This window comes from bacterium SCSIO 12741 (genome assembly GCA_024398055.1).
In the GTDB taxonomy this organism is placed as follows: domain Bacteria; phylum Bacteroidota; class Bacteroidia; order Flavobacteriales_G; family Salibacteraceae; genus SCSIO-12741.
The window spans coordinates 1-115,343 of record CP073749.1 but is presented as its reverse complement, the minus strand read 5'-3'; the positions used below and the strand labels follow the sequence as shown (position 1 = coordinate 115,343).

Here is a 115,343-nt window from a genome sequence, read left to right as displayed (position 1 = left end):
TTCTACGATGATGATCAAGAATATGAAAAGGAGAATTTGATCCTTTCCAAAAAATTCGAAGACTACTTTTCAGATGTGAGTTATTTCATCGATTTAGTGTCCATGGATATGAAAGATGATTTGGCATTGACCCTCGCTAAGAATATGGAGGATATGGGCGTGGAGATAGTAGAAACAAACAACGAATCAACCAATGATTAAATCCTTTTCAATCAAAAGCCTCCCAATCTTTTTGACCATCATGTTTTTCGGTATCAGTTGTGAGACCACCAATCAATCAGAAGAACTAAAAATAGGAGATCGGAAATCCTTCCAGGTAATTTCGGATATGAAAGGGAGGGTTTATCCATCTAATGATTCGGCATCTTACTATTCCTTTAAAGCTGTCGCTAATTATTTGGAAGCTCACCCTGAATGGGTATTTGAAATTGGGGTGCACACTGACCACAGGGGGGATTCTGTTGCCAATCTAAAACTCAGTGAATGGAGAGCAATAATGGCTTGTCAAGTCTTTCACGAGACTTTTGAAATAGAATCTGAAAGAATGGTAGCCAAAGGGTATGGGGAAGGTGATCCCGTATTTTCCGAGGAGAAGATTCGAGGCATACAAACGACGAAAGAAAAGGAGCTAGCTCATCAACGAAATAGAAGGTATGAAATTACGGTTTTAAGGAGATACTAAATTTCGGAATTAGTTTTGAGTTTGGCCAGCCAAAGCACTTATCTGATTGTCTGGCGGTAATGCCTAAGAGGCAGTTGACTTTTATTCTCTTTTTGTGGCGATTATATTATCCCTTTCCATTTTATTGAAGTTCTTCTCAGTGAATTTAACGGTCCGCTTAAACTCATTCAATGAAGTATGAAAAGCTTCATGAAAAGTGATGAGATTACCTTCCATTTTCTCAATAGTAAGGCTCTCGAAGGAATCTATAGATTGATAAAATTCGTCTACTACTTCATCATAGACGACAATGTGAAACACTCTTTGGAGACTCAAACCCAATATGCCGTCATTTCTATTTCCTGAATATTGCGCTAAAACAATTTTTGTTTTATTCAGAGATAGTTTTTCACCATTAGCAAGAAATCTCCTATTCAGTATTTCTCCATTGAATTCAAGTGTTCCAAGATAGGGGCCACCCATTCCGAAGGATTCTTCAACGTCTTGATATCTTAGGTTTGATAATCTCATTTCCGATCCTTCTAAAATATTGAAATAGTACTATACCATTCATGTGTTTTTAGCCCTACTTTTCTTTCATCTATATTTGAGTCAAGCCAGATCAACTATCAGTAATATGGACTTTACGGGCAAATGTTTAATGCATAGGAATAGGCTTTAGTAAATAAGATAAAATGGGAACCTGAAACACAAAAATATAGGGAGGAATAACTCACTTCAATGGTATACATATTGTGTGGCGCCGGCTGGAATGATAGAATACAAAACTTTGTACTTCATTAAAATGGAACACTTAGCATTACGATGTAATTTGACATTAAAGGATTTTTGTGGCCGAATGAAGAGTCTTATAGGCTTGTCTGAATTTCAATTTGATAGCGAAAATGAAACTGAGTGGGGAGAATCAAGTAAGGATGATTTGAAATTTAATGTAAGTCGGCCTTATGAGGAAGGGACACTTAGTGATTGGGATAATACAGTTCCGGAGAATTGCAACTATGGAATTTCGATTACTAAAAATAAAATTGACTAAAAAGAGATTAAAGAAATTGGACAATTGATAGCAAATGAGTTCAATACAACAGTCTATTATCATCGAACATGGGTAGCTTCAGGCAGGAACATAAAACGAGAAATTGAAATAAAAGCGAGCTACAATACGAACTTAAATGCATCTCTAACCTAACCGTCAAGCGACATTTAAGTCAGAACGTTGAATTCTATAAAAATGAAGCATACCATTACCATAATCGTTTTTCTAATCTCTCTTTCGGGTTGTCAACCTAATCAGACCAATGCGAACGATTACATGAATGAAATAAGAAAAGATTTTGCCAAGCACGCTGAAAGGCATAATCAGAAAGTCCTTGCCTGGGATTCAAAAATCCAAGAGCTGTATAGACGTTCCGATGCTAATCTAAAAGATGGAGTGATCTATGCTGACTCTTTGATTGAAAATGACAAGTCACTTGATGATTCGAAGGTTTCTATCCTTCATGCCATTGTTGGTGAAATCTATTACGACAATGACAGTATTGCTCTTGCCATGGAGCGATTTCAGTTGAATGAATTATTAACTTTTGATTCACCCAGAAACCAAGCAAATAAGGCCGGCTGCTATATTAAACAAGGGGACTTTGACAAAGCGATGGCCTTGCTTGCACAAGCGGCCGAAGTGAATCCTGACTTTAAGTGGTATATCGGAAATCTTTATGAAATTCAAGGGAATCCCGAAAAAGCAATATCCGAGTATCAATATGTTTACCAACAAGATACCGTTGTTTATTCTTTTTATTACCAGAGAATACAAGAATTAGAAAACAATCCAGACCAATTACTGACTGAGCTCTATTATAAAGACAGGAGGAAGAGAAATTATCTTCTCTATGAATGAGTTGATTGATGCGATAGAGACATAAATTGACTGTTAGGAATTGGGTAATCAAAAGAAGTCGGGAATAACCAAAACTCAGTAGATGACAAAAAAACAAACGCTCTTTCAAAGAATTGTTGATATTGGGGCAAACGACAAGTTTTCAGTAACTGAGAAAAGGTATCTGCGGGTAACCAATATAGCCGGAATTTTAGGGGTTCTGTTCAACGGGTTGTGGATGGCCATTGCCCTGTCCATATCGGAAACTACAAGCGCGGTGTGGAATACCATATTGGGCCTGATGTTTCTGCTCGTTTTGGTGTTTAACCAGAAAGGTCGGCGGGTATTCGCTTCCGTCTGGCTTTCCTTAGCGGCCTATTTGTCCGTTCTCGTATTTCTTTATTTATCCGGCTACCGTTCAGGAATTACCACAGTCGGTTTTTTGCTAATCATTTTACCCTACATGACTTTTCCGCGTAAGGCAAGGGCGATTGCCAATGGTTTCAGTTTATTGGCCTGTTTGACTTTGATTGCTGCGGTTGTCTTTCAATCAGAATTCCAGGCACACAACGAGGACATGGATCCATATTTATCCCAGATTGTCAATATCGGAATGACGGCTTTGATTTGTATCGCCTTGATTTGGAGCTTGTCTGTACTTATTGATAGATCGGAAGATTCCTTGTTGGCAGAACAGAAAAAGTCAGATGATCTTCTGCATAATATTTTACCCGAACACATTATAAAAGACCTAAAGGAGAGTGGGAAGACCATCCCTAAAAGACATAAGAATGTGTCGATTTTATTTACTGATTTTGAAGGATTCACAGAGTTGGTGAGGTCCATATCGGCCATCACCTTGGTCAATGAATTAAACGAAATTTTCGGGCGATTCGATGACATCATGGAGGAAACCAACGTTGAAAAGATTGAAACCATTGGTGATGCCTATTTAGCTGCGTGCGGCCTGGAAGATGAAAATACAGATCATGCAGCCAACTGTGTTACCGCAGCAAAAATGATGCTGTCCTACCTTGAGGAGAGAAACAAAAGCCACGAAATCAAATGGAGGATGCGGGTGGGCATTCATTCAGGAACCATAGTCGCAGGTGTAGTAGGAAAAAAGAAGTTTGCCTACGACCTTTTTGGAGACACCATCAATACCGCCAGTAGAATAGAGTCCACCGGCGAAGCCGGTAAAATCAACATCTCCGCTTCAACTTACGAACTGGTCAAGGACAACTTCACCTGTCTCTCCCGGGGAAAAATCTTTGCCAAGGGAAAAGGGAGTTGGAGATGTATTTTGTTCAGTAGTTGTGGGTAGCTGAGGTGTCGAGGGCTGAAAGCTACATGGCTGGATGATTGATTGCGTTATGCGAGAAAAGACGATGATCATGGATGAAAATTGGAAGCACATAAAGACAGTCTTGGATAGTGAGTCTTTTGAGGTTAAAGGTTTGAATATTTGGGATTTAGAATGGAAAACGACAGGTGAGTCTATTAAAATCAAAGACCCAAAATATGGTCAATGTTATACCTTCAGCGTTTACCAAATTACCCGAGGTTCTGAAACAGTTCGGTTTTCAGCTGGTGAATTTTCAAATAATATTTGGGGTATTTACATCGAACAAAATCCCTAATGTAATTAGCATGAACAATCAGATATGTGATATTTGGATTGAAAGTGAAGAAAAGGGGGCCATTCTGGGTGGAACCTTAGAATCAAATGACAATTCTGATGTTATTGTCACTTTCAAGAATAAAAGCAGATATGTCGCTTCATTCTTTACCTACAGAAACATTGAGTATTTAAGAAAGAAAAATCAAAAGAGCGGCGAATGTTTAGATGGTCGATTCTTTTGGGCTTCAAACATGATAATTGTAGAACGCATATGCAGAGCTGAAATTGAAGAAATAATCAATCATTTATTGTCCATTGAGGAATTCAATTTGATTTTTAATCAAGTTCAAGATGATTAGAAGTATTTTGAATTATCTCCGATAAACTTTCCTAGCCTCGGCAAAATATCAGCTGGATTAATTCGCTAATTGAGACGATTAACCAACCGGTTTGAATCTTTAGGCGAACATTCTCATTTTACCTTCATCAGGGATATCGAAATCGGATTCCAACTAAATCTTGTCCAATACGGGCCATAGAGGCGAATCCATGCTACCCAACCCCCACAACAACATTCCCAACCTTACGTCCACTATCCACACGAGCGTGAGCCTGGGCTATATCCTCTAAAGAATAAACCTCATCAATCACGGCCTTCAGTCTTCCAGCGGCAAACAATTCCTTAAACCAGTTCATGTCTTTCTCGGTTTCTTCGATCACACCGGAAATGACTTTGTGTCCTCCCAAGGGCGCAGAAAAGGCTCCTCTTAAGGTCATCCCTAAGCCGGCACTGGCCAATAGGATAACGCCGTCTTTTTTACAGGCTTTGCGAACCTGTGAGAAGGTACACTTGCCCACGGTTTCCAAAACAACGTCATATTGAACCCCATTTTCACTAAAGTCTTCCTGGGTATAATCAATCACATGGTCGGCACCGAGGGATTTGGCCAATTTGGTATTTCTTCCACTGCATACGCCGGTGACTTCAGCCCCCAACTCCTTCGCCAGTTGAATGGCGATGGTTCCAATAGCTCCGGAGGCTCCGTAAATCAGCACGTGCTGGCCTTTTTGAATGTTGGCCTTACGAAGGAAATGAGCAGCAGCCGTTCCACCAAAAGGGAGGGCGGCGGCTTCTTGGTAAGACATGTTTTCCGGCATTAAGGCCAGGGTACCGTTTTCGGCAATGCACTGGTACTCGGCATGAGCTCCGAAGGACATGCCGGTGGTTCCGAATACTTGGTCGCCGGCTTTGAATTTTGTCACCTTCTTACCCACGGATTCAACTTCACCGGCTACAACCACACCCAAAACGGATTTGCGAGGCCCTCTAAAACCAAAAATCAAGCGAATGATGGCTGGATCGGCTCTTCGGATGCGGGCGTCTCCGGAGGAAACGGTGGTGGCTTTAATCTTGACCAAAACCTGATCATCTTTAGGTTGAGGTTTGGCTACTTCTTGCACTTGAATGACTTCTGGGCTACCGTATCGGGTACAAACTGCTGCTTTCATAATTTTTGTTTTTAATGAATGACAAGGCAAACGTACCGCGGCAATTGCGCCTAAATGTTCGGGATATCATAGAGGTGTGTGGAATTATAATTCCGAACGAAGTGGGAGCCCGGGAGTCGCCGGACAGAACGAGAATGGGAACGAGAATGAAGAATAGGGCTTTTTTGATTGGTTTTAATAGGAACTGGTTAATCTCGCCAACTCTAAAAAGTGTGCTGGCCTGAGCCAAATGCGCGGGCAGAGTTTGGGGAAGTTACGCTTGTCGGAACTTGGGGGCTGGGGATTATTTGGCTCTTGATTTTTTCTTTGCCTACTTTCTTTTGTATCAAGACAAAAGTAAAGTCGGTTGCACTAAAGTTGGCAGGATATTTCCAGGGTCAGCCAGGAAAATAGAAGTGGGAAGGTAAAACAATCCGGTTCTCAGTTAAGTTTGTGAAAGGTATGAACCACAGCTATTCTTTCAAAAATTGCTTCGGAGTAAGCCCCGTGAGCTTTTTGAAGTAAGTATTAAATACCGTTTTGGAATTAAAGCCGCTGTCATAGGCCATTCCCAGCAAGGTGAGGTGAGCGTTTTCCGGATTCCTGGCCAGTGTTTTAAAATGCTCCACGCGGTAGGCATTGATAAACTCATTGTAACTCTGACCCATTTTTTCATTGAGCAACCAGGACAATAGATTGGGATGCAGATCAATTTGATCGGCCAGAATTCGAAGACTTAGGTCGGGATCCAAATAGGGCTGGTTTTGATCGATATGGGCCATGAGTTTTAACCGGAAGTTTTCGGCGGAGTCATCATCCATAAGCGACTTCTTACCCGGCTTGGAAGCACTTCCAACTTTGGAAGGAAACATTTTCTGGTGAAAGCTTAGGTAGCGTGGATCAGACCGCAGTGAATCTACCAAAGGATCTGGATAACGCAACATCAACAAAGACGTCTTTCGCTCCAACCCGGAGGCCACCCATTCGAAGGCTTTATCGGTTTCGCCGGTAACGGCATACAGCAGAAATAGATACGAATCCGCCGTAAACCCATCCGTAGATTGAGCTTGCTCTTTGAGGATTTTTAGGTATTCTAAGGTTTTTACCTGATCTCCCATTAAGGCGTAGGCCAGAGATGTTGCACCCGCCTTTTCTCCCTTTGGAAGTTCAACAGGCAAATCGTCTGTGTAGTGGATCACCTCGTGGTATTGCCCCATTTTAAGCAGGCAAAGGGTTTTAACTGTATGAGCCGGAATGTTCTTTGGATTGACAGCCAGACAACTGTTCAATTGCTCCAATGCATCAGCATAGTTACGATCCATGTAGGCAAAGTAGGCCTTGTAAAAAAGCGTCTCTTGCGAAAGTGGATCAATGCCCAGGGCAATGTCCAAATGCTCTCTGGCCTGAGAAGTGTTTCCCGCCAATACATGTAGGAAGGACAGAAACTGCTGGGCTTCTACGTAGTTCGGTTTTTGCTTGATGGCTGCAGTAGCATGACGAAAAGCCTGGGTATAATCGCAATCCGTGAAAAAGGAACTATTGGCTTTCTGGTAATACGCTTCAGGATGTTGGGCATCCAATTTCAAGGCATTTTCTACCAGGTCATTGGATTTTACCCAGGCATCTTGAAAGGACAGCAGGCCCGTCATTCCCATAAAGCTGTATACATCGGCCAGTCCAACCAGCGAAGCCACATGTTCTGGATCCAATTCCAATCCTTTCAAGTAGTAGTCTTCTGCCAGCACGATATCATCCGGATTCCACTTGTTTTTGTGGAACTTGGCCATGAGTGAATACTCGTAAGCATTGATGTTATCGGTCTGCTTCAAAACCAGGTGATCCTGAATTTCAAAGTGCCCAAAATTTTCCCGAATCTTATCGGCAATGAGCAAACTAATTTCATCCTGAATCTCAAATATGTTCTCCAGTTTCCGGTCCCAGTTTTCCGACCAGTAATGAAAGTCTTCCTTCGCTTGAATCAGTTGAGCCGTGATTCGAACCATATTACCCGCCAGTCTTACACTGCCTTCTAAAATGGTGGTTACACCCAGTGATTTGGCGATTTCTGAAACAGGAATCTCTTTGTCCTTAAAATAAAAAGAAGAGGTTCGGGAAGTTACTTTCAGAGAACCGATCTGGGCCAAAGCATTAATGATCTCTTCCGTAATTCCATCGCAGAAGTACTCATTCTCCTTATCCGAACTCATGTTCTTAAAAGGCAAAACAGCTATGGATAGGTTCTTTGTCAACGCCAAGTAATGCGGTGTAAAAATAGTCTTATTGATTCAGGGCGTGGTGCTCCAGGTCTCGATTATTACAGACCATAAAGATTTCTAAATTGAGTCGATAATCTTTTTGTTTTTAGCAATTCAGTTGTAAATTTTCTGGAAATACAATTAGCCTTAAATGATCGTACAGTTTTCGCACAATGGACCAGAATTGAATCTTTCAAGACGAAGTTCTAAAAATGGGTCGGCTTATCGATTTGATGATGCAATGGGGAACACGGGAATTCGTTTTTGGAACCAAGAGTCTGTTCACAAAAGGAAGTTCATTAAGCAGCGTGGATATTACCTGGAAAATTTGGGGGATTCCTTGAACTTCATTCCCAAGCAAGGAGATCTCTTTTTTTGGGGAGAATGGGAACCTCCATCCAGATTTGAATTGACAGGAAATAAATTCTCGTTCTTTCCTTCTAAGCCTCATGCCATTCATTATCCATTCTTTCCAAATCAAGCTAGAGGATTACATAATACAGATCCCTTTGTTTTTGGTGAACACTTCTATTACACCAATTGCAAACAGCCATCCAGGAAATTTTTACAAACCTTAGACGAGCATTCAATCATCATTTTTGGATCTGAAAGGAAGAGGAGATACTCAATTTCTGTTTTTTGAAAAGGATGGAACCGTTGAGTTTCACTTTGTTTATTTGGGGGAGACTGTTCGGGGGGATAGGCAGTGAAATTTCCTGTTTTTGAATGGTGCTCAAGGTGGTCTTCTCTCAATTCACAAGAGAATTCAATAAATCAAGCCTGATCCTTTATTTCCAGGATTATTCGATATCCGGTTAACAGTTTGATGTCCTTGTTTTTGAGTCTTATCTCTCTTTCATTTATATTTGGTATTGCCACTTTAAACGATGAATTGCATTCAGGCAAGCTTGTCTTGAAAAATTTCATGATTCTTTAACTTTTAAAATCCTATTGGTAGTGAATTAAGGGTAAGGCGGCACGATATTATGTAATTGCCCTGGGCAAGCGGATAAACAATAAAATGTCAGAAACTATAGAAGAAAGTAAATGTCTTGCCTCTTTGGCTGTTTTCAGGGAACTATATAACAGTGAGAAGGATATTTACGGTATTATATCAGAGTTTATCACTGAAGTAATCCTGTCAAGCTCAAAACATTCTTTCAACTTGACTGAAATCACAAACTTATTAAATGATACATATGATTTCAGTATACCCGAGGCAGTAATTAGGACCTCACTGAACAGGGTCGAATCCCTGAGTAAGGAAAGAGGTATTTATTCGATAGACAACCTTGCCGAATTAAAATCGAAAAATATCAACATAAAAAAGGATCAGATTCAGAGTAATAATGATAAGATTATCCAATCATTGTTCGAATTTGTATCTGGACACAAGGAAAAAGAATTAGCAGAAAAGGAGAAAACAGATTTAGTCCATTCCTTCATTACTTTTTTAATAGATGGAGCGAACTCCAATAAATATTCTGAGTTAATTAGTGCATTTATCATCGGCAAACAAGATGATGCTTCTTTTAAAGTGCAGCTTTCAACAATAAAGGAAGGTATAGTTCTTTACACTGGAATTAAATATAACACTAATCTTAACGAAATAGGTTCTTGGAAAAATGATTTTACAATTTTCATCGAAACGGAAATACTATTTCATCTAGCCGGTTATAATGGTCAGGTCTATCAGAAACTTTCAAATGATTTTTTCAATTATGTGAATGAGATAAATAGGCGACACCCAAACAGAATAAAGCTTAGATATTTTAGTGAAGTAAAAGACGAAATCGAAAGATTTTTTAAAAAGGCTGAATACATAGTTGAAGGAAAAGATAAGGCAAACCCAAGGGTAACAGCCATGATGACCATTGTTGACGGATGTGATTCCAAAGCGGATGTGGTTGGCAAGAAAGCTGATTTCTTTTCGTTACTAAAATCTGCACTTATCAAGGAAGATGATTACAATGAATACTTTAGTGAGCATAACCATAAGTATAATATTGTTGACCAGAATGTGATAAATAGGTTAGCGGAGGATTTAGGGATTGAGGCCCCTTCAGAATACCTTCGGTTTCTGAATTACGTGAGTATTCATAGAAAAGATACCAAGGAAAACAACTTCGACAACATTAGATACATTTTACTTTCAGGCAATTCTAAAACTATTCAAATTGCATGGAATGAAAATGTTAAAGCTTACGGTCAAGTACCTTTAGCTACAACCTTGAGCTTTTTAACAAATAAATTTTGGTTTAAGTTGAATAAGGGTTTTGGAAATGGGAAGTTGCCCTTAACGTTTGATGTAATTACAAAGGCTCAGATTGTTCTATCAAACCAAATTAATGAATCTGTAGGCCAAAAATTTGAAGAACTACAAACTAAATATAGAACTGGTGCGATTAGCGAAGACCAAGCCAAGGCCTCAATAATTGAACTCAGAAAACAAGCAAAAAAACCCGAAGACGTTGTAATGGATAACGTTGAGGCAATATTGGACGGAATATCTGAAGATAGCATAGAGACATTCTTGAAAGAGCAAGAACACTTCAAGAAAGAGGCGGCCAAGCAATCCGAGGAAAATAGTATTTTAAGAAGTAATCTGTCTCAGAAAGAAATAGAAATACAAGATCAATTAAAGGAGCATAACAAGGTCAATTTGGATCTCTTGGAAGCGAAAAGAACAATTCTCAACGAGAAGGAAAATTCGAAGAGAATTTTAGAGAACCAGAAGGCTCAGATTGATTTGCAAATTAGATCATCTATAAGAAATCACAAAATGGTCTTTTTAATAGTATTGATTGGAGCATTTATGATTGTTCACTATCTAATCTTGCATTTTGGGTGGAATAACTCTGAACAATGGGCTTGGATTTTATTTTACTCAATCCCTTTATTTTTTTCGTTGATCTATATGGTGTTTACCGAAAAGACAGTAAATCCAGTTCAGTTAATTGAAAGAAGAAAAAACAGAATTAGAGATAAGATGTACAGGAAGTCAAATTTTGACAAAAGTCAACTTGACAAATTGTCGAACGAAATAGATGCTTTGGAGAAAGAGATAAAAGTTTGACGGTAAGCACTAATTAGAACATAAGGGAATCTTGATTTCTGGGTTGTGCCCACTATAGTTTAAGCTTTGATCTAACCCCAACTCCCCAACAAAATCCACCCACCCAATTTCCCTCCCAACTTAGCTCGAAAACCCCTCTAAAATAGCAGAGTTTCAACACCTACCCATTCTCAAAATGAAATGCCTAATTTTGTCGCCAATTTGAGGATATGTTAAAAGGGAAAACCGTGGCCGTCGTTGTACCGGCCTACAACGAGGAAACACAGATCGGAATGGTGATCGAAACCATGCCGGATTTTGTGGACCGTATCGTAATTATCAACGATAAAAGTAAAGACCGGACTTCGGAAGTTATCCGCGACTACATTGCCAAGGATACGCACGAAACCACCACGATTCCCGAGTTTGACAAGGAGATCGTAAAGACTCGCTACAACGAGGCCGATGTTGTGGTACACCAGGCTCAGGTGGAAGAAATCAAATACTACGTTAAGTCGGAAGTCTACAATACCCAGGAAGATACGGATCGAATTATCCTCATCGATCATATCGACAATGGGGGAGTGGGCGCCGCTATTGCCCGTGGATACAAGTGGTGTAAGGACCACAACATTGACTGTACTGCGGTGATGGCTGGTGATGGTCAAATGGATCCTGATGAACTGGAATCGATTTGCCTACCGGTAATTGAAGAGGGCATTGACTACGTAAAAGGTAATCGCCTGATTCACCCGAGTTCTAAAATTGTGATTCCTAAAATCCGCTTTTTCGGAAACTCCATCCTTTCCATTTTTACCAAGATTGCTTCAGGATACTGGAAGGTTTCGGATACGCAGACTGGGTACACGGCGATTAGTCTACATGCCCTTCGCTCGATTAAGATCTACGATATCTACCGGAGCTACGGAATGCCCAACGATATGTTGGTCAAGCTAAACATCATCAGCGCCACGCTTCGTGAAATCGAGATTAAGCCTGTGTATCGGGTAGGGGAGCAGTCGAAAATGAAAATCAAGAAGGTGATTCGGAAGGTGTCCTGGTTGCTGATGAAGCTGTTTTTTCAGCGTCTCTACCAGAAGTACCTAATCCGCGATTTTCACCCGCTGTTTTTGCTGTATCACCTAAGCTTTGCCTTGGGGATATTGGCGATTCCTTACGGATTAAAAATATTGATGTCATTCATTCAGGGTTACTCCCTGTCATACGAACCCATTTTGGCGTTCTTCTTCCTATTTACCGGGTCGTTCCAATCCTATTCTTCGCAATGTGGATGGATATTCAAGACAATGACCGATTAAACAAATAGACTTTTTATGTGTGGAATTTTTGGATTTGTAGCTAAGGAAAAAGCCGATTTGAGCAGGAAGGAATCGGATGATCTTTTGCAAAAACTATTTGTGCTGTCAGAAACCCGTGGAAAGGAATCTTCGGGAATCGCGGTAAGAAATCTGGCCAACCAATCGATTCAGGTACTCAAAGAAGATACCCCAGCGACGGAGCTGATCAAAACAGGAACCTACAGCAAGTTTGTAGAAGCCGGCTTTGAAGGCAGTTTTGAAAACGGCCATGTGGCTTCTCCTATTGCCGTTACGGCTCACTCTCGATTGGTGACCAACGGTAGCCAGGAAAACAACGACAACAACCAGCCTTGTATCAAAGACGGATTGGTGATGGTTCACAACGGAATCGTAACCAACGTAGATGATCTTTTCCAAAAATTCCAGGGATCCATCGATCGCAACTACGAGGTGGATACGGAGATTTTGGCAGGTATCCTTTCTCAAAAATTGAAGGGCGGACTTTCCGCTTCAGCTGCCGTTACGGCCACGTTTGAAGAGATTGAAGGAGCCGCTTCCATCGCGGTACAATGTGCAGACCGGGATTTGTTTATTCTGGCGACCAACACAGGATCACTTTACTACTGGATCGCATCAGACCAGAGTCTGTTGATCTTCGGTTCGGAAGAATACATCATGAAAACATTGGCTGATCAAGTTGGCCTGCAAGAGCGTTACGGAAACAAAGACATCCATTGGTTAGCCCCGAGAACGGGAATCGCTATTGGAATGAAGTCTTTTGAAGTACAGAATTTTACCTTCGAAAAGACCCAGAATTCTCCTCAGTCTGAGATCTATGTTCCAGCTGGAGAAATCAAGGATCACTCCCAACAGAAAAAACACAAGAGCGAGTTCGTTAACCTGGACAACCTCAATCTATCCACCCTTGAGAAAAGGTTGGAATACAACACCGACGAAATCAAGGAGCTTAAGCGTTGTAAAAAATGCTTGCTTCCGGAAACCTTCCCACACATTCACTTCGACCAGGGTGGCGTTTGCAACTACTGCAACAACTACCAAACAAAAGGGCTGAAGGAAAACAAGAAGGAAGACCTGCTCAAAGTTTTGGAGAAATACCGCTCCAAAGACGGTTCACCTGACTGTGTAATCGCCTTTAGTGGTGGACGAGACAGTAGTTTCGGATTGCACTACATCGTTAAAGAGCTGGGTATGAATCCGCTTACCTTCACCTACGACTGGGGAATGGTAACCGACCTGGCCCGAAGAAACATTGCCCGAATGACCGGTAAACTCGGGGTGGAAAACATTCTGGTATCGGCCGATATAAAAATGAAGCGAAGAAACATTCGCCTGAATGTGGGTGCCTGGTTAAAGCAACCTCGATTGGGAATGATTCCCTTGTTTATGGCCGGGGATAAGCACTTCTTCGTTTACGTTAACAAGATTCGCCAGCAAACCGGAATTCCTTGTGATATCTGGATGGAGAATAAGTTGGAAAACACCGACTTTAAAGCCGGATTTGCTGGGATCAAACCGAACTTTACCAAAGACCGGATTGACAAACAATCTACCTTGGCCAAGTTGCAGATGCCGCTGTACTACGCCAAGAACTTTATGATGAACCCGGGGTACATCAACCCGTCGATTCCGGATACCTACAGTGCTTTTAAAGCCTACTACATGGAGCCAAGGGATGTGTACTTGCTGTTGTTCGACTACATTCCCTGGGACGAAGAAGAAATCAACACCACTTTGATCGACGGCTACAACTGGGAGACATCACCGGATACCACCTCCACTTGGAGAATTGGTGACGGAACCGCTGCCTTCTACAACTACGTGTATTACACCGTAGCCGGTTTTACCGAGTTTGACACCTTTAGAAGTAACCAGATTCGCGAAGGAATGATTACCCGTGAATTTGGAATGTCAAAAATCTACGAGGAAAACCGCCCGAGATTGCAGTCCATGGTCGAGTATTTTAGCCTGATTGGTTTGGATACTGCTAAGGCCATCGATCGGGTAAACCGGATGAAAAAATTGTACCGTTAATCGGGGATTCTGCATGAAAGTTGCCATTTCCATAGAGCATCCTGCCTGGATCCACCAGTTTCGTCAGATCATTTTGAGGTTGCAGAAGGAGGGACATGAAGTGCTCATTCTGGCCATTGACAAAGACGGCGATATCGAACTGCTCGAAAAGTTTGGATTAGACTACGAGTTGGTTGGAAATTCCACCGGTAAGAATGTGTTTGACAAAGCCTGGTTGCTGTTTTCCATCACCTTCAAAATGTGGTTAAAGTGCCGCAAGTTTAAGCCGGATGTATTCATCGGTCGGGCGAGTCCTATGTTGGCGATGAATGCAGCGATTGCCGGAAAGCCCCACTTGATTTTTGAAGACACAGAGCGCTCTACCATTAGCTTGAAGTTTTGCCAGTGGTTTTCCAAAGAGATTATTACGCCTACGACTTTTCGTACGAATTTGGGTCCCAAGCAGAAAAGAATGCCCACCTACAAGGAGCTATTCTACCTGCATCCCGATTACTTTCAACCCGATCGTCAGGTGATTCGCGATATGGGGATCAAGGATGATGAGCGATTTGTATTCATCCGTTTTGTTTCCTGGAATGCCAGCCACGATATTGGCTTCAAGGGTTATTCCGAAGCGGCGAAAAGGGAATTGGTAGAAGCCATCTTACCGCATGCCAAAGTGCTCATCTCATCCGAGGAAAAGCTGGCCGATGATTTGGCCGTCTACCAGGTAAAAGTTCCTTTTGAGAAAATTCACCACGTGCTTTATTACGCTTCAGCTTACGTGGGAGAAGGAGCTACCATGGCCTCCGAGGCGGCCGTATTGGGTACGCATGCCATCTTCGTGAGCCAGTTGACTGCAGGAAGTTTGGACGAGCAGGAAAAAGCCTTTGACCTGGTGTTTAACGCCGATGGAGACGATCGTTTTGATCGTACCCGCGAACGTACCCTCGAATGGCTGGGCGATCCGCAGTTGGAAGAGAAAGGGCGAGAAAAAAGAAAGAAATTGCTTCAGGAAAAAACAGACATCAACGGCCTGTTTATCCAGAAGATTGAATCCTATACAAAATAGATATTCATGAAAGTATGTAACCGCTGTGTGTTGGACGAGTCGGTACCCGATATCAAATTTGATAAATCTGGGGAATGCAACTACTGCAAGGCTCATGACCTGCTTTCAGCCGACTACCCTTTGGGCGAAAAAGGGAAGGCCGATTGGGAAGCACTGGTTGCCGAGATGAAGAAAAACGGTAAGGGCAAACAATTCGACTGCATTGTTGGAGTAAGTGGAGGAACCGACTCAACTTACCTGTTGCTCTTGGCCAAGGAAATGGGATTGCGCCCATTGGCCGTAACCTTCGACAACGGCTGGCACAGTGAAATCGCTGTAAACAACATCAAAAAGGCCCTGGACATCCTCAATATCGAATTGAGAACCTACGTGATGAACTGGGATGAGATGAAGGGTATTCACCGCTCTTTCATGAAGGCATCTCTACCTTGGCCGGATGGAACAACTGATATTGGAATTACTTCAGCCCTGTACCGCATTGCGGCTAAGGAAGGAGTAAAACACGTATTGATCGGTCACGATTTCCGCTCGGAAGGAAAACAGCCGGAAGAATGGACCTATGTAGACGCCAAAATGGTGAAGCATATCGCCCGTAAAAACAAGGTGAAATTAAAGTCCTACCCAAACCTGACCATGTTTGATTACCTCTACTACGGAATGGTAAAGGGGATCAAAAACGTAAGACCTTTCTGGTACCTGCCTTACGACAAGCCGGCTGCCAAAAAGATCATCGAGGAAAAGGTGGACTGGGAATACTACGGCGGACACCACCACGAAAACATTTTTACCAAGTTTATCATCAGCTACTGGCTACCCAAGAAGTTTGGATTTGATAAGCGTAAGGTGACTCTATCGGCTTTGGTTCGCTCCGGAATGATGGAACGGGAAGATGCGCTCAAAGAATTGGCTCAGCCTCCCTACGATCCGGAACAGATGGAAGAGGACCGCGAATACGTGATGAAGAAGCTCGATATTTCCGAAGAAGAATTCCAGGAAATGTGGAATGCTCCCAACAAGAAATTTACGGACTACCCGAGCTATTTCCCTTTTTACAATCGCTACAAAAAGCTCATCCTGTGGGTGTTTAAATACATCCTTCCCTTTAAGCCGATGACGGCTTATGATGTGGATGAGATGGAATAGAGCCATGCCCAAAAACATCGCCCTTCATATCTCCCAAACGCCCTTCAAGTCTGAGGCTCGATTGATCAAATCGGCTAAGGTGGTGGAAGAGCTGGGAATTGTGGACAAGGTGATGATCGTAGCTTTCCTGGAAGAAGGCTTGGAGGAGCATGAAAAAATCAGCGACACCATCGAGGTATGGCGGGTGAAGACCTGGTTTCGGTTTTCGCTCAACAACATGGGCATCTTTCACAAGGTGATGCTGATGGTGGAGTGGAACCTTCGCATTTTGCTTTCCTTTCTGTTTAAGCCGGTTAAGTATGTCAATGCCCATAGTGTGGAGACCTTGCCCTTGTCGTGCCTGTTTAAGTGGCTCAAGGGGAGCAAACTGGTGTATGAACCGCATGAGCTGGAGGCCGTGAAGGATCCTTCGCCTTTGTTGCGGAAGATTTACGCCAAAGTGGAGCGAATGCTGGTTAAACAATCGCATGCCGTTTTGGTCGTGAGTGGTGGTATTCAAGAGTGGTACCAGAAGGAATATGGCTTGAAAAAGGTGTACTTGGCTCAAAATGTTCCAGAAAATCCTTTTGATCCTAACCAGAAAGTGGCTTCTTACCGGGAGCGATTCGGGATACCTGAAAATGAGCTCGTTTTTGTTTTTCAGGGGGGATTGATCGGTGCCCGAAATATTGAGCGATATCTACGCGTTTTTGCCGATTTTCCGAAAAAGCACCTCGTATTCATGGGTAACGGATTTATGGAAGAAACCATTCGTCCATATTTGGACAAGTATGCTCACATTCACCACATGGGTTTTGTTCCGGTTTCTGATATTCTGGCCCATTCACACACGGCCGATGTTGGGTTGTGTTTGATTGAGCAAAAGAATCTAAGTTACTACTATTCAGCACCCAATAAGCTCTTTGAATACCTCACAGCGGGAACTCCGGTTTTAGCAAGTCATTTTCCCGGAATGGAAAAGGTGGTGGTGGAGCAAGGAATTGGTTGGTCCGCAGATCCGCATGAGGATGAGGCATTAAGAACTTGGTTGGAACAAATCACGCCGGAAGAAATTCAATCCAAAAGAGATCAGCTGGAAAAAGTTCGAGGCCAATTCAACTGGTCCGAAGAGAAAAAACAAATTATCGAGCTCTACCATACGATAGCCTGATTTTCTCCGTTAAGCAGCATCTTTTAACCGATTTTCATGCTGCAACCCATCAAAAAGATCATTCTACTTTTCCTATCCCTATTGGTTTTTGCCGGTATATCCGCTGTTTACTTTTTCCAGGAGACTCCTCTTGAAGCAGAGGATCAGGAAGACAGTTCGGAACCAACAGCCATTGTTTATCCTGAAATCGACATTTCGATGCAAGGCTTGCTGGATAATAACCGATGGTCGGAGTTGGAAGCGGTTAGGCGCCAACTGACTCAGGGAAAGCTGGATGCGAAAGTCAGGAAACGAATCGAATCTTTGATGGGACAACCCATTCCCCAATCCAAACGCAACGATCCTGATGCGCTCATGGCCTGGTTGATTCAAATGCCTGCTGACAAAGACATTTTATACGATTACCTGAAATTTCAAATTCCCTACCAGGTGGATCAGGCCATTGACTCCACCAACGATCCGGGACGGCGAAATCTACGGTTTGCCTGGATGTGGCATGAATTGGCTATTGCTGCTATGAATGGCTATGAAGCAACCGGAGAAACCCGCTTTCTAAATCTTGTAGCTGAAAGTTTTGACGTTATCCTTCAATACCGCGACGATCGTTTGGGTATTGTAGATGGCTTTTTGGGAAAACCAGTCACCTCCTGGGGGCATCAACGTCCAGAAGACACCCTTTGGTGGAATGAGGTTACCATTCCAGGAAGAATAGCACAGCCCGCTGCCATGTTTTGCCATGCAGTGTATCAAAACGATACTTTGAGCATGGCCTATCGAATTAAAGCCGACTATTTCAAAAAGGAACTCCGGGATGTAATTCTGGGTTGTGCCGAGATGTATGAAGTAGATGCTGGCAAAGGCTATTACGTTAATCATCAGCTCAAACGTCCCGATGCAATCAACCACATCAATGCCTTTGCTGCCTTCTTATCCATTTATCAAACCCTGGGTAGAGATGCAGACATGTCTTGCCGATTGGAAGAATTGGAGCAAGGATTTCGCCAGCATTTTTGCGAATTGGATAATGGTAGCCTTACCTGGCCCTATTTCTACCAATCTACCACGGATGAATCGTGTGAGTTAAAGCCTGAGTATTCCTGGAAGGCTCAGGTATCCATGTACTTTCCCGTGTTTGCTCATAAATATGGCACGGGCTTTTCGCAAGAAGAAGTGAAGCAGTGTGCCCAAACCTTTAAGGAAAACATTTACCGCGGCGACCGCTTCAATAGCATTATTGGCTCCAATTACGTGGACTATGCAGATGCCTACGATCCTCAACCGTACAGCATCACTGGTTTTGCCATATTATCGGAGTTCGATCCTGAGGTGTTTTCCATTATCGAACATACCGTTGCCCATCGGCAAGATCTTATCGAATATGGCTGGTTTAGCAACCGCATGACGGCCATGGCCTATAGCTACAAACTCCTCATCGGGCAGTAGTTACCGAAGGAATGTTGAGAATCCCTTTTCAGAATACCCCCAGTTGACCTAAAATTAGTTTCTTTTGAAGCCATGAATGGTCTTTTACGTAAGTCCCTGTTGGTTTTGTTGTTACTGGGTGTTACCGCCTATGTAGGCTACAAAATGGCTATTCAGATCTTGCATGGATTCAATAAGTACCATTTTATTGACAATGTGGAGCTTGCCATTGAAACTTCGGACGGCCCGTTTTCAGGCGAGATTTACGGTAAGGCTTTTCGAGGTGCAGATCGTCCCTTTGAGCCCAATGCAACCGGAACTTGGGATTACCCCAATCACCTGCGGGAAGTTCTGGTTTACACCTCTGCTGAAAATCGGGACAAAATTACCTCCATGACCTTTCAGCTGGATACCTTCCAATTGGTATTCTCGGGTGAGCAATTGCAATTTTCAGAATCATCAGTCGAAATCAATGGTCAGCAATATACTGCCTGGAAATTGAATACCGGACCTGAAGACTGGCCCAATGTATCGAATGTACCCTACCTGAAGCCCATCTTGAACTGGAGGGGGGATTATCACTTTCTCCGATTTGCTTTGAGTAAACTGTTTTCAGGTAACTTCTTTTTTCTGCTCAAAATCATTTTGTTTTTTGGTTGGTTTCCGCAGGTCTTGTATCCCTGGTTTAAGCATCGACTCAATGAGCATTTGGATAAGTACCTGGTGCTTGCCCTTTCGGGGATTTTCTCCCTTATGTTTACCAACCTTCTGCTTTACTACTTGCTTATTCTTCTTCCTCATTCCACCGAGTTATTCTACATCGGAACTGTATTTGCCATCTATTTGGGACTCTATTTTCCTTACCGCAAGGAGCATATTCAAAGAAGAAAAAGAGCTCGTGAGTCCTGGTCTTCCGTAGGTCATAGGTTGAAAGAGTGGGAACAGAAGCTCGTGGAGCAAAAGGAATACCACCTAAAAATTACAAGGCATGATTTGCTGAAGGCCGTTAGGTCTGGCGTATTCGTGTTTTTAGGAATACTGGTTCTTTGCATTGGGGCTCGAAACAGCGTTCACACGCTCGATGGTTCAGCAGATATTTTCGAATACGCTGCCACGGGAAAAGCCCTGGCTCAAAGTAAGTCCATCGATTTTCTCAATCCTTTTTACAATGGCCCAGGTAGTTTTACCCGGCATTCCTTTCATGCCCCCGGATTTGTCTTATTGATGACCTGGGAGTCGCTGGTCAATTCCTTTTTCAGTGTAGATGAAATTCGCTGGTACAAAGTGGTTAACCTGTTTCTGGCCGTAATGATGCTGATCGGCGTTTTTCGCCTGGTCAAGCAAAAAGGGGAGTGGTTGGCCTGGCTGGCAGTTATTGCTTTGTTGGCCAGTTTTAGCTTTCTGTCCTTTGGTTTGAACAACCACATCGACATGTTGCGTATTGCCACTTTGTATTCGGCTATCCTTATGGCGGGATTGTTCTTGCAAAAACCATCGACCAATCTGGCAGCCTTGTTTGGAATGGCGCTCGGTTTTAGTGCTTTTTCCCATTCCATGAATACCATTTTGGCGGTAGGATTAGCCGGTATCACACTATTGGTGGCCAAGAATACGATAGGCGATAGAGTAAAATCAGGAATCATTACAGGATTGTTTTTTCTGGCCTTTGGAGCCATACATTACGCCTTGGATATGGCGATAGGAACCGGTTGGATTTTTAGATGAGCAAGCAGATTAACATATCGCCCCGGAAGTACTGGATTGGTTTGGTCTTATTGATGGCCTTGTTGCTGATCTTTTACCTGCTTACCGATCGTACGCATGCCTTGTCTTTGGCCAGCTCACAAGGAATTGACGGGCCGCTCCGAAGATGGGCCAACGGATACCTGGGAACTCTTTTCCGCTTTACCTACATCGGTACTTTGAGTTTATTGGCCATTCCGGCCATGGTTCGTTTTGCCTTGACCTGGAAAACCCGTGTGCCTTGGCAGAAAGGATTATTTCTGTTCTACTTGTTCATGCTGCTTCTCCTCGGAGTTAAGGGATACACCAATTTCCGCTACCTCAGTACCACGGTAGTCATCAATACCTTGTTTGTTTTGGCCATGGTAGGGGAGTGGGCATCTGGAGTAGATCGCAGTTGGCGATTCCGTTTGGGTGTAGGATTGTTTCTGGTTATTATGATCAATCCTATGATGAACCTGGGGAAATTCAGTCATTTTCTCAAGATTCGTTTAGCACAATCTCAATCGGCTTCGGCTCCTACAGATTTGTACGAGGAGATGGAGCGCAAACAAATGATCAACCCCGATAATCAACTTACGGTAGCTCATGCCAGCAATTGGTTTTACTTTACCGATATACCTGCTCAGACCTATGGAATTAGTACGGTAATGAAAAACCGTGTGTACCGGGGAATGGTTACGGTTGATTCTTTGGATTACCTGTTTCCCATGGTTCAGGATTCAGGATACCGTTTAAATGAAAGTACTTTTCAGCAGGCTTTTCAAAAGCTCAAGCAAGACTATGGATCGCGCTACATGCTTTTTTACCCGTACCGCGAATACTACATTCCTGAATTGTTTTTTCTGGCGCGCAAAGGAGCCTATTTGATTGGTGAGGATAAAGGCTACAAACTCTACCGCCTCAAGGATGACCCCAACGAAAACATTGCCTGGCTGAATATGGAATCCAAATTGTTTCAGTTTAGAAAGTCCAATGTTTCCAAATCGGGTGAACTCAAGGCCAATGCACGGTTTAAGCTTCCGTCTATTGAACGCAAAGCGAGCTGGAAAGAACTATGTCTGAGTTTTAATCAGCATGATACCTGGTTAGAAAAACAAGAAATTTTGCTCAACGGAATACCCTTAGAACCCTCCCGAAAAGTAAATGCCAATTGGTATTTCAAATTACCCGATTCCTTGCAAACCTTTGAATCGCTTAAACTGGGCAATGCCTACGTCGGTGAAAACCTGCATTTACTTTACCTCGGTTTTGTGGATACCTCCGCCTTCCCATACCTCAATCAGGGGTACCTTGATTTTGGATTAGTAGATAGCAACTTTACGGTTTACAACGGTAACTACGATCCGCTGCGATTGGAAATTCGATCGGACGGAACGAGTGGAAGGATGTTTAATCGCCGAAGTGTTAAACTAAAAGCAGGAAAATACCGATTGAATGTTCGGTTGACTGCGGAAGACGAAAATCAAAAGGGCGAGCTTATGTTCTGGCTCAAGGTGATTGGAGAGCAGGATGCCCGGATTGAAAATACTTACTCTTCAGAGGATTTTGGAAAGGTGATGGAGCTGCCCTTTGAGTTTGAACTGGAAAAGGATGGTGAGGTTTATTTTGGAACCTACATCAGCGACGGATATTTTATCACACTTAAACATTGCTCGCTACAACAGATCGGATGATGGACGTACCTATTTGCCTTAATTTTGACCCAATTATCTGCCTATGATTACCATCATTGATTACGAAGTAGGAAACCTATTTTCAATCAAAAACATCCTCAAGAAAATTGGGGTCAAATCCCAGATTATTGCGGATCCTGAAAAAGCCAAGGATGCGGAGAAACTCATTCTTCCGGGAGTAGGAAATTTTGGGCACGGCATGCAGAAGCTACGCGAGTCGGGTTGGGAGGAAATGTTGAACCAAAAAGTACTCACCGAAAAAACACCGATTTTGGGTATTTGCCTGGGCATGCAACTACTGACCCAGGGAAGTGAAGAAGCTCCGGATGTAAAAGGTTTAGGTTGGTTTGAAGCCGATACGCGGAAATTTGTTTTCAACGAAAACCCCAAGCGATTAAAGGTTCCGCATATGGGCTGGAACGATGTAAAGGTGGAAAACAACAGCCGCCTCTTTGATGGATTTGAAGAAGAACGTCGCTTCTACTTTGTACACAGTTACCATGTAGTTTGCGAAAACTCAGCCGATGTGATGGGTACTACCCACTACGGATATGACTTTACCTGTGCCCTTGAAAAAGACAACATTCTGGGAGCTCAGTTCCACCCCGAGAAAAGCCATCGTTTTGGCATGCAATTGCTTAAGAACTTCGCCAATAACTATTGATTTATGCAACGAATTCGAGTTATTCCGGTATTGTCCCTTAAGGGATCTGGACTGGTGAAAACAAGGAAATTTGGTAAGCCTCAATACATCGGCGATCCGATCAATGCGGTTAAGATTTTCAATGACAAGGGCGTTGACGAATTGATCTTTTTGGACATTACCGCTACCAAGGAAAAGAAGGTGCCCGATATGCGTCGCATCATGGAGTTTGCCTCGGAGTGTTTTATGCCAGTATGCTACGGAGGTGGTATTTCCACTCTCGATCAGATCAAAGCCATATTCAAAGCCGGAATTGAAAAGGTATCGCTCAACACAGCTGCCTTCGAAAACCCGGGATTGATCACAGAAGCTGCGGCCATTTACGGCAATCAAAGTATTGTCTGTTCTATCGACGTCAAGAAAAACTTATTTGGAAAGAAGTCGGCCTACATTCGTTCGGGAAGTAAGAATACCAAACTAAGTCCAGCTGAATTTGCCAAGCGGGCAGAGGATGCTGGTGCTGGTGAGATATTGGTAAACTCGGTGGACAACGATGGACTTTTTACAGGCTACGATCTGGAAGTGATCAAGCAGGTGGCCGATGCGGTCGAAGTGCCCGTTGTAGCCTTGGGTGGGGCCAAAGACATGTCCGATTTTCAAGCCGCCATTCGAGAGGGTGGAGCTTCGGCGGTAGCCGCAGGGAGTATGTTCGTTTACCAAAACACCAACCGATCCGTATTGATCAACTACCCCAAGGAAGAAGAATTGAAAGAAAAACTCTATAACCTGTTTTAAATCAAGTGGGCATTATTACGGCATATCTGATCAAGACTTTGTTGTTCCAGATTTTACCTGGACTGTCTTTAAGCGTTCTTGTGGCTCGCAAATGGCCAGAGTGGCCCTTGCCCATTCCATTAGCCATCGGACTTGGAAGTGCTTCTTTGATTGGCATTTGGTTGATCAATATCGTGATGCTTTTATTACCTGGCTTACCAGCATGGGTTCATGTAGGGTTAGCCTTGGTGCCTTTGGGGGTATTCCTGCCCTGGAGCCTCCTGAATAGATCTTGGGTTTTGGTCTTCCAGCGATTAAAAGGAATTGCTGTTTGGCAATTTATGGTGGGCACATTGGCTGTTGGAATGGTTTTGATGGTGGCCTTGTTTTATGCCTACAAAAAGCCGGTGAGCGAGCATGATGCCTTCGAATACCTGGCTTTGGGAAAACAGCTTGGAAGAGACCGAGCCATTACCTATTCCAAATACGCCTACTTCGAAAACTCCGGTTTCTTTTACGTCGGGCGACATGCTTTTGCCTATCCCTTGAATTTTACCCTGGAATCGCTGAGTGATTCTGTTGTTGGTCCATCGGATGCCCTGTATTTTAGAGCCTATTCCAGCTTTTATCTTTTATTACTGGCTTTGCTGCTCTATGGCATACTTCGTTTGTATTTTAGAGATCAGTCCTTTTGGTTGACCCTCTTCTTTATACTCAACTATGGATTAATTTTTAATGCCCTGCAGTTTCACCTTGATTCGGCACGGATCTTCTTTTTGTTGGCCACGGTTTTGGTCTTAATTCAATGGCCCGTAAATCCCGAGAAAAGGCACTACATTACCTTAGGTGTGTTCATGGGTTTTCAGGCCTACATGCATTCCATAGGGGCCATATTTGCAGGAATCGAGTTACTGGCATTGGTGGTTTATCTCACCATTCAGAAAACCATTGTTTGGCCTAAAATGGCCCAGGTGGCCGCGCTTGCACTCCTCTTTGGAGGCTACCATTACGTGATCGATACATTTTGGGGGACCGGTTGGATTTTTTAGGTATGGAGAAAAGAAAAAATAACGCTTGGATTGCCGTCACGATGGTGCTTACGGGTATAGCACCCGTGTTGCTGATGGCAGAGCGCATCGCCGATCCCAATGGAAATGCCAACTTGATCTCCCGAAACATTGAGACCGCACCTAAGCTTTGGCTCAATGGTTACCTGGGCACCATCACCGATTTAAGCCTAACGGGATTCTTTGGAATACTTATGGCCATTTTGGCCCTGCTCTTTTATAAAGCGGGTCAAAGGCTAAAAGGCAAGGCCATTCTGCTGGCCATCATTTACCTGATCACTTCTCTGATCGTAGCAGCATTAGGCTACTACAACGATCGCTACCAACTTACCCTGGTGCCTTTTACCCTGCTCATTGTTGCCTATTTACTCAATCGTTTGTTCGTAGCCAGTGATCGTTTTCGTTTGCTGATGGTACTGGGTGTTTTGACTTTACTCAACACCGCTTTCTTTTTTCGTTTCGATTTGTGGGAACGCTATGCTTCTCGGCTGAGCGATTTTCAACCTGCAAAAAAAGAAGAGCCCGCTCAGACGAAAACCGAAGAATCTCCCGTTTTAGATTCTATGACAACCAATACAACAAAATCAGTCAAGGATATTTATTTGTACATCGAAGAGGAATTGCCAGAAGGCGACTTTCTGGTCAACAACGTTCCCGCCTTTTATGTTTATACCAGCCGCAAAGGCCATTACTATTGGGCTGGGTACGACGATCTGTATTCGAAGGATGGTCCTGTGGCATTGATGGAAGATCGATCCGAACCGGAACTCTCCCGCTACCTAACTGAAGACTTGAATTGTACTTACCTGCTTCACGCCGAAAAGCTCATGAAGTTTTCACCCACATTCGATCAGTTTCTTGTCAACCAATGCAAGCTCATTGCCGCCGACTCCAAAGGGTATCAGGTGTATCAGATTGTTGCAGAATAATCGGTCCGAACAAGAACTTTAGCTTTTCAAGGTTGTAATGTTTATCGCTCTTGGCCTTTTCTTATCAAAGGGGAGCCAGGGATTCTTTACTTTGCCTTGAATTATGACGGGAGCCCAAACTCATTCCACCTACAGCATTGTCATTCCATGCTACAACGAGGAGCGTTACATTGGCAAATGCCTCGATTCTCTGATCCAACTCGATTGGCCGAAGGATCAATTGGAGGTTTGGGTGGCAGATGGTGGCAGTAAAGATGGTACCCGCAAAATATTGGATGAATTTGCTGCCCAGCATGATTTTATTCATTGGGTGGACAATCCTCAGCAGTTTACTCCTTATGCCCTCAACCTGGGTATTAAAAAATCCTCGGCCGATAGGATCATGATCTTGGGAGCTCATGCGACCCTGGATTCACAGTTTTTGAAGGAAAGTGAAATCGCTTTCCAAAAAGACGATCGCATTGGCTGCGTGGGAGGATTGCTCGAGAACGTTTACGAAAACGAAGTCTCCCGAGCTGTCGGAATTGGCGTTTCATCACCCTTTGGAGTAGGCAATGCCCATTTTAGAACCGGAAAGAAGGAAGGTAAAGTAGATACCGTGGCCTTCGGTGTGTACAAGAAGGAAGTGTTTGACAAGGTCGGCTATTTTCATGAAGAATTAACCCGGAACCAGGACGACGAATTTAATTTTCGGGTTACTCAGGCCGGTTTCCTTATTTGGTTGTCTTCTTCCATGAAGGCCCAATACTTTGTTCGGGCTTCTTATTCCCGATTATGGCGGCAATACTACCAGTACGGCTATTGGAAGGTGTATGTAAATAAACTGCATCAAACCGTCACTACTGTTCGGCAATTGGTTCCCGCTTTGTTTGTTCTCTATTTGTTTTCCTGGATATTGGCTCCGCTACTGCCTGGAGTCTTAATAGGCGCTCAAATTTTGGCGCTCATTCTGTATTTACTTCTTGGAATCACCACTTCATTTGCCCGCTCTGCTTCCATTCTTCAGGGATTTAGAGTTTGGTGGGTGGTTTTGCTCTTGCATCTGTCCTATGGATTAGGATACCTTCGCGGAATCTGGGACTTTTTGCTCATGGGTAAGAAGCCTGTTAAATCGATGGAAAAAACTTCGAGGTAATTCAACCATGTTAGGAATCGAAAAAAACGAGAATTGGCAAAGCAGGCATTATTACCTGACTGTGCTTTTCGTTTTTCTGATGCCGGTTTATCAAAAGGCCGTTCCTATCGTTATCGTTTTGCTTTTGCTCAATACCCTGTCATTAGGAAAAGGAGCGTTTCGCATTCCCACTTTTCGAGCCAATTGGAGTTCCCTGGCATTGATCGGGTTTTACCTCTGGCACGTGTTGGGCATGTTGTGGAGCTCCAACAGCGATTTTGGTTGGTTTGACCTTCAGATAAAGTTGTCCTTTTTACTCCTTCCCTGGATCTATGGAGTCGCCGGTACCATGAATTCCGATCGGTTTCGAGGGGTAATGTGGGGATTTGTATGGGGTTGTTTGGCAGCTGTGTTCATCGGTGTTACTTCCTCTGTTTTGTCCTATTACTCAGGAGAATCGCCATTCATCAATTTATACGATGTCAATATTTCTCCGGTGCTGCATATCGGTTATTTCGCCATGTACCTCAACATGGGATTAATTGCGGTAGTCTACCTCATCCTTCGCAGTGAAGACAAGTTCTATTCGCTGCGCAACGCCGGATTAATTGGAGTTGCCTTTGCCTTGGTTTTTGCCATTTTTCTGAGTACTTCTCGTAATGGTTTCCTTTCTCTTGTGGTGATTCTCCTCCTGATTAGCATTTATGGAATTGTCAAATTCAGACGCTGGTTACTTGGATTTACCTTATTACTTCTTTCCTGGATTGTGATCACCACTTTGGCTAAGGGTTGGTTCGATCGTTCGGTTACGCTTCATGGTTTTGAGCAAGTAGGGGAGGTGATGGCTACCGATGAAGTGGGGACAGATGCCAGGGAAAGTACAGCCGTTCGTGTTTTGATTTGGAGGTCCTGCTGGGAAATCATTCAGCAGAAGCCGATTTTGGGAACGGGTACTGGAGACATCAAAGATGAATTGATGCACCAATACAAAACCCACAATTACATTTACCCCTACGAGCGTCAGTACAATGCCCACAATCAGTATTTGCAAACCTTTGCGGCTTTGGGGATTCCTGGCATAGTGTTGCTGCTGCTTTCCTTGTCCTTGCCCTTTTTTCTCGGGCTACGTCAATTTCGGTTTTTAGATCTGTTGTTTTCCATTATCATTTCTACAGCTTGCCTGACTGAAAGTATTTTAGAAGTGCAGGCAGGAGTGGTGTTCTTCGCTTTTTTCGTAGCTTTCTTTTCCAACAACTCGTCCAACATTTCCTTGAGATCCATTCAGAAACAAAAGGAGGCGTAATATTTTATTCGCTCAATCACTTGGACTGACTAATTTTGTTTTCCTATGACACAAGTACCTTTTTCACCTCCAAGGATGGATCAAAAAATGACCGATGCGGTCGTTGAAGTGCTCAACTCGGGTTGGATTACCACCGGCCCGAAAACCAAGCTTTTTGAGGAACGTTTAGCCGAATATACCGGTGCTCCTCGGGTTGTTTGTTTCAACTCTGCTACCGCCGGGTTGGAACTGGCCTTACGTTGGTTTGGCATTGGTGAAGGAGATGAGGTTATTCTACCGGCCTACACCTATAGTGCTACCGGTAATGTGATTTTGCATTGTGGGGCACGTCCGGTTTTTGTGGATATAGGCGATGATTTTAATATTAGCCTGGAAGCCATCAAGGCGGCCATCACCCCGCGAACCAAAGCCATTATGCCTGTAGATATCGGCGGGTGGCCTTGTGATTACGATGGGATTAACGAATTGATCCGCGAACCTGGAGTTCGGGGAATGTTTAGCCCGTCTAATGAAGTGCAGGAAACTTTAGGGCGGGTTCTCCTATTGTCCGATTCTGCACACTCCGTTGGTGCCTGGTACAAGGGAAAACGCTCTGGGTCGTTGGCCGACTTTTCAGCCTTTTCATTTCATGCCGTCAAAAATCTCTGTACCGCAGAAGGAGGAGCATTAACGCTTAACCTTCCTGAACCTTTTGATAACGACGAAATCTACAAGCAACTCAGAATTAAGTCGCTTCATGGGCAAACCAAAGACGCCCTGGCCAAAACCAAGGCTGGAGGATGGCGCTACGATATAGTGGAGCCTGGATTCAAGTGCAACATGACCGATATTCAGGCCGCACTTGGCTTGGTGGAGCTGGAGCGCTACGATTCCGACATGCTGGCTAAGAGAAAGTACATTTTTGATCGTTACAGTGCTGGATTCTCTTCTGAGCCCTGGGCTCAGTTACCGATTTACGAGAGTGAGGAAAGTAAAGGATCTTACCACATTTTCATGCTTCGGATCAAAGACGCTACCGAGGGGCAGCGCGATCAAATCATTGATGCCATTACTGAGAAACAGGTAGCTGTGAATGTCCATTTTCAACCGCTTCCCATGTTTACCGCGTACCGGGAAAGAGGCTACAGCATAGATCCCTATCCCAACGCCTTTGCCCAGTATGCTTGTGAAATTACCCTTCCGGTATTCTACGATATCAGCGATGAACAGATTGATGCCGTGATCGATGCGGTGAAGTCTGCCGTTCAAAAAGTGATGGGATGAATCGATTGGCCGATCTGATTTTCAGTTTCCTGGGGCTCCTCTTTTTGTGGCCTCTTTTGGTTCTGATTGGATTGGCAGTTTACTTCACCTCCAAAGGTCCTATCTTTTTTCACCAACAGCGGGTAGGAAAATGGAATCGCGATTTTTACCTGATCAAATTTCGTACGATGAAGGTGGACTCAGAGAGTAAAGGTCAGCTAACGGTTGGAATGGCGGATAGCCGAATTACTTCCGTAGGAAAATACCTTAGAGCTTGGAAACTGGATGAGCTACCTCAACTGATCAACGTGTTTAAAGGGGATATGAGTCTCGTTGGACCAAGACCTGAAGTTCGTAAATACGTGAGACTTTATTCCCACGAGCAACTCAAAGTACTTTCGGTTCTACCGGGAATAACTGACTACGCATCCATTGAATACTCCAATGAAAATGAATTGCTCGAAAAGGCCGATGACCCGGAGCAGTTTTACATAGACACCATCATGCCGGATAAAATCCGATTGAACCAAAAGTTTATTGAGAATCCGGGGTTCTTGAATTACATCAGAGTAATTCTTCTTACCATCAAGAAAATAGTCAGCTGATCTTACTCCTGATCCGGGTTGTGGCAGTGCTTAGGGATAAGCTCTAAAACCGCCGGGGAGGTGTTACCCAATTCCTGTGCTCTAAGCAAATCCACGCAACCTTCTTCGATTCGGTTGAGGTTGATTTTCATAACGCCGCGTTCCACCCAAGCTTTAGAATTGGTAGAATTTACCTGAATTAATTTATCCAAGTCGCGAATGGCGAGTTCAAATTCCTGGGCTTTGTTCAGCAGTACACTGCGGTTGTACAGCGCCAATTCTTCATTGGGCAGATTTTCCAACAAGGCATTGTAAACTTGAAGTTCTTCATGTTCATGGCCTTCTTGTTCCAGAATCCGAGTCAGGTGATAGTAGAGTTCTGCTTTTTTGGGGAATACCTGGATGGCTTCACGGTAAGCTCCCTTGGCTTTTTCCATATCGCCCCAGTAGTAGTAGCAAAATGGGATGTAATAATGAGCCTCATTCACCGTACTGTCCAGTTCAAGCACCCGCTCAAACGATTGAATGGATTCATTAAAACGACGTAATTTGAAATAGGACAAGCCCATATTAAAATAGGCCTTCGTGTAGGTTGAGTCATAGCCTACCGACTTCTTAAAGAATTCAATAGCCTTTTCATAATGCCCGGCATTGTATTCGTTTAATCCCTCAAGATTGAGCTGAATGTGCTCCTGTCCTTCACTAACTACAAATTGAGGCTCTTCCTGTGCCGTTGCTAAGGTGCTAAAACCTGCTAAAAATGCGATAAATACAACGATTTGATATGCTTCTTTCATTCCCTTGCTAAGCCAATTTATGTTAGTTTTGGTCCTTTCAAAAACGAAGGTACCGCAATTTTTGGACTACTTATACTATGAACAAAATATTAGTTGCTAACAGAGGAGAGATCGCATTAAGAGTAATGCGCACGTGCAAGGAAATGGGAATCGCTACTGTAGCGGTGTTTAGTGAAGCAGATAGAAATGCACCTTTTGTAAGGTTTGCTGACGAAGCCGTTTGCATTGGTCCTGCTGCATCCTCTGAATCTTATTTGGTGATGGATCGCATCATCGAAGTGGCCACTTCTTTAGGAGTGGAAGGTATTCACCCTGGGTATGGGTTTTTAAGTGAGAATGCTGAGTTTGCTGAAAAAGTAGCAGCAGCCAATATCACATTTATTGGTCCAGGCACCGAAGCGATTCGAGTGATGGGATCGAAGTTGGCAGCTAAAGATGCGGTTAAGAAATACAACATTCCGTTGGTACCCGGTACCGAAGGTGCTATCGACGATATGGACGAGGCGCTTAAGGTAGCTCGTGAAATCGGATTCCCTGTTTTGGTAAAAGCTTCTGCCGGTGGTGGTGGAAAAGGTATGCGAACCGTAACCCGTGAAGAGGATCTGGAAGAACAAATTGAACTCGCCATGAGCGAAGCCAAGTCTGCCTTCGGTGATTCTTCCGTTTTCATTGAGCGTTTTGTGACTTCTCCACGTCACATCGAATTCCAAATTTTGGCCGATACTCATGGGAACGTAGTTCACCTATTCGAGCGGGATTGCTCGGTGCAACGTCGTCACCAAAAGGTGATTGAAGAGGCTCCATCATCCGTTTTGACTGAGGAACTGAGAAATGAAATGGGAGCTTGTGCCATCGATGTAGCCCGTTCTTGTGACTATGTAGGCGCAGGTACAGTTGAGTTTATGCTCGATAGTCAAAATCGCTTCTACTTTCTGGAGATGAACACTCGTTTGCAGGTGGAGCACCCGGTGACTGAAGAAATCACGGGATTGGACTTGGTAAGAGAACAAATTCGTGTAGCCAGGGGAGAAGAGCTTGGATTTACCCAGGATGAATTGACCATGAAGGGTCACGCCATCGAGATTCGGGTTTATGCCGAAGATCCAACGAATAACTTCTTGCCGGATATCGGTCGTTTGGAAGTATATCGTCCGCCGGTTGGTGATGGTATCCGTGTGGATGATGGGTTTGAGGAAGGAATGGATATTCCCATCTACTACGATCCGATGATTTCAAAGTTGATCACCTATGGTCCGGATAGAAAAGCAGCTATCAAGCGAATGATTGAGGCAATTGATCAATACAAAGTGGAAGGAGTAAGTACTACTCTGTCGTTTTGTCGCTTTGCCCTCGAACATGAAGCTTTTGTGTCTGGAAACTTTGATACTCAATTTGTTGGAAATTATTTTACGCCCGAAAAACTACATCCTTTCAACGAAGATGAGGAACAAATGGCAGCCTTTTTAGTTGGCAAATTATTTGAGGAGCATAGTCCCAAAGCGAATATCAATAATTCGACTTCCGAACCCGTATCAGACTGGCGGAAGAATAGAATGTAACAAGCTAAAAACGAAATAAAATGGCTTATCAAAAATCTTCAAATCCGGTTTTCAGCGATAAAGTTTTCCAGAAAGCCGGCGTTCAGTCATCAGAAGGAATGATGACGATTCAAGGAACGGTAAACAAGTCCTTTATCCTATTCATGGCTCTTTTGGTGCCAGGAATCTGGTCTTTCTTCAACTGGGAGTTGATGGGGTCTGGATTAATTATTGGCGGGTTTATCGGTGGATTGGTTCTGGGAATTGTAACCGTATCTAAACCGCAGTGGTCTCCGTACACGGCACCTCTTTATGCCGCCTTTCAAGGAGTAGCCCTGGGTGCGATTTCTGGGATTTATGGTGCTGCATTTGATGGTATCGTGTTTCAAGCCATCATGTTGACGCTGGCCATCTTAGGATTCATGCTTTTTGCTTACCGAACAGGATTAATTAAGGTAACCGAAAAACTGAGGTCGGGGATTATTGCCGCCACCGCAGCGATAATGATCGTGTACATGATTTCTTTTGTTCTCGGATTCTTCGGTATGCAGGTTCCTTACCTTCATAGTTCCGGAATGATTGGAATTGGTATTAGTTTGGTAATTACCGGTATTGCGGCTTTTAATCTGCTATTGGATTTCGACTACATCGACAGAGCTGTACATTACGGTGCTCCTAAGTATATGGAGTGGATGGGAGCCTTTGGATTGATGGTTACCCTGGTGTGGTTGTACCTCGAAGTTCTTCGACTGCTTTCTAAGTTGCGCGATTAATCAAGGCACATTCTTTGTACCTTTAGTCAACGGTTTAGAAAACGATCGTGATGAAAGGTTCAGTCATATTGCTTTTTCTTCTGGCACTGATTCCGGCGCTAAATGCCCAGAATCAGCAAGCTGCCGAGGATTCTGATGGCCAGGTAGTAGTCGCCAGAGTCCAGGAAGGGGATACCGTACCCCAAGTTTTTTTGAATACTTATTTCCTCTGGGAGTATCGTTCGTTTACCACTGAAAAGGAGCGAAAGAAGTACAACAAACTTCAGCGAAATGTTAAAAAAGTTTATCCCTACGCTCGTAAAGCGGCTGATCTTTTGGCCAAGTATGAGGATGAATTAGAAGGCGTTGAAGACCGAAAAACGAGAAAGAAATACTACAAAAAGGTAGAAGAAGAACTCTGGGATGAATACGGCGATGAGATTTCCAATTTAACGGTTTCTCAAGGACGTATCCTCATCAAACTTATTGACCGCGAAACGGATCGAACTTCCTACGAATTGGTTAAAGACCTTAGAAGCGGGTTCACCGCCTTTGTATTCCAGGGAATGGCTCGATTATTCGGCCACAACCTCAAGTCAGAATACAACTCCGCAACCGAAGATCAATACATTGAGGAGATTGTAGTGGCCCTGGAGCATGGGAGGATTTGAGAGAGGAGAAGCGAGAGGCGAGATATGAACGACGAGGGAGGTGAACTTAGATTCAATTCCGGTAACTATTGGAATTCAGACTTCAGAACTTTATCCGCTCGCTCCATGTCGATCATCCACCGAGAAGAATCCCCTTGTTGTAAATAATAATTGGCCCGTAATCGGAATACCTGGTAGTGATTCGGAAACAATCTAATCAGTTCCTCTAACTGCTGTCCGGCTAAATCACAATTCTCTTGATCGTAGTTGCACTGATAAACCAGGGCCAAGCCATAACGGTACTGAGGATAAAACCTTTCCGGATGAGCCTTAACGGCTAACTCATATTGATAAACGGCATTGTGGTAATGTCCCTTGTTTAGCCATTTGTCTCCGTCTTCCAGGTAAAAGTCGTACTGCTTTTCTTGCTTCTGAAGTTGTTTTTCGCGTTCAAGGTTTTCCTTTTCTATTCGGGAGTTACCCGGTGATGGACTTCCGAAATCGGCAATAACCATGTTAACTATGGCCCAAATACCTATAACCAGGATAATAGAAACAACAACCGTAACCACCCATCTCAACTTTTGATTGCGTTGATGATAGAGCATCAATTCCATCCGGATTTCTTCCAGCTGCTCAGGAGTGGCGGTCTTGTAATTCAGATCACGCTTTTTGAGTTCAGCTTCATAGAACTCCTTGTTTTGAAAATACCCGTTTTTGAAGCGGCTCGAATTCTTTAATAATTCCCGGTTGTAGCGCAACCGAATAATCATATCCAGAATTCCTCCACCCCCTCCTCCGAATGCCATGCGAGTTACTTTTGGTTTGGGATTGGTTCTTTAAAATTAAGCAATCCCCTGAATTAACAAGGGGTTTCAGGTTAATTACCTTCCCGGCGGACCAAGGGGAGGCTCCAATGCCAGCGAATGGCTCCCAGCCGAAGGAGGACAATTGTCCCCATTCCAGAAGCGAAGGAAAGGATGGCTCCTGCATCCAACAATTGACTCGTAATTAGATAAATTACCCCTCCTGCCAAACAAGCCGTAGCGTAGATTTCCTGACGTAATACCTGCGGTACCCGATTACAAACCACATCTCTTACCACTCCACCAATTACTGCCGAGGTCATCCCAAAAAAGACCGCCGCCAATGGATTGGCTCCAAACTCCAAACTCTTCTGAAGGCCCACAATAGCGGCCAAGGCAATAGCAAAAGTATCGGCCACCAAAAAGGGTCGCTCGATCCACCTCAGTCTTTCCAAGGGAAGAATGGACAGAAAGGCTCCAAGGAGAATAACTCCGATATAGGTGGGGTCGCTAACCCAAGCGATAGGCATAGCGCCAATGAGCAGATCCCTAACCGTTCCGCCACCAATGGCCGTTATGAAGGCCAGAAAACAAACACCGAAATAATCCATGTTTTTACGCTTGCCAATAATTCCACCGCTTAAGGCAAAAAAGAGGACACTAATCAGATCAAACCAATACAAGAGAGTCATGGCCTAAGTAATTAATCGTTAATCAATTCTATTTCTGGTTCCACGATCAATTCAATATCGTGGGGAAAAGGTTTGCCTTTTCGCAAGGCCACAAAAACAAATCGGGCCGAGCAGATTTCGGTGACTGTTCCATGGCGGTCTTCCTTGTTTACTTGCACATCCACCGTAAGGGAGGTTCTTCCGGCTTTTACCAGCACCGATCTAAGCTCCACGATGTCTCCAAGCCGTCCGGGATTTTTGAAGTCAACCTGATTCAAATGGGCAGTTACCAGTCCGTCGCATGAAGTTTCGTACAGTGCTTTGCGCACGGCATTTGAAGCAGCCAGGTCCATTTCAGCCAATAACTTGCCACCGAATAGGCTTCCGGAATAATTCAAATGGTCAGGGAACACGGTGAATGAACTGAGGTATTCCTTCTGGAGAATACTCACCGCTTTATCGGTACCTCGTGAACCGATGAAGAAGGGCTTTTTTCGTTTCTGTTTGTTTGTTTTCATTGTTTTTGGGCAAAAGAGGAGTTTCAATCAGAGGCCTTGGGAGCTTGATACGATTAATCTATGTTTAGAGGGATCGTGTCTTAGCTCCAGCAGAGAGGTTTTCTGCACATCAGGTGAGCACACTGCATAGCGTTCCAATTCATGGCCTTCTTTTGAGAAGGACAAGCAGGTTTAGAATATGCGTGCTTAAAAGACATCAATAGGGGACCTGGGGTCCGTTTAATTTCGATGCAAAACTAAGGGCGAAAAATGAAGAAAAAAATACCCGAGTGTTAAATTTTTAGTTTTCCGATTATTCCCATCGGACCTTGACAGTATTGTTGGTGGCAAACCAAGCAATTGTCGATCATTCGGTTAAAGGTTTCTACCCGGTTTGAATCGGCTTCTTCAAAGCTTTTGAGATTGAGCAAATACTGTTGGGCAAAGGCATCGAATTGAGGACCAGCATTTCCTGGATCGGTTTGGGTGGCGGTGGGCATGGATTCGTATTTCAAACTCCACTCCACATCCGATTTTCCGCCTTCAGCAATCATGGCGCGATGTTTCTTTAAATCATCATAGAGATTGCGCATTAAAATGGCCAGCTCGCTTCTTTTATTTGGAGAACCTAAAGTGTCAACCAGGGCAGGCTTTGTGGTAGTAGACTCGGCATTTTCATTGGGAGGAGAATCACAACCCATAAAACCAGCTATAAATAGTACCCCAAATGATAGGCTTACAAGGCCGTTTCTTAGTCCACGATGATTCATTAGATGATGATTATTTGATCCTTTCAAAATAAAGAAATTACCACCATCGGAGGGATATTAAAACGAAGGCGTGTTTAAAAAAATTCTAAATTTAGCGTTCTTACTACTGCAAATAGAAGAACATGTCGGAAAACCTTGGATACTTATCCGGCCGAAAAGGCCTTGATGATAATCTTTTTGATCGCTACGTCAAAAGTGCCGAATCCTCCGGTACGGTTGAAGTTAAGGAGTTAAGCGAACTGGCGGAAGAGTTTCTCTTTGGAGATGCAAATACCTATGGCGCCACTTCCTTTTACGACTTCCTGAAAGAGGAAAACAAAGGCAAAAAAGTATACGTCTGCAACGGTTCAGCATGTATGTGTGCAGGTACTCAGGAAAAACTTACCGAAGACCTGAAACAGCACTTCCACGCTCAAGAAATTGGCCATATGTGTTGCCTGGGAAGATGCCATGAGAATGGGGCCTTTTCGTACGAAGGGAACAACTATTCGGCTAAGTCTGAGCAAGAGATTGCCGAGATTATTGAAGGTAAAAAGCCTGCCTTGGATAACTACTATGTTGGTACGAATTGTGAAAATCCGATTCTCACCGCAGATTTTCCAGGTGTTGAATCTTTCTATGCCCCACTTTGGGAGGCCTTGAAAACAAGTCCTGATGAATGGTTAGAAGAATACAAGAAATCGGGCCTTCGAGGCAGAGGTGGAGCAGGTTTTCCAAAAAGCTACAAACTCGAAGCCGTCAAAAAGGCGAAAGGAAATAAGAAATTTATTGTTTGCAATGCCGATGAAGGTGATCCGGGTGCGTATTCAGATCGCTGGCTAATGGAAGAGCGGCCACATTTGGTGCTCTTCGGTATGATGCTCGCTGGCTACATTGCCGGAGCAGATAGAGGTGTGCTTTACATTCGTGCAGAGTACCCTGAATCGGTTCGAATTGCTGAAGATGCTATACAAGATTTGATAAACCGAGGATACCTGGGAGATAATATCCAAGGTACAGGGTTCAATTTCCATTTCAAAGTAATTAAGGCCGCAGGAGCGTACGTATGCGGAGAAGAAACGGCATTGTTATCTTCTATCGAAGGTCAGCGGCCGGAAGTTCGGGTACGTCCGCCTTACCCAGCTGAGAAAGGATTGTTCAACTGCCCGACTTTGGTTAACAACGTAGAAACTTTTGCCTCTGTTCACTACATCGTGAGTAAAGGTGGCGGTGACTACGGTAGCCGCGGTCGCGGTAGATCTACTGGAACGAAACTGGTTTGCCTGGACAGCTTTTTTAATCGTCCGGGCATGTATGAAGTGGAAATGGGAACTCCGCTTCAGGAAGTAATTGACGGCTTAGGACAAGGATTTAAAAGTCCGGTTAAAGCACTGCACATAGGCGGTCCTTTGGGTGGAATTGTTCCAGCCAGTCACTTTGAAAAACTGACGATCGATTTTGAATCCTTTGCGGAAAACGGATTTCTTCTTGGTCATGCTGGAATTCTTAGTATTCCGGAAGATTTTCCCATGGTCAAATACCTGGAACACCTTTTTGAATTTACCTCAGTAGAATCTTGTGGTAAATGTTTCCCTTGCCGATTAGGCGCTAAACGAGGTTGGGAAATGCTGACCAAAGTGCAAAACGAAGACTACCGCATCGACCGGGAGTTGTTCGATGATCTGTTGGAAACCATGGAAGATGGTTCCCTATGTGCCCTTGGAGGAGGATTGCCTCTTGGGGTGAAAAATGCGCTGGATCATTTTAACGAAGAGTTAAGAGAGTATTTTTATTAAGTCGCTGAAAACCTGAGTGTAACTACGGTTTAGTTAATCAAGATCCTTCCGAGGAAATTTGTAACAAGAAGTATCAGAATGAGCACGGTAAAAGAAAAGCAAAAGCCCTTTGTAATTAAAATTGGTGATGAACAAGTTGCCAAGAAAACAGCCTATATCAATGATGAGCCTTTTGAAATGGAGCCGGATGAAACGGTTTTATCCTTTGTAAGAAGGCATCATGGCAATGAGGAAGTGCCCACACTATGCGATGCCCCGAATTTAGATCCTTTTGGTTCTTGCCGGGTATGTAGCGTTGAGGTAGCCCTTGAACAAGGGGAAATACCAAAACTGTTGCTTCTTGCCACACTCCAATGCAGGATAATTATTACATCTATACCAATACGCCAAAGGTCCAAAGGCTTCGTAAAAATATTGTGGAGTTGGTTTTAACAGACCATCCTTTAGACTGCCTTACCTGCGAAGTAAACGGTAACTGCGAATTGCAAACCGTGGCGGCCCAGATCGGAATTCGGGAAGTGCGCTACCCGGAAGGAGAAAACCACCTCGATAGAGGCAAAGACCTGAGTCACCCATACATGACTTCAGACCTTTCAAAATGTATCAATTGCTACCGCTGTGTGAGAGCCTGTGATGAGGTTCAAGGGCAGATGGTACTTTCTATGGCCGGCCGTGGTTTTGACAACCGAATCATTAAAGGAGCTGATGTTTCCTTCCGTGAATCCGATTGTGTTTCCTGCGGTGCCTGTGCCCAGGCTTGTCCTACCTCCGCTATTTCGGATGTATTCCAGTCAAAAGCAGTTACGGCTCATGAAACAACCCGCACCGTTTGTACCTATTGCGGAGTAGGATGTAACCTCGAAGTATCTACTAAAAATGGGGAGATTTTGAGCATTCAGGCTCCTTACAATGCAGAGGTAAATCAAGGGCATACTTGCTTGAAGGGAAGATATGCCTTCAAATTCTACGATCATCCCGAGCGATTGAGAGATCCGTTGATCAAACGTAATGGCGAATTCCAAAAAGCGAGTTGGGAAGAGGTTTATGAGATGATTGGAAGTAAGCTAACTTCCATTAAAGAAGAACATGGCCCAGATGCCATTGCCGGTATTTCTTCTTCTCGCTGTACCAATGAAGAAAACTACTTGATGCAGAAGTTCATTCGGGCAGTTATTGGTACCAACAACATTGATGGATGTGCCCGTGTATGTCACTCTCCAACCGCCTTGGGGATGCAACGTACCTACGGAACCGGAGCGGCCACCAATTCGATTGAGGATATTCCCCATACCGATATGATTATGGTTATTGGAGCCAATCCAACCAAAGCTCACCCGGTGACAGGGGCCAAGTTGAAGCAGGCTGCCATGAAAGGCACAAAGCTCATTGTGATCGATCCTTACCGCACCGAGTTGGCCAAGTATGCTGATTATCACCTGCAATTAAGACCAGGTACTAATGTGGCTGTGCTGAACATGATGTTGTATTACATCATTCAGGAAGGTTTTGCTGACAACGACTTCATTAAGAACCGTACCACCGGTTACGAAGACTTTATAAAAGACATTCATAAGCTCGATATTGCTGAATTGGAAAGAGTTTCCGGAGTAGACCGAAACTTGGCTCGAGAGGCAGCATTAGCTTATGCCCAAGCTCCAAATGCTATGTCTTTCCACGGACTTGGTGTAACCGAACACAGCCAGGGAACTTTTACCGTTATGTTGATTGCTCAATTGGCTATGGTAACCGGAAACATTGGACGTAAAGGAGTTGGAGTAAATCCATTGAGGGGTCAGAACAACGTTCAGGGTTCTGCGGATATGGGTGTTCAGCCGCACCAGGGTGCTGGTTATTTGGATATCACCCAAGGTGAAGTACAGAACTTATATACCGATTTTTATGGGGTAGATGTACCTGGCGAAATTGGCTTGAAGATTCCGGAGATGTTCGACGCAGCAATCGATGGAAAACTCAAAGCAGCCTGGATTATTGGAGAAGACGTTGCCCAAACCGATCCGAACACACAGAAAGTAGTGAAAGCTCTTGAAAGTCTTGATCTATTGGTGGTTCAGGAACTGTTTATGACGGAAACGGCCAAGCTTGCTGATATTGTATTACCGGGTGCATCCTTCCTCGAAAAGAGTGGAACGTTTACCAATGGAGAGCGACGAATTCAACGGGTGAATCAAAGTGTTGAGCCAGTTGGAAATGCTAAGGTAGATGGTCAGATCATTATTGATATGATGAACCACCTGGGCTACAAGCAAGCCGATTACCATCCCCGTACCATGCTCGAAGAAATTTCTCAAATCGTTCCCTTCTTCAAAGGAGTTAAATGGGATGAATTGGGTGAAAATGGAAAGCAGTGGCCGGTGAAAGAAGATGGATCCGATACTCAGATTCTACATACCGAAGAATTCAAAATTGGAAAAGGTCGTTTCTTCTATTTTGATTGGAAAGAAAGTCAGGAAATCGAAAGTCATGGAAAGGAGTATCCATACATTCTAACCACCGTTAGAGAGCTGGAACATTATAACTGTGGTGCGATGACTCGAAGAACCAAAAACGTTGAAATTCTTACCGAAGATCTTTTGGTGATCAATCCTGAAGATGCTGCATCCAAAGGCATTAAAGATGGAGACATGGTATGTGTTTCTTCGGCACGTGGCAAGGTGGATATTCGAGCTAAGGTTTCTACAGATGTAAAGCCCGGAGTATTGAGTTCAACGTTCCACTTCCCGGAAATTATGTTGAACAACATCACCTCAGACGAACACGACAGTGAAGCGCTTTGCCCTGAGTATAAGGTAGTATCCGTAGATATTCGAAAAAGTAAGGGGCTTTTAAGGAGGTCGTTTAGTTATTGCGATTTCCAGGTTTGATTCTCAAAAGAAGGAGTAACAAATCAACTCCTACGGAGAGGATTCTGAAGAGTACTTCGTGTATTCCTTTTAGTATTTGGTGGCCCATCAGTTCTCGGTTTATTTTAGAGATATGAAGATACGTCTAACCTAGTCTTTTCGTATTCTTAAATCGTTCGGTGGTAACATTCCTTCGTTGAATGTTACATCGTCATCTGAAACGTGGAGTAGAGCGGCTTGCTCGATAGGGAAGGCTTCAGACAATCGTTTGAAATTTGAGTAGATGGCTGGTCACCACTTCACGAATCACTTCTCGGTTCATGGTTTCCTCATGGAAATCCCGGATGAGCTGAGAACTCAGCCTATCGTTGCCGAAGTATAGAAACCGAAGTCCCATTTTGGTCTCGAGGCGAAACGCATAACTTGGCGTAAAGCAGGTAACTCCTTCATCGCACTTGTAATTCAAGTGGGCAGATTCTACCAACTGTTCCAATACGTATCGATTCGTTTCCCGACAAAGGACCTCAAGCAATACCAATTGATTACCCAGGAAATAGAGCTTATGCACAAACTTCAATCCGTGAATCAAAAACTTATAATAGGCCTGAGTGGTTTGTCCCTCATAACGCTGAAACAAGGGTTTACGGTACTTGGAGGGGAGGTTATGAAGGTTCATACCAAAAACCAGCTCCCGGTATTGCGAAGCGGTATTAATAACGTGTTTTTCGGGGTCTAAATCGCGGCAGTATCGAGCAAATATGACTTCGGGTGCTTCTAAATCATAACGGGCAAACTGCTCCTCGCGGCTGTCATATTTTTTGTAATTCATGTAGTAAAAGGGCTTCCTAGATCCGTGGCATTCCTGTACGTGGATCGAACTAGGAAAGTTCCAATTTTGGGAAAATTTTTTTTCACAAATTCCCCTCTTGGGTGTGTTTTCTTATCTGTGAACCCTTTTTGGGCTTTTGAGGATGGCTTTAAATAGCAATTGGATAGCTATTAATTGTGTTTCGGATCTACTGCTATGTCCCGGCTTTGTATTAGTTTGGAACCACCAAAACCATGAGCATGAAAAAGGGAATCGCCATCGTAATTGCCTGCCTCTTTGTAAACCTGACCTGGGCCCAGGATTTTGAGGTGCCGGAAGACTACTCGTTTTCGGATGAATCAGAGTACCAGGAATATGAAGACGATGTTTTGGATTGCATTCAATGGATGATAGAGACGCCACCTGATGTAGAGTTGCAAAAAAGGATGGATGCTCAAACGTTTTTCCTTAAATGGGTAACCGGAACCCCTACCATTACTTTGGAGCTTTCTGGAGATGGAGTAGAGTTGGCCTCCAAAAATTCAATGCTTCTATTTATATATATGGCTGGTTATGCCCGCTATGAAATAGAAAACGAGGACACCGATCCCAAGGAAGGAAACGAGATTGGCGTGAAAACGGTGCTGGACTATTACAAAGAACACGAAGAATATTTAAAAAGGGATAAGAAAATCGAAAAGCTGATCGAGGAATAGGTCCTGCTTTTCGAATTAGGTTTTTTTAGGAATCCGAAGCAGTTGAGAATTCAGTCGTTTGTATTAAATTAGTATGCATAATCAACTGGAGAAGTTCACGCTTCATTCCGATCAAATTTTATTATCATGATGCTTTTAGATTTATCCACCTGGTGGTCAGGTATGGGTACCTTTGAACAGGTATACTGGATCATCGCGTTACCTTCCACCTTAATTTTTCTTATTCTCCTGGTCCTCACCTTCGTAGGTGGTGATTTGGATGATGCCGGTGGCCCCGATGCAGATGTGGCTGGAGACGACGGCGTCGGATTTCAATTTTTTTCCCTCAAAAACGTAGTTGGGTTTTTCACCCTGTTTGCCTGGAGTGGACTGGCCTGTATTGACGCTGATCAATCGCAGTTAGTTACCCTGGTTGTGTCCATCATTTCCGGTTTTGTGATGATGACGGTTATGGCTTCCATCTTTTACTTTATGAGTAAGCTGACGGATAGTGGTACCCTCGACATGCGCAATGCTGTAAATGGCATCGGTGAAGTTTACCTGCCTATTAAAAAACAGCGGGGAGGATTCGGAAAAGTGCAGATTAATGTTCAGGGCGGACTGCGCACCCTGCAGGCCATGACCGACGACGGTGAAGATCTGCCTATGGGGACCGTAGTTCAAGTTCAGGACATTATCAACGATCAGATCCTGCTGGTTACAAAAAGTTCTAATTAAACAATTTTTAAAACCTAATTAATTATGGGAGATTTATTTGGTGTAGTAGGTATTGCGATAGCGATACTCTTTATCTTCATTCTCGTCGTTTCGATGCTGAGGCGCTACAAGCGCTGTCCATCCGATCGTATTCTTGTTGTATACGGTAAAGTTGGAGGAGGTGGTGGCCGATCCGCCAAGTGTATTCATGGTGGTGCCGCCTTTATTTTTCCGGTGTTTCAGGATTATGCTTTCCTGGACTTAACACCTACTTCTATTGAAGTGGACCTTACCGGGGCACTTAGTAAGCAAAATATCCGGGTGGATGTACCTTCTCGATTTACCGTGGGTATTTCTACCGAACCAGGAGTTATGACCAACGCTGCAGAGCGTCTGTTGGGATTGGCTCAGGATCAAATCCACGATTTGGCCAAGGACATCATCTTCGGTCAGCTTCGTTTGGTTGTAGCCACCATGGATATTGAAGAAATCAACAGCAACCGTGACAAGTTTTTGTCTAATGTAGCAGCTAACGTAGAGGCTGAATTGCAGAAGATTGGTCTTAAGCTGATCAACGTAAACGTAACCGATATCAAGGATGAGTCTGGTTATATCGAAGCACTTGGTAAGGAAGCTGCTGCCAAGGCGGTGAACGATGCCAAGAAAAGTGTGGCTGAGAAAAACCGGGACGGTTCCATTGGTGAGGCGAATGCGATGCAAGTGGAAAGAACTCAGGTTGCCGCTGCTGAGGCTAAGGCCAAAATTGGTGAGGCCGCTGCTGAACAGGACGAAAGAATCCAAGTGGCTTCTGCTGTAGCTCAGGCCAAAATTGGTGAGGCCGCTGCGGAGAAACAAGAGCGTATCGAAACTTCTGACGCCAATGCACGTGCCGTGGAAGGGGAGAACAAAGCCCAAATTGATATTGCAGAATCCGATGCCACCCGTAGGGAGGCTCAGGCAGAAGCTTCTCGTCGAGCCGTAGCTGCTGAGAAGGTAAAAGACGCAAAAGCCAAGGAAGAAGCCTATATGGCTGAAAAAGAGGCGGAAAGTGCTCGTGCCCAAAGGGATAAAGCTACTCAGGTTGCCAACGTGGTTGTTCCAGCCGAAGTGGATAAACAAAAAGTTGAAATTGATGCCGAAGCCGAAGCCGAGAAAATTCGCCGGAAAGCGAAAGGGGAGGCCGATGCGATCTTCATGAAAATGGAAGCCGAAGCGAAGGGTAACTTCGAGGTACTGAGCAAGCAGGCGGAAGGTTTCAAAATGTTGGTTAACGCCGCTGGCGAAAATACCGATAGCGCTGTTCTCTTTATGATTGCTGACAAATTACCTGAACTGGTTAAAATGCAATCTGAAGCGATTAAGAATATTAAAATCGATAAAGTTACCGTTTGGGATAGTGCCAACGGAGGCGGAGGTGATGGTAAAACCAATACGGCAAACTTCCTTTCAGGACTTTATCAATCTGTGCCGCCACTTCAGGATATGTTCCAAATGGCGGGAATGGATTTACCGGAATTCATCAAAGGAAAGGACAAGCCCGATGTTCAGATTCCCTTGAATCCCACAAAACCGAATACCCCTGATGCTGCGGATGACGCCGAAGTGGTAGAAGACTAAGCATCATGAATCCTCCCTGAAACTTACCTGCACTTAGTGGGGAAGCGGAAGGGAGGATTTTTTTTAACTTCCAACATTCAATCTCCAATCTTCAATCTCGAACTCAGAGCAAAGCAATCACCGCAGGTAATCTCCAATCTCACATCTCGCATCTCTCCCGATGGCCATCGGGGTCGAATCAAGATTGAAAATTCGAATGCGTCTCTCCTGACATTTCTCTTACATTCTGTTCAAAATATAGAAGACCTTCTATAACCAATCCAATTTTTAGGTAATTTCAGGCGCTCAAAATTGCGCTAAATGACAGGTTTTAAATTTCTTCAGGTTGTGCTGGTGACTTTGCTATGTTCAACAGTGACCTATGCACAACAGAACTATACACTTTCTTTTAAATCGTTGGAACTAACTCCAGAGGTTTCCTCCGATTTCAATAAGGATCTGGCTTCGTTGGACCGTTATCAGGGAAAGCGATATGGAATTATCCAGTTTTTGTCCATTCCTAACCAGGAGGTACAATTGACGCTTGAGCAACGAGGCATCCAGTTGTTGGAATACATGCCAAACCTGGCCTACTTTGTGGCCGTTGACGATCAGGCCATTGAGCAGGATTGGTCTGGTTTGGGAATTCGATCGGTTTTGGAACTTCCCTATGTAGCCAAATTGCAACCAGAGTTGGTTCAATTACCTTATCCAGAGCATGCCTTGGAAGACGGTTTGTTGATGATCAATATCAAACTTCATGAAGGCATCAATCCAGCCCATGTCGTGGCGAACATCGAATACCTCGCTGGATCGGTTGAAAAAGTAAACGAGAAAGCCGGATTGCTTAGAGCTTATTTGCCTCCTCAAAACCTGCGCAATTTGGGAGAGCTTGCTGCTATTCAATACATTGAGCCTATTGATGCTCCTGGCGAACCTGAAAACGATCGGGCAGCAGCCACGCACAGAGTATCAGCTTTGTCCCGCACCACCACCGGATTGTCCAAAGATCTAAATGGGGAAGGTATTCACGTCATGCTACAGGATGATGGAATCATCGGTCCGCACATCGATTACCAAGGACGGATTGGCATGCAATACGTCAATTTCAACACAGGTGATCACGGAGACCACACGGGTGGTACCATTATGGCAGCTGGTAACCTGAACCCAAAATACCAGGGAATGGCCCCGGCTTCGATTCTTTATGTATATGGAGCAGCAGGTCAAGGATACCCTGGATTTGACTCAGCGTATAGCCATTACAACAAACATGAGATTAGAATTACCTCTACTTCTTATTCCAATGGATGTAATGCCGGATATACCTCCCTTGCCCGAGAGTTGGATGTTCAAACCAATGACATGGAAGACCTTACTCACGTGTTTTCAGCTGGAAACAGTGGGACCTCGAATTGCGGTTACGGAGCCGGACAGTTTTGGGGTAATATCACCGGTGGGCACAAGGTGGCCAAAAACGTAATCACCGTTGGAAACCTAAATCACTTGGATCAGATCAATACTTCCAGTAGCCGTGGTCCAGCCGCTGATGGGCGAATTAAGCCTGATGTGACGGCGGTAGGAACGGATGTGATGTCCACCACCAATGATCACAACTATGTACGTAAAACAGGAACATCGATGTCTTGTCCTGGCGTTTCAGGAACCATGGCTGTTCTTTATCAAGCCTTTAAGGAGCATAACAGCAATCAGTATCCGGATGCGACCTTGATGAAAGGAATTTTGTGCAACACTGCCGATGACCTCGGTGAGAAGGGCGCTGACTTTGTTTATGGATTTGGTCGGGTAAATGCTCGTAAGGCCTACAAGGTGATCGAATCGAAGAATTATAAACTGGATTCACTTTCCAATGGCGACTCCATGAATATTACGGTTCAGGTTCCAGGAAATCAGCCTGGAAGTGTTCGCTTTATGTTGGTGTGGAACGATCCTCCAGGAGCGGTTGGATCTTCCAATCCTTTGGTTAATGACTTGGATATTCGTGTGTCTGAGCCATTAGGACAATCTCACCTTCCATTAGTACCGGATCACAATCCTGCTAATGTAGCTGACCCTGCTATTGAAAGAGTGGATCGCTTAAATAACATTGAACAAGTGGTTATCGATTCACCGCTTCCTGGTAATTATCAGGTGACCATCAAAGCGCATCAAATTCCAATGGGAAAACAATCTTTCTACCTCACCTGGTGGGTAGAGGAAGAAGCAGTAGTGCTTGAATACCCCGTTGGCGGCGAGAAATGGGTTCCTTCTGAATCTGAAACCATTCGCTGGTCGGCTCCCGATGGAAACGATCCATTTGATATTGAGTTGTCTTTGGATTCTGGAAATTCTTGGACGGTTTTGGCCAACGTGCCGCCGAATCAGCGTTATTACCAATGGACTGTGCCAAGTGGAATTACCAATACGGGTAAAGCCATTATTCGCATTATCAATGGCAACCTTGTTGATGAGAGTGAATTGTTTTCCATTATGCATGTTCCTACTGCTATGAGTGTTGAGCGTGCCTGTCCGGATACCTTGAAGCTACGATGGATTCCAACTCCAGGTGCTACTCATTATACGGTTTATCGTTTGGGAGCTAAATACATGGACTCAATTGCTACAACTACAAATCCTAATGTTTACATCACCAATAACTATCATCCCTATACCGAATACTGGTTTGCTGTGAGCGCCCACGGTCCTGATGATGCCGTGAGCCGCAGATCTGAAGCTATTCGCAAGGCGCCAGGATTGCTCAACTGTCAATTGGATGAAGACCTGGAATTGGTGGAATTTGTATCCAATCTTTCCACGGTACAAAGCTGTTCTCAAGGATCCGATTTAGAGGTGACTGTGAAAGTGAAGAATGCCGGTGGAGTGAATAGCTCGAACTTCGATCTCATTTTGGATGTGAATGGAAATGCGGTTACCGAAACCTTCAATTTACCGATTGCTCCAGGTACAGACGTGGATTACACCTTCACGCATAAACCTACGTTGAGTATTGGCCCCAATGACATTGAAGTAACTTTGGACTACAGTCCTGATCAAAATGTATTCAACGATACTCTCGATGCCAGCGTAGACATGATTTCAGGGGTAACCTACTCCGCTTGTCACCGTACAGATTTCGAGAATTTTACGAATTGCGGAACCGAATCAGATTGTGGTGCCGAGGTTTGTGACTTGATTGATGGTTGGTTGAATGAAGCCAACGATGTGGTTGACGATATAGACTGGCGGGTGAATAGCGGAACTACTCCTTCTAACAGTACAGGGCCCGTAGTTGATCACACAACGACATCTCCTTTAGGAAAATACTTGTACCTGGAAGCATCAGGTTGTTACGACCACGAAGCTCACCTCATTTCTCCATGTATTGATTTGTCCAATGCCTATGCACCTAAATTGTCCTTCTGGTACCATATGAATGGTAGCAACATGGGAACCCTTTCTGGTGATATTCTGGTAGATGGTGCCTGGGTAGAAGATATTTTTACCCCGCTTACTGGAAACAAGGGCGGAAGCTGGTTGAATCAAGAAGTTGATTTAAGTGCCTATGTAGGTAAAGTCATTCAAATTCGCTTGGTTGGAAGAACCGGAAACAACTTCCGCAGTGATATGGCCCTTGATGATATTAATTTCATTGATGCGCCATTGGCAGGATTTGAATGGAAACAGCAAAACGGTTTTACAGTGGACTTTACCGATACTTCCAAGGTAGCTAATAGCTGGTCTTGGGACTTTGGTGATGGAGGAACAGATACGGTTGCTAACCCCACTCACAACTATGGTCAGAATGGAATATTCCTGGTAAAGCTCAAAGTAGAGAATGAATGCGGTGTTGATTCTGTTCAACGTGGAATTCAGATTTTTGAAACCAGCGTGACTGAATGGGAAGGCAATGATGCCCTGAGCATTTACCCCGTTCCAATGGACCAGCAACTACATGTGGATTTGAGCGAATGGCCTGCTGAGGTTGGAACCATTCGTTTGGTGGATCCGCTCGGAAGAACGGTAGCGTCTTCTGAGGTGAATGGACAGTCTTTGGTCATTCTGCAGGTGGATCATTTACGAGCTGGAACTTATATACTTGAATTGGAATCTGAAGCTCAGGTGGTTCGACGTACACTCATTCACCGCTAATGGCTGTAGAAAAGGTTGTTGTATCTGAAAAATTAGGCCTTTTCTCCGACCATTGGAATCCGAGAATTGTCGCAGAGCTCAACGGTCAATTGGTAAAGTTGGCCAAGTTGAAAGGAGAGTTCATTTGGCATAAACACGATGCTGAAGATGAATTGTTCTACGTGATCAGTGGCCAGTTAAAAATCGAATTGAGGGATAAGACCTTGGTTTTAAATCCTGGTGAAATGGTTGTAATTCCCAGAGGAGTGGAGCACAAGCCGGTGGCCGATGAAGAAGTTTCGGTCATGCTGTTTGAACCTAAGGAAACATTGAACACCGGGGATACTGAAAGTGAATTAACCCAAAAGGAATTGGATCGCATTTAGAATTCGAGCTGCTTCACAGGTGCTGGCCAGATTTTATCAGATCGGCAGACATATTGGTTGATGTACCGGTAATCCTCAAAGGCTTTCATGGCCTCTTCGCGAGGAACGGCATCGGGTTCTGGAATAAGGCTTAGGTTCGATTGAATGCGGTATACCTCGTTGCCCCAAACCACTTGATTGCGATACACGAAATTGGGTAACTCCATGGCTTGGATATTCAGCGGAATAATCTGATTGGATTGGAAAGTGGGCACGGTGTCCAGGCCATTCCCCATCCAGGGCTGATTGCCTGGAAAAGAAAGACCATAATTCTCCTGAAGCAAGGCCTGAAGACTGGGCAATACGTCCAAATGAGAATGCAAGCCCGGAAAATGCCCCGTTCGCTTAAGATTTGGAGAATAGATCATGAGCGGAATGCGGTAATTCTTAAATGGCCCTTGATCCAATCCCAAGTCGATGGCATGATCACCGGTAATGATAAAGATCGTTTCCTCAAAATCCGGGCGGTGTTGATAGGCCTGCATAAATTGCCTCAATGCATCATCCGCAAACAGAATAGAGGCCAGAGGAGCATTCGGTATCTTGCTTACGCGTTCTCGATCGATGTTAGGTAATTGATCTATCCGCTTTTGTTGGAATTCTTGGTCGTAATAATGCTCTTCTACCAGGTTGAATGGGCTATGAATGCTCAGGGTCTGGTAAATGTTTAGGTAGGGTTTTGGACGGGCTGATTGGTCCATTTCAAGCAACGAAAATCGAAAGACATCTTTGTCGTTGTATCCCCAGACCATCTTGTTTCGGGAGCCATCATTTTTCAAGTAAACTTCCGGATCAAAATCTACATCACTGCTGTATTCATCAATACCCAAATGACGCAAATACACGCCAATATTGTCAAAGTCGATCCAGCCGCCATAGTAGAAATGCGTATGGTAGCCATTGTCTTTGAGCAGGGAAATAAGAGATAACTGATTCGGGTATCGTTGCCCACTGTCCAGCTCCACCTTCATGTTTACAAACCCACGCTCACCGATTCCAGCAGGGGAGGAGGCCAAAAGGGAAGGGAGGGCGCCATAAGACCGTTCTGCATTGGACAGAAAATTGGGCCAGTATAAACTTTCGTGCAACAGGCTATCGGTAAAAGGCATCAAGTTACCCACTTGGGTGGAGTCTCCAACAAATGAAGCGGAGAGACTTTCCGTAATGACCAGAACAATATTTGGCGGTTTATCGCCCTTCGGAAAGAAAGGGGCCAATACATTTTGGGTTGAACCTTGGTGAATCAATGGAAACTGCTGATCCACATAATGGAAATTGGGATTTTTGGATTGCCAGGCCGGAATGCGCTTGCTCAGTTCGAATGCCGAAAACTGATCCGGATCTTCTGTGGAATCTTTAAGACTCTTAAAAAAGTAGACCCATTTGGAATTACCTAACTGAAACTTCAAGGTGGAATCGAAGTACTTCAATTCCTTAAACTGATGACTGCGATTTCCCCAGGTTACAATGAGCGCTACGGCATAAAGGGCAAATCCGACCCGTTTAAGGGTTAGTGGGAGAGAGCCTTTGGGGAAGAAATATAACCCAATTGCCAACCCTAAAAAAAGAAGTAACCCGAGTGTTTCCGGAAGGCGGTTTAGGGAGAATTCGGCCAAAACAATTTTGAAGATCTCCTGTAGTTGAAACTCCAATACGCTTCCAGTTAGCAGCGTTTGAGAAATCAGAAAATAGATCGTGTCTACCAAAATCGCGAAAAAATAGAGTAGAGCACCGGTTCTTAGTAAGGCCTTTGCCCAGCTTGCTTGGAGGAAAGAGAGCAGAAGGAAACCGGGAAGGCACCACAAAGAGATCCAAATGGTGTGCAGCACATCAAAATTGATACTTCGGGAAAACAACACATCTAAGCCAATATCCATCTGGAAGTGAACAGTCCAAGCCAGGTATTCGACCACGCGAAGCAATACGAGCAGCAGTAGGGTGATTAAGATTACCCTCAAATATTCGGTGGCGTAGGCTTCCAGGCGGCGAATCATGAAGGCGTTTTAGGTGTCCTTAGCGAGTACAAAGAATCATTCCACTGCTGAATCCATCTAACGGCTTTGGAATCATCTGTTTGGATATAATCGGGTTGCAAACTCCACGCTTGATAGAGTGCCTCCCGGCCATTAGGCGTCCAAATCTGTACTTTCCACCCCGCTTTTCGGACGGCTTCAACTTTTTCAGGCGTCAATTCGGGATCGGAGAAGGAGTAGGACAAACCCTGATAACCTTTCTCCTGAATAATCTGTTTGGCCTTTTCCCAGTGGCCATAAGCCAGCAGGTAACAGGGAATGGAATCCGATCGGGAGCGAATCCGATCCAATACATCCTGGTAGTCTGTTTCTACCATCACAAAGGGAGTCATCTCATACCGATGAATGAGTTGGACCAATGAATCAGCTAAGCCTAATAAGTATTTCTGATCGGCATTTTGACCGGGAAAACACGCCTCGGAGAAATACCCTTTAACGTCCAGAGAAATAGATTGGAGAAGACCATATTTACGGTGGTAGTCAAAAATCGTATCTAAGGGAGCCAGGTATTTGTAGGCACGAACGCGGCTGGCCATTTGGCGAATTTCAAAATCTCCGGATTGAGGAATGCAAAGTTGGTTTGAGTCTTGATCTATCATTAAAGCATCGTGGTACATCCAGAGGGTTCCATCGGCACTCATCTGAATATCGACTTCCACTCCTTGATAGTGGTCCAATCCCATAATGACGGCTGGATAGCTGTTTTCGCAGATACTATCTTGTCCCATTACCCGACAACCGCTTCCACTGCCGCGATGGCCCAGAACGTGGGGTAAGGCCAATTCCTCCTGAGCTGGAGGTACTGAGGTACACGCCCCGAAAATGAATAGGGAAAGAATGAGGCTGTAGCGAAACACCATGGGATAAAACCGAATCTATCGCTTCATTACCTGATGACTCATTTGAGTGCCCAAATCGCCTTCTATGCGTAGGATGTATACTCCTGGATCCAAATCAAAGGTGAAGAAGGAAAACTCACTAACGCCTGTTTTGGCCTGTTGCTTTAATAGATGACGAACCAATTTGCCCTGCGCATCGTAAATCGAGAACTGTAGAACCTCAGGACGATCTAATTCGATGCGGGCTTTAAACTGGTGATCAACCGGATTAGGGAAAACCAATGCTGTTTGTTTCTTAGCTGTTTCTTGTACCGAAAGGAAGGGATCATCCGGGTCAGCCGGCGTGCTTACATGCGATACCCAGATTGAACTTTCGTTATTGGTTTTAGCAAAATAGCCTGCCAACCAAGCTGACTTGGGACGATTAAAATCACGTTGCATTCCGAAGTAGTCCCCCATCGTTCAGAAGTTCCGTTAATCACATCCACATAACCTTCGCCGTCAATGACGCGTTTCACTTCCGAGTAGTTTCCTTTACCATCGTAATAAACCACTGCATTTCCTGCAAAATGGTTCGGACTGGAATGGTCAAAACCAATCAAAGCACTTTGGTTACTGGCATTGATTCCGGAGTAGGTGATATTGGGGAATCCAAGATCAAGGCTATCGTCTCCAATAATTTCCAGGGAAACGTCGATTGGACCATTCAGGTTTTTGATAATACCATGGTAGATGCCACATCGACCCGAAGTGGAATCGAGTGTGTTTCCAACAAACTGAATTTCTCCATTGTGCAAAAATCCTCCCAATACCCGTGCGTCATTGGTAAACAAGGGTTGAGCTCCAGTGGCCTGACGAGCTGCCGGTGGAGTGTGGTAACGGGCATTGGCCTTACCTGGGCGAACCACCAAAGTTGCATTTCCACTGGCTTTGGTATCCGTCACTTCGATCAGAAAGATGGAATCGTTGGAATAGCTCAGGGTATCTCCAAAGTCAACCGGAATACTTCGGTTTGAAATAAAGTACATATTCGGTCCAGCGGGCCCAGATCCGTTTTTAATCGGGCGGAAGTAACGAAGAGGTTTACCATTGTAGTTAATCTCATCCCACAAATCCAGCGTCAAAGTTGCATCGCCGCGGTAGCCTGATTTCTTATCGATCTGCCAAATCAGGGTACTTCTAAAACCGTGAATCCAGCTTTGGCCGTCTTCCAATAGGTTTACGGTGTAAAACAGTTCGTCTTTGGTAATGGCAATTTGGGGGTAGTCTGACCAGAAATTGGTATCCAAGGGATTTCCGTCAATTTCATAAAGGTTCCAGGGATCAGTAGGGTTGGTGGAAGTGGAAAAGCCAAGAATCGTTTTGCTGTCTTGTGGAGTACGACCACTCAGATACATCAGGATAAAGCGCTTTTCAATCGGATCGTACAGGATCTTAGGATCGAAAGGAGCACTGGTGGAAAGTGTATCAGCAAACTGCGCAAATGAAATAGCATTGAAAAAGGGATTGGGCTTGTACATGGCCGTATCCGCATTCATGTCGTGGGCGTAAATCAAGGTATTCCAGGAGGTCAGCAGATATCCATCTTCAGATAAAGCCAGGGTATTGTCATTTGGTCTTCCACCAGCATGGTAAGTCGTGCCATTGGTCGGGTGTTCCCAAGTCAATCCGAAGCCATCCAAAATTTGAGGCGAATCCGCCGATTGTGTTCCTCTCACAGCCGTGTTTCTTTCCTGGATCGGAAAGTCTGCGGTTACCTGCTCTTTTACGCGGGCCAGAAAATCGTGGTAACCTTCTCCTCCCGGTTTGGGTGCCTCCAGACTTTGAAGTCTTGGAGCAAAAGAAGTTTTCACCGATGTGGGCTCAAAAGACCGGATGAATTTGGCTTCATAGGTCTGTTTTCTAAAAGAAGTTTGCGCCATTAATCCTGAACCCATAATAAGGGTTAGTAGCAGTAGATGAATGCCTTTCGGCAAGTTTGAAGAACTGTTCATGTCACAAACTTACAAGAATTGAAGGCAAAATCTTTTTTAAATTGATTCGGAGGTCTTTTATCATCGGGAAAATTTCTCTTAATTTGGAAGGAACAACACCCATAATAACCGTAGGAAATGAACATCTGCTTTATCATGTATCCCTGGGAACAGGCTGATGACAGAGACTCGACTGTAAAAATGGTTCATGAAGCTGCCTTGCGTAAGCACACGGTGGCCATTACCACTCCCGGAGCTCTAACTATTCGTAATTCGGTAACGTCGGCTTTTTGCCAGGTCGTTATCAAGGCGGATAAGGTGGCCAGTAAAACTTCAGCCTTTTTTAAGAAGGTGAGGTTTAGGGATCAATTGTTACCCCTTGCTGGATTCGATATCATCTTTATGCGTGCCAATCCTCCGATTGACAACATAGCACTTAATTTCCTGGATTCGGTTAGAAATGATGTGTTCATTGTGAACGATATTCAAGGGCTGAGAGAGGCCAATAACAAATTGTATACGGCTGCCTTTGATGATCCAAACAACGAGATCATTCCGGTTACTCATGTATCCAAAAACAAAACGTACCTCAAGAAGGTGATTCAGGAGTCCAAATCAGAACGGATGATCATGAAGCCGCTCAATGGTATGGGAGGAAGTGGAGTAATTGTTATTGAAAAGAATGCGACACAGAATATCAATTCCCTACTGGACTTCTACATCGCTGGTAAGGATGGCGAGAAGAGTTATGTAATTATCCAGGAATTTGTAGAAGGGGCCGAGCAAGGTGACGTGCGTGTTCTTATGCTCAATGGAAAGCCCATGGGAGCTTTTCGCCGTGTTCCCGCAAAAGATGATATCCGCTCCAATTTGTCGGCGGGTGGCCGTATGGAAAAACACCATTTGACCAGGCAAGAGAAAAAGGTTTGTGAGATTATCGGTCCTAAGCTGGTAGCCGATGGATTGTATTTTGTAGGTCTTGATATTATCAATGGAAAACTGATCGAAGTAAATGTGTGCAGTCCTGGCGGTGTAGTAGCCATCAGTAACTTGAATCGCACTAATATTGCAGCCAAAATTTTGGACTTTGCTGAAGGGGTTGTTGTGAACAAGGAAGAAGCCCTAAAACGCAAAGCCATGTTCAGGCAAACGGTAGACAATGCTTAGGTTATCAGTTGATGAGATCATCCAAAAAATAGAAAGTGGCCAAACCTTTGAGGCCATTTCTCAAGACCGCTCCTTCCGAATAAAAATTGAAAAGTACGTTCCCTTTCTATGTGCCGCTATTCACAATGGCCATGGATTGAGACCGGAATTAGAAGAAATAAGTGCCCTTAGCGAATACGAAAGATGGTATGAGGAAGATCCCTATACCATTGATTTTGTCCGTTCCTTCCCGATGACCATCGAAGGCATGGATTCGCGCTACGAATACGATTTGAATCGGGGGCCAGAAGGCGCCGTTTTTGAAGAAGCCTGGGGCAAACAAGTTTGGACCCGCTCACTTTCAGATCAGGAAAAACAACAGAGTTTAGATAAACATGCCGCTTTTTACCAGGTAATTGACGCGTTGTGCGCAGCCATGATGGATCGTTTTTCCGGTGGTTTGGTTTACGACATTCACTCCTACAACTACAAACGCCACGATCGGGAAACACCTGTTTTCAATATCGGAAGCGAACGGGTAGACCAGCACAAGTTTGGTGCTCAGGTTGAAAAATGGAGAGACGAGCTGAGCAAAATCAAATTGCCGAATACCCACAACCTGACCCAGATCAACGGAATCTTCTACGGCAGAGGATATCTACTGGAGCATGTCTCCAAGAGATTTGAGGATATTTTGGTGCTCGCCACTGAGGTCAAGAAAGTGTATTGCGATGAACTTACCGGGGAGAGTTTCCCAAAAGTGATCGAAGCCCTGCACCAGGGATTTAAGCGAGCTATTCTTAACCACACCTCTCAGTTTTCCAAGAAGAAGACCACGTACCGAATCAAGAAGAAATCGGAGCTGTTGAGTGGAACCCTTTCAGAGACCATCTCTAAAATTGACCGCCTTCTGTATCGAACGGTACGCGATTTTGAATTGTTGGAATTCGTCAACCCGGTAAATCTGGAACAGGAAAGAAGGCGTTTTTATGCTTCCAACTACCAGCGGATTCCTCAGTTTCATTACAAACAGATTCACCTCGATACCTGGCGACTGAAGCGTACCTTGTCTCAATTGCCCATTGAGGATATTCGTGATATTTCTATCCAAAACCTGTACAAGGAAGTAGCTCAGGCTTACATGGACAAAATTGATATGCTGTCCACTTTGGGTACTTCCAAGTTTAAGTTTAACTCCCTTCGCTATTTTGGAGAGCCTTCGGCCAAGGATATTGACAATGCCCGCTATTTGCTGTACTGCCCGGATTTTCAAACGGTAGAAGAAAATGCCGACTTGGATGTGGAAGACGCTTCAGACCTATTTCGGTCTTTGGGTAACGAGTATGGGTTCGAATTTAAGATTAAGGTAAGCGATCGGGTAGTTTCACCAGCAACGGTATTGAATGCTCGAAAAACGGTTGTTTTGAAGAAAGGCGCGCAGTTTAGCCAGCGTTCTCTACAGGCTTTAGGAAATCATGAAATAGGGGTGCACATGGTAACCACTATGAATTCCAATATTCAACCCCTTAAAATATTTAATGTAGGCTTGCCGAGAAATACCATGACGCAGGAAGGATTGGCTGTGCTTAGCGAATTGCTTTCGGGAAGTATGGGAATGACTCGGTTATGGGAATTGGCTCATCGGGTTTTTGCAGTAAAGTCGGTGGTCGATGGAGCATCCTTTGTGGAAACGTTCAAGATGCTGCACGAAGATTTTCAATTGGATCGGGACCGGGCGTTTAACCTGAGTACTCGTGTTCACCGTGGAGGCGGATTTACTAAAGAGCATTTGTATCTGGAAGGTTTCCGTCGGGTGCTTAAGCGGTACAAAGCGGGGGTAAAGTTGGATAACCTGCTGATCGGGAAGACTTCTTTGGAATTTCACGATACGATTAATGAGATGATTGAGCGGAAGATTTTGTCAAAACCTCATTATGTAACCAAGCCTTTCAATGATCCGGTAGACATTCATCCGAATCTTTCTTACGTGTTATCCGGCTTGAAGTAAAAAAGAGAAAAGAAAACGCCCGATTTAAAACCGAGCGCCTTCTTTCCATTCAAAATAACACATCTTACTGTGGAGGGAGTAGTACTCCGTCGATCACGTGGATCACTCCATTCGTGGCATCGATCGTTGCCAAAATTTTATTTCCATTAGCGAATACATCTTCGCCTTCTCGGGTAATCTTTACGTTGCCTCCTTGCGCCATGTAGAGGTCCATTCCATCCTTGAGCAGGTCACCTTTATAGGTTCCAGGCGCTGCATGGTAGTGGATGACGGAAATGAGGCTGGATTTGTTTTCCGGCAAAAGCAGGTTGTCAACCGTTCCATCTGGCAGTGCATCAAATGCTGCGTTAACTGGAGCAAACACTGTGAGCGGTCCATTGTTGGCTAAAACATCTACCAATCCTGCTGCTTGAACAGCGGCTACCAGAGTAGTATGGTCCTGAGATCCTACCGCGATCTGTACAATGTTTTGCTGGGATACTTCGTCAGATACAAAAGCCTGACCTTTGACTTCCTTAGGTTCTTCGGTTTGGGTTGATACACTGGCTTGGCTAACCGGAGCGCTATCATTCGTGCAGCTACTGAGCAGAACGATGCTGATAACGAAAAGCCCGATTTCTGCTAATTTCCATCTGTACATCATTTCTGTTTTTTTAATGGGTGAATTTCAAAGGTGCGACATATCCCAGCGATATTCTATGAGTCTTGATAGCCTAAATTGTGATAAATGTCACCTGATATTCAGAGGTTTACGAGGTGTGTAAAAACAAAAAGCGCCTGTCGGGAACATACAGGCGCTCTCTTGACTTGCGTTTTCCTGGCGGAAAACTTGCAGGGTTGACCCAAGCGATTAAGATCAGAAATTTCAACCACTTGGTTCGCATCACGTTTAAGAATATCAAAGATGCAAAGGGGTATATTGGACAGCTATGAGATGGTGCAGGGCCAAATATGATTTTTATCAGCTTTAGCTCCATTTTTCCCCGAATCACCCTTACTGTGGTGTCATCATTAAACCTTACTTTTGACCGCCTTGCTTCAAGCCCTCATACAGCCGGCTTGAAGGGGTTCCAGAACAAATTTTACTACACATGTCAGACGATAAGAAGATAATATTCAGCATGATCGGAATTTCTAAGGTAATTCCGCCTCAGCGTCAGATTTTGAAAAACATTCACCTCTCCTTTTTCTACGGAGCGAAAATTGGAATTATTGGATTGAACGGATCCGGTAAGTCAACCTTGATGAAAATCATCGCGGGAGTAGAGAAATCCTTTCAGGGAGATATTCATTTCTCTCCAGGCTACTCGGTGGGTTACCTGGCTCAGGAACCTGAAATGGATGCGGATAAAACCGTGATCGAAGTGGTAAAAGAGGGTGTTCAGGAAGTAGTAGATGTACTCAAAGAATACGAAGAAGTAAACAACGCTTTTATGGATCCTGCCGTAATGGAAGATCCGGATAAAATGCAAAAGCTGATCGATCGCCAGGGAGAATTGAATGACCTGATTGAACAGCACAACGCCTGGGAATTGGACAACAAGCTGGAAGTGGCCATGGATGCTCTTCGCTGTCCGGATTCTGATGCCAAGGTTGCTCACCTATCTGGTGGGGAAAGACGTCGGGTGGCTCTATGTCGCCTGTTGCTGCAAGAACCGGATATCCTATTACTGGATGAGCCTACCAACCACTTGGATGCTGAGTCCATTTGGTGGTTAGAGCAGCACTTGCAACAGTATAAGGGTACGGTAATCGCGATTACTCACGACCGTTACTTCCTGGATAATGTAGCTGGATGGATTCTCGAACTCGACCGAGGTGAGGGGATTCCCTGGAAAGGAAACTACTCCAGTTGGTTGGATCAAAAAGCCAAGCGATTGGCTCAGGAAGAAAAGCAGGAAAGTAAACGCCGTAAAACCCTGGAACGAGAGTTGGAATGGGTGAAGATGGCTCCGAAAGCACGTCAAACGAAATCGAAGGCTCGTATCTCTAACTACGAGAAAATGTTGGCCGACGAAGGCAAGGATAAATTGGAAAACCTGGAGATCTACATTCCACCTGGACCACGTTTGGGATCTGAGGTTATTGAAGCTGTTGAGGTTTCCAAAGGATTTGACGATCGTCTGTTGTACGAAGACCTGAATTTTAAACTACCACCAAACGGTATTGTAGGAATCATTGGTCCAAACGGTGTAGGTAAAACCACACTTTTCCGCATGATTATGGGATTGGAAGAGCCGAACAGTGGAAGCTTTAATGTGGGAGACACCGTTAAGGTGGCCTACGTAGATCAAACCCACGCGGACATCGATCAGAACAAAACAGTATACGAAGTGATTTCCGGTGGCAACGAATGGTTGGAAATCGGATCGCATAAAATCAACTCTCGGGCTTACGTCAACAAATTCAACTTTGGTGGTGGCGATCAGCAGAAGAAGGTGAACATCCTTTCGGGTGGAGAGCGTAACCGTCTACACCTGGCTATGACCTTGAAAATGGAGGCCAACGTGCTGTTGCTCGATGAGCCTACCAATGATATTGATGTAAACACCCTCCGTGCTTTGGAAGAAGCGTTGGAGAACTTTGCCGGATGTGCCGTGGTTATTTCGCACGACCGCTGGTTCCTCGACCGGATTTGTACGCACATCCTGGCCTTTGAAGGCGATTCTCAGGTGAAGTACTTTGAAGGATCCTTCTCCGAATACGAAGAGAACAAACGCAAACGATTGGGTGACATTACCCCGAAAAGATTGAAGTACAAAAAATTGGTTAGAGACTAAACCATGGCCAAACAACGACTAAATACCCCGAAAGGGACCCGCGATTTTTTACCCCTCCAGGCAAGCCGGAGAAATTACCTATTCGATACCATTCGATCGGTATTTCATACTTACGGATTTGCTCCCATCGAAACTCCTGCCATGGAGTTGACCGAAACGCTGATGGGAAAGTACGGTGAAGAAGGGGATCGCTTGATTTTCAAAATCATGCCGCGTGGTGAGAAATTGAAAAATGCCGGATCGGATATCCGCTCCGAGGAAGCGTTGCGTTACGACTTAACCGTACCCTTTGCACGTATGGTTGCACAGCACCGCAATGAATTGAGTTTTCCTTTTAAGCGTTACCAGATTCAACCGGTATGGCGTGCGGATCGACCTCAAGCTGGAAGGTACCGAGAATTCTATCAATGTGATATTGATATGATCGGTTCGGAGAGTTTGCTCAATGAGGTGGAGTTGATTCAGGTGATCAATGAAGTGTTTTCCCGTTTGAAATTACCGGAAGTGACCATCAAGTTGAACAACCGGAAAATTCTTCAGGGAATCGCCGATATTCTCGGTCAGAGTGACAACATGATGACCATCACCATTGCTTTGGACAAATTGGATAAAGTAGGTCGCGAAGGAGTAGAGAAGGAGTTACGTGAAAAAGGAATTCCTGATGAGGCCATTCAAAAGTTGGAAACGGTTTTCAACCTTCCACAGGATGGAGCTGAAGCCTTAGATGCATTGAATGACCTATTTGCCGATTCAGAAATGGGGCAAAAGGGAGTAGAAGAGTTACGCTTTTTGATCGACTACGTACAAAATCTGGATCTTAAAGGAGTACAATTTGACGCTACTTTGGCCAGAGGATTGAACTACTATACCGGAGCCATTTTCGAAGTAACTCACCCCGATTTTAACTCCAGTATTTGTGGTGGTGGACGATACGACAACCTAACCGGGATTTTTGATCCCAAATTGGTTCTATCCGGAGTAGGTGTTTCCTTTGGCGCTGATCGCATTTACGATTTGCTTTTGAAAAAGGAACTCTTTCCAGCTGATCTGGATTCTACCACAGATGTGCTCTTCGTCAACTTTGGGGAGGCAGAGGCGGCTCAATGTATGAAGTGGGCCACAGAGTTAAGGCAGGCGGGAATTCGTACCGAAATTTATCCGGATAGCGCTAAGATGCGCAAACAGATGAAATATGCCAACGACAAGCAAGTACCTTACGTCGTTTTGGTAGGGGAGCAGGAAATGGAAAATGGACTGCTAACCGTAAAAGATATGAAGGCGGGGACCCAGGATTCGGTATCCGTTCAAGATTTAATAGCAAGATTACAATCCAAATAAGAGCTTATACATGAAGGTTCATCATTTGATCTCCTCAGAACGACTAACCCTAACCACGATTCGTGACATCATTCAATCGGAGCGACTATTGCATTTAAGTGATTCCGCCCGTGACAAAATTGTAGCCTGTCGCGAATACCTGGATCGTAAAATGGATACCCAGGAAGAGCCGATTTACGGAATCAATACCGGATTCGGATCTCTGTACAACCATTCGATTTCTCGGGAAGACCTCAGCCAGTTGCAGAAAAACCTGGTCATGTCTCATGCCTGTGGAACCGGTGATCAGGTAGATCCTGAGGTAGTCAAATTGATGTTGCTCTTGAAAATTCAAGGTCTTTCTTACGGCCACAGCGGGGTTCAATTGATCACCGTAGAGCGATTAATTGATTTCTACAACCACAATGTGCTACCCGTAGTTTTCGAGCAAGGGTCCTTAGGTGCTTCTGGAGATTTAGCCCCTCTGGCTCATTTGGCTTTGCCACTTCTCGGTTTAGGAGAGGTAACCTTCGAAGGAAAGATTCAACCAGCAGCTGATGTTTTGGAAAGTATTGGCTGGGAACCCATTGAGCTACAATCTAAAGAAGGGTTGGCCTTGCTAAATGGAACTCAGTTTATGAGTGCCTTGGCCGTTTGGAACTTATTGAAGGCAACCGAACTATCTGAAAAGGCAGATAAGATTGCAGCCCTGTCTTTAGATGCGTTTGACGGTAGACCCGAGCCTTTTGATCCGAGTTTGCACCACATTCGCAATCACCAGGGACAAATTGAAACAGCCACCCGTATCCGAGATTACCTGATTGGAAGTGAAATTATTGAGCAGAGCAAAACCCATGTTCAGGATCCTTATTCCTTCCGCTGTGTCCCCCAGGTTCACGGGGCGAGCAAAGACGCTTTGAAGTATATCCTGTCTGTGGTTGAAAATGAAATTAACGCGGTTACCGACAACCCTACCATTTTTCCAGAAGAGGATAAGATCATCTCCGGTGGAAACTTTCATGGACAGCCCTTAGCCTTGGTACTTGATCAAATGAGTATTGCCTGTGCGGAATTGGCCTCTATTTCGGAGAGAAGGGTATATAAAATGATTTCAGGTCAACGTGGTTTGCCGGCCTTCTTGGTGGCTGAGCCAGGTTTGAATTCTGGTTTTATGATTCCTCAGTACACCGCTGCATCCATTGTAAGCCAAAATAAGCAGCTTTGTACGCCTTCATCCGTCGATACCATCGATTCATCCAATGGACAGGAAGATCACGTATCTATGGGCGCCAATGCAGCTACCAAGTGTCAGCGGGTGGTAAAAAACCTTCAGCGGGTGTTGGGAATTGAATTACTGAATGCAGCTCAGGCCTTGGAGTTTAGAAGGCCGTTGAAAAGTTCTCCGGAATTGGAGGAATGGGTGAGTGTATACAGACAGACGGTGCCCTTCGTTGAAAAGGACACCGAGCTGCATGTATTGATCAAAAAATCGATTGCCTTTCTCGACTAATTCTTAGTCGAAGTGGACTTCACCGTTTTCGAGGCTGTAGTAGGCCGAAACGATTTGTACATTTCCTTGTTCAGCAGCATCCTTAATGATGGCTGAATCGGCCAACAATTGAGTGGCTTGTAAACGGGCATTTTCGCGAACTACGTCATTCACCTGATCGCTTCCTGCTGATTCTACTGCTGGATTGATAAATCCAAGTAGGTGATTCAGGTTTGGTCCATTGTCACCTCCAGCGATGGCGGCTGCGCAGGCACCACAATTTTGGTGACCCAACACCACAATAAGTGGAGTTTTTAGATGTGCCACTGCGTACTCAATAGAGGCCATCGAACTTGGGTTTGCCGTGTTACCAGCAACACGAATGACAAAGATTTCTCCAATTCCCTTATCGAAGATCAATTCAGGAGCAACTCTTGAATCGGCGCAACTTAGAATAATGGCATAAGGCTCTTGACCACCTACCTGACTGGCTCTGCGGTCTTGGTCGCTATTAGGATGAGTCAATTGGTCTTGGGTATATCGCTGGTTACCTTCCTTCAGTCGGTCCAATGCTTCTGATGCTGTAATCATAGTGTTTTCTTTTTAGTTCTGCTAAGATAGAAAAGGATTGGTTTGGTTCAGGCACAAAAAAATCCCCCTATCCGATGGATAGAGGGATCTCTCATTTTATAAGGTAAAGCTTATGTTACTTTACATAGACACGCTGAGCGTGAACTACTTCGTTGGAGTTGCTTACCTGTACCAGGTAAATTCCAGCAGGAGCGTGGAAAGAAACCACTTCGTTAACCTCGCCTTCAACGTTCATGTTTTGACTCATGATTTGAGCACCAGTCATAGACAATACACGCATTTCCAAATCTTGGTGACCTTGAGCCATACCAGTCAAAGTCAAAGTTTGATTAGCAGACAAAATGTTCCAGTTTCCATCGTTGTTCAGCTCGCTTACAGAGTTAGGCTGTGTAGCTTGCTCGAAAGTCTTGTAAGTTTCGCAAGAAGAATCATTAGTACTGTCACCATCGATAGCCAATTCGGTAGCCATACAGATGTCGAAGTTCTTAACCGTGGTAGGAGCAGTTAGACCTAAGGAACGAATACTTCCACGGATGGTAGTTGTTTGTCCAGGGCCAATGTTAATTGGGTTCTGCTGAGTACTTGTAATACGCAAGTTGCTTGTAGCGCCATCAACGGTAATAGAAAATGGAAGAATCAAGCTCTGAGAGTTGAAGTCAAACTGACCCAAGAAAGTCACGTTTCCGTTGTTGCGAACAGTTAAAGAAATAGCGTTGATAGCCGTTCCGATTTCAACTGAATCACCAGGATTCAACGCTGGAGTGTCAATTGCGAAAGATTGTACAGAAAGATCAAAAGCTTCTACAGTAGTAGAGGAGCAAATGGTATCGTTGTTAGCGTTGTTGTCTGACTGACCTACCAAAGTAGAAACGATACAGAAGTTGTGTACTCCTGGAGCGATGTTAGAGAATACGGAAAGGGCAGATACCGTATCAGTAGCACCAGCGTTAAAGTCAGTACTCATGTCACGGGTTAAAGTCAAGTAGCGAGTTCCATCTACGTACATAACAAAACGTACAGTATCACCATTGGCACCCTTTAGGGTATCACCATTGTTGGTGTAAGAAAAACGGATTACTTCGATGTTGTTGCTGATTGTGTCGTTGTTGGCTGGTGAGAAAAGAGTTCCCATGGCAACATCGTAAGTCTGTGCCTGGAGAATTCCTGTAGAGGTAAGTAAAAGTGTAAAAATAAGTAGTGCAAATTTTTGCATGACATGTTTTTTAGGGCCGAAGCCGTGTTATTCAAAAAAATACCGCGATTTATGGATCGCGATTGTCGAAACTAACAGCGGACTTTTACCTAGGGTTGGTTCAAATCGCAACATTTTCACATAAAAAAAGGCCCTCCTTTTACAAGAGGGCCTTTTTCAGTATAAGTGGTGCTATAATCTTAGCGCCAGTAGATCTTTTCTGTGGCTACCACATCGTTTCCAGAACGGATTTCAGCGATGTATATTCCCGAAGGAATGTCAAGAGCGTAACTGCCAGTATATGAGCCGTTCACTTCAATGTCGCGGCTAAATACGCGGTTTCCAACCAAGTTGTAAAGGTTCACTTTCAACTCGTGAAAATCCTGGGAAATGAATTCCAAAGCCAGGCTGCTGTTAAAACTTCTAATATTTACAGCCATTGGAGAAACTTCCAATTGTCCGTCAGACAACATTAATGGCTGATAGATTTTAAAAGTCTTACAAGCCGTATCGTTGGCTTTGTTTGGATCACCTCCAAGTGGAGTATAGGAAGTCCAGGCACAAATCTTAAGATCTCCAGTTTGATTGAAGATATAAGAGTTGTTTACAATAAGGTTTGCACTTTGAGTAGGTACAATATTGGTACCCAACTGTGGTGCGGATAGAGTTCCTTGGCTTACACCATTAAAACTCCAACCCATGGCAACGGAATCGGTATTGTTCAAAATTCCGGAACCAAAATTGTGCAATGTCATTCCGATGGCGACGGTGTCTCCAACACCGGCGGAATCACCGTCGATAGGGGTCCATGGATTAATATCCGACAGGACAAAAATTTCGGTAATGCCCACATCTTGGGCTTGGGCAACTGACCCCATTAAAAGGGCCGAAAGTGCGAGGGTAAATAACTTTTTCATAGCGGTATTTAATTCTGACTGAATCCAAATATAATGCTTAGATAATATTTCAACGGCATAATTTTCAGGACGATAAGAGGGGTTTGCGAAATCCTTATATCGGTTCACCGCATTTTCGACAGAAGTTTGAATCGGTCTTTTCTTCCACATTTCCGCAGTTGGAACAGGTGATGGGACCGTTCTTTTTTTCTCGCTTTTCGTCGGCCTTAGCGAGGTTAAACGTAACAATACCGGTGGGTACAGCGATTATGGAGTAGGCTATGATCATGGCAAAAGCTGCAATAGCTTGACCCAGTGGAGTTTGGGGAGCGATATCTCCATATCCTACGGTTGTCATGGTCACAATGGCCCAATAAACGGATCGCGGAATACTCGTAAATCCATTTTCCGGACCTTCCACCATAAACATAATGGTACCGAACAACACATTAATACTCACCACAGCAACCAAAAAGACGATAATCTTCTGCACACTGGCTTTGAGGGCTTCGGCAAGCATATTGGCCTGACCTACGTAGGAGGATAGCCCGAGTATTCGGAAAACACGAATCAATCGAAAGGTTCGGATAACCTGGGGAAGGTGAGAGCTCCCAAAAAACAATCCGAAGTAGGTTGGAATGGTGGAGAGGAGATCAATAATTCCAAAGAAGCTGGTAACGTAGCGTTTTGGATTATGTGCGGTTAGAATGCGAAGGATGTATTCAATGGTAAATAAACCGGTAAACAGCCATTCCAGAATATCGAGCCAAAAGCCATACTTCTGTTCAATACTGGAAACACTATCCAGCATAATTACGGCAAGACTCATCAGAATGGTGATCAACAAGGCGACATCGAAGGTTCTTCCAGCCAGGGTGTGATGACCAAAAATGACCTCGTGTACTTTATCCTTCCAAGGTGGGCGGTTTTGCTCCATGATAGAACAAGTATAGTTAAAATGAGAAAATGAGATGGGTTCTTACCCCGATCAGTTCTTCCGCCAGAAGAATGGCGTGAGCAAAATCAAAACGGTGAACAACTCCAAACGTCCAAGCAACATCAAAAAGGAAAGAAACCATTTGCCAAAAGGAGAAATGGCTGCATAGTTATCCAGCGGTCCCACATTCCCCAATCCAGGTCCGATATTACCTACACAGGCAATAGATGCTCCAATGGCGGTTTTAAAATCCAATCCTGTTGAAGCCATAACCACGGCTCCAATGATGAAGATCATGAGGTAAATGAGGAAGAAGGAAAGAACGTTGAATACACTTTCTTCTGAAACGGCTTTGCGATTAAGCTTTACCGGAATTACGGCTGAAGGGTGAATCAGCTTCTTTAATTCAAGAATGCTGTTTTTGAAAATGATGATATGCCGTACCACTTTCACCCCACCACTGGTAGATCCTGCAGACGCACCGGTAAACATGAGCCAGAAAAAGATAACGGTTATAAAGGGAGTCCAACTGGTGTAATCGCCGGTCACAAAACCGGTAGTGGTTCCGATGGCTACTACCTGAAAGAAGGCTTCACGCATGGCCGGTTCGAAACTCAGTCCGGGATGGATGATGTAAATCACCGTTCCCACAAACAGGCCAATACCAATACTTAAGAAGGTATAGTACCTAAACTCTTCATTCTTCCAGAGGCGGCCTAAGTTTCCTTTTAGCGCAAAATAGGTCATCGAAAAGTTGATTCCTGCGATAAACATAAACAGGATGATCACCCATTGGATAAAAGGGGATTCGTAGTAGGCCACACTGGCATTCTTGGTGGAAAAACCTCCAGTTGATAGGGTAGACATGGCGTGGTTAATTGCATCAAAGGCGCTCATTCCACCTACAATAAGCATCAAGGTCTCCAACCCGGTAAAAAGCACGTATATGGCCCACAGTCGTTTGGCTGTTTCTTTAATTCGGGGTGTAGTTTATCCGCTGAAGGACCTGGAGATTCAGCAATGAAAAGCTCCATACCTCCAATTCCCAAAAGGGGGAGAATGGCGATCGTAAGCACGATAATTCCCATACCTCCAATCCAGTGCGTGATACTGCGCCAAAAGAGAATCCCATCGGGCATGGACTCGATATCGTTGAGGATCGAGGCTCCGGTAGTTGTGTAGCCAGATATGGTTTCAAAAAAGGCATCCGTAAAAGATGGGATAGCACCAGACAAAATGAAAGGGAGGGTACCGGTAAAAGCCAGAATCAGCCAACCCGTTGTAACGATGAGATAACCTTCCCGTTTTCGGATTACTTTTTCATGATTGCGGGTGGCTAACACAGTTAATCCGCCCAAGCCCATCCAAACCAAACCAGAAATGAGGAAAGCGGAAAATGCCCGGTAATCGTCCATCATGGTCACTGGCAAAACCAAGAGCATAAAAAGCCCATTGATAACGCTAAGCAAGCCCAATACATAAACGACTATCCGAATATTACTCATCTTATTTGAAGAAGGTCTCTACTTTGGATACAGAACCAGGAAGACAGAATACAACCAACTTGTCGCTTGCCTGTGCCTGGAAGTCTCCCATGGTAATCAGGGTTTTTCCGTTGCGCACAGCTCCGCCAATCACAGCAGATTTTGGGAACCTAAGATCACGAATTGGCTTCTTGGTGATTTTTGAACCGGCCTTTACATCAAATTCGAGAATCTCGGAATCGATACCTCGAAGCATGGTAGAGGAGACTACGTTTCCTTTTCGCACATACTTAAAGATGTTACTGGCAGCTGTCAATTTTTTATTGATAAACACATCAATACCAACATTTTTGGACAAGTGCAGGTATTCCATGTTTTCCACCAAGGCAATGGTTTTAGACACCCCGTGAGCTTTGGCTACAAGGCAGGACATGATATTGGTTTCCGAGTTTCCGGTTACCGCAATAAAAACACCCATTTGCTCGATGTTTTCTTCCTCCAGAAGTTCCACATCGCGACCATCCCCATTAATCACGAGGACACCTTGCAGAGATTCTGCAAGTTCCATGGCGCGGTCCTTATTGCTTTCTACCAGTTTTACCTTGTAATCCCGACAAAGAGCACGGGCGGTTTTTTCGGCAATTTTACTTCCTCCAAGAATCATTACGTGCTTCAGATTCCGGCATTCGTTTCCGGTAAGGTTGAGCACACGGGAAATTCCTTCACGCTGAGAAATGAAGTAGCAGTCATCCCCTTTTTGAATCAGGGTGTCACCTCTTGGGATAATGGTTTCATTATTCCGGTGAATGGCGATGGCCATAAAGTTGAGGTGCGGATTCATATCCGCTGCCTGGCGAATAGTTTTATTGATAATGGGAGCACCATCACCCATGTGAATACCGATCAGATTGAGTTTTCCTTGCTCAAATTGAAAGGCATCGGTAAAGGCGGATTGGCGAACCAGGTATTCAATTTCTTCACTGGCCAGTTGTTCAGGAGAAATCAATGAATCTACTCCAAGGGAGGCCAATCCCAATCGGTCGTAGTTTTTAATCCATTCGGTGTTGGTAATACGGGCAATGGTTTTCTTAGCGCCCAATTTCTTGCCTAAAATGGCAACGGTAATGTTGGTGGTTTCCGAATCCGTTGCAGCAATCAACAGGTCACAGGTATTAACATGGGCTTCTTCCATGACGGTCACAGAAGTGGCGTCACCACGGTGAATTAATACATCGGTGTGTGATTCGGCATAGCGCAGTCTGCGCTTATCCATGTCGATTAGGATGATGTCTTGGGATTGGTCAGCCAACAATCGGGCGAGATGAACTCCAACTTCTCCTGCTCCTGCGATAACTATCTTCATCGTTCAAAAAATCGCTGCAAAGTTACAACGAAACAGCCAGTTGAAAAGAGACGAAAGTCATGTTTGAGCTTAAAAAAACGAAAGGGGATCGAATTCCCGAAATGGGACTAATTAACCTCACCGTTAAAGGAGTATTGAATAATGTTGGCGCCCATTTTTAGGGCCTCAATTCTCTTCTCTTCCGGATCGTTGTGTACCGAAGAATCTTCCCATCCATCACCCAAGTCGCATTCGTAGGAGTAGAAGCATACCAGGCGTCCTTCATAGAACAGGCCATAACCTTTAGGCGCTTTTTGATCGTGTTCGTGAATTTTTGGGAGTCCGCGGGCAAAGTCAAACTTTTGGTGGTAGATAGGGTGGTCGTAGGGCAGTTCCACAAATTCGAGTTCAGGAAATACCTGTTTCATTTGGTTGCGGATGTAGGGATCCATTCCATAGTTGTCATCGATGTGCAGAAAACCGCCGGCCAACAGATAATTTCTCAGGTTACTGGCTTCTGCTGAGCTGAACACCACATTTCCATGTCCGGTCATGTGAATCCACGGGTAGTTGAACAGGTCTTTACTTCCTACTTCCACAATGGCTTGCTCCGGGTTGATGTTGGTTTTGAGCGTCATGTTGCAAAACTGAATCAAGTTGGGAAGCGAAGTTTCCAGATTGGCATACCAGTCGCCACCACCGTTGTATTTGAGCAAGGCAATTTGAAAATCCTGAGAAGAAGCATTCAGTGTTCCCAGGCTGATTAAGAAAGCAAGAAGTATTCTCATCATGTCCAATTGGCTAAGGTGCAGGCCACTATGCCGGCAGTTTCCGTTCTCAGAATCGACTTTCCAATACGGGCTTCCAACAAACCGTGGCTTCTCGCAAAGGTAATCTCTGAAGGGCTAAAATCTCCTTCAGGTCCGATCAGGATGGTGATTTCTGACTGATTTTTAACTAATTTTTCCAGTGGCTCCTTGGATTCACTCTCCGAGCAGTGAGCCATTATTCCAGATTCCTGTTGTTCGATAAATGCTTTTACCGGGGTTAGATCATCCAGCTGAGGCAGGAAAACCTGCTTGGATTGTTTCATGGCCGAAACCAAAACTTTTTGGATGCGATCCGTTTTTAGAACCCTTCTTTCGCTGTGTTCACACAATATAGGGACGATCCGGTCAATGCCAATTTCCACCGCCTTTTCGGCAAACCATTCCAATCGAGCCAGATTCTTGGTCGGTGCAATGGCCATGGTGATCTTCTTATCCGATCGGCGGTCCTGATGACTTACTGAGTCAATCGTAAGTTGACAATGCTTAGCATGCCCCAAAGACAAGTGAGCCTGGGCCAAGTCTCCTTTCCCGTTCACCACTTCCAGCGTATCGCCTTCTTTCATGCGGAGTACTTTAAACAAGTGTTTGGACTCCATTTCCGGAACCTCAATCACACCTTGGAGCTCAGTGGGTATGTAGCTGCGATGTCCTGCCATAACTGGGGAGCAAAATAACACAATTGCCCTGAAACAGGTGGAATTGAAGGTGAGTTGTCGAATAGACTGGTAATCTGGTTTTTAAAGTCCGTTTTAATTTCTACATTGTTGTCCGAAATTCAACCCTTCGAACTAAACTGTACTAACTACCTCCCGGTTTTCCCGATGGGAAGAGTTTCACCTATTTTAAACTATAATGAAAACTATACTATGAAAGCGATTATTACTTTATGCGCCATTGTGCTCTTTTCAGTAGGAGTGCACGCTCAAAATGCCATGAAAATCTGGAACCAAACCAGCTGTACTTACATTGTTCAGATGTATGCCGTACCTGCTGGTAATTGCACCGCCTCACCCTTCGTTGTAAACTACAACGTATCCGGCGGAGCTTCAGTAGGAGCCATTGCTCCAGCTGGATACGAGTGGATTTATGCTGAAATTACTTCATTCCCCTATTGTACTGGTGGAGCTTTAGGAATTGCTCCCGGTGCTGATATTATGAGTGGTTGTATTGGATGTACCTGGGGAGCGCCCAGCAGTGTATCCGGACCCACGTTTGGATGTAATGGGTGTCAACCTTTTGTCACAGCCGAATGGCACACCTGTAATCAGTTTCTGCACATCTTTTAGCAGAAGCTGAACATCAATTTTTGGAGGTAGATATGGGATCCCTCATCCTTTTTGGATGGGGGATTTTTGATTGAATCCATTGTTAGGTTTTAAGTTCATTATTTTCCGGGAGCCTTCTCTTTATCCATGGGTAGAAGGAGAATTTATGTTCCATAAGGTCTTTTTTTACCCTCCTAGCCAAGGTGTCTGTATTAAGATCAATGAGGCTAAATAGGAAATGATTAACCACGATAGTCTTTTGCCCTTCTCGAAATTCCATACAGTGGAATTCATTCCAAGGCGGATTGTAATTGAAACGGTAAGAGTGGTATATTTTGAATGAATCAATCTCAGAATTGGTTAATTCGGTTATCCCGTGCTGATCGATATAGGTTAACGAGTTATATCTTACTATTAAGGTAGCCTTTCTGGCATCAAACCAATAGTTGAGGAACAGCAAAATGTAGGGAATGATGAGGAGGCCGAAAATCAAATTACCAATAAGGACAAGCTCTGAAGGTAATGGGAAAACAAAGATGAAAATCGAATTGAATCCGAGCTGAAACAAGAGAATTGCAAATATGGATAAGGACCTTCTAATTGCTTTCCAAAGAGTTAGGTTGTAATGATTTTCTTTCATGGAAGGATTCAGTTGGGATCACAAGTTAGTCTATTCAAAAGGAATAAGTTTCGATGCCCATATTGTTAAGTCTTGGGAGCAAGGTATCCCTTTCACTCCCTTAGCCATCCTCTTCCTTTCTCTTCCTCTTCCGGATTTGAAATCCGGAAGTATGAGCTCAGGATTTGTAATCCTGATACTCCAATAACGATTCCTTCGAAAACTCAATGGATGGTAATTAATAGAGAATAATCTACTTGAGATAAAAATGGCGGGTTATCCCCTGCGGTCATGAGGCAGTTGCAAATCCGTAGCTCCTCCTTTCGGATTTCAAATCCGAAAGAGGGAGGATCCGAAAGAATAAAGCAAAAAAAGCCCCGACTCTTTCGAATCAGGGCTCTCAAAAATATGGGTATTCGAGACTTAAGCGTTCTCAGCAACTTTAGGTGAAGCAGCTAAGATCTCTTCGCTTGCATTTTCAGCGAATTTCTCGAAGTTTTTGCGGAAGGCAGCAGCCAATTCATTGGCTTTGCGATCGTACTCAGCTTTGTCTTCCCAAGTGTTCTTAGGATTCAACACGTTGTCATCAACATTTGGACAAGTAGTTGGGAATTCCAAACCGAAAATTTCGTGCTTGTCGAAAGATACATTGTCCAGTTCACCGTTCAATGCAGCAGTAATCATAGCACGAGTATATTTCAAGCTCATACGATTTCCAATTCCGTAAGGTCCACCAGTCCATCCGGTGTTAACCAACCAAACGTTTACACCAGCATCTTGCATTTTTTGAGAAAGCATCTCACCGTATACAGTCGGGTGCAATGGCATAAATGGAGCACCAAAACAAGCAGAGAAAGCCGTTACTGGCTCAGTAATTCCAGCTTCTGTACCAGCTACTTTAGCTGTATATCCAGAAATGAACTGGTAAGCCGCTTGACCTGGAGTCAATTTTGAAATTGGAGGTAATACACCGTAAGCATCACAGGTCAAGAAGAAAATGTTCTTCGGGTTGTGACCGATAGATGGCTTAGCAATGTTGTCAATGTGATAAATAGGGTAGCTTACACGAGTATTCTCAGTTACATCTGAGTTGTGGTAGTCTACCTCATTGGTTCCTTCGTGGAAACGGATGTTTTCCAACAAAGCACCTGGCTTAATAGCTTTATAAATGTCTGGCTCTTTTTCAGCAGACAAATCAATAGTCTTAGCGTAGCATCCGCCTTCGAAGTTGAAGATGGTGTTCTCACCTGACCATCCGTGCTCATCGTCACCGATCAATTCACGCTCTGGGTCAGCAGACAAAGTGGTTTTTCCAGTACCAGAAAGTCCGAAGAAAATAGCCGTATCACCACCTTTACCAATGTTGGCAGAGCAGTGCATAGACAAGGTGTTCTTCAAGTGAGGAAGAACGAAATTCAATGCAGAGAAAATTCCTTTTTTGATTTCACCAGTATATCCAGTACCACCAATCAAGGCTACTTTGCGAGTAAAGTTCAAAATAGCAAAGTTGTGCTGACGGGTTCCGTCTACCTCTGGGTTAGCCATAAATCCTGGAGCGTTGATCACAGTCCATTCTGGATCGAAGCTGGCAATCTCGTCTTCAGTTGGACGAAGGAACATGTTGTAAGCAAACATGTTTGACCAAGGGTATTCGTTTACCACACGCAAGTTCATGCGGTAGTTAGGATCTGCACAAACGTATGCGTCACGAACGTAAATTTCTTTTCCAGACAGGTACTCAGTCACTTTGTTGTAAAGTGCGTCAAACTTATCTGCATCGAAGGGAATGTTAATATCACCCCACCAAATAGCTTCTGAGGTGAGCTCGTCTTTCACGATAAACCGGTCCTTAGGTGAACGTCCGGTAAATTCTCCGGTATCCACGGTGATGGCACCAGTGCTGGTTTCTTGGGCCTGACCGGCCTCAACAGCAATCTTAGCCAACTCGGTTGGAGTTAGGTTCCAATGAGCAGTGGCATCTTGAATTCCATAATCAGCAACAGTTGCCTTCTCGGCTTTCATTCCTGTTTCTTTCATCTTCATTGAATTTTTTCAAAAAAATTGACGGCAAAGGTAACTTTAAATAAGCTTTATCCTTTACAATTTCTTCATATAGATTTTAAACAATGTGTATTTGTAAATTTCATTAGCTGATTGGTTTGGATAGTTAATTATTTCTTTTTAAGGATGTTCCAGAAAAGCAATCCCCAGGAAGCAATCAGGCAAACTCCACCAAGTGGCGTTACGGGCCCTAAAAAGCCAATGGGCAAACCGGTAATCGGTCGGGTAGCTAATAGGTAGATGGATCCGGAGAAAAGTAGAATCCCCGCCATCATCAACCCAATAACCCATTTGGAAACTGAAATGCCGGTTAAATTGAGTAGCGGCAATGCCAGCAATGCTAAACTGTGGTACATCTGAAAACGAACCGCGGTTTCAAAACTGTGCATTTGAGTTTCTGACAGATGAGGAGGGAGAGCATGAGCAGCCAGGGCTCCTAAGATCACGGCTATCATGGCGGATGCCGAAGCAAAGGCGAGGGTGCGTTTTATCGAAAAATTCATTCTGGACTCAGTTCCCTTTTTTTCGAGCGGCAAACATAGCAAACAGATGCATCCGTCCATGTTAAAAAACACGGAGGACTTCCATTAACTCCTTTTTTTCGATGAGCGGTTCTAAGGGTTGATAAATTCGTTTAGCTCTTCGATGGAAGATTCGAAGGTAAACGCATCATTAACCTTGTAATAGTTGTTTGGATCTGAAGTCTTTTTGTAGGCCAATTTGGCAAAATCCAAGCGGGTGTCTTCGTAAGTAAACAATCCCATAACCTCTTTTACCTGCTCCGAACTCATGCAATTGGCATTGATAATTTGCTTGGCCATGGTGAATTTACTGTCCTCAAAAGATTTGGAGCGGATTGATTCCTTGGCGCTATTAAAATCACCAAAACCCATCGCGTAACATCCGCCTGCTGTTTTGGGCTCTTCCACTGCTGTAAGAGTAGGGCTTGAAGAAGAGGTAGTTGTAGTGGTAGTTACCGTTTCAGAATAGGTCATGCTCTGGTTCATGCTGGTATTGGCGCCCATTTCATTGGCACTTACACCTACATTAACTGATTCACCACCCACATTCACATTCATATTTACCTGGGCACTCTGAGGATTTGAAGTAGTGCTATGGGTAGAATGGCTAATAGTGGTGGTAGTAGTGGTTTGGGTTGAGCTTGGACTGGTAACAGTCGTTTCCATTACCGGTTCTGATACTGGCGTAGATATCTCTTCTTGAACCATTGGAGCATTTTGTAGAGCTGTTTCACTCATCCAACGCAATTTATAGTCACCTTTTCGGTTTAATACCACTTGAGCCGTGATTTCCATACCTGGATTGAGGGGCAAATTTTTAGTAAATGAAGGTTTACTGGCATCAGCAAATATTATTTTCACCGTTACAAACTCTTGGGTTATCCCGCTGGCTCTCACCTGGGTTGCAGCGGTTTCATTGTATCGTTTCCCGTTTACCTCAACAAATATCTTTTGTCCATCTGCTGAAAAAATGACCAGATCCGAATAGTTTTGTGCCGAGGAATAAAAGACTCCCAAGAAGGAAATCATGGAAAATAGAAGTAGCGATTTCATGGTTATACCAAATTAGATTTCATCAAATATAAGTGTTCAACAGAGCTAATTCTACAAAAGATTATGCCACAAAATATTTTGCTCATCGGCGCAGGCCGTTCTTCCGCCTCCTTAATCCGTTACCTGATTCGTTTTTCTGATGAAATGGATTGGAAAATTACAATTGCAGAACGCTTTCCAGAGTTCGCAAAAGAGAAGGCTGGTGATCATCCTCGGGTGAGTATTACTTCCCTTGATATTAATGACGATATGGAGCGGCTTGGACTCATCCATGCAGCGGATATTGTAATCTCTATGGTTCCGGCTCGTATGCACCATACAATCATTCGGGATTGCATCGCCATGAAAAAGCATGTCGTTACGGCTTCCTACGCCACTCCCGATATTTTGGAACTTCACCAAAAGGCCAAAGATTCTGGTGTAACTGTGATGATGGAAATGGGAGTAGATCCTGGAATTGATCACATGTCGGCTATGAAACTTCTGGATCAAATTCGCGGAGATCAAGGCAAGATGTTGTTGTTTGAATCATTTACAGGAGGTCTTATTGCTCCTGAAAGTGACAACAATCCCTGGAATTATAAATTCACTTGGAACCCGAGAAACGTGGTTCTCGCCGGACAGGGGGGAGCTGCAAAATTCATTCAGGAAGGGAAGTACAAATACATTCCTTACCACCAGTTGTTTAGAAGAACCGAGTTTATAGAAATCGAAGGGCATGGTTCATTTGAAGGTTATGCCAATCGCGATTCCTTAAGCTACCGATCCGTTTATGGCTTGGATGATATTCCTACCATTTACCGAGGTACGCTTCGTCGCCCGGGATTTTCTAAAGCCTGGGATGTTTTCGTCAAGCTGGGTGCTACAGATGATACCTATGTGATGGAAGGTTCGGAAAACATGACCCATCGTGAATTCATCAATTCCTTTCTGGCCTACAATACCCATGATTCAGTGGAACTTAAGTTGATGCACTACCTCAACATTCCCCAGGATTCTACCATTATGGATAAATTGAGTTGGTTGGGTATTTTCGACGATACTCCGGTTGGAATTCAGGATGCTACTCCGGCTCAAATTCTACAGCACATTTTGGAAAAGAAATGGAAACTCGAAGAAAACGACCGCGACATGATTGTGATGTGGCACAAATTCGGCTGGGAGACTCCGGAAGGTGAAAAGAAAATGATGACTTCGCACATGGTCGTAAAAGGAGAAGATCAAACCTATACTTCCATGGCCCAAACCGTAGGATTGCCAGTAGGTATTGCCGTAAGAATGATTGCTAACGGAACGATCAAGAGTACAGGTGTTTGTCGCCCGGTTACGCCGGAAATTTACAATCCCATCCTCGAAGAATTAGAAACCTATGGCGTTCGATTCGAAGAAAAGGAGATGACGCCTAAGTTCTATTGGAAAGAGAAATAACGAAGGCGAAGTTTCAATCTTCAATCTCGAATCTTGATCTTCGGGTCTCTTTGTCTCGTTTCTCGAATCTGAGAAATCTTATTGTTTGATCACCTTGAAACGCTGGTGTATCCCTTCAGCTTCAAGATTCAGCCAGTAAACTCCATTGGATCCTTTCAACTCCAGGTTGAGTTCCTTCTTGTGGCGATAGGTTTTGCGAAATACTTCTTGTCCAATAGGATTATAGACGGTAACAACCAGCTCTGAAACAACTTGATCTAATTCCAGGGTCAGATTTTGATGGGTCGGATTGGGGTAAATGATAACGTCATTATTCCTTTGTAGTGATTTCAATCCTACAGTTTCGAAAGCATAGCACGAGGAGGAATCCTGACACTCATTTTGGAAAATGATCATGGCGTAGCTGCCGTTGTTTGGAGGGGTAAATGTTGGGCCCGTAAATTGGGGGATTATTGCCCCTGTCTCGCAATTAATCCATTGATATTGAGTAGCTGAGGTGTCACCGGCTCTCAAGTTGTTTCCACTCGTGATTACGCTCGTATCAATTGCTTCAACCTTAAGTTCCGTAATAATTAGGCTATCGCATTGTTTATGAGATAGAAAATAGGAAGTATCGATATGGGAGACCGTGCTTGTATCTCCATCAGGGAAAACGAAAACTTCGCCAGGGCAAATCACGGCCTTTTGATGCTGTGAACTTGGTTCGTTAAAACTCAATTTTGTAATGACGACGCTGTCACATCCCAGAATACTTGTTAACCGGCTGGTGTAGTTTCCTGAAGAATTGACTGTCCTGCCATCGGGCAGGGTGTGTGTGGATTTACCGCACAGGTCAATGGTATCGTTGCGGTTGTAGGTTGGACTAATACTCAATTGAGTTTCTACTATACTATCGCAACCTGATGCTGTTTTTAATAGGCTAAGGTGTATTTGGGGAATACTTGATGTGTCTCCATCTGGGAAAGTAAAAATCGAGCCTTGACAAATGGTCTTGGAATCCTTAATCAATTTTGGACTATTTACTTCGAGATTGGTGTAGTAGATGGTATCACAAATTAGACCTGGGACAATACTTGTGTCTATGGAAGATTGACTTGAGGTGTCTCCGTCGATGAAGGTATAGGTTTTGCCTTGGCATATGGAAGCCCCTAAAAATATTTCCACGGGGTAGTTGACCATGAGGTGGGTAATGATCAGGCTATCACAACCCTTAACCTGGAAAAGGCTTGAGTCAATGGATGGCACGGAAGAGGTGTCTCCATCGGGAAAGGTATAGATCTGGCCGTGACAAATGGTGACCGTATCACTTAGAACCCGGCTGTTGTTAATTGTCAATTGATAACTGTAAATGGTGTCACAACCATTACTCATTACCAGAGTATCTTGATAGAAACCACTTTGTCGCCAAACATGACGTCCGGTATGGGATACAAGAGAATCGCAATAACTCACCGTGTCCACTGCATGGTAGAACAGACAGCTTTCTCTAAATTTAATTAAGAAGGCATCCTCTGTACCTCCATTTACGCTTTGGTGGCTTCCCGGTGTACTAATGGCGCTTTGAGAAAGGGACGAACCAAGAAGGTAGAAACTGTTTCCGCTGGCTTTGCCAAACATGCCATATTCAGTTTGATTACCTCCATAATAGGTGGCCGATAATCGGGTGCCATCTTTTTTGAATTTCGCCCAAAAGGCATCCTGGCTACCTCCATAGGTAGGTTGGTGCACACCAGTTGTGCTGGTGCTATCCAGACCCATGGCGGTGAATCCTACTAAATCAACATTCATAGAATCATCCAGCATACAAGACCTTGCTATATCCTGTCCATTACCTCCATAATAGGTGAACCAATCCAAAGTACCTGCAGTGTCAAACTTGGCGAGGAATCCGTCGGAAAGAAAAGCTGTGTTTTTTTGGTCTTGAAAACTTCCGCTTGTACCCAAACCCGATGAATTCATGTATCCGGAAACATAAATGATTCCAGAAGGATCATAGGAGCAGCAAATGCCTCGATCCTCCTGGGTGCCTCCGAGATAGGTTCCCCAAATCCTCTGGCCATTGGTGCCGAATTTTAATAAAAAGGCGTCGCTGTTACCACCGAGGTTAGCTTGGTGCGATCCGGTCGTAGATATTCCTGATGGAGACGTTGTAAAGCCTGTGATGAATAAATTCTCGTGGTTGTCCAGAAATCCGAATATGGCTCTTTCCGTTCCCGCACCACCACAATAAGTTCCCCATTTTTGCACACCACTGCTGTCGAATTGGGAGATAAACATGTCGTAGCTTCCACCAATATTGGTTTGATGGGTATTTGAGGTAGCAATACCAATGCTGGAGTTCGTTTGGCCAAGAATGTAGATGTTGTAACTCGAATCCACCAAGCAAGTGGCACCGTAATCATTTCCGGGCCTCCAAAAGTTTTGCCCCAAATAAGAGATCCGTCTTTTCTGAACTTGGCTAAAATGGCCTCTTGTCCTGAACCGCCTCCAATTTGTCCGGTCATCACCACATTTTGATTGTGGGAAAAGGCACAGCTTGTTGCCCGGTCGTCGCCTGTAGTTCCGTAATAAGTAGCCCAAATTCGGGTTCCATTTGAATCAAATTTTGCCAGGAAAGCATCCTGAACTCCTGAATGGCTGTTCTGATAACTACCGGTAGTTGCGATGGAGCTTGCAGAAAAGGTATGCCCCATGATGTACACTGATCCTGAATCATCGATATTCAAGAAGCGAGATTTTTCAGTTAATGGACCACCCATATAGGTGCCCCAAGATCGAAGTAAGGGATCAATAACCAAAGGGAGGCTTGGATCGAATGACCCCAATTCAAAGCTTATAATTCCATCGTTAAGTGCCCAGCTAATTGGGATCTCTTTGTTATTCTGGTAGGCAATAGGAGGAGCTTCTTTAATGGGCCCTAAGGGAGTTTGAATGATCAATTCTTGGGTAGTAGGGTCAATCGATATTTGATGGGCTCCTTCATATTTCCATTGAATTTGATTGGGGTCCTGTCCTGGTTGAACCAGCAAATCATATTTGAGCTGGTTTCGAACCCCATAATAGATAAGGTCTATTCCAGGATAAAGGTCTTGGTAACGCACGCTGTCATACAAAGAGGTCTGAAAGTGATGAGTCCCGTTTTTGAAATAGTTGAGGTAATCGGATCGCTGACTTCTGGCAAAGATCTTAACCTCAGGATTGGCATTTAGCCACTTTTGCTCAATTCGGTAGGAGGTGATTTGACTGGTTACAAATTCGTCCATGGTCTTTCCTTCGAAGTCTGCTGCCTGATCCAGGCGATAAAGTTGGAAGGAAATACCTTTTTTACTCAGAAAGAAAGCCATGTTCTCGGTTTCACCCGAAAAGGCAATACTTCTTTGATTTTGGCCATGTTGGTTGGTAATTTGACCCTGGTTTTCTACAAAGTGGAGGGAGCTTGATTTATCTTGAGCAAGAACATTCAATCCAAGGCTTAAAATAAGAGCAAAGGCTATTAGAATTCCAAAGTTGGGTTGAAGGTTGATAGGTAGATTGCGAGTGTTCATAGTCAAATAACATTGGATGATTCAAAATTAGGTGACTAATAATCATGATATTAAGTTGATTTGACCGAATTCAAAGCCGATTCGACCGAATTCAAAAAACTAAAGTGTGATTCGCTCAAAAAAGTCCTTCCGATAGCTGTCAGAAATAGGAATTCGAATTTCTCCAATTTGGATTCGATTTCGCTCAATAGAGTCGATTTTGCTTGGCGCAACCATCCAGGATTTATGCACTCGAATCAGCTTTTGAGTCGGTATCAGACTTTCCATTTCGCTAAAGGTTTGCAAAGTCATGATGCGCTTGCGTGTGGTATGGATGCGGCGGTAATCCCGCATACCCTCAACATATAGAATTTCGTCAAGCATCACTTTCTCCAGTCGGTTTTCGGTTTTGATAAAAACAAATTCCTGATCTGATTTGCCTGCTTTTAGGAGAAGGTTCTGTTGCACTTTGTCCACGGCTTGTACAAACCGGTCCAATCCAAAAGGCTTGAGTAAGTAATCGGTTACCTGAAGTTCATAGCCTTTTAAGGCATATTGATCATAGGCTGTTGTCAATACCACTTCTCCTTCAAAACGAATGTTTTCGAGCAGTTGGATACCACTTATTTCATCCAGGTTAATATCCAGAAAAAGCAGATCCGTAGGATGCTGCTTTAGGTAGTCCATGCCTTCAAGGGCCTGACTAAAGGTGGCTTTAAGCTGAAGCTGAGGAAGTTTTTCCACATAAGTAACAAGCCGCTCCATCGCCAGGGGCTCGTCTTCTATGATGACGCAGTTAATTTTCATTCAGATCCAGGGTTAATGTAACATGATAACAACGCTCATTTTTTCCTTGTTGAATGAGGTGCTTATTTGGATAAAGCAGGTTTAAGCGTTTTTCAATGAGTTGTTTGCCTAAGCCTTCCTGTTCTTCCATGGACACTTCTTTTTCCTGAATGAGGTTTTTGCAATTTAACGTGATTTGCTGATTGGTGATGCGAAAGGCGATCGAAATGGCATCAGTTTCTTTTTTGTTGCCGCTGTGTTTAAAGGCATTCTCAATGATCGGTATGAAAATCATGGGAGCAATTTGAAGTCCTTCTGAGGAACCCTCAATTTCGTACTTGATAAAATCAGCATTGGCAGAACGAATACGCTGTAAGTCGAGGTAACGTTCTATGTATTGTATTTCTTGACTCAATGGAATTTTATCGGCCTTGGTTTCATACAGCATAAAGCGCATCAATTCTGAGAGCTTTTGCAGGTAGTTCGAAGCCTTTTCCGGATTGCGATTGATGAGCACGTCAATATTATTTATCGTGTTAAACAGAAAGTGAGGCTGTAACTGTGATTTTACGAGATTCATTTCCACCTGAAGGTTTTTCTGCTTCAATTCATCCTTCACCCGAATTTCTTTAAACCAGGTAACGAACCCTTTAAGAACCAGGGCAAGAATTCCATTGACCAAGGCCACAAATGCGAGGAATCCGAAAATATCCCAGGCTGTAATTTTACGAGGAGGAACAGAAAATTGAGCGGCAACAATAACTTCGGCGAGTCCTGCAGCAAGCAGTCCAGCAACCGCCGAAACCACTCCGGCAGAAAGAATAAAAAGGCCCCATTTTCTGGGTTGAAGAAACCGATTAAAAAGGACGAAATAAAAAATGTAGAATGAAATTAGGGAAGGCATTAAAATGGAAACCCCTACCAGTTTCATCTGATAGATTGGATCTGGAGCATTAGGTATCGCGTTGGCAGCCGCAAATAAAATGGCCAATAATAGAAGGTAACAAAACCAGTACCCCGCATGGAGTAGAATAACAACTGTCTTATTCATGAGTGATCAATTTTAAAAATTTCATGAATCAAAACTGCCGTGATTCTACAGTTTTTAAAAAAGCGATCTGCAAATCGCCAGGATTTGTCTGCGAATTCTATCGCTCCAGGGCGAGCTGTTCAAATTTTACTACCATAGGCTGGGTCTCGATGGCCAACTTTATCCAACCATAGCGATAACCGTTTTCAGCGGGAATTCTAAAGCCGAGGTACTGAAATTCGTCATAATCCCATTGAGATTGAAGGTCGATGTAGGTGAGTACGTCTGGAGTCTCGTAATGTCTTCCTGCCGTGTGAGAAAAGAAATAGGTCAATTCTTTACCCCATTTGGTAGAAGGTACCGGCTCTTTGGGCGATTGGCCTGCCGAGCCAGATAAAGGGTATGAAACCGGGGATATGGCCAATAGTCTAAAGTGTTCTGCAGTACTTGGAACTTGATGATTTGAATTTTTATTGAATTGAACATATTCATAATTGACCGAATCTCGAAGTCTCTGGTACTGCCAAATACTGTCAGAAACCTCTTCCATCCATATTTCAGTTCCGCCATTAGGCCTAACGTTAATCGAAGCTTGATTGCCCCACTTGTTTCGATTGATCGAAAACTGTAGACTGTAACGTTTGTCGTCGGTTAAACGGATGGTTTTCGAGGCCGGAATGGAGTAATTGATTTTGAGTTCGTCGGTTTCCTGAAAAGGAGTGATTTTGATGTTGGGCTCAGTGGTTCCGAAAAAAAAAGAGTAATTGGGGTTGGCGGGTATATCCACCTCTTCCTTTTTGCATCCGGCTAAAAGGAGCCCGACAGCTGATAGTAAAAGAAGGTGTTTAATCATGGTCAATTTATTTACCTGTCTCCAGGATTTTCAGTTTTAAAGTTAACTAAAACCTTCGAATCTTATTGTTTAATTATTCGGCTGGTTTGCAAATGCTTATCGTTTTGGATTTGAAGAATATAACATCCTGCAGGTAGATGAGAAATATCCACTTGAAGCTTATTGTTCGAATGATTTGGAGCTACCTTATCCATCAGTTGGCCATTGAAAGCATAGATTGAAATGGACTGAATAGCTTCGTCTGAAGAAACTATTTGCATGTTTCCCTGGGTTGGATTTGGGTAAACTTTTATAGGATCTACAGCGGTTAGGTTTTCGATGGACTGGGTATAGGGGGTGTTTTCAATTTTGGCAACGAAAATCTGGCCTTCATTCACCGGGGTACCATGAATGTTACTCGTCACTCTTGCTGTCCCCGCCATATATACATGGGATGTGCTTGCACATAAAGTCTCTCCGGTAGCTCTATCTGAAGTAGGTTCATAGAGCCAGTCCATTTTCAAATCCTCATCCATTTTGATCAAAAAGGAACGCTCGAAGGCAGGACGGCCGGATACGATAAGATTTTGGTTGTAATAGAGACTATCGCGGGTATGACCTACCACAAATACTCCTCCGGCTCCATCGGTGGCAATATCTTTAACTTCAACGGCGTGCTTGCTTTGCAGGTGAACGTGTCCTTTTACATCGAGCTTGGTATCGATCTTATAAACGAAGGCATCCAATACGTTGTGTGGATTAATTACGGTGGTGTTGGAATAGTTTAGAGTATCAAAGAAGTTACCAGCAAAATAAAGGTGGTCACCTGAAAAGGATAGGCGACCATGGCTCACTTTTTTTCCGATTTCCAACGAATCCAATTCCTGGCCCGAAGGACTAAGCTTAAGAATTCTCGTAATTCGCGCGTAATTGGGTTGACCATAACATACGTAAATGTTGTCTTGGTTATCAACGGTGGCCGATGCGACCATTAATCCTCCAATGCTTCCGGGGTAATTCTTTTTTACAGACCAGATGACTGAACCTGAAGCCGGATCTACTTTCTGGACCACAATAGAATCGCGATAACCATGCCCAGCGATAAGATAGCCTTTGCTGTCAAAGTTGAGGGCCTGACCAAAAGTGTATAAAATGGATTGGGTCCAAAGAGCTGTATCGGCTGGCGAAAATTTGGTTAGAGCCTGCAATTGTGACCCTCTGCTACCATATACGTAGTAGTTTCCATGCTTATCCTGAAGGCCTTGATTGGCATGAACGGATTCATTTAAAGCCCGGGTAGTTTTTCCAGAATCATCCAGACCCACGGCAAATCCGCCAACGGCCAAATGGTTGCCATGAATGGTGGTGGTGTCCGACAGGTCACCGGTGATTAGAAGCTCTCCATTGGGGTTAATAGAGATATCATGGGGAATGTTGTAAAGTGGTGAGTTCCCAAAACTAATTGCCCAGGTTTGGGTTTGAGCCAATAGCAGAGCTGGACTCATAAGAAAGGATAAGATGGCCAGGAATTTCGTAGCGGTTTTCATGATTCAAATAACGATTTGGTAATGGATCCAAGTCTCCGTCGTGATTGAGTAGGAATTGAAATCCTTGTTTAAGGTGTCACTACGAGATACTCGAACTTACTTCAAAATAAAAGTACTTGATTATCAGTGCTATTTGCAATAGCGAATTGATTGTCTTCCATTTACGATTTGTGAGGAATTGCTTTGAATTCGTACACGATCAACTCCAAATTATGCCATTGTATGGCTTTCTCATTGATGCTCAGAAACTGGCCTGAATGGAGAGTAGCAAATTCAAATCCTGATTGGTGTATCGTACCGTTGTAGAGGAATTGGGATCAAAGTCTGTATCGTCTCTGAATAGCGGTTTTTCAGAAGAAAAGTACCGTCCTTCCAAACGAATTTTGAGTCTATCCATTGGCTGGTAATCCAGATTCAAAGAAGAACAGGAAGTAACAAAAGCATTTCCTGTGGTAGCTGCAGGAACAACCAAGTTGTCGGGATCATTGTAAAATTCAAATCGCCCGGCAACGGCCCATTTTTTGGCAAATTGGTAACGGGCAATGGCCGTTGCAACGGCAACCGTGTGGAAGGTCGAATCATTTGGCTCTTCCTGAATCCCCAGGTCAATTCCTGTGATTAAGTCCAGCTTTTTGGTGAGCTTGAAGGTTGCGTAAAGATTGTTGTAGAAAATAGAGCGTTTTAAGGAATCAGGTTGTTCGCTAAAGTAGGCATTGCTGTAGTTGATCAGCACCTTGTCGTTAGGAGTCCAGGTGGCTTGTAGGCCGAGTAATTTATTATTGATACCGGGAACCGAACCTACGCGCTGTCCGGCATTCGCTCCGGTGAAGGAAAAGGCCCACTTTTTAGAAGGAGTAAAGGCAATTTTGGCTCCGGCCAGGTAGTAAGGAGTCCACTCGGAGGCCAAGCTATGACTCACTACAAAGTTGTCATAAGATAAGGCTGACTCAAATCCGAGGTGAGAGGGGAACATTCCTACCGTAAATTCCCATTTCTTGAAGAATTTGTAGGAGATGTTGGCTTGGTACAAATAGCGGATGAGATCCCGTTCGTTACCCATATTTCGTTGAGGAAAATCTCCCGCATTTAATCCCAGATTGGCGGTAAGGTTTCCGTTTTTGTAGTTGACGTTAGCTACCGCCATGTTGATGCTAAACTGGTTGTGCTGGTTGTATTGGTAAATAAATTCAGATCTCTCATGATCATAGGGTCGGTTGAAATCATAGCTGTAATAAGCATCTATGTAAAAGGTGTAGTCAAATTTTCCGGTTGATTTTTGGGTGGAGTCAGTTTGCGCCACAGAAAATAGGGGCAGTGCTAACCCCAATAAAAGCAAAGTAGTCAGGTTCTTCATGAGGGCTTTTCCTACGAATATAACCCAATATGAGGGCATATGTGAATTTTGAATGTTCATTCTTTAAAGTGGGTTTGTGATTGATTCAGCTCTTTTGATCTTCAGGGGTATTCTCTTGGTTTATACCTTTTGAAGGGTGATGTTCTGGCCAACTTGATTCTCAACAACCCAAAAGCAATGGTCATTATCGGACTTATGTAGTTGAAGAAACAATAGGGTAAATAAGCAAAAGTAGCGACTCCCAATACCGCCGATTGAGTTGCACCACAGGTATTCCAGGGATAAGGACGGATGTTACAGTTCCAGAATCTTCCAAGGTTCTACTTAGGTTTTGAGGAGCTAAACCTGCATCGCGAAAGGGCTTCTCGTACATCTTGCCAGGAATAACCAAGGCCAGGTACTGATCCGAGGCCGTTAGGTTGATAAAGAGACAAGTTCCGGTAGCTGTGGCAATCAACGAGCCCACTTGACGTGCTCCGGAGAGCAACATAGAAGAGATTCGGTGAAGAGCCCCAATACTTTCCATAACTCCGCCAAAGGTAAGTGCGCTCAAAATGAGCCAAACGGTATTGAGCATGCCACTCATTCCGCCGGTAGAGAGTAGATCGTCAATTTCTTTATGTCCTGTGCTCACAACCGTATCCACGGTCATAGCTTGCATGACGGCCTTGTATCCGGAAGCCCAATAGGAGGTGTTACCACCCACGGCTGAAATAACGTCTGGTTGAAAAACCAAGGCAAACAGCGCTCCGGTCAGGGTACTCAAAAAGAGAACTACCAGGGGTTTCATTTTTAAGATGATAAGCACAATGGTAATGATGGGTACCAGCATCAACAATGGAGAAACTACGAAGGTGGAGGAGATGGCACCGGCCAATTCGTCGACCCCGAGGGTAAGGGACTCCGGTTGGTAAAAGAATCCAATGAATAGAAAGATGATGAGGTTGATTCCAAATGATGGGATGGTGGTGTACATCATGTAACGAATGTGTACAAAGAGGTCCGCACCTGCTACTGCTGAGGCGAGGTTGGTGGTATCACTGAGTGGCGACATTTTGTCTCCAAAATAGGCTCCGCTAATAATGGCACCAGCCACCACTGCTTCTGAAAATCCAAGCGCCTTTCCAATCCCTAATAGAGCAACGCCAATGGTGGCAATAGTACTCCAGGAACTTCCTGATACAACACTAATCACTGCACACAAAATGGAAGCCGTTACTAGAAAATAGGTGGGGCTCAAAAGCTTTAAACCATAAACAATGAGTGTAGGAATTGTCCCGCTTATCATCCAGGTTCCCGCCAGGGCTCCAATAATTAGCAGAATGAGAATGGCGCCCAGTGTCGTGGAAATATTGTGCGCCACCGCTTTAAGCATGAGGTCAAATGAAATTTTGTGCCGAAATCCAATACCAATTCCAATGGCAGCAGCCAGGAACAAAGCCATTTGATTAGACCCGGATAAGGTGTCGTCACCAAAAAAGAAAACATTCAAGCTCAAAAGAGCAATGAGAATTACAATCGGAAGAAAGGCCTCAAAAAGAGATAGGGAATGTTGTTGTTTCATGCGTCGGTCAAAGGTATTTATTTCGAGTTAGGTTTTCTGACGGCCCCAGTCATAGGCTAAAAACAGAAGGAGCAGAGCATATTCGATTCCAATGATCCATGGACTTTCCAAATACGGAAAGCCTCGGTAGGTGAAGTAAGAAAGTCCAACTAAAAAGGACCAGGCAATAACGAAACGTAAGGGTTTAAAAATATTGAATGCCAGAACTGTGGTGAGGTACCAGGGGTGGACCACGGCGGAAAAGAAATAATAAACACTTTGCAGCAGGACCATCCGGCGTGGAAGCTCTGGCGAGCGACGGGGACCAAAGACAAAGTAGGCAATCAAGGAAATGGGGAAAAGGAGTAGGGTGAATCCGATATATCCATTCCAGCTTTTGGGCAATACCGCATTCAGCAGAGAGTAAACGCCACCATTAAACGAGAAGGATCGAAAGTAGAGGTCCAAACTACTACCCAAATTGGCGATCAATTCTTCGGTGAGATAGGGAATAAAAGTCACACCTAATGTCCCCAACACGAGGGCTGAAAAAGCAATCGTTTTACGCCAACCTATTTCTCGGATAAGAAGGGGCAAAAACATCAAGGGAATCAATTTGGTACTTACTGCCAGGCCAAACAATAAGGCCCCAAAAATCCATCGATTAATTCGGATAGCATATAGTGAGGCCACGAGAAAAAAGATCATGATCCCTTCGTAATGCAGGCTTCCACAGATTTCGAGAACTACCAGTGGATTTAAGGCATACAGTAAGGTGTTTTTTCGGGAGAGACCGTAGGTTTTGAGAAGTTTGGGCAGGAGAATAAGGGTGCCTATTTCTGCGAAAAAGAGAGGCAACTTTAAGGCCAATATCGCCAGCCGTTCATTTTCAATCCAGCCGGATAAAGCAAACAGGTACTGGTTGAAGGGAGGATAAACGGTGTAGTAATTAGGCGAGTTCATGGCGATATACCAGCCATCCATACTCGAATAGTTGAATTGATTATAGATGTGTTGGGGGGTAAATAGGTAAGGATTTAAACCCTCGAATTGCAAGCGACCATCCCACAAAAAACGCAGGTAGTCGTCACTTAACACAGGAATGGAAAACAACACCAGTAATCGAAATCCAACCGCAACCAGAAATCCAACTTTCCAGGAGATGGAAGAATACAATTTCCAAAAGGCCAGAAACAAAACGGAGTAAGCTGCGATAAAGGGAAGGAATTGCGTCCGACTCAGAAAATAGCTGATAAGCAAGTAAGCCAGTGCACTTATTCCGACCTGAGTCGCTAAGCTGTATTTCTTCCAGTTTCCCACTTTTCGCAATAAGCGGGGAAAGTTAGGTAAATGTGAAACGCCAAAAGCGTAGCCTTCCTGACAAGGAATGGCTGATTATCGACGAGGTGCTTGTCTCTTCTTGTGGACGAGGGCCAACTTGCCATTGTGAATTCCAGCCCGTAATATGAGTCTGTCTTCCCTTTTGATTCCTGAATAAACGGGCAGGTCTAAAAAATCAAGAGCAGTTGATAAGGCTTGAACGACTTTTGTCTTTTCTGCGTTTTCATAGAGCAGGTAGGCCTTTCCCCTGGGGGAATGCACAAAAATTTTCCAAACGGATTCGTTGTAGTTCATACCAGTGGCTTGGCCATGAAGTGGGCTACTGGTGCGGAAACGGGTGGTTTCCATCTTAGAGGTGTAATAACTTGGCTTAGGAACCTTTGTCCATTTCCCTCCAAATGAAATCCCTAAAATCGAGTAGTCATTTTTATAACTCATTTCAAATAGGTCGAAGTGATAGCGAGTTCGAAGCACCCAGCAAAAAACAAGGCCTAAAACCAGTAAGATGGTATATGGAATGAATAGAACATCCCCGAGATAGCCCCCAACTGCTAACAAAATGAGAAAAAGAAGAATCGAAAAGGGCTTTAGGTAGTAGGCTAAAAAGGGTTCAGATACGACAAATAGGGTTTCTTCAAAAGCATCAATCGTGGATTGATCGGTTTGGTTTTGGTTCATAAAGGAAATTAGATTTTGGTTCCTTAAAAAGATACTAAAACCGAGGGTGATATAGAAGGGAGCCCCTGTTAAAACAGGTGAAATGAACGTTTAATCGAGCACCTTAACCGACCAGGCTTCAGGGCGATCGGCGAAATGAATTTTGGTCCGAGCCCAAACCGATTTAAACAAATCAGAATGCCGGTAATTCTCCAAATCAGATTCGTCTTCCCAATAACTATAGGTCATAAAAATGTTAGGTCGATCAGTCACCTGGAATAGTTCCAAATGAGTGCAACCTGGTTGGGAGGCAATTTTGTCTCTGGATTCACGAAAAACGGCCAGAAAATCTTCCACCTTTTCCGGGTTAAAAGTCATTTTTACAATGCGACGAATCATGAGTTGCTAAAGTCTATTCGAACGGTGTCGTTAATATGAAGGCCAAGTAAGTTGCTCGCATGACCAATGTTCATGGCAATTTCCAGGTAACCCGAGGCGCCAAACAAAGCCAATCGTTCGCCTTCAGTTACATCGCTGTAGTTGCTGCTAATGCGATGTATGTTGTATCGGCTCACTTTGGTCGAAATCACAAAATCACGACCCCGTCCGATTTGTTTAAACAAGGTTTCGGTAATGTTGGAGACCACATTTCCATAGGAGTCCACATAAATTACCGATCCTCGAATGCTGTCTTCCTCCGCAATGGCCCGGTACATTTGCCTTTCCAGCAGGGAGAGTTTCGGAGTTCCGATCACCTCAAGCGTTCCACCTCTAACCAGGTGAGATGCTGCTTTTACAAAAATGTCTTTAGTCGGAAAAGTCATGGTTTCCGCATCATGAAAAATGTTGAGGGCAACTATTTTCTCGGGAGGTCCGTCCAATAGCAAGGAAAATATTCCGTTATCTGCTCCAATGAAGTAGTGGCCGTTGTAATAAACTCCCACATGAACCGATTCATTGGTCACTTCGGGCTTCACTCCGATAATGTGGATGGTGCCTTCGGGAAACTCCCGGTAGGTGTTTTTGAGCACAAAAGCCGCTTCCACAATGTTGTATTTACTGATGTGGTGGCTGATATCCACTACCGTTGCATCCGGACATTGGGTAAACAGGGCTCCTTTGAGGGCAGCGTTGTAATAATCGGTACCTAAATCAGTGGTGAGTGTAACGATCTTCATTTATCGGTTGAATCCGCTGGGGCTTCGTGCTTTTGAAATATCTTTGCTGCTGGCAAATTTAAACATTTAGGCCACCCAAAGCGGGAGAAAAAGGGATTAAAATTAGATTTAAATAAAAAACGCATTTAACTAATAATCAATACATTGCAGGAAAAGATCATTGAATTTGATAGTGAGAATCCAGTAGAAATTTTCGGAGCCAACAACGCAAACATCGACCTGCTTCGCCATTACTTTCCCAAACTCAAAATTATTGCCCGGGGCAACACGCTTAAGGTAATGGGTAGCCTGCAGGAATTGGAGCAATTTGAGCTGACCATTCACGATATATACAACCACTACAAACGATTTAATAAGCTCACCCAAGCAGATATCGAGCGGGTGATGGAGCGCGATGCGGTTCAAAATGACCCGGAGAGCAAACAGAATGAAACCATTCTTTATGGAGTGAATGGCGAGCCGATTAAGGCCCGAACTCCCAATCAAGCTCAAATGGTGGAGGCGGTTGAACAAAGTGACCTGCTGTTTGCCATTGGCCCGGCGGGTACGGGTAAGACCTACACAGCCGTTGCTTTGGCCGTTAGAGCCTTGAAAGACAAGGAGGTAAAGCGTATCATTTTGACCCGTCCAGCTGTGGAAGCAGGAGAAAACCTGGGATTCTTACCAGGTGATCTGAAAGAAAAGTTGGATCCCTACTTACAACCGTTGTACGATGCCTTAAGGGATATGATACCATCCGATAAGCTCGGAGCTTTGATGGAAAAAGGGGTAATTCAAATTGCTCCGTTAGCCTTTATGCGTGGACGGACCCTTGATCGGGCCTTCGTGATTTTGGATGAGGCACAAAATGCTACCGAGAGTCAGCTCAAGATGTTTCTGACTCGAATGGGGCGTTCAGCCAAGTTTGTGATCACAGGAGACTTAACACAAATAGACCTTCCGAGCAGGCAGCGAAGTGGTCTGGTACAAGCCAACAAGATTTTGCCAGGAACCAGCGGTATAGCCTTTATTTACTTGAATGAAAAAGATGTGATCCGCCACAAACTGGTTCGATCCATCATTCGCAAATACGCCGATTACGATAAAAAACAAGAACAGGAGAATGAGTAATACATTGACGGATGGAAGGTTCGAATTTCCAGGGCAAACGACCTACTACCACGGAAAAGTAAGAGAAGTTTACAGCATTGGTGAAGATCTTTTGGTCATGGTGGCTTCTGACCGAATCTCTGCCTTCGATTTTATTCTCCCCAAAGGAATTCCCTTTAAAGGACAGGTGCTCAACCAGATTGCCTCCCGCTTTTTGGACGCTACTTCTGACATTGTTCCCAATTGGAAACTGGATACTCCAGATCCTCAGGTAACCATTGGAAAAAGATGCGAACCGTTTAAGGTTGAAATGGTGATTCGCGGTTACCTTTCTGGTCATGCCTGGCGTGAATACAAAGCCGGTAGAAGGATGATTTGCGGTGTGGCTATGCCTGAAGGGATGAAAGAAAACGACCGTTTTCCAGAGCCCATCATTACACCAGCCACTAAGGCCGAAGAGGGCCATGATGAAGATATTAGCCGGGAAGAGATCATTGCTCAGGGCATTGTATCGGAAGCGGATTATATCGAATTGGAAAACTACACTCGGGCTTTGTTTCAACGAGGAACTGAAATTGCTGCAGAGAAAGGCCTCATCCTGGTGGACACCAAGTATGAATTTGGAAAGGACATGGATGGAGTGATTACCCTGATCGATGAGATACACACGCCTGATAGTTCTCGTTATTTCTATGCTGATGGCTACCAAGAACGTCAGGATAGAGATGAAAAGCAGAAGCAGTTGTCCAAGGAGTTTGTTCGTGAATGGCTTATGGCAAATGGCTTCCAAGGGTTAGAGGGACAATCCATGCCCGAGATGCCCGATGACTTTGTACAGACCGTGAGTGATCGATACATTGAACTCTTCGAGAAGATTACCGGAGAATCCTTTCAAAAAGGGGATGTATCACAACTTTCCAATCGCGTAGAAGGTAGCGTCAATTCCTGGCTTGAGGCCAACGCCTAATTCCGTAAACCCCCAGTTTACTTAAGTTGACGGACACTTCAAAATTGAGGTGAAGGGGATTGGTTTGCCCAATGCGACCACATTCAAGCCCAATTCTACCGAATTCCCGAGCACAGCTACCGAATTAATTTTGCCCCTTTTAAGCCTTTCAGGTAGGGTCTATTTTCGGGTTGATAGATGCAAATTTTCAACTCAAAAACAGATTTAATGAGAATACCTGGAATGGGGTGGCTTGTAGCCTTGAGCTTCCTCTCAATGCCATTTTTAGGCAAAAGTCAAACGTTGACCCCGATTTGTGGAGGGTCGGGCAGTTATAATACCCCTTGGGTTCGAATCACACCAGATCACGATATACAAAGTGATAATGTGGATGAAAATGTAGGACGAACCTCTAAGGTTTATGTGGATAAGGTTCATGATCCGAGCTTAAATACGGTTTACGTGGGTACCGAGAATTCGGGCCTTTGGAAAACCACAAATTACGAATCGGCGAATCCAAATTGGGAATGTCTTACCTGTGCATCCCGACTTCCAGGAATGGGGGTGCTTGATATTGCCATAAATCCGGATGATGCCGATGACATTCTTATTGCCACCGGTATAGGTCTAATCAATGAAATTGGGTTATTGACCTATTATGGCGCTGGTGTAATGCATAGTACTGATGGTGGATTAACCTGGAATTCAACCAGTATTGATTACAATGTGGTTAATGAACCCTTAGTCGCTCAGCAAGTAAGGTATACCGGAAAAATTGGTGCGAATGGCAAGCGACATGTAATTGTGGCTTCCCAAAATCAACTCTATTTGTCAACGGACGGCGGTGATAATTATACGCTTAAGTATACTAATACCAGTGGAACTGCGAGTTATGCCGGATTTTTTTTAGATGTCGAGGTGCATCCTAATGATCCAGATAAGATTTATGCAACTACCTATCACAACAGAGCTTCAGATGGAACTGGGACGGGATCACGGTTTGTAGTTTCCGATGATGGTGGTAATACCTGGGTAGACAAAACCTGTCAAATTCCAGGAGTATGTGACGTCGACAACAATACGAAGCTTGAAAGAATTGATTTGTCTGTTACTCCTGCAGATGACGATTTGGTTGTTCTTTATGCTCAACATAAAAATGGGGCGAAATTCATTTGGACAACATCCAATCCGACAGCCGCATCCATATCCTGGCAGGCCTATGAAATATCCAACCCTGATACTAAAGATGAGGAAGACAAGAAAGGGTCTTGGTATATGAATGATATTGAGCTTTCAAGAACCAACCCCAATCTATTTTACCTAGGAACTGTTAAGTTGTGGAAGGTTGATCTAACTACGGCTACCGGAAGTGGTACCAAGAATGTTGCCGCTACCGCCGTACAAATCAATTATTGGAAGCCTCACCCAGACAAAAGAGATATTCTGGCCCTAATTGATTTAGAGGGTAACGAGCGAATTTATAATGCCCATGATGGTGGAATCGGCCACTGGGTTTTCAATGGCACCAGTTATACTTGGTACAACAAAAATGGTTTTGGATTATCTATTCAGCAGTTCTTCGGCTTAGGCGTGTCTTCAAAACTCGGTTTCGAAGCTGCGGGAGCTCAGGACATGGGATTCTTCTATAGATTTCGAGAATGGGATAATATAGTTTTTGGTGATGGGTATCGAGCCGCCATTGACGAAGAAGGTAAAAGCTTTTATGTGGGACAAAATTCCACCGTTTATGAATATCCGATAAATGATGCCAGTAAATCTTTAGGTGTAAGCACTGCACACTTTGATCGAGGTAGAGATTTTCCGATGGATATAGGGGCTGATGGCAGGCTTTTTTATGCTTATAAACGTCCAAGTGATGAATCACCTTTCCCGGGTAATTGGTTGATGATTTATGATCCATCCAACGGGACAGGAACCCGGGTTCAACCGAAACTCGGAACTCATCATGTATCTTCACTTCGAGCGGCTCCAAGTAACTCTAATGTACTCTACATAGGGGACCTGAAGAGAGAGAAATCGACGGCTAAATTGTGGAAATTTACAGATACTCCATCCGGATGGCAGCGTGAAGATTTGACCAGCACCTTGGTTAATGCTACCCACCTTGCTCCTAAGGATTTGGTTCAGGGCTTTACAGCGATTGCCGTTGCTCCGGATGATGAGAATGAAATTTGGATTGGCTTAAACCAAAATACAAAACCAAACTCTCGTAAAATCTTGTACCATGCCGACGTAACTGACGCAAGCATAAATTGGGAAGAAATAAATAATGGTCTTCCTAATTTTCCAATTAACCATCTGGAAATCGATAAGATTAACGGAATCATGTATGCCGCAACTGATGTTGGGGTTTTCGTCAATTTGGATCCCAAATCACCTACTTCAAACTGGGAATGCTACAATATGAATTTACCTGTGGTGAAGGTGACGGATGTTCAAATCGACTATTGTTCACGGAAACTATATGCCTCTACCTATGGAAGAGGAATTTGGGTGGCAGACTTGGCGATTGATCATCAGGTGGAATTGCATGTTACCGAAATCGACGAACCCACAGCACCTTGGGGCAACCGGGAGCAACTCACCGATGTGGTTGTGAAAAGTGGTCATACTTTAACCATATCCGGTACGGTAAAAATGGCCAAGGGTCGTAGCATTATTGTTGAGCAAGGAGCTCAGTTAATTGTGGATGGTGGAACGATTACTTCCCTATGCGATCTCTGGTCCGGAATTAGAGTTTGGGGAAATCCATGTTTGCCTCAAACGACCGCAAATCAAGGAAAAGTTCGCTTAATCAATGGTGCCATTCTTTCTAATGCTGAGAACGCCATTTCCACTTCCAAACAAAATCCTGATGGATCCATTGATTGGGCCAATTCGGGTGGTGCGATTGTTTCGATTGACAATGCAACTTTTAGGAATAACGCCCGGTCCATCGAATTTTTACGTTACCCAAGTGTGAGTAACACCTGTTTTCAAGGTACTTATCCGAATAGAAATGTAAGTCGAATTTCGAATTGCACTTTTGAAACAACGGAGCAAATTCCGGGTCAACTTCCCAATGGTCAATATCGTGATTACTGTGCACCGGCCATGGTAACCTTGTGGGATGTAAACCGGGTATTGTTTTACAATTGCACATTCCGTAACACTAGTCCAGAGCTATTTCCTTATAACTTACTCTCTAACCGAAAAGGTGCGGGAATTTCTTCTCTTGGAGCCAGTTACCTGGTTCATTATTCCACGTTTGAAAACCTGTCGTACGGAATCTTGGATAACAATACGGCCAACTTTACCAAAGGAACCCGTGCTGAGAACAACACCTTCACCAATGTGGAAAGAGCTTTGTCTGTTCGCGGTGGAAGAGGAGATGAACTACGCAACAACACGGTTCATTATGATCCGGGATTTGGATGGGTGGATCCTGCTGATATCGATCGCCATGGAATAGAATTGTACAACAGCCATTATTTCAACGTGTGGGATAATACGGTTAAAACTCTTCCGGGAGGTGCTTTTAGTGGCGTACAGAGAGGTGCCTATGTTGTGAATACGGGGCATTCCTTTTCTGTAGGGACTGGAGATGTGTACCGAAACCTATATGAAAACATGGCCATTGGTATAGCTACCGAAGAGGATAATGCCTACCTACGAATTCGTTGCAATGATTTTAACGACAACCAAGTAACGGATTGGATGAGTAATCAATTTTCTCCGTCAGGTGATCCGGCTAATCAAGGCTCTTGTCTGGCTGGGGATTTGCCTGGAAATGAATTTAAGTTGGTTCCAATGTCATCCGATAAAGAGCACATTGAAAAGCCTACTTCGCCATGGACCATTACGCCTTTTCTGAATTATGAATACGACCTCAATAATACGAGGGCTCCTCAATCTTCGGAAGTAAGCACTTGGGTTCGACTTAAATCATGTGCATCGGCCTCTGCAACTTGTCCGTCCAAAAACCGGAATGGAAATGGTGGGTATTATGGCGACATTCCAATGCGTAAAAATGACCTACAACCTTTGGTTCTTCAGTTGCAAAATGGAGATGATCCAGTAGTGATTGGGAATATCAACGATCCCAATTACCCAACAACAGCTTTGGAAATGGATATCAATCCTTTGCGCCCTCATCTCTCAGACGATATGTTGATTGCTATGATCAATCGGGTACCCGCTTTTTCGGATAGTTACCTGAAATCGGTTTTGGTGGAGCATTCTGGCCTATCGGATACGGTTTATGCTGCGCTTCAGTCCAATCCACTGCCACCGGCAATGATGGCAGAAATTGACGCTGAGCAGGCAGAGATCAGTGATCGTTCTTTGTTGGAAAATCAAATCGCATCTCACCGCAGCCGATTGTTTGAGGCCTGTGGGCAAGTATTAATGAACTTCCAGGATTCCTTGAGCTACGATAGTATTCAGGCCTTTGTAATTCAGCATGGCGATGTAGTGTCGGATGAATACAAAATTGCGACAGCGATAGAGTTGGGGCAATTTACCGATGCACAGAATTACCTGGTTCAGTATCTACCAACGGTTCCGGATGAAGTGGACTTGAAGGATTTTCTTCAACTGAAGTACGATTTGGTATCGCAGGGCAAAAATTGGTATGAAATGGACGCGGCACAGTTGAACACAATCAACACTTTAGCTCCCAAGGAAAACCTGGCTGGAGTTTACGCCAAGTCCGTTCAGATTCTTCTCGGAGGAGATATGTATGATATTCCAACCGGAAATGCCTCAGGCACTCCAAAGCGAAGCCCATTGAGCACGATAAAAACAGCCAAGACTTCGAACCATGTTTGGTCGATTTATCCCAATCCGGCTCGTTCCCAGGTGGAGATTTCCTTTGATGAAACCCTAGATGAAACCATTGATTTGATGATCTATTCCTCCAATGGACAAGTGGTGCATCAGGAGCAATTGGCTGCTGAAAGTAGTTCTACAACCATAGCCGTAAACGACTTAAAACCTGGTGTTTATTTGATCACGGTTCGCTCAGAGTCGCTGAACAAGAACGCCAAATTGGTAGTTGAGTAATTAGTAGTTTAGTTTGATGATGAAGAGCCGGGTTTCTCAGGAGATCCGGCTTTTTATTTATCCAGCATCAAATCATTAAGCACCTCGATCATGCTTAAAATCAATTCCCGGTGTTCGTGATTCTCCAGTACGGCGTCTTTTAGCGTGGTGTTTAGTTGAACCACCACTTCGTCTTCAGGAGCATTTTGTAGATTTTCGATAATCGTTAAACACTCTAACAGAATCAGGTAATCAGACTTTAAGGCCAAATTCACCAAGTCAGACAAGTATGGTGAGGCATCTAATCTGGATTGCCACAAGGCTTGCCACAAGAAGATGTGCACGTCCTTATTGGCTTCCTCTTTCAAGGCTTCGATAATAGGTTCAGCAGCTTCCTGCATTTTCAGGTCATTGAGCAACTTGATGATTTCGCCGTTCAGTTCATCATCGTTGTTGTTGACCATCAATTCGATCATCATGGAAATGTGCTCAGCAGTACCGTCTTTACGGGCCTTTTTTACCGCCTTGAGGGCTAACTTCTTATCGCCAGACTGCAATCCTTTTGTTACTTCTGCTGCTTTTTTGGCGGTTTCTTTATTGTCCTTCACCACTTTCATTTCGTATAATTTCGGGCTCCAAAGATCGTACTTCCGATTCGAACCATGTTACTTCCTTGTTCTACAGCAAGGGTATAATCTCCACTCATTCCCATAGACAAGGTTTTTAAATAGGGGCGCAATGCCTGTTGTTCCTTAAAAAACTGGTTAAGTTGTCCAAACTCAGATGCTACCAATTGCTGGTTAGAAGAGTTGCTCGCCATTCCCATCATTCCTTCAATGGAAACATGGCTAAAGTCTTCTTGATCATATCGATCGAGCAAGGCCAAGGCTTCTTCCTGACTAAGGCCAAATTTGGATTCTTCCTGGGCAATATAGAGCTGAATTAATACCGGTTGAACCCGATCAATTTTTTGAGCTCTTTTTTGTATTTCTACCAATAGCTTCTCGCTGTCCACAGCATGAATCAGTGAGACAAAGGGTACTATGTACTTTACTTTATTTGTTTGCAAATGCCCGATGAGGTGCCATTCAATATCCTTGGGTAAAGCTTCGTATTTACCGACCAATTCTTGCACCTTATTTTCACCAAATACCCGCTGTCCGGCATCATAGGCTTCCTGAACCATTTCATGGGGTTTGGTTTTAGAAACGGCCACCAAGGTTACATCTTCAGGCAAAGTCTCATGGACCTTATTCAGGTTATCGGAAAGGGATGTCATCTATTCGCTAATTCGGTACAAAGTAAGGCCACTTCTGATTTTGGGCTCAATATAGGTGCTTTTGGGAGGCATATATTGGTGGTTATCGGCTACTTCTTTCAGTTGCTTTAGGGTAATGGGATGAAGGCAAAATGCCACCTTCATTTTACCACTATCCACCTGCCGGGTCATGTTGACCAATGGTTCATCTCCAGCAACGAAGTGTACCCGTTTGTCTGTTCTTAAGTCAGAAATACCTAAAATGGGATCCAACAGGTTGTTGGATAGAATGGATACATCCAGTTTTTCCACCGGATGGTTTACATCAAAGGTTCCAATCTTGGCATCAAGAGCATACCATTGTCCTTCCAGATACATGCCAATTTGGTTGTAGCCTTTTGGTTTAAACTTCTTGCCCTTGTATTCACTTACTTCAAAATAGTCTCTTACTTGATCGAGGAATTCGTCTCGGGAAAGGCCATTCAAATCTTCCACCATTCGGTTAAACTCCATGATCCAGAGTTGACTTTCCGGAATGATATAGGACATGAGGTAATTGTATTTCTCTTGCCCTGTGTAGTCTGGGTTTTCTTGCCGCTTCTGTTGCCCCAATAGATTGGAAGAGGCACATCTGTGGTGCCCATCGGCAATGTATAGGGAGTCGAATGAGTTGTACTCGGCTTGAATGGTTTGAATGTCTTCTGGGTTCTGAATCAGCCAGAGCTCATGGTTAGCTCCGTTGGAAGAGAGGAATTCGTATTCCGGCCTCTCTTTCATGCAACGTTCAAAAATGGCTTCCAGGTTGGCACTATCCGGGTGAGTCATCAAAACGGGTTCCGCGTTGATGTCAGTAGTTTCTAAGTAGGTTTTAAAGACGGTTTCCCTTTTGAGCAGCGTGTGCTCATGCTTTTTGATGACGCCATTTTGGTAGTCATCGATCGAAGTTCCTGCGATAATTCCACAGAACTGGTGCTCATGAAAAGATTGTCTGTAGAGGTAGAAGGTGTCTTTATTATCCCGAATGAAAAATCCTTTATCGATAAACTCCTGCACCTTCTTGGCCACATTTTCGAATCGTTGATTCGAATTGGGTTTGGTTTTTCTTTTAATACCAAACTCTGGATTAATAATGTGGATGAACGAATACGGGTTCGTATTGAGTTTGTGAGCTAACCCTGATCGGGAATAGGACACGTACGAACGAGAGGCCACCAGGTGAACCATGTTGCGAGGTGGACGAAACGCCTTAAAGGGAGTAATCTTTGCCATGTATAGAAAAAGAAGCGCGATACCGGTGGGGTATCGCGCTGCAAATATACGTGGACCGAAGTCCTGTTTTAACTGTTGCTAATGATAAAATTTGCCAATTCCTCACCAATTCTGGATTGAGCTTCCAAAGTGGCTGCTCCAACGTGAGGCGTAAGGGCAATTTTCGGGTGAGCCATCAAGGCTTCACTTGGAGTAGGTTCGTTTTCAAACACGTCAAGCGCTGCAGAAGCCACTTTTCCGCTGTCCAGGGCTGTGATCAAAGCATCTTCATCGATCACACCACCGCGGGCCGCATTGATCAGGTAAACGCCATCTTTCATGCTGTTTAACTCATCGCTTCCTATAACGGCTTTTCCGCCTTGCTGCTTAGGTACATGAAGGGTAACGAAGTCAGATTGACGAATGACTTCTTCCATAGAGGAATTGGCGATCTCAACGGCAACCGTTTGATCAGCTACGTCAACATCAATACGAGTTACATCCATAAATGGATCGTGGGCAACCACTTTCATTCCAAGACCTAAAGCGTAGCGAGCTACATTTTGTCCAATACGACCAAATCCAACAATACCTAGAGTTTTGCCGCGAAGTTCAACGCCCTTTCCGTATTTCTTCTTCAGAGTTTTGAATTCAGCTCCGCCTTTTTCAGGCATTTGACGGTTGGAGTCAAAGGTCATTCTCACCAAACTGAACAAGTGGGCAATTACCAATTCCGCTACAGACTGAGAGGAGGCAGATGGGGTATTGAATACCTTAAGCCCCTTTGAACGGGCATAATCCACATCAATATTGTCCATACCAACGCCACCGCGACCGATCATTTTGAGACCAGGGCAAGAATCGATAATGTTTTGGCGAATTTTAGTTGCTGAACGAACAAGTACAACGTCATACGATTCGTTGTTAATGGCGTCAACCAAAGCATCTTGTTCTACTTTTTCAGTAACCACGGTATGGCCTGCTTGTTCCAGAAGAACAATTCCAGATGGCGCTATACCGTCATTTGCGAGTATTTTCATGATAATGTTGTTTTTCGTTTAGGGAATTAACCAGCTGTTCTTTCCAATTCTTTCATGCAGTCAACCAAGGTCTGCACACTGGCTTCGTCCATCGCATTGTACATGGATGCACGGTATCCACCTACAGATCGGTGTCCTTTGATTCCGCTGATTCCGGCACCATTCCACAGTGTATTAAAGGAATCGGTCAGGCTTTCGTCGTTCAATACGAAGGTAGCGTTCATCGGAGAGCGATCTTCTAATTCAGCTGTTCCTTTAAATAAGGGGTTACGGTCAATTTCGCCGTAAATTAAATCAGCTTTGCGGTTGTTGCGAGCCTCGATCCAGTCCAATCCGCCGTTGGCCTTTAGCCATCTTAGCGTAAGCATGGATACGTATACTGGGAATACAGGCGGTGTGTTGAACATGGAATCTTTTTTGGCATGAGTTTCCAAATTCAGGTAGGTAGGAATACTACGTCCGTTTCTGCCAAATACTTCATTTTTTACAATGTATAATGTAGCTCCGGCAGGACCTAAGTTCTTTTGCGCACCGGCATAAATCAAGTCGTAGTCAGCTACGTTGATCTTGCGGGAGAAAATATCAGATGACATATCGCAAACCAAAGGCACATCAGATTGAGGTACCGATTTTACCTGGGTACCGAAAATGGTGTTGTTTGATGTGTAATGGAAATAGTCCGCATCACTTGGAATGGTGTATCCTTTTGGAATGTAGCAGTAGTTACGATCCTTGCTGGATCCGATAACGTCTACTTCACCCAAAAATGCAGCTTCCTTAACGGCTTTTGCGGCCCAGGCACCAGTGTCCAGGTAGGCAGCCTTGCCACCTTCTTTCATCATGTTGTAGGCTGCGATCAGGAAACCTAAACTGGCTCCTCCTTGTAAGAATAGAACGCTGTAACCTTCTGGTACACCTAACACTTCTTTTACCAGAGACTGAGCCTCTTCCATAACCGCTACAAAGTTTTTGCTACGGTGCGAAATTTCGATTAGTGAAAGGTTTAATTCATCAAAATTGAGAATGGCTTTTGAGGCTTCTTGAAAAACATCCTGTGGAAGGATGCACGGGCCTGCGCTAAAATTGTGGACTTTGCTCATATCCATGGAATTAATTGGAATGTTAATGCCGCGAAATTGATAAAAAAAATCGAGGAATCAGGTGAGGGATGTCACTTATAGGTGTTAATAAAAGTGCATCTAATTACTAAGGAAATGGAAATTGAATTGAAATCGGGAATAAAATGAAATAAAAAGGGAAAGAAGCCTTGTGGCAAGAGGACGGATCGGTGTGCGAAGTAGGAGAGAGTCCGATCGAGGTGTCCTCTTGCAGGCTTACTAACAGAGAGATCATGTGACAGGGACATCATAGACCCTATCCGTTTTCTCTGGTTGCTTCAAATGTAAATAAAGCAACCAAGCTTTTGAGTAAGCCTTGGTGCAAGAGGACTGACCGGTGTGCGAAGTAGGAGAGAGTCCGATCGGGATCCTCTTGCGGGCTTACTAACAGAGAGCTCGTGTGGAAAAAGATCTAGGCTGGTATCTTTTTCCGAAATGAGGTTGTGGTTTAGAATGAAAGAACGTTAGAGTTGGATGATGACAATTTGTTCGTGACCTATCCCTTGGTTACTTCAATGGAATTGTTGTTCAATCTCCGAGCCTGAAGTGATTGTTGTTTGCGGACATTCTTTTTAAATGATCCGATGCAGTTACAACCGATAACGAAGATGAAAAGCGTTCCAAAAGCAACAAGGAGAATTAATGGAGCGAGCATAACTTGTTTTTTTCGTGTTTCTATTAACTGAGTTCAAAAATGGTCAGCAGTTTTTCTCATTGCTGAATCCGAGACAAATGAACGGTAGTTCCCGCAAATACTGGCTTTTTTAGTGTGGACAATGCGTGGACAAGCAGCTCTTAAAGCGTGGACTAATCAACATGAAAACGTTGATAAACGGGGTGGTTTTGTATGCGCGAATAGGGATTTCGTTATGCTTGCATAGCATAAAAAATTCCGAACACCTTGAATTATATACAGGTGTATTTAATAGGCGTAGATACATCGATTTTCAAATTTTTTCAAATCCTTTCTTTCAAATCTGGGTGGTTATTTCGAGCCTTTTTAAAGATGTTTTTTCTCGATTTAATTGGAATTCTTGACTTCGGAATGAAAAATGAAGGTTGAAAAGATGACTTTGAGGGGCTGTTTAGCTGTACATGGGACTCTAATTGGCTCGAATTTGAGTGCCTTATTCAGAGGAGGTACATAAGAACTCATCAAAGTCAAGTTGGAGTGGGGTAGATTGAAGCTTTTATATTTGAAGCCATGGTGCGAAGGAGTCCGCTTATTTATGCGGTATATGTATTTCTTGGATTTTGGTTCTTAAAAGGAACGGTATTGCTTGGACAAGAACCGAAAGAAATTGGTTTTTTGGAGGAGGCTTTTAATTCCAAAATATCGAAGGCCGAGTATTTCAGGAATCACCGTCAGGAACACGAGGCTATCAAGATCTATTATGAAATGCTCAACGATCCAGCCTTGAAAAAGGACTTTGCGGATAAGGAATACATTGTTCACGAGCGTTTGGCTTACACATTGAAGTCACTGAGCATTGTTGATGAAGCTATCAAGCAAGGTCGATTGGCGATCAAAACCAGTATGGGAAGTGAGGAGCTGAAGAGGAGAAACAAAATTCCTCCCTTCGCTTTCTTGGGGGCCGTCTATTCTACGGAAGGTCAGTTCGATTCGGCCCTCGTCTATTTTAAAATGGCCATTCCAGCTGCCCAACAAATTCATAATACTCGCTTGGTTTCAGGAGCGCTCAACAACGTCGGGATCTGTTTTGAACGCATGGAACTTTATGATTCTGCCCTTACCTATTATGATCATGCCCTTGATCTCTACCATGATTCCCTGAATGACATCGATTTGCTCTTCAGTATTCAGGATAACCGAGCTACGGCTTTTTTGCAAATTCACAATTACGACGAAGCTTTAGCTATATGCGAGGATATTTTGAGGAGGCTGGAATATTCAGAAATGCCTGAATGGAGAAACCTTGATCGTTACTTGCAAACCGAGTTACTACGTGCAAAAATTTTGAATGAGAGCCAGCGGTATGCCGAAGCAAAACCGATTCTCTTGAAATTGGATGGGGCATTGGAAGAGTTTAATGGTGGACGATCGGAGGAGTTTACCCGAAGCCTGATGGACTCCTGGAAGGATTATTACTACGGTACAGGAAAAATGGCTCAAGCTTTTATTTGGGCGGAGCGAGTACGGGTATGGGACGAAACCATAGCCTCCATGAAGGAGCAAAAATTAAATGATGCCCGAAAAACCTTAGCTGAGTTTGAACACAACCGTATTTTGAAGGAACAACAAATTGCGGCTCAGCTAAAGGATGAACAGTTGGCGCTTTCTCGAGAAAGATCGCAGAAGAAGAACCTGCTCATTGTGCTGCTGGTGGTTTTAGGTTGTTCTGGTGGAATCATTGGATACCTGTTTTACCGTCGACGGGAACAGTTTCAGCGTAAACAGGCGGAATTGGTTGCCGTTCAAAACCAACTCTTGGAATCCAAGTTACGCGAGGAGGAACTCGAAAAACAATATGCCATCGATCAATTGCGCTTTAAACAGCGCGATCTTTCGGATATGGCCATGAGTATAGGTAGGCAACGAAAATGGGCTCGAAAGCTGGTGGAGATTAACAAATCACTGAAGACCCTTACGGTGGAAGAGATAGTAGTTAACATCAAGCAGCTCATTGAGGAAATGGAGAGCGAATTGGTGTTGGATGAAAAGCAAAATCTGTTGCAGGAAAAGGTGGAGGAAGTAGGTAACGAATTCGTCCAGCAAATCAAAGACAACTATCCAGGACTAAGTAGCACGGAATTGGAATTGTGCACCTTAATACGCCTGCGGCTATCGAATAAGGAAATTGCTCGTATTCGTAACATCAGTTCCGAATCGGCCAGAAAGGCCAGATTTCGATTGAAGAAAAAATTGGGATTGTCTCCTGAGGATGATCTGGAAGAAATTCTGAGTAACCTATAATATAGGGTTGAGCCTACCTTTTACTCTTTTCTTGCTCGCTATAGATCCGATTGTGCAATTCCCGAGCTGAAGCTTCGTATTTAAAAGAATCCTCAACAAACTGATAGTTCATAGGGTCGAAGCAAAAGCGGTAGGCGTGGGTGGCGTAATCAATCTTAAGGCTCTCCTGATCAAATAGCTGTAGTATTTCCATGATCTGGATGGCACTCAGGCAATGCTTTTCTGAATAGGAGAGAGCTCTTTCCAATCTCATTTCATCCTTTGGGGCCGATTGAAGCTCTTCAAGTATGGTGTCGAAGGTGAGTGGACGCACCGGATTTTGACATTGAAACTCCATTTTGCCAGGAGGTAGAGCCACTGAATCCTGCATAATGTTTACCCGATTAGCAGAATCTGACGGTTCCGAAATCTTGGGAATAGGAAGGTGGGCATTAAATAAGGAATCAGATTTGTCGGAGGCAACTTTCAATTCTTGAACCGGAAGTGTATCAGAAAGAGTCTTTTTAACCACTTTAGGTGGTAGTTCTTTCTTGGATATTTCGTTTAAGGCCAACCACTTTCGCGTTCCATTCGCATACCTCTTGATTTCAAATTCATAGGCATAACCCGCTTCCAGGTTTACTTTTAGTTGTGGTGTACTGCCTTGAGGTTTTTCAAAAATAACCTTGATGTGGTGAGGGCCATCCTGAAGTTTTTTCACCTTTACCCTTGAACGTGGATCTTCGTTTTCCCGCAATCCGTCAACGAAGAGGTAAAACTTGTCCTTATCTGGATGCTGAACCACCAATTCGACCTGGGCCATAGAGCCGAGGTAAAGGCAGCTTAAGAAAAGGATCAGAAAGGTTTTGTTCACGGTTTAATCTCTATTTCCGTTTCCGGAGTCGTATAGTTATCCATCGTTTGTTCCCCGCGAATGTCTACATTCTGGATAAAATACCAGTAATCTTTCCGAAATTCAAAGGCATCGAAACTCAGATCCGGAACATAAAAGTCATAAATGCCCTCTAAGCCGGGATTGGAGGGAACCAGGTGATCAAACACAATTCGATTGGACTTGGAATGGTATTTAACCGATACAACCACATCAGCGGAGTATTCCAAAAAGAACCGCATACGATCACGAAAGGGAGGGCCGAATACTTTTTTACCGAAAAACCAATCTTCCCGAATCTCGTCGTAATACATCACTTCGATAATCTTTCGGGTGGAGGTAGGAGTATTCCCATCCCATCCCAGAAGCATGTAATACTTGCCCTGAACCTTACTTTTCGTAGTGATGATGTCGTAGTACAAGGCACCATACCAATTCTTGGCCTGGCATTGTTGTAATTCAGGGGTAGGCATGTGATCAGATTGGTCGTGGAGGGACAGAATCTTTCCGTTTTTGAATCGGATAAGACAATCGTACACAAAGGCCCCATCTTCGGTAATCCAATTCCAGGTATAAAGTGTAAACTGTCGATCTGGAGCCAGTAAGATACCCAAGTTTGGAATGCTGTCCTGAGTCAGGTCGGCTACTTTTTTTTGTTCCAGGGCTTTGGTTAGCTCCTTTTTAAAAGCCTCGTTTTGCTGTTTTCTTTCCTGATCAGTGGTTGCATCCAAGGTAGATTTGCGTAGGGTATAAAGCACGCTACCCGGGTTTAATTCCTGGGCTTGAGCCGCCTGAACGGCGAACCACGAACAAATCGCTATGAAGTACAACCTCCTCATCTCAGTAGAAATACACTAACAAAAGTAAAGCCAGAAGGGAATCCCATCTGGCTCATCCATGCTTTAAGTATTAACTATTGGGTTGTTAATTTAGTGCCTAAAGATGCATAAAATCCTTCTTGGCAGTCAGCTGATCTTCTGACTCCCGGTGATCAGGATCATCTACACAACAGTCAACAGGACATACAGCAGCGCACTGAGGTTCATCGTGAAAACCTACACATTCGGTACACTTGTCCGTAACGATGTAAAAGAAATCCATCGACACCGCTTCTTGTTCATCGTCTGCATTATATCCATTTCCTCCTGGAGTGTTAATGTCGCCAGAAAGAGAGGTGCCATCCGCAAATCGCCATTCTACGCCGCCTTCATAGATAGCGTTGTTTGGACATTCGGGTTCACATGCTCCGCAATTGATGCAATCGTCGGTGATCATTATCGCCATAGCAAAAATCTGTTTTGGTGTATTCGACTAAATTTGGCGCAAAGATAGGGACAAAGGTCAAAAGCAAAGGTTTCCTAAAACAGAAAAAGAATTGAATTTACAGGAGCGAATAAAGGCACTGGCTGCCTGGGGCGATGCCATAGAGCATTTACTCAAGGAGTATCAGCAAGGAGAGGAGACAAGGAGTTGGAAGGATTGGAACCCGATAGTTAGATTGGCTTTTCATAAAAATGGCTGGTTTTCAGAAGATCAGGTGTTGTTTGCTTTGGAACGGGTACGGGAAATGCTCGAAGAAAAGGCGCTCAATGAATGGGTGGTCAACTATTCATTTGCCGATGAGCAGCCTTCCAAATGGGTAGGTATTGTTATGGCCGGCAATATTCCTTTGGTTGGTTTTCATGATTTTCTAACCGTTCTGGTATCAGGTCACAAGGCGGCCGTTAAAATGTCGAGCGATGATTCGGTTTTGTTCCCTCCTTTATTAGAACTCTTAGCGGAGGTGGAGCCCAGAATGAAAGATTCTTTTCGCCCCGTTACTCAGTTAAAAGACATCGATGCGGTTATTGCCACAGGAAGTAACAATACAGCCCGGTATTTTGAAACCTATTTTTCCAAATATCCGCACATCATTAGAAAGAACCGGACTTCGGTAGCTGTTTTAACGGGAAATGAATCAGCGGACGAACTCCAAGCCTTGGGGAAGATGTGTTTCGATATTTCGGATTGGGCTGTAGAAACGTATCCAAAATTTGGATTCCCGAAGGCTATGAGTTGAGTCAGGTATTTGAAAATTTCCTGCCCTATGCCGATCTCATGCAGCACAAGAAATACATGAATAACTACCTCTACCACAGAACGCTGTATTTGATGAACAAGGAGCAGTTGCTGGACAATGAATTTGTTCTGTTAAAAGAGGATTCCGGTTTACATTCACCTCTCGGCGTGTTGTTCTACGAATATTATACTGATTTGAAAGAGGTTAAGGTAAATTGGACCCAACTTCAAGGGGAGATTCAATGTACTATAGGACAGGGGGAAATACCATTTGGAAAGGCGCAACATCCAGCATTGAATGAGTATGCCGACCATGTTGATACCTTGGATTTTCTTCTTAACATCGGGTAGAGGATAAAAATAAATTTGAATATTTACCAGATTGCCTTTATTTTGAGGCACAAATGAACCGATAATATGGGAAAACGATCAAAATTAATAGGGGTGGTTCTGGCTTTGTTTTTAGGCGTATTACAGGCTCACTCCCAGGTGATTTTGTTTCAGGATAGTTTTGAGGTGGCCGGTTCAGGAAAATGGAGCCTTAATGCTACTCACACCATTCACGGAAGGCCATGTGTGCCAAGTGGAGAAAATCATTGGGTAGTAAATAACGACTATGCCGGAGTCACCGTACCCGTTCCGATTCGAAATACTGCGGCTCAGCCCGCAGCAATTGTACAAAACCCAAATAGTAATTACCTGCATATTGTTTCTGGTACTGCTGCTGGTGCTGGAGTAAACAATGCTAATTATTCTTATTTGGCTCCCGGGCCTAATGAGCAGTATATGGCTCACATGGCTTCTGATTATGTTACCACTGGATTAACCAACGTTACCTTTTCCTTTTGGTGGCTCAATTGGGCCAATCAGGATACCTCTGGTCAGGTATTCTACAGTATTGATGGAGGGAACACTTGGATAAAAACGCCCAATGTTTATGTGGCAGATACCAATTGGAAATTAGCAACGATTTCGCTTCCGGCTTTTGAGAATCAAGCACAGCTTCGTTTTGCCTTTGTTTTTATCAATCCTGATGCGGGGAGCGCCCCAGGATTTGCCGTCGATGATGTGATGCTCACGGGAAGTACCTCGGGTACACCAGTCGCAAATTTTTCATCCAATAAACAAACGGTCTGTTTATCGCAGCCCTGCGTAAACTTTACGGATCTATCCACCGGAGGACCGAATAGGTGGAAATGGGATTTTGGGACAGGATTAGCCCAGGATACGAGTAATGCACAAAATCCCACCTTTTGTTTTACAGCACTTGGGCAATACACCATTAGTTTAAATGTGTGGAATGGAAATGGGATAGGAACTCCAGAAGTCAAGACAAACTATATTGAAGTAGTCGATTGTAATCAACCTCCGAAGGCAAACTTTAAAATGAATGGTTTGCTCAGCAACACCATTACGATATGTGCAGGAGATTCGGTCATATTTCAAGATACCAGTAGTGGACAGGTTAGTTCTTATTATTGGTCCTTCCCAGGAGCTGAAGATGATTCTGGATTTTGCCGAATTGCCAATGATACCAATCCCAATGTAGTTATTCATTACCCATGTGCGGGTAGTTTTGGTCGCGATACTACTTATACGGTAACGCTAAGTGCCTCCGGAACTGGAGGAGCTGATTTTATCACTAAAACGGTTCATGTACAGGCCTGTATTCCTGCAGTGGCGAGGATCGTTGGCGCCACGGAGCAGGATAAATCGTGTGAAGGCAGATGCTTGACCTTTATTTACGATAAGTCTGTTGAAGATGAGTTCTACATTCGAAGTAAACCCACGTTGACCTGGTATTTTTGGGGAATAGATACGAATGCCCTCGATTCGGGGTACACGTATTCGCCCAATGGACCGACGAATCATCCGACGAAAAAAGATACGGTCTTCACCGGTGATACTAACCGGGTGTGTTATGCTGATTCAGGTACCTTTCAGGTAGTATTGGTTGCTGAAAACCTTCATGGTAAAGATTCTACAGTATATCCCTACAAGGTTTCCATTTATCCGAATCCAACTGTTGAAGCGATTGTAGAAGATGAAAACCTTCTTCGGGGATACAGCACTTCAGTTTCCACGTTTGAGCGTTATTCGGGTAAGTATTGCCGCGATTTAACTGAATTCGACATTTTCAATGGAGATAGCTGTTGTTGCTTCAACTACTATTGGTACTACCTCGATAGTGTTACGGGTAATATCCGATACGACAACATCAGGAGTCCTAATTCTCGAACTACTCCAGTAAGACCAGAGGTGAACACCTTGTATTATGTCTTAAAAGAGAACTACAACGGTTGTAGAGCCTTGGATTCTATTCCTATTTCGATCAATTTGAGATACTATGCGGGTGCTCCAGATATCTTTACACCTGGAACCGGGGCTTCTCAAAACAATAAGTTTTACATTTTTGGCAATCAGATTACCAAGATCGATGCTCGGGTCTATAATCGGTATGGTCAAGTGGTGTTTGAAACCAAGGTGGTTGATGAAATAGTCTGGGAATCAGACATTAATCCTGTAGGTGCCGGATGGGATGGTACTTACCGAAATCAAAGAGAAAAAGAGTTGGATCCCGGGGTTTATACTTACTTTGTCAAAGTTTGGCACGAGAACGGGGAGTATAAAGAGTTGAAAGGAAACGTTACCCTGGTACGCTAGAAGAGATAGATGATAAAATCGCTAATCAGATTAATTACACTTACTGTTGGCTTAGGTATCGGGAGTATCGCAGTTGCACAGGAGGAAGTTCACTTTTCGCAGTTTTCGGATGCTACGGTTATGTTCAATCCGGCTACTTCGGGTGTATTTTATGGAAGCCTTCGCTTCAATGGTCACTACCGAACCCAATGGGGACAAACCGGTGGAAATCCGTATACAACGATGGGAGCATCTTTGGATATGCCCATTTTGTCTGATGTAACAGGCCAAGATTTTTTCGCCCTTGGTGCTTATGCCTTTAAAGATGATGCTGGTGTTTCGCAGTCTTCGAATTTTTCCGGAGGATTGAACCTGGCTTTTGGTAAGTCCTTTGATCCGGATGAAAATCATTTCTGGTCAGTAGGATTGAAAGGAACCTTCAATCAGAAATCCATGAACTACAATGGTCTCAATTGGGGTTCTCAGTGGAATCAGATTGGTTTCGACCAAACCATTCCTGGAGAATATGCTGGTGAAGCCTCCAAAACCTATTTTGGAATGGGAGCTGGATTTCATCATTTCTATTCCAATCACTCCAATATCCGCACCATGTTTGGTGTTGCTATCAACAACCTGAATCGTCCTAAAGTTCAATACCTGAATACCGAATATCAATTGTCTTCCAGCATTTTTATCAATGGTGAAATTGAATTGCACTCTCACTCCGATAATTTTGCATTCATTCCTCGTGGAGCTATGATGTTCCAGGGCAATGAGCGTTACTACATCATCGGTACCAGTGTTGACTTTGTACTGAAAGAAGCCGGTAAAATCACCGGTAATGTGCAGGAAGTTACGCTTGAGTTCGGTGGGTTTTACCGCTGGGGCGATGCTGTAATTCTGGAGACTCAGTTCAACTGGGCCGGTCTTGGTGTTGGATTTAGTTATGATCTTACCCTAAGCTCCCTTTCTCAAGCCGTACGCTACCAAGGTGCGATGGAAGTACTCTTGCACTACAAATTGGGTTACAAGAAAGGTATCCAGACGAATCACTCGAACGATCGATTCGACAGAATTCATTAATCAAGACGAAGACGAAGGCCGAGAGCGAAAACGAGGATCTAAATCCAGGAATTCCTCACACTCAAACTCGTCCTCACACTAAGAAGTGCGTTTTCAGATTAGACCGAATTCAGAAAATTTGAAGAGGGTTATAGTTCTAAGAATTCCTCGCACTCAAACCCGTCCTCGCACTGATACCCCATTCTCACTTTAGTTCCAACGTCGCTAATACTTGAGCATGATCCGATTTCCAGCGTGGAACTTTTTCGTCAGTTAGAGTTTTGTCAATGAGGTGATCATTAAACACCCGAACGTACTCAATGCTTCCAATGCCATCCTGATTGTGGTAATGGAATTCCTGGCTCACCAAAATGTGATCCAAGGCCTCGTGGTGACCGTTGTGAATGTGGGTATAGTAATGGTCTTTGTAGCTTCTGCGAGCCTGTACGTTTTTAACGTTATAGAGGAGTACGTCCCAAATCCTTTTCTTCTTTTCCAAATCCCTTTCATTGGCCCAGGGTGGATCTCCCTGAATTATAGTGGTGGTAGTGGATCGATCCGAATCGTTGAGGTCGCCCAAAACTATTACCGGATGATCTGTATGCTGAATAAATCCAGCGAGAATTTCTCGAAGTGCCACTGCTTCCACCGATCGTTTTAGCAAGGCTCGGGCATGGCCTCGAGCCAACTCAATAGGGTCCTTTACCTGCTGTTCTTCCATGTGTTCTGGAAAAATAGGACGCTTCGATTTAAGGTGACTCACAAAGACATCTACTTCCAGATCTTTCTTTATTTCTAATCGACAGCGCAAAATAGGGCGGGAGAATCGCTTAAAGGGAATAAGCTGATCATCCACATCCAATTGGCTCTTAAACTCCGTATAAACCTCCTTTTCAAGGATGGGGTACTTAGATAGCAGGCCCACAAAAGGGGAGAGTTCACCTTTTTTCTCGGGAGGTGTGTATCCGGAAGCGAAGTGGTAATTCTTTTTGGCGATTAAATCTTCAATGCATTGGTCGTGAAAAATCTCCTGCATGCCCATGATATCCGGCCTCATTTTGGTCATTTGATGGCGGATCCAGTTTAGCTTCCGGTAGTATTCCTTTTCCGAATAGGATCTTCCGGGGTAATAGTTTACTTCGGGCAAGGCAAGGTTATAAAGGTTGAAAGTGCCAACCCGAAGTTTATTCGATTTGCTCATGGTTTGGGGATTAGTTGTCGCAATTTACGACAAGTTGAGACGAAAAAAAAAGCCCGCCTGCGGTAAAGCAGAGCGGGACTTCTTTATCTCCTTGGTATTACCTGGCTATTGCAAGGCAATTTTCTTTTCCAATTCATCAATGTACCCGCGAAAGGTTTTATCCGTTTCCATCAGGTTGTTTACCGTCTTGCAAGCGTGCAATACAGTAGCGTGGTCTTTTCCACCGCAATGGGCTCCAATATTGGCCAAGGAAGACTTGGTCATTTTCTTGGAGAAGTACATGGCGATTTGACGGGCCTGAACCACTTCCCGTTTGCGCGTCTTCGATTTCAACAGTTCGATATTCAAATCAAAGTAGTCGCACACAACTTTTTGAATGTAGTCAATCGAAACTTCACGTGCTGTGTTTTTCACAAACTTGTCGATCATTTTCTTCGCCAACTCCAGGGTAATGGATTTTTTGTTGAGCGAGGATTGAGCGATCAAGGAGATCAAAGCACCTTCCAGTTCTCTAATGTTTGTGGTAATGCTGTATGCTAAATACTCCACAACATCCTTGGGTAGATCAATGCCTTCTTGGTACATTTTCATTTCGAGAATTGCAATTCTCGTTTCAATAGATGGTACCTGAAGGTCTGCAGATAGACCCCATTTAAATCGGGAGAGCAGACGTTGTTCCATGCCCTGCATTTCTACAGGTGGTTTGTCTGACGTCAATACGAGCTGTTTACCATTTTGGTGCAGATGATTGAAAATGTGGAAGAATACATCCTGGGTTCTCTCCTTACCCGAGAAAAATTGCACATCGTCAATAATCAACACATCGATCATCTGGTAAAAATGCACAAAGTCGTTTTGTGTATTGTTCCGTACCGATTCGATAAACTGTTGGGTAAACCTTTCAGAGGATACAAACAAGACTGTCTTATTGGGGTGATTTTTCTTAATCTCAATCCCAATAGCGTGAGCCAGGTGAGTTTTTCCTAATCCCACTCCACCGTAAATCAGTAGAGGGTTAAAGGCAGTTCCTCCGGGCTTGTTAGACACTGCAAATCCTGCAGAGCGTGCAAGCCGGTTAGAATCTCCTTCCACAAACGTGTCAAAGGAGTAGTTTGGATTCAATTGAGAGTCGACTACCACCTTTTTCAACCCAGGAATAACAAATGGGTTTTTAATGGTGTTGTTTCCACCCAAATTCAATGGCATGGCCACTGCAGGGTTTTTCGTCTCCTTCCGATTGCTAGTTGGAATCCGAATGGAATATGGCTTCGACGAATTGAAGCTATTATCCATGATGATCGAATATTCGAGTTTTCCTTCGGCCCCTAATTCTTTTTTGATGGTTTTTTTCAATAAGGTAATGTAATGCTCTTCAAGCCACTCATAGAAGAACTGACTAGGCACTTGAATCGTTAATACATTATCTTTTAGTCGGAGTGGTTTGATGGGCTCGAACCAGGTCTTGTAACTTTGTAGATTCACATTGTCTTTGATCACCGAAAGACAATTATTCCAGACCTCATCTTGATGTTTAATACTCATTTTTAGCTCATCAAAATTCAT

General features: G+C 44.0%; 90 protein-coding genes and 4 pseudogenes (1 of these 94 running past the window's edge). 48 read left to right on the top strand and 46 right to left on the bottom strand.

Annotated elements, in window-relative coordinates:
* Window positions 1–201, top strand: partial view of a hypothetical protein gene (locus tag KFE98_00470; protein UTW62664.1) — the 3' portion only. Its footprint begins 180 nt before the window's first position; the window shows 201 of its 381 coding nt (coding positions 181–381); its start codon lies off the left edge, out of view; its stop codon occupies window positions 199–201.
* A 40-nt stretch (window positions 202–241) separates the two neighbouring features.
* Complete coding sequence (locus KFE98_00465; protein ID UTW62663.1) at window positions 242–682, top strand: OmpA family protein; 441 nt, start codon at window positions 242–244, stop codon at window positions 680–682.
* Between the two features lie 81 nt (window positions 683–763).
* Here the strand turns inward: KFE98_00465 and KFE98_00460 are convergent, their stop codons facing one another.
* Window positions 764–1,192 (bottom strand): hypothetical protein, encoded by a 429-nt coding sequence (locus tag KFE98_00460; GenBank protein ID UTW62662.1) that lies wholly within the window; start codon window positions 1,190–1,192, stop codon window positions 764–766.
* Window positions 1,193–1,910: 718 nt separating this feature from the next.
* On the opposite strand from KFE98_00460, the gene KFE98_00455 reads away from it, so the two are divergent.
* The 4 genes and pseudogenes from KFE98_00455 (at window position 1,911) to KFE98_00440 (ending at window position 4,535) form a co-directional block, all read left to right on the top strand.
* On the top strand, window positions 1,911–2,576 hold the full coding sequence (locus KFE98_00455; GenBank protein ID UTW62661.1) for a hypothetical protein: 666 nt from the start codon (window positions 1,911–1,913) through the stop codon (window positions 2,574–2,576).
* Between the two features lie 82 nt (window positions 2,577–2,658).
* Window positions 2,659–3,869 (top strand): annotated as a pseudogene (locus KFE98_00450) (adenylate/guanylate cyclase domain-containing protein).
* Between the two features lie 74 nt (window positions 3,870–3,943).
* A complete protein-coding gene (locus KFE98_00445) occupies window positions 3,944–4,195 on the top strand; it encodes a hypothetical protein (GenBank protein ID UTW64606.1) in 252 nt (83 codons plus the stop codon).
* Between the two features lie 10 nt (window positions 4,196–4,205).
* Window positions 4,206–4,535 carry a hypothetical protein gene (locus KFE98_00440; protein UTW62660.1) on the top strand — a complete coding sequence of 110 codons (330 nt, stop codon included), beginning with the start codon at window positions 4,206–4,208 and terminating at the stop codon, window positions 4,533–4,535.
* Window positions 4,536–4,728: 193 nt separating this feature from the next.
* Here KFE98_00440 and KFE98_00435 read toward each other — a convergent pair whose 3' ends face one another.
* A complete protein-coding gene (locus KFE98_00435) occupies window positions 4,729–5,685 on the bottom strand; it encodes an NAD(P)-dependent alcohol dehydrogenase (GenBank protein UTW62659.1) in 957 nt (318 codons plus the stop codon).
* Window positions 5,686–6,137: 452 nt separating this feature from the next.
* On the bottom strand, window positions 6,138–7,871 hold the full coding sequence (locus KFE98_00430) for a helix-turn-helix domain-containing protein (GenBank protein UTW62658.1): 1,734 nt from the start codon (window positions 7,869–7,871) through the stop codon (window positions 6,138–6,140).
* Between the two features lie 1,069 nt (window positions 7,872–8,940).
* Here KFE98_00430 and KFE98_00425 point away from each other — a divergent pair.
* From KFE98_00425 to KFE98_00345, 17 genes are all read left to right on the top strand, one after another.
* Entirely contained in the window at window positions 8,941–10,995 is a 2,055-nt protein-coding gene (locus KFE98_00425; protein ID UTW62657.1) for a hypothetical protein, read from the top strand.
* 209 nt (window positions 10,996–11,204) lie between these two features.
* Window positions 11,205–12,293 carry a glycosyltransferase family 2 protein gene (locus tag KFE98_00420; protein UTW62656.1) on the top strand — a complete coding sequence of 363 codons (1,089 nt, stop codon included), beginning with the start codon at window positions 11,205–11,207 and terminating at the stop codon, window positions 12,291–12,293.
* A gap of 15 nt (window positions 12,294–12,308) precedes the next feature.
* The gene (locus KFE98_00415) at window positions 12,309–14,345 is read left to right on the top strand and encodes a hypothetical protein (GenBank protein ID UTW62655.1); all 2,037 of its coding nucleotides are present in this window, start codon (window positions 12,309–12,311) and stop codon (window positions 14,343–14,345) included.
* A 13-nt stretch (window positions 14,346–14,358) separates the two neighbouring features.
* Entirely contained in the window at window positions 14,359–15,396 is a 1,038-nt protein-coding gene (locus KFE98_00410) for a DUF354 domain-containing protein (GenBank protein ID UTW62654.1), read from the top strand.
* Between the two features lie 6 nt (window positions 15,397–15,402).
* Complete coding sequence (locus KFE98_00405; protein ID UTW62653.1) at window positions 15,403–16,539, top strand: N-acetyl sugar amidotransferase; 1,137 nt, start codon at window positions 15,403–15,405, stop codon at window positions 16,537–16,539.
* The gene (locus KFE98_00400; GenBank protein UTW62652.1) at window positions 16,517–17,689 is read left to right on the top strand and encodes a glycosyltransferase; all 1,173 of its coding nucleotides are present in this window, start codon (window positions 16,517–16,519) and stop codon (window positions 17,687–17,689) included. Before KFE98_00405 ends, KFE98_00400 begins: the two co-directional genes overlap by 23 nt.
* 36 nt (window positions 17,690–17,725) lie before the next feature.
* Complete coding sequence (locus KFE98_00395; GenBank protein ID UTW62651.1) at window positions 17,726–19,132, top strand: hypothetical protein; 1,407 nt, start codon at window positions 17,726–17,728, stop codon at window positions 19,130–19,132.
* A gap of 72 nt (window positions 19,133–19,204) precedes the next feature.
* A complete protein-coding gene (locus KFE98_00390) occupies window positions 19,205–20,836 on the top strand; it encodes a hypothetical protein (protein ID UTW62650.1) in 1,632 nt (543 codons plus the stop codon).
* Window positions 20,833–22,530 (top strand): hypothetical protein, encoded by a 1,698-nt coding sequence (locus tag KFE98_00385; protein UTW62649.1) that lies wholly within the window; start codon window positions 20,833–20,835, stop codon window positions 22,528–22,530. The genes KFE98_00390 and KFE98_00385 overlap by 4 nt, the downstream gene beginning before the upstream one ends.
* 43 nt (window positions 22,531–22,573) lie before the next feature.
* On the top strand, window positions 22,574–23,194 hold the full coding sequence (gene hisH, locus KFE98_00380; GenBank protein UTW62648.1) for an imidazole glycerol phosphate synthase subunit HisH: 621 nt from the start codon (window positions 22,574–22,576) through the stop codon (window positions 23,192–23,194).
* A 3-nt stretch (window positions 23,195–23,197) separates the two neighbouring features.
* Entirely contained in the window at window positions 23,198–23,968 is a 771-nt protein-coding gene (locus KFE98_00375) for an AglZ/HisF2 family acetamidino modification protein (protein UTW62647.1), read from the top strand.
* Between the two features lie 5 nt (window positions 23,969–23,973).
* Window positions 23,974–24,996 (top strand): hypothetical protein, encoded by a 1,023-nt coding sequence (locus tag KFE98_00370; protein UTW62646.1) that lies wholly within the window; start codon window positions 23,974–23,976, stop codon window positions 24,994–24,996.
* 2 nt (window positions 24,997–24,998) lie between these two features.
* Window positions 24,999–25,943 carry a hypothetical protein gene (locus tag KFE98_00365; GenBank protein ID UTW62645.1) on the top strand — a complete coding sequence of 315 codons (945 nt, stop codon included), beginning with the start codon at window positions 24,999–25,001 and terminating at the stop codon, window positions 25,941–25,943.
* A 103-nt stretch (window positions 25,944–26,046) separates the two neighbouring features.
* Window positions 26,047–27,078, top strand: a complete 1,032-nt coding sequence (locus KFE98_00360) for a glycosyltransferase family 2 protein (protein ID UTW62644.1) — start codon at window positions 26,047–26,049, stop codon at window positions 27,076–27,078.
* 7 nt (window positions 27,079–27,085) lie between these two features.
* The gene (locus KFE98_00355) at window positions 27,086–28,360 is read left to right on the top strand and encodes an O-antigen ligase family protein (GenBank protein UTW62643.1); all 1,275 of its coding nucleotides are present in this window, start codon (window positions 27,086–27,088) and stop codon (window positions 28,358–28,360) included.
* 45 nt (window positions 28,361–28,405) lie between these two features.
* Window positions 28,406–29,623: a DegT/DnrJ/EryC1/StrS family aminotransferase gene (locus KFE98_00350; GenBank protein ID UTW62642.1), complete on the top strand. Its 1,218-nt coding sequence runs from the start codon at window positions 28,406–28,408 to the stop codon at window positions 29,621–29,623.
* Window positions 29,620–30,207 carry a sugar transferase gene (locus KFE98_00345; protein UTW62641.1) on the top strand — a complete coding sequence of 196 codons (588 nt, stop codon included), beginning with the start codon at window positions 29,620–29,622 and terminating at the stop codon, window positions 30,205–30,207. The genes KFE98_00350 and KFE98_00345 overlap by 4 nt, the downstream gene beginning before the upstream one ends.
* A gap of 2 nt (window positions 30,208–30,209) precedes the next feature.
* Here KFE98_00345 and KFE98_00340 read toward each other — a convergent pair whose 3' ends face one another.
* Window positions 30,210–30,983: a tetratricopeptide repeat protein gene (locus KFE98_00340; protein UTW62640.1), complete on the bottom strand. Its 774-nt coding sequence runs from the start codon at window positions 30,981–30,983 to the stop codon at window positions 30,210–30,212.
* 77 nt (window positions 30,984–31,060) lie between these two features.
* On the opposite strand from KFE98_00340, the gene accC reads away from it, so the two are divergent.
* From accC to KFE98_00325, 3 genes are read left to right on the top strand one after another with little or no spacing between them, the layout of a single operon-like run.
* Entirely contained in the window at window positions 31,061–32,542 is a 1,482-nt protein-coding gene (accC, locus tag KFE98_00335; protein ID UTW62639.1) for an acetyl-CoA carboxylase biotin carboxylase subunit, read from the top strand.
* A gap of 20 nt (window positions 32,543–32,562) precedes the next feature.
* Window positions 32,563–33,294 (top strand): Bax inhibitor-1/YccA family protein, encoded by a 732-nt coding sequence (locus KFE98_00330; GenBank protein UTW62638.1) that lies wholly within the window; start codon window positions 32,563–32,565, stop codon window positions 33,292–33,294.
* Window positions 33,295–33,344: 50 nt separating this feature from the next.
* On the top strand, window positions 33,345–33,944 hold the full coding sequence (locus KFE98_00325; protein UTW62637.1) for a DUF4294 domain-containing protein: 600 nt from the start codon (window positions 33,345–33,347) through the stop codon (window positions 33,942–33,944).
* 65 nt (window positions 33,945–34,009) lie between these two features.
* On the opposite strand, the gene KFE98_00320 is transcribed toward KFE98_00325, so the two are convergent.
* The 4 genes from KFE98_00320 to KFE98_00305 form a co-directional block, all read right to left on the bottom strand.
* On the bottom strand, window positions 34,010–34,732 hold the full coding sequence (locus KFE98_00320; protein ID UTW62636.1) for a hypothetical protein: 723 nt from the start codon (window positions 34,730–34,732) through the stop codon (window positions 34,010–34,012).
* Between the two features lie 71 nt (window positions 34,733–34,803).
* Window positions 34,804–35,421, bottom strand: coding sequence for a trimeric intracellular cation channel family protein (locus KFE98_00315; protein ID UTW62635.1), 618 nt, complete (start codon window positions 35,419–35,421; stop codon window positions 34,804–34,806).
* A gap of 11 nt (window positions 35,422–35,432) precedes the next feature.
* A complete protein-coding gene (locus KFE98_00310) occupies window positions 35,433–35,918 on the bottom strand; it encodes an acyl-CoA thioesterase (protein ID UTW62634.1) in 486 nt (161 codons plus the stop codon).
* Window positions 35,919–36,190: 272 nt separating this feature from the next.
* Window positions 36,191–36,667, bottom strand: a complete 477-nt coding sequence (locus KFE98_00305) for a hypothetical protein (protein UTW62633.1) — start codon at window positions 36,665–36,667, stop codon at window positions 36,191–36,193.
* Window positions 36,668–36,789: 122 nt separating this feature from the next.
* On the opposite strand from KFE98_00305, the gene KFE98_00300 reads away from it, so the two are divergent.
* Both KFE98_00300 and fdhF read left to right on the top strand, forming a co-directional pair.
* Window positions 36,790–38,442 carry an NAD(P)H-dependent oxidoreductase subunit E gene (locus KFE98_00300; GenBank protein UTW62632.1) on the top strand — a complete coding sequence of 551 codons (1,653 nt, stop codon included), beginning with the start codon at window positions 36,790–36,792 and terminating at the stop codon, window positions 38,440–38,442.
* Window positions 38,443–38,520: 78 nt separating this feature from the next.
* Window positions 38,521–41,324: pseudogene (gene fdhF, locus KFE98_00295) on the top strand (formate dehydrogenase subunit alpha).
* 235 nt (window positions 41,325–41,559) lie between these two features.
* Here fdhF and KFE98_00290 read toward each other — a convergent pair.
* Window positions 41,560–42,132, bottom strand: a complete 573-nt coding sequence (locus tag KFE98_00290; GenBank protein ID UTW62631.1) for a hypothetical protein — start codon at window positions 42,130–42,132, stop codon at window positions 41,560–41,562.
* 239 nt (window positions 42,133–42,371) lie between these two features.
* Between KFE98_00290 and KFE98_00285 the strand changes: the two genes are divergently transcribed.
* The 5 genes from KFE98_00285 (at window position 42,372) to KFE98_00265 (ending at window position 49,633) form a co-directional block, all read left to right on the top strand.
* On the top strand, window positions 42,372–42,827 hold the full coding sequence (locus tag KFE98_00285) for a hypothetical protein (protein UTW62630.1): 456 nt from the start codon (window positions 42,372–42,374) through the stop codon (window positions 42,825–42,827).
* 129 nt (window positions 42,828–42,956) lie between these two features.
* On the top strand, window positions 42,957–43,544 hold the full coding sequence (locus KFE98_00280) for a hypothetical protein (GenBank protein ID UTW64605.1): 588 nt from the start codon (window positions 42,957–42,959) through the stop codon (window positions 43,542–43,544).
* A 24-nt stretch (window positions 43,545–43,568) separates the two neighbouring features.
* Window positions 43,569–45,140 (top strand): flotillin family protein, encoded by a 1,572-nt coding sequence (locus KFE98_00275; GenBank protein UTW62629.1) that lies wholly within the window; start codon window positions 43,569–43,571, stop codon window positions 45,138–45,140.
* Between the two features lie 300 nt (window positions 45,141–45,440).
* A complete protein-coding gene (locus KFE98_00270) occupies window positions 45,441–49,268 on the top strand; it encodes a S8 family serine peptidase (GenBank protein ID UTW62628.1) in 3,828 nt (1,275 codons plus the stop codon).
* Window positions 49,268–49,633, top strand: coding sequence for a cupin domain-containing protein (locus tag KFE98_00265; protein UTW62627.1), 366 nt, complete (start codon window positions 49,268–49,270; stop codon window positions 49,631–49,633). Before KFE98_00270 ends, KFE98_00265 begins: the two co-directional genes overlap by 1 nt.
* Here the strand turns inward: KFE98_00265 and KFE98_00260 are convergent.
* From KFE98_00260 to KFE98_00245, 4 genes are read right to left on the bottom strand one after another with little or no spacing between them, the layout of a single operon-like run.
* Entirely contained in the window at window positions 49,630–51,666 is a 2,037-nt protein-coding gene (locus KFE98_00260) for an LTA synthase family protein (protein ID UTW62626.1), read from the bottom strand. The genes KFE98_00265 and KFE98_00260 overlap by 4 nt on opposite strands.
* Entirely contained in the window at window positions 51,663–52,565 is a 903-nt protein-coding gene (locus tag KFE98_00255) for a glycerophosphodiester phosphodiesterase (GenBank protein ID UTW62625.1), read from the bottom strand. Before KFE98_00255 ends, KFE98_00260 begins: the two co-directional genes overlap by 4 nt.
* Before the next feature lie 15 nt (window positions 52,566–52,580).
* Complete coding sequence (locus KFE98_00250; protein ID UTW62624.1) at window positions 52,581–52,949, bottom strand: T9SS type A sorting domain-containing protein; 369 nt, start codon at window positions 52,947–52,949, stop codon at window positions 52,581–52,583.
* On the bottom strand, window positions 52,892–54,538 hold the full coding sequence (locus KFE98_00245) for a hypothetical protein (protein ID UTW62623.1): 1,647 nt from the start codon (window positions 54,536–54,538) through the stop codon (window positions 52,892–52,894). Before KFE98_00245 ends, KFE98_00250 begins: the two co-directional genes overlap by 58 nt.
* A gap of 117 nt (window positions 54,539–54,655) precedes the next feature.
* On the opposite strand from KFE98_00245, the gene gshB reads away from it, so the two are divergent.
* Both gshB and KFE98_00235 read left to right on the top strand, forming a co-directional pair.
* Window positions 54,656–55,684, top strand: a complete 1,029-nt coding sequence (gene gshB, locus KFE98_00240) for a glutathione synthase (protein UTW62622.1) — start codon at window positions 54,656–54,658, stop codon at window positions 55,682–55,684.
* On the top strand, window positions 55,677–57,671 hold the full coding sequence (locus tag KFE98_00235) for a flavohemoglobin expression-modulating QEGLA motif protein (GenBank protein UTW62621.1): 1,995 nt from the start codon (window positions 55,677–55,679) through the stop codon (window positions 57,669–57,671). The genes gshB and KFE98_00235 overlap by 8 nt, the downstream gene beginning before the upstream one ends.
* A gap of 64 nt (window positions 57,672–57,735) precedes the next feature.
* Here the strand turns inward: KFE98_00235 and KFE98_00230 are convergent, their stop codons facing one another.
* Window positions 57,736–58,311 carry a fasciclin domain-containing protein gene (locus KFE98_00230; protein UTW64604.1) on the bottom strand — a complete coding sequence of 192 codons (576 nt, stop codon included), beginning with the start codon at window positions 58,309–58,311 and terminating at the stop codon, window positions 57,736–57,738.
* A 451-nt stretch (window positions 58,312–58,762) separates the two neighbouring features.
* On the opposite strand from KFE98_00230, the gene ettA reads away from it, so the two are divergent.
* Genes ettA through hutH form a run of 3 tightly spaced genes read left to right on the top strand, consistent with a single transcriptional unit; the run spans window position 58,763 to window position 63,278 of the window.
* Window positions 58,763–60,451 carry an energy-dependent translational throttle protein EttA gene (ettA, locus tag KFE98_00225; protein ID UTW62620.1) on the top strand — a complete coding sequence of 563 codons (1,689 nt, stop codon included), beginning with the start codon at window positions 58,763–58,765 and terminating at the stop codon, window positions 60,449–60,451.
* A gap of 3 nt (window positions 60,452–60,454) precedes the next feature.
* The gene (locus KFE98_00220) at window positions 60,455–61,789 is read left to right on the top strand and encodes a histidine--tRNA ligase (GenBank protein ID UTW62619.1); all 1,335 of its coding nucleotides are present in this window, start codon (window positions 60,455–60,457) and stop codon (window positions 61,787–61,789) included.
* Window positions 61,790–61,799: 10 nt separating this feature from the next.
* On the top strand, window positions 61,800–63,278 hold the full coding sequence (gene hutH, locus KFE98_00215) for a histidine ammonia-lyase (GenBank protein UTW62618.1): 1,479 nt from the start codon (window positions 61,800–61,802) through the stop codon (window positions 63,276–63,278).
* A gap of 3 nt (window positions 63,279–63,281) precedes the next feature.
* On the opposite strand, the gene KFE98_00210 is transcribed toward hutH, so the two are convergent.
* The 8 genes and pseudogenes from KFE98_00210 to KFE98_00175 all read right to left on the bottom strand — a co-directional run bounded on the left by KFE98_00210 (window position 63,282) and on the right by KFE98_00175 (window position 71,185).
* The gene (locus KFE98_00210) at window positions 63,282–63,848 is read right to left on the bottom strand and encodes a carbonic anhydrase (protein ID UTW62617.1); all 567 of its coding nucleotides are present in this window, start codon (window positions 63,846–63,848) and stop codon (window positions 63,282–63,284) included.
* Window positions 63,849–63,963: 115 nt separating this feature from the next.
* Window positions 63,964–65,061: a hypothetical protein gene (locus tag KFE98_00205; protein UTW62616.1), complete on the bottom strand. Its 1,098-nt coding sequence runs from the start codon at window positions 65,059–65,061 to the stop codon at window positions 63,964–63,966.
* A 179-nt stretch (window positions 65,062–65,240) separates the two neighbouring features.
* Window positions 65,241–65,957: a hypothetical protein gene (locus tag KFE98_00200; GenBank protein UTW62615.1), complete on the bottom strand. Its 717-nt coding sequence runs from the start codon at window positions 65,955–65,957 to the stop codon at window positions 65,241–65,243.
* Between the two features lie 94 nt (window positions 65,958–66,051).
* Window positions 66,052–66,873, bottom strand: a complete 822-nt coding sequence (locus KFE98_00195) for an ion transporter (GenBank protein UTW62614.1) — start codon at window positions 66,871–66,873, stop codon at window positions 66,052–66,054.
* A gap of 51 nt (window positions 66,874–66,924) precedes the next feature.
* Window positions 66,925–68,378: pseudogene (locus KFE98_00190) on the bottom strand (TrkH family potassium uptake protein).
* A gap of 1 nt (window position 68,379) precedes the next feature.
* On the bottom strand, window positions 68,380–69,720 hold the full coding sequence (gene trkA / locus KFE98_00185; protein ID UTW62613.1) for a Trk system potassium transporter TrkA: 1,341 nt from the start codon (window positions 69,718–69,720) through the stop codon (window positions 68,380–68,382).
* Between the two features lie 107 nt (window positions 69,721–69,827).
* On the bottom strand, window positions 69,828–70,490 hold the full coding sequence (locus tag KFE98_00180) for a DUF4159 domain-containing protein (protein UTW62612.1): 663 nt from the start codon (window positions 70,488–70,490) through the stop codon (window positions 69,828–69,830).
* The gene (locus KFE98_00175) at window positions 70,487–71,185 is read right to left on the bottom strand and encodes a 16S rRNA (uracil(1498)-N(3))-methyltransferase (protein UTW62611.1); all 699 of its coding nucleotides are present in this window, start codon (window positions 71,183–71,185) and stop codon (window positions 70,487–70,489) included. The genes KFE98_00180 and KFE98_00175 overlap by 4 nt, the downstream gene beginning before the upstream one ends.
* A 210-nt stretch (window positions 71,186–71,395) precedes the next feature.
* Here KFE98_00175 and KFE98_00170 point away from each other — a divergent pair, with 210 nt between their 5' ends.
* On the top strand, window positions 71,396–71,815 hold the full coding sequence (locus tag KFE98_00170; GenBank protein ID UTW62610.1) for a hypothetical protein: 420 nt from the start codon (window positions 71,396–71,398) through the stop codon (window positions 71,813–71,815).
* A gap of 1,021 nt (window positions 71,816–72,836) precedes the next feature.
* Here KFE98_00170 and pckA read toward each other — a convergent pair.
* From pckA to KFE98_00155, 3 genes are all read right to left on the bottom strand, one after another.
* Window positions 72,837–74,450 (bottom strand): phosphoenolpyruvate carboxykinase (ATP), encoded by a 1,614-nt coding sequence (gene pckA / locus KFE98_00165; GenBank protein ID UTW62609.1) that lies wholly within the window; start codon window positions 74,448–74,450, stop codon window positions 72,837–72,839.
* Between the two features lie 134 nt (window positions 74,451–74,584).
* Window positions 74,585–74,977 carry a DUF423 domain-containing protein gene (locus KFE98_00160; protein ID UTW62608.1) on the bottom strand — a complete coding sequence of 131 codons (393 nt, stop codon included), beginning with the start codon at window positions 74,975–74,977 and terminating at the stop codon, window positions 74,585–74,587.
* A gap of 111 nt (window positions 74,978–75,088) precedes the next feature.
* The gene (locus KFE98_00155; GenBank protein UTW62607.1) at window positions 75,089–76,048 is read right to left on the bottom strand and encodes a DUF4476 domain-containing protein; all 960 of its coding nucleotides are present in this window, start codon (window positions 76,046–76,048) and stop codon (window positions 75,089–75,091) included.
* A gap of 63 nt (window positions 76,049–76,111) precedes the next feature.
* On the opposite strand from KFE98_00155, the gene KFE98_00150 reads away from it, so the two are divergent.
* The gene (locus KFE98_00150) at window positions 76,112–77,476 is read left to right on the top strand and encodes a saccharopine dehydrogenase NADP-binding domain-containing protein (GenBank protein ID UTW62606.1); all 1,365 of its coding nucleotides are present in this window, start codon (window positions 76,112–76,114) and stop codon (window positions 77,474–77,476) included.
* A 78-nt stretch (window positions 77,477–77,554) separates the two neighbouring features.
* Here KFE98_00150 and KFE98_00145 read toward each other — a convergent pair whose 3' ends face one another.
* The 11 genes and pseudogenes from KFE98_00145 to KFE98_00095 all read right to left on the bottom strand — a co-directional run bounded on the left by KFE98_00145 (window position 77,555) and on the right by KFE98_00095 (window position 91,268).
* The gene (locus tag KFE98_00145; protein ID UTW62605.1) at window positions 77,555–79,723 is read right to left on the bottom strand and encodes a T9SS type A sorting domain-containing protein; all 2,169 of its coding nucleotides are present in this window, start codon (window positions 79,721–79,723) and stop codon (window positions 77,555–77,557) included.
* A gap of 1,397 nt (window positions 79,724–81,120) precedes the next feature.
* Window positions 81,121–81,807 carry a response regulator transcription factor gene (locus tag KFE98_00140; protein UTW62604.1) on the bottom strand — a complete coding sequence of 229 codons (687 nt, stop codon included), beginning with the start codon at window positions 81,805–81,807 and terminating at the stop codon, window positions 81,121–81,123.
* Window positions 81,797–82,837 carry a histidine kinase gene (locus KFE98_00135; protein ID UTW62603.1) on the bottom strand — a complete coding sequence of 347 codons (1,041 nt, stop codon included), beginning with the start codon at window positions 82,835–82,837 and terminating at the stop codon, window positions 81,797–81,799. Before KFE98_00135 ends, KFE98_00140 begins: the two co-directional genes overlap by 11 nt.
* A 97-nt stretch (window positions 82,838–82,934) precedes the next feature.
* Entirely contained in the window at window positions 82,935–83,669 is a 735-nt protein-coding gene (locus KFE98_00130; GenBank protein UTW62602.1) for a hypothetical protein, read from the bottom strand.
* Window positions 83,670–83,731: 62 nt separating this feature from the next.
* The gene (locus KFE98_00125) at window positions 83,732–85,195 is read right to left on the bottom strand and encodes a T9SS type A sorting domain-containing protein (protein UTW62601.1); all 1,464 of its coding nucleotides are present in this window, start codon (window positions 85,193–85,195) and stop codon (window positions 83,732–83,734) included.
* 241 nt (window positions 85,196–85,436) lie between these two features.
* Window positions 85,437–86,588 (bottom strand): porin, encoded by a 1,152-nt coding sequence (locus KFE98_00120; protein UTW62600.1) that lies wholly within the window; start codon window positions 86,586–86,588, stop codon window positions 85,437–85,439.
* 62 nt (window positions 86,589–86,650) lie between these two features.
* Window positions 86,651–88,113, bottom strand: a pseudogene (gene nhaC / locus KFE98_00115) (Na+/H+ antiporter NhaC).
* Window positions 88,114–88,140: 27 nt separating this feature from the next.
* Window positions 88,141–89,421: a hypothetical protein gene (locus tag KFE98_00110; GenBank protein ID UTW62599.1), complete on the bottom strand. Its 1,281-nt coding sequence runs from the start codon at window positions 89,419–89,421 to the stop codon at window positions 88,141–88,143.
* A gap of 66 nt (window positions 89,422–89,487) precedes the next feature.
* Window positions 89,488–90,111, bottom strand: a complete 624-nt coding sequence (locus tag KFE98_00105) for a hypothetical protein (protein ID UTW62598.1) — start codon at window positions 90,109–90,111, stop codon at window positions 89,488–89,490.
* Window positions 90,112–90,201: 90 nt separating this feature from the next.
* The gene (locus KFE98_00100; protein UTW62597.1) at window positions 90,202–90,489 is read right to left on the bottom strand and encodes an antibiotic biosynthesis monooxygenase; all 288 of its coding nucleotides are present in this window, start codon (window positions 90,487–90,489) and stop codon (window positions 90,202–90,204) included.
* Complete coding sequence (locus KFE98_00095; protein UTW62596.1) at window positions 90,486–91,268, bottom strand: SAM-dependent chlorinase/fluorinase; 783 nt, start codon at window positions 91,266–91,268, stop codon at window positions 90,486–90,488. Before KFE98_00095 ends, KFE98_00100 begins: the two co-directional genes overlap by 4 nt.
* Before the next feature lie 144 nt (window positions 91,269–91,412).
* Here KFE98_00095 and KFE98_00090 point away from each other — a divergent pair, with 144 nt between their 5' ends.
* From KFE98_00090 to KFE98_00080, 3 genes are all read left to right on the top strand, one after another.
* Window positions 91,413–92,378, top strand: coding sequence for a PhoH family protein (locus KFE98_00090; GenBank protein UTW62595.1), 966 nt, complete (start codon window positions 91,413–91,415; stop codon window positions 92,376–92,378).
* Window positions 92,371–93,324, top strand: a complete 954-nt coding sequence (locus KFE98_00085) for a phosphoribosylaminoimidazolesuccinocarboxamide synthase (GenBank protein UTW62594.1) — start codon at window positions 92,371–92,373, stop codon at window positions 93,322–93,324. The genes KFE98_00090 and KFE98_00085 overlap by 8 nt, the downstream gene beginning before the upstream one ends.
* A 207-nt stretch (window positions 93,325–93,531) precedes the next feature.
* On the top strand, window positions 93,532–98,367 hold the full coding sequence (locus KFE98_00080) for a T9SS type A sorting domain-containing protein (protein UTW62593.1): 4,836 nt from the start codon (window positions 93,532–93,534) through the stop codon (window positions 98,365–98,367).
* Window positions 98,368–98,420: 53 nt separating this feature from the next.
* Here the strand turns inward: KFE98_00080 and KFE98_00075 are convergent, their stop codons facing one another.
* From KFE98_00075 to serC, 5 genes are all read right to left on the bottom strand, one after another.
* A complete protein-coding gene (locus KFE98_00075; protein UTW62592.1) occupies window positions 98,421–98,963 on the bottom strand; it encodes a hypothetical protein in 543 nt (180 codons plus the stop codon).
* Complete coding sequence (locus tag KFE98_00070; GenBank protein ID UTW62591.1) at window positions 98,960–99,625, bottom strand: YggS family pyridoxal phosphate-dependent enzyme; 666 nt, start codon at window positions 99,623–99,625, stop codon at window positions 98,960–98,962. Before KFE98_00070 ends, KFE98_00075 begins: the two co-directional genes overlap by 4 nt.
* Window positions 99,626–100,873 (bottom strand): DUF1015 domain-containing protein, encoded by a 1,248-nt coding sequence (locus tag KFE98_00065; protein UTW62590.1) that lies wholly within the window; start codon window positions 100,871–100,873, stop codon window positions 99,626–99,628. It lies immediately after the preceding gene.
* Window positions 100,874–100,941: 68 nt separating this feature from the next.
* The gene (locus tag KFE98_00060) at window positions 100,942–101,892 is read right to left on the bottom strand and encodes a D-2-hydroxyacid dehydrogenase (GenBank protein ID UTW62589.1); all 951 of its coding nucleotides are present in this window, start codon (window positions 101,890–101,892) and stop codon (window positions 100,942–100,944) included.
* 26 nt (window positions 101,893–101,918) lie between these two features.
* A complete protein-coding gene (serC, locus tag KFE98_00055; protein ID UTW62588.1) occupies window positions 101,919–102,992 on the bottom strand; it encodes a 3-phosphoserine/phosphohydroxythreonine transaminase in 1,074 nt (357 codons plus the stop codon).
* Window positions 102,993–104,214: 1,222 nt separating this feature from the next.
* Between serC and KFE98_00050 the strand changes: the two genes are divergently transcribed.
* Entirely contained in the window at window positions 104,215–105,945 is a 1,731-nt protein-coding gene (locus tag KFE98_00050; protein ID UTW62587.1) for a tetratricopeptide repeat protein, read from the top strand.
* 13 nt (window positions 105,946–105,958) lie between these two features.
* Here the strand turns inward: KFE98_00050 and KFE98_00045 are convergent, their stop codons facing one another.
* The 3 genes from KFE98_00045 to KFE98_00035 all read right to left on the bottom strand — a co-directional run bounded on the left by KFE98_00045 (window position 105,959) and on the right by KFE98_00035 (window position 108,100).
* Window positions 105,959–106,798 carry a DUF4476 domain-containing protein gene (locus tag KFE98_00045; protein UTW62586.1) on the bottom strand — a complete coding sequence of 280 codons (840 nt, stop codon included), beginning with the start codon at window positions 106,796–106,798 and terminating at the stop codon, window positions 105,959–105,961.
* Window positions 106,795–107,655 carry a hypothetical protein gene (locus KFE98_00040; protein UTW62585.1) on the bottom strand — a complete coding sequence of 287 codons (861 nt, stop codon included), beginning with the start codon at window positions 107,653–107,655 and terminating at the stop codon, window positions 106,795–106,797. The genes KFE98_00045 and KFE98_00040 overlap by 4 nt, the downstream gene beginning before the upstream one ends.
* A 97-nt stretch (window positions 107,656–107,752) precedes the next feature.
* On the bottom strand, window positions 107,753–108,100 hold the full coding sequence (locus KFE98_00035) for a 4Fe-4S dicluster domain-containing protein (GenBank protein ID UTW62584.1): 348 nt from the start codon (window positions 108,098–108,100) through the stop codon (window positions 107,753–107,755).
* A 91-nt stretch (window positions 108,101–108,191) separates the two neighbouring features.
* On the opposite strand from KFE98_00035, the gene KFE98_00030 reads away from it, so the two are divergent.
* From KFE98_00030 to KFE98_00015, 4 genes are all read left to right on the top strand, one after another.
* Complete coding sequence (locus KFE98_00030) at window positions 108,192–108,875, top strand: hypothetical protein (GenBank protein UTW62583.1); 684 nt, start codon at window positions 108,192–108,194, stop codon at window positions 108,873–108,875.
* Window positions 108,872–109,225, top strand: a complete 354-nt coding sequence (locus tag KFE98_00025; GenBank protein UTW62582.1) for a hypothetical protein — start codon at window positions 108,872–108,874, stop codon at window positions 109,223–109,225. Before KFE98_00030 ends, KFE98_00025 begins: the two co-directional genes overlap by 4 nt.
* A gap of 66 nt (window positions 109,226–109,291) precedes the next feature.
* Entirely contained in the window at window positions 109,292–111,538 is a 2,247-nt protein-coding gene (locus KFE98_00020; GenBank protein UTW62581.1) for a PKD domain-containing protein, read from the top strand.
* Between the two features lie 9 nt (window positions 111,539–111,547).
* A complete protein-coding gene (locus tag KFE98_00015; protein ID UTW62580.1) occupies window positions 111,548–112,600 on the top strand; it encodes a PorP/SprF family type IX secretion system membrane protein in 1,053 nt (350 codons plus the stop codon).
* Window positions 112,601–112,784: 184 nt separating this feature from the next.
* Here KFE98_00015 and KFE98_00010 read toward each other — a convergent pair whose 3' ends face one another.
* Both KFE98_00010 and dnaA read right to left on the bottom strand, forming a co-directional pair.
* On the bottom strand, window positions 112,785–113,780 hold the full coding sequence (locus KFE98_00010) for an endonuclease/exonuclease/phosphatase family protein (GenBank protein ID UTW62579.1): 996 nt from the start codon (window positions 113,778–113,780) through the stop codon (window positions 112,785–112,787).
* A 105-nt stretch (window positions 113,781–113,885) separates the two neighbouring features.
* Window positions 113,886–115,322, bottom strand: coding sequence for a chromosomal replication initiator protein DnaA (gene dnaA, locus KFE98_00005; GenBank protein UTW62578.1), 1,437 nt, complete (start codon window positions 115,320–115,322; stop codon window positions 113,886–113,888).
* Window positions 115,323–115,343: the final 21 nt, after the last annotated feature.

Coding starts and splice junctions, on each gene's coding strand:
- KFE98_00465 (UTW62663.1), top strand. CDS start 242: ATGTTTTTCGGTATCAGTTGTGAGACCACCAATCAATCAGAAGAACTA.
- KFE98_00460 (UTW62662.1), bottom strand. CDS start 1,192: ATGAGATTATCAAACCTAAGATATCAAGACGTTGAAGAATCCTTCGGA.
- KFE98_00455 (UTW62661.1), top strand. CDS start 1,911: ATGAAGCATACCATTACCATAATCGTTTTTCTAATCTCTCTTTCGGGT.
- KFE98_00445 (UTW64606.1), top strand. CDS start 3,944: ATGATCATGGATGAAAATTGGAAGCACATAAAGACAGTCTTGGATAGT.
- KFE98_00440 (UTW62660.1), top strand. CDS start 4,206: ATGAACAATCAGATATGTGATATTTGGATTGAAAGTGAAGAAAAGGGG.
- KFE98_00435 (UTW62659.1), bottom strand. CDS start 5,685: ATGAAAGCAGCAGTTTGTACCCGATACGGTAGCCCAGAAGTCATTCAA.
- KFE98_00430 (UTW62658.1), bottom strand. CDS start 7,871: ATGAGTTCGGATAAGGAGAATGAGTACTTCTGCGATGGAATTACGGAA.
- KFE98_00425 (UTW62657.1), top strand. CDS start 8,941: ATGTCAGAAACTATAGAAGAAAGTAAATGTCTTGCCTCTTTGGCTGTT.
- KFE98_00420 (UTW62656.1), top strand. CDS start 11,205: ATGTTAAAAGGGAAAACCGTGGCCGTCGTTGTACCGGCCTACAACGAG.
- KFE98_00415 (UTW62655.1), top strand. CDS start 12,309: ATGTGTGGAATTTTTGGATTTGTAGCTAAGGAAAAAGCCGATTTGAGC.
- KFE98_00410 (UTW62654.1), top strand. CDS start 14,359: ATGAAAGTTGCCATTTCCATAGAGCATCCTGCCTGGATCCACCAGTTT.
- KFE98_00405 (UTW62653.1), top strand. CDS start 15,403: ATGAAAGTATGTAACCGCTGTGTGTTGGACGAGTCGGTACCCGATATC.
- KFE98_00400 (UTW62652.1), top strand. CDS start 16,517: ATGATGTGGATGAGATGGAATAGAGCCATGCCCAAAAACATCGCCCTT.
- KFE98_00395 (UTW62651.1), top strand. CDS start 17,726: ATGCTGCAACCCATCAAAAAGATCATTCTACTTTTCCTATCCCTATTG.
- KFE98_00390 (UTW62650.1), top strand. CDS start 19,205: ATGAATGGTCTTTTACGTAAGTCCCTGTTGGTTTTGTTGTTACTGGGT.
- KFE98_00385 (UTW62649.1), top strand. CDS start 20,833: ATGAGCAAGCAGATTAACATATCGCCCCGGAAGTACTGGATTGGTTTG.
- hisH (UTW62648.1), top strand. CDS start 22,574: ATGATTACCATCATTGATTACGAAGTAGGAAACCTATTTTCAATCAAA.
- KFE98_00375 (UTW62647.1), top strand. CDS start 23,198: ATGCAACGAATTCGAGTTATTCCGGTATTGTCCCTTAAGGGATCTGGA.
- KFE98_00365 (UTW62645.1), top strand. CDS start 24,999: ATGGAGAAAAGAAAAAATAACGCTTGGATTGCCGTCACGATGGTGCTT.
- KFE98_00360 (UTW62644.1), top strand. CDS start 26,047: ATGACGGGAGCCCAAACTCATTCCACCTACAGCATTGTCATTCCATGC.
- KFE98_00355 (UTW62643.1), top strand. CDS start 27,086: ATGTTAGGAATCGAAAAAAACGAGAATTGGCAAAGCAGGCATTATTAC.
- KFE98_00350 (UTW62642.1), top strand. CDS start 28,406: ATGACACAAGTACCTTTTTCACCTCCAAGGATGGATCAAAAAATGACC.
- KFE98_00345 (UTW62641.1), top strand. CDS start 29,620: ATGAATCGATTGGCCGATCTGATTTTCAGTTTCCTGGGGCTCCTCTTT.
- KFE98_00340 (UTW62640.1), bottom strand. CDS start 30,983: ATGAAAGAAGCATATCAAATCGTTGTATTTATCGCATTTTTAGCAGGT.
- accC (UTW62639.1), top strand. CDS start 31,061: ATGAACAAAATATTAGTTGCTAACAGAGGAGAGATCGCATTAAGAGTA.
- KFE98_00330 (UTW62638.1), top strand. CDS start 32,563: ATGGCTTATCAAAAATCTTCAAATCCGGTTTTCAGCGATAAAGTTTTC.
- KFE98_00325 (UTW62637.1), top strand. CDS start 33,345: ATGAAAGGTTCAGTCATATTGCTTTTTCTTCTGGCACTGATTCCGGCG.
- KFE98_00320 (UTW62636.1), bottom strand. CDS start 34,732: ATGGCATTCGGAGGAGGGGGTGGAGGAATTCTGGATATGATTATTCGG.
- KFE98_00315 (UTW62635.1), bottom strand. CDS start 35,421: ATGACTCTCTTGTATTGGTTTGATCTGATTAGTGTCCTCTTTTTTGCC.
- KFE98_00310 (UTW62634.1), bottom strand. CDS start 35,918: ATGAAAACAAACAAACAGAAACGAAAAAAGCCCTTCTTCATCGGTTCA.
- KFE98_00305 (UTW62633.1), bottom strand. CDS start 36,667: ATGAATCATCGTGGACTAAGAAACGGCCTTGTAAGCCTATCATTTGGG.
- KFE98_00300 (UTW62632.1), top strand. CDS start 36,790: ATGTCGGAAAACCTTGGATACTTATCCGGCCGAAAAGGCCTTGATGAT.
- KFE98_00290 (UTW62631.1), bottom strand. CDS start 42,132: ATGAATTACAAAAAATATGACAGCCGCGAGGAGCAGTTTGCCCGTTAT.
- KFE98_00285 (UTW62630.1), top strand. CDS start 42,372: ATGAAAAAGGGAATCGCCATCGTAATTGCCTGCCTCTTTGTAAACCTG.
- KFE98_00280 (UTW64605.1), top strand. CDS start 42,957: ATGCTTTTAGATTTATCCACCTGGTGGTCAGGTATGGGTACCTTTGAA.
- KFE98_00275 (UTW62629.1), top strand. CDS start 43,569: ATGGGAGATTTATTTGGTGTAGTAGGTATTGCGATAGCGATACTCTTT.
- KFE98_00270 (UTW62628.1), top strand. CDS start 45,441: ATGACAGGTTTTAAATTTCTTCAGGTTGTGCTGGTGACTTTGCTATGT.
- KFE98_00265 (UTW62627.1), top strand. CDS start 49,268: ATGGCTGTAGAAAAGGTTGTTGTATCTGAAAAATTAGGCCTTTTCTCC.
- KFE98_00260 (UTW62626.1), bottom strand. CDS start 51,666: ATGATTCGCCGCCTGGAAGCCTACGCCACCGAATATTTGAGGGTAATC.
- KFE98_00255 (UTW62625.1), bottom strand. CDS start 52,565: ATGGTGTTTCGCTACAGCCTCATTCTTTCCCTATTCATTTTCGGGGCG.
- KFE98_00245 (UTW62623.1), bottom strand. CDS start 54,538: ATGAACAGTTCTTCAAACTTGCCGAAAGGCATTCATCTACTGCTACTA.
- gshB (UTW62622.1), top strand. CDS start 54,656: ATGAACATCTGCTTTATCATGTATCCCTGGGAACAGGCTGATGACAGA.
- KFE98_00235 (UTW62621.1), top strand. CDS start 55,677: ATGCTTAGGTTATCAGTTGATGAGATCATCCAAAAAATAGAAAGTGGC.
- KFE98_00230 (UTW64604.1), bottom strand. CDS start 58,311: ATGTACAGATGGAAATTAGCAGAAATCGGGCTTTTCGTTATCAGCATC.
- ettA (UTW62620.1), top strand. CDS start 58,763: ATGTCAGACGATAAGAAGATAATATTCAGCATGATCGGAATTTCTAAG.
- KFE98_00220 (UTW62619.1), top strand. CDS start 60,455: ATGGCCAAACAACGACTAAATACCCCGAAAGGGACCCGCGATTTTTTA.
- hutH (UTW62618.1), top strand. CDS start 61,800: ATGAAGGTTCATCATTTGATCTCCTCAGAACGACTAACCCTAACCACG.
- KFE98_00210 (UTW62617.1), bottom strand. CDS start 63,848: ATGATTACAGCATCAGAAGCATTGGACCGACTGAAGGAAGGTAACCAG.
- KFE98_00205 (UTW62616.1), bottom strand. CDS start 65,061: ATGCAAAAATTTGCACTACTTATTTTTACACTTTTACTTACCTCTACA.
- KFE98_00200 (UTW62615.1), bottom strand. CDS start 65,957: ATGAAAAAGTTATTTACCCTCGCACTTTCGGCCCTTTTAATGGGGTCA.
- KFE98_00195 (UTW62614.1), bottom strand. CDS start 66,873: ATGGAGCAAAACCGCCCACCTTGGAAGGATAAAGTACACGAGGTCATT.
- trkA (UTW62613.1), bottom strand. CDS start 69,720: ATGAAGATAGTTATCGCAGGAGCAGGAGAAGTTGGAGTTCATCTCGCC.
- KFE98_00180 (UTW62612.1), bottom strand. CDS start 70,490: ATGATGAGAATACTTCTTGCTTTCTTAATCAGCCTGGGAACACTGAAT.
- KFE98_00175 (UTW62611.1), bottom strand. CDS start 71,185: ATGGCAGGACATCGCAGCTACATACCCACTGAGCTCCAAGGTGTGATT.
- KFE98_00170 (UTW62610.1), top strand. CDS start 71,396: ATGAAAGCGATTATTACTTTATGCGCCATTGTGCTCTTTTCAGTAGGA.
- pckA (UTW62609.1), bottom strand. CDS start 74,450: ATGAAAGAAACAGGAATGAAAGCCGAGAAGGCAACTGTTGCTGATTAT.
- KFE98_00160 (UTW62608.1), bottom strand. CDS start 74,977: ATGAATTTTTCGATAAAACGCACCCTCGCCTTTGCTTCGGCATCCGCC.
- KFE98_00155 (UTW62607.1), bottom strand. CDS start 76,048: ATGAAATCGCTACTTCTATTTTCCATGATTTCCTTCTTGGGAGTCTTT.
- KFE98_00150 (UTW62606.1), top strand. CDS start 76,112: ATGCCACAAAATATTTTGCTCATCGGCGCAGGCCGTTCTTCCGCCTCC.
- KFE98_00140 (UTW62604.1), bottom strand. CDS start 81,807: ATGAAAATTAACTGCGTCATCATAGAAGACGAGCCCCTGGCGATGGAG.
- KFE98_00135 (UTW62603.1), bottom strand. CDS start 82,837: ATGAATAAGACAGTTGTTATTCTACTCCATGCGGGGTACTGGTTTTGT.
- KFE98_00130 (UTW62602.1), bottom strand. CDS start 83,669: ATGATTAAACACCTTCTTTTACTATCAGCTGTCGGGCTCCTTTTAGCC.
- KFE98_00125 (UTW62601.1), bottom strand. CDS start 85,195: ATGAAAACCGCTACGAAATTCCTGGCCATCTTATCCTTTCTTATGAGT.
- KFE98_00120 (UTW62600.1), bottom strand. CDS start 86,588: ATGCCCTCATATTGGGTTATATTCGTAGGAAAAGCCCTCATGAAGAAC.
- KFE98_00105 (UTW62598.1), bottom strand. CDS start 90,111: ATGAACCAAAACCAAACCGATCAATCCACGATTGATGCTTTTGAAGAA.
- KFE98_00100 (UTW62597.1), bottom strand. CDS start 90,489: ATGATTCGTCGCATTGTAAAAATGACTTTTAACCCGGAAAAGGTGGAA.
- KFE98_00095 (UTW62596.1), bottom strand. CDS start 91,268: ATGAAGATCGTTACACTCACCACTGATTTAGGTACCGATTATTACAAC.
- KFE98_00085 (UTW62594.1), top strand. CDS start 92,371: ATGAGTAATACATTGACGGATGGAAGGTTCGAATTTCCAGGGCAAACG.
- KFE98_00080 (UTW62593.1), top strand. CDS start 93,532: ATGAGAATACCTGGAATGGGGTGGCTTGTAGCCTTGAGCTTCCTCTCA.
- KFE98_00075 (UTW62592.1), bottom strand. CDS start 98,963: ATGAAAGTGGTGAAGGACAATAAAGAAACCGCCAAAAAAGCAGCAGAA.
- KFE98_00070 (UTW62591.1), bottom strand. CDS start 99,625: ATGACATCCCTTTCCGATAACCTGAATAAGGTCCATGAGACTTTGCCT.
- KFE98_00065 (UTW62590.1), bottom strand. CDS start 100,873: ATGGCAAAGATTACTCCCTTTAAGGCGTTTCGTCCACCTCGCAACATG.
- KFE98_00060 (UTW62589.1), bottom strand. CDS start 101,892: ATGAAAATACTCGCAAATGACGGTATAGCGCCATCTGGAATTGTTCTT.
- serC (UTW62588.1), bottom strand. CDS start 102,992: ATGAGCAAAGTCCACAATTTTAGCGCAGGCCCGTGCATCCTTCCACAG.
- KFE98_00050 (UTW62587.1), top strand. CDS start 104,215: ATGGTGCGAAGGAGTCCGCTTATTTATGCGGTATATGTATTTCTTGGA.
- KFE98_00040 (UTW62585.1), bottom strand. CDS start 107,655: ATGAGGAGGTTGTACTTCATAGCGATTTGTTCGTGGTTCGCCGTTCAG.
- KFE98_00035 (UTW62584.1), bottom strand. CDS start 108,100: ATGGCGATAATGATCACCGACGATTGCATCAATTGCGGAGCATGTGAA.
- KFE98_00020 (UTW62581.1), top strand. CDS start 109,292: ATGGGAAAACGATCAAAATTAATAGGGGTGGTTCTGGCTTTGTTTTTA.
- KFE98_00015 (UTW62580.1), top strand. CDS start 111,548: ATGATAAAATCGCTAATCAGATTAATTACACTTACTGTTGGCTTAGGT.
- KFE98_00010 (UTW62579.1), bottom strand. CDS start 113,780: ATGAGCAAATCGAATAAACTTCGGGTTGGCACTTTCAACCTTTATAAC.
- dnaA (UTW62578.1), bottom strand. CDS start 115,322: ATGAGTATTAAACATCAAGATGAGGTCTGGAATAATTGTCTTTCGGTG.